125 protein-coding genes, 1 pseudogene and 1 riboswitch (1 of these 127 only partly in view) are annotated in these 113,031 nt (G+C 52.4%); of the genes and pseudogenes, 95 read left to right on the top strand and 31 right to left on the bottom strand.

Annotation, left to right across the window (positions count from 1 at the left end; all coding sequences use genetic code 11):
- The 39 genes from PCH05_RS14980 to PCH05_RS14800 all read left to right on the top strand — a co-directional run.
- Positions 1-926: the 3' portion of a PcfJ domain-containing protein gene (locus PCH05_RS14980; RefSeq protein WP_164766657.1), read on the top strand. 637 nt of this gene lie to the left of the window's left edge; only the last 926 of its 1,563 coding nucleotides appear in the window; the start codon falls outside the window, past its left edge; its stop codon occupies positions 924-926.
- A complete protein-coding gene (locus PCH05_RS14975) occupies positions 923-1,870 on the top strand; it encodes a DUF3102 domain-containing protein (RefSeq protein WP_127603226.1) in 948 nt (315 codons plus the stop codon). Before PCH05_RS14980 ends, PCH05_RS14975 begins: the two co-directional genes overlap by 4 nt.
- Positions 1,867-2,121 carry a hypothetical protein gene (locus tag PCH05_RS14970; protein WP_127603224.1) on the top strand — a complete coding sequence of 85 codons (255 nt, stop codon included), beginning with the start codon at positions 1,867-1,869 and terminating at the stop codon, positions 2,119-2,121. The genes PCH05_RS14975 and PCH05_RS14970 overlap by 4 nt, the downstream gene beginning before the upstream one ends.
- A gap of 33 nt (positions 2,122-2,154) precedes the next feature.
- Complete coding sequence (locus PCH05_RS14965) at positions 2,155-2,373, top strand: hypothetical protein (protein ID WP_127603222.1); 219 nt, start codon at positions 2,155-2,157, stop codon at positions 2,371-2,373.
- Positions 2,374-2,525: 152 nt separating this feature from the next.
- Positions 2,526-2,912, top strand: coding sequence for a hypothetical protein (locus PCH05_RS14960; protein WP_127603220.1), 387 nt, complete (start codon positions 2,526-2,528; stop codon positions 2,910-2,912).
- Between the two features lie 477 nt (positions 2,913-3,389).
- Positions 3,390-3,977: a tyrosine-type recombinase/integrase gene (locus tag PCH05_RS14955; protein WP_127603218.1), complete on the top strand. Its 588-nt coding sequence runs from the start codon at positions 3,390-3,392 to the stop codon at positions 3,975-3,977.
- Positions 3,978-4,212: 235 nt separating this feature from the next.
- Positions 4,213-4,950 (top strand): phage terminase small subunit, encoded by a 738-nt coding sequence (terS, locus tag PCH05_RS14950; RefSeq protein ID WP_127603216.1) that lies wholly within the window; start codon positions 4,213-4,215, stop codon positions 4,948-4,950.
- Between the two features lies 1 nt (position 4,951).
- A complete protein-coding gene (locus PCH05_RS14945) occupies positions 4,952-5,650 on the top strand; it encodes an HNH endonuclease (protein ID WP_127603214.1) in 699 nt (232 codons plus the stop codon).
- A gap of 13 nt (positions 5,651-5,663) precedes the next feature.
- Positions 5,664-5,828 carry a hypothetical protein gene (locus PCH05_RS27300; RefSeq protein WP_164766656.1) on the top strand — a complete coding sequence of 55 codons (165 nt, stop codon included), beginning with the start codon at positions 5,664-5,666 and terminating at the stop codon, positions 5,826-5,828.
- A complete protein-coding gene (locus PCH05_RS14940) occupies positions 5,791-6,087 on the top strand; it encodes a hypothetical protein (protein ID WP_164766655.1) in 297 nt (98 codons plus the stop codon). The genes PCH05_RS27300 and PCH05_RS14940 overlap by 38 nt, the downstream gene beginning before the upstream one ends.
- 2 nt (positions 6,088-6,089) lie before the next feature.
- Positions 6,090-6,509: a hypothetical protein gene (locus PCH05_RS14935; RefSeq protein ID WP_127603210.1), complete on the top strand. Its 420-nt coding sequence runs from the start codon at positions 6,090-6,092 to the stop codon at positions 6,507-6,509.
- Positions 6,510-6,521: 12 nt separating this feature from the next.
- Positions 6,522-6,911, top strand: coding sequence for a hypothetical protein (locus PCH05_RS14930; protein ID WP_218030529.1), 390 nt, complete (start codon positions 6,522-6,524; stop codon positions 6,909-6,911).
- Positions 6,892-8,589: a terminase large subunit gene (locus tag PCH05_RS14925; protein WP_218030528.1), complete on the top strand. Its 1,698-nt coding sequence runs from the start codon at positions 6,892-6,894 to the stop codon at positions 8,587-8,589. Before PCH05_RS14930 ends, PCH05_RS14925 begins: the two co-directional genes overlap by 20 nt.
- 28 nt (positions 8,590-8,617) lie before the next feature.
- Positions 8,618-9,865, top strand: coding sequence for a phage portal protein (locus PCH05_RS14920; protein ID WP_218030527.1), 1,248 nt, complete (start codon positions 8,618-8,620; stop codon positions 9,863-9,865).
- Positions 9,852-10,499 (top strand): HK97 family phage prohead protease, encoded by a 648-nt coding sequence (locus tag PCH05_RS14915; protein ID WP_218030526.1) that lies wholly within the window; start codon positions 9,852-9,854, stop codon positions 10,497-10,499. Before PCH05_RS14920 ends, PCH05_RS14915 begins: the two co-directional genes overlap by 14 nt.
- Before the next feature lie 9 nt (positions 10,500-10,508).
- The gene (locus PCH05_RS14910; protein ID WP_127603206.1) at positions 10,509-11,783 is read left to right on the top strand and encodes a phage major capsid protein; all 1,275 of its coding nucleotides are present in this window, start codon (positions 10,509-10,511) and stop codon (positions 11,781-11,783) included.
- Positions 11,784-11,830: 47 nt separating this feature from the next.
- A complete protein-coding gene (locus tag PCH05_RS27520) occupies positions 11,831-12,127 on the top strand; it encodes a hypothetical protein (protein WP_174806271.1) in 297 nt (98 codons plus the stop codon).
- Positions 12,128-12,163: 36 nt separating this feature from the next.
- On the top strand, positions 12,164-12,430 hold the full coding sequence (locus PCH05_RS14900) for a head-tail connector protein (RefSeq protein WP_127603204.1): 267 nt from the start codon (positions 12,164-12,166) through the stop codon (positions 12,428-12,430).
- The gene (locus PCH05_RS14895) at positions 12,427-12,756 is read left to right on the top strand and encodes a phage head closure protein (RefSeq protein ID WP_127603202.1); all 330 of its coding nucleotides are present in this window, start codon (positions 12,427-12,429) and stop codon (positions 12,754-12,756) included. The genes PCH05_RS14900 and PCH05_RS14895 overlap by 4 nt, the downstream gene beginning before the upstream one ends.
- Complete coding sequence (locus tag PCH05_RS14890) at positions 12,753-13,184, top strand: HK97 gp10 family phage protein (protein ID WP_127603200.1); 432 nt, start codon at positions 12,753-12,755, stop codon at positions 13,182-13,184. The genes PCH05_RS14895 and PCH05_RS14890 overlap by 4 nt, the downstream gene beginning before the upstream one ends.
- Positions 13,185-13,622, top strand: a complete 438-nt coding sequence (locus tag PCH05_RS14885; protein WP_127603198.1) for a phage tail terminator family protein — start codon at positions 13,185-13,187, stop codon at positions 13,620-13,622. It abuts the gene before it with no gap.
- Positions 13,623-13,625: 3 nt separating this feature from the next.
- On the top strand, positions 13,626-14,702 hold the full coding sequence (locus tag PCH05_RS14880; protein ID WP_127603196.1) for a phage tail sheath C-terminal domain-containing protein: 1,077 nt from the start codon (positions 13,626-13,628) through the stop codon (positions 14,700-14,702).
- 18 nt (positions 14,703-14,720) lie between these two features.
- Complete coding sequence (locus tag PCH05_RS14875) at positions 14,721-15,140, top strand: phage tail tube protein (RefSeq protein ID WP_127603194.1); 420 nt, start codon at positions 14,721-14,723, stop codon at positions 15,138-15,140.
- Positions 15,141-15,198: 58 nt separating this feature from the next.
- Positions 15,199-15,606, top strand: a complete 408-nt coding sequence (locus PCH05_RS14870) for a phage tail assembly chaperone (RefSeq protein WP_127603192.1) — start codon at positions 15,199-15,201, stop codon at positions 15,604-15,606.
- A gap of 202 nt (positions 15,607-15,808) precedes the next feature.
- Positions 15,809-17,965 (top strand): phage tail tape measure protein, encoded by a 2,157-nt coding sequence (locus PCH05_RS14865; protein WP_127603190.1) that lies wholly within the window; start codon positions 15,809-15,811, stop codon positions 17,963-17,965.
- A 13-nt stretch (positions 17,966-17,978) separates the two neighbouring features.
- On the top strand, positions 17,979-18,407 hold the full coding sequence (locus PCH05_RS14860; RefSeq protein WP_127603189.1) for a hypothetical protein: 429 nt from the start codon (positions 17,979-17,981) through the stop codon (positions 18,405-18,407).
- Between the two features lie 15 nt (positions 18,408-18,422).
- Positions 18,423-19,391, top strand: coding sequence for an XkdQ/YqbQ family protein (locus PCH05_RS14855; protein WP_127603187.1), 969 nt, complete (start codon positions 18,423-18,425; stop codon positions 19,389-19,391).
- Positions 19,392-19,655 carry a hypothetical protein gene (locus PCH05_RS14850; RefSeq protein ID WP_127603185.1) on the top strand — a complete coding sequence of 88 codons (264 nt, stop codon included), beginning with the start codon at positions 19,392-19,394 and terminating at the stop codon, positions 19,653-19,655.
- A 38-nt stretch (positions 19,656-19,693) separates the two neighbouring features.
- Complete coding sequence (locus PCH05_RS14845; RefSeq protein WP_164766654.1) at positions 19,694-20,107, top strand: DUF2634 domain-containing protein; 414 nt, start codon at positions 19,694-19,696, stop codon at positions 20,105-20,107.
- Positions 20,091-21,137 (top strand): baseplate J/gp47 family protein, encoded by a 1,047-nt coding sequence (locus PCH05_RS14840; RefSeq protein ID WP_127603181.1) that lies wholly within the window; start codon positions 20,091-20,093, stop codon positions 21,135-21,137. The genes PCH05_RS14845 and PCH05_RS14840 overlap by 17 nt, the downstream gene beginning before the upstream one ends.
- Positions 21,130-21,678 (top strand): putative phage tail protein, encoded by a 549-nt coding sequence (locus PCH05_RS14835; protein ID WP_218030525.1) that lies wholly within the window; start codon positions 21,130-21,132, stop codon positions 21,676-21,678. Before PCH05_RS14840 ends, PCH05_RS14835 begins: the two co-directional genes overlap by 8 nt.
- Position 21,679: 1 nt before the next feature.
- Positions 21,680-22,030, top strand: coding sequence for a tail fiber protein (locus PCH05_RS27705; RefSeq protein WP_246049593.1), 351 nt, complete (start codon positions 21,680-21,682; stop codon positions 22,028-22,030).
- Between the two features lies 1 nt (position 22,031).
- On the top strand, positions 22,032-22,355 hold the full coding sequence (locus PCH05_RS14825) for a hypothetical protein (RefSeq protein WP_127603177.1): 324 nt from the start codon (positions 22,032-22,034) through the stop codon (positions 22,353-22,355).
- Positions 22,355-22,798 carry a hypothetical protein gene (locus PCH05_RS14820; protein ID WP_127603175.1) on the top strand — a complete coding sequence of 148 codons (444 nt, stop codon included), beginning with the start codon at positions 22,355-22,357 and terminating at the stop codon, positions 22,796-22,798. The genes PCH05_RS14825 and PCH05_RS14820 overlap by 1 nt, the downstream gene beginning before the upstream one ends.
- Before the next feature lie 18 nt (positions 22,799-22,816).
- A complete protein-coding gene (locus PCH05_RS14815) occupies positions 22,817-23,239 on the top strand; it encodes a hypothetical protein (RefSeq protein WP_127603173.1) in 423 nt (140 codons plus the stop codon).
- Positions 23,240-23,289: 50 nt separating this feature from the next.
- Positions 23,290-23,418, top strand: a complete 129-nt coding sequence (locus PCH05_RS27915) for a CD1375 family protein (protein WP_281278768.1) — start codon at positions 23,290-23,292, stop codon at positions 23,416-23,418.
- Between the two features lie 140 nt (positions 23,419-23,558).
- On the top strand, positions 23,559-23,954 hold the full coding sequence (locus PCH05_RS14810; protein WP_127603172.1) for a hypothetical protein: 396 nt from the start codon (positions 23,559-23,561) through the stop codon (positions 23,952-23,954).
- Between the two features lie 36 nt (positions 23,955-23,990).
- Positions 23,991-24,272, top strand: a complete 282-nt coding sequence (locus tag PCH05_RS14805; RefSeq protein WP_127603171.1) for a phage holin family protein — start codon at positions 23,991-23,993, stop codon at positions 24,270-24,272.
- Positions 24,211-25,143: a glycoside hydrolase family 25 protein gene (locus PCH05_RS14800; protein ID WP_246049591.1), complete on the top strand. Its 933-nt coding sequence runs from the start codon at positions 24,211-24,213 to the stop codon at positions 25,141-25,143. Before PCH05_RS14805 ends, PCH05_RS14800 begins: the two co-directional genes overlap by 62 nt.
- Positions 25,144-25,317: 174 nt before the next feature.
- Here PCH05_RS14800 and PCH05_RS14795 read toward each other — a convergent pair whose 3' ends face one another.
- Together PCH05_RS14795 and PCH05_RS14790 are read right to left on the bottom strand one after the other, a co-directional pair.
- Entirely contained in the window at positions 25,318-26,040 is a 723-nt protein-coding gene (locus tag PCH05_RS14795) for an Ltp family lipoprotein (RefSeq protein ID WP_371860547.1), read from the bottom strand.
- A gap of 75 nt (positions 26,041-26,115) precedes the next feature.
- Positions 26,116-26,526 (bottom strand): YhjD family protein, encoded by a 411-nt coding sequence (locus PCH05_RS14790; protein ID WP_127603169.1) that lies wholly within the window; start codon positions 26,524-26,526, stop codon positions 26,116-26,118.
- 434 nt (positions 26,527-26,960) lie between these two features.
- On the opposite strand from PCH05_RS14790, the gene PCH05_RS14785 reads away from it, so the two are divergent.
- From PCH05_RS14785 to PCH05_RS14755, 7 genes and pseudogenes are all read left to right on the top strand, one after another.
- On the top strand, positions 26,961-27,326 hold the full coding sequence (locus PCH05_RS14785; RefSeq protein ID WP_127603168.1) for a hypothetical protein: 366 nt from the start codon (positions 26,961-26,963) through the stop codon (positions 27,324-27,326).
- 43 nt (positions 27,327-27,369) lie between these two features.
- Positions 27,370-28,587 (top strand): sialidase family protein, encoded by a 1,218-nt coding sequence (locus PCH05_RS14780; protein WP_127603167.1) that lies wholly within the window; start codon positions 27,370-27,372, stop codon positions 28,585-28,587.
- 275 nt (positions 28,588-28,862) lie between these two features.
- Entirely contained in the window at positions 28,863-29,303 is a 441-nt protein-coding gene (atpF, locus tag PCH05_RS14775; protein ID WP_164766653.1) for a F0F1 ATP synthase subunit B, read from the top strand.
- 212 nt (positions 29,304-29,515) lie between these two features.
- Positions 29,516-29,761, top strand: coding sequence for a hypothetical protein (locus tag PCH05_RS14770; RefSeq protein ID WP_127603165.1), 246 nt, complete (start codon positions 29,516-29,518; stop codon positions 29,759-29,761).
- Between the two features lie 170 nt (positions 29,762-29,931).
- Positions 29,932-30,409, top strand: a pseudogene (locus PCH05_RS14765) (2-thiouracil desulfurase family protein).
- A 101-nt stretch (positions 30,410-30,510) separates the two neighbouring features.
- Positions 30,511-30,804 (top strand): YolD-like family protein, encoded by a 294-nt coding sequence (locus tag PCH05_RS14760; RefSeq protein WP_164766652.1) that lies wholly within the window; start codon positions 30,511-30,513, stop codon positions 30,802-30,804.
- 129 nt (positions 30,805-30,933) lie between these two features.
- Positions 30,934-31,809, top strand: a complete 876-nt coding sequence (locus tag PCH05_RS14755) for a DUF4097 family beta strand repeat-containing protein (protein ID WP_127603163.1) — start codon at positions 30,934-30,936, stop codon at positions 31,807-31,809.
- Between the two features lie 167 nt (positions 31,810-31,976).
- On the opposite strand, the gene PCH05_RS14750 is transcribed toward PCH05_RS14755, so the two are convergent.
- The 3 genes from PCH05_RS14750 to PCH05_RS14740 form a co-directional block, all read right to left on the bottom strand.
- A complete protein-coding gene (locus PCH05_RS14750; RefSeq protein WP_246049589.1) occupies positions 31,977-33,116 on the bottom strand; it encodes a glycosyltransferase family 4 protein in 1,140 nt (379 codons plus the stop codon).
- Positions 33,103-34,371: a glycosyltransferase family 2 protein gene (locus tag PCH05_RS14745; protein WP_246049587.1), complete on the bottom strand. Its 1,269-nt coding sequence runs from the start codon at positions 34,369-34,371 to the stop codon at positions 33,103-33,105. The genes PCH05_RS14750 and PCH05_RS14745 overlap by 14 nt, the downstream gene beginning before the upstream one ends.
- Positions 34,372-34,578: 207 nt before the next feature.
- The gene (locus PCH05_RS14740) at positions 34,579-34,953 is read right to left on the bottom strand and encodes a hypothetical protein (protein ID WP_127603161.1); all 375 of its coding nucleotides are present in this window, start codon (positions 34,951-34,953) and stop codon (positions 34,579-34,581) included.
- Between the two features lie 716 nt (positions 34,954-35,669).
- Between PCH05_RS14740 and PCH05_RS14735 the strand changes: the two genes are divergently transcribed.
- Complete coding sequence (locus PCH05_RS14735; RefSeq protein WP_127603160.1) at positions 35,670-37,127, top strand: SulP family inorganic anion transporter; 1,458 nt, start codon at positions 35,670-35,672, stop codon at positions 37,125-37,127.
- Positions 37,128-37,248: 121 nt separating this feature from the next.
- Here the strand turns inward: PCH05_RS14735 and PCH05_RS14730 are convergent, their stop codons facing one another.
- Complete coding sequence (locus tag PCH05_RS14730) at positions 37,249-37,806, bottom strand: GNAT family N-acetyltransferase (protein ID WP_246049586.1); 558 nt, start codon at positions 37,804-37,806, stop codon at positions 37,249-37,251.
- Between the two features lie 170 nt (positions 37,807-37,976).
- Between PCH05_RS14730 and PCH05_RS14725 the strand changes: the two genes are divergently transcribed.
- Positions 37,977-38,699 carry a glycoside hydrolase family 73 protein gene (locus PCH05_RS14725; RefSeq protein WP_127603159.1) on the top strand — a complete coding sequence of 241 codons (723 nt, stop codon included), beginning with the start codon at positions 37,977-37,979 and terminating at the stop codon, positions 38,697-38,699.
- A gap of 73 nt (positions 38,700-38,772) precedes the next feature.
- Here PCH05_RS14725 and PCH05_RS14720 read toward each other — a convergent pair whose 3' ends face one another.
- Entirely contained in the window at positions 38,773-39,111 is a 339-nt protein-coding gene (locus tag PCH05_RS14720; protein WP_127603158.1) for a L,D-transpeptidase, read from the bottom strand.
- 197 nt (positions 39,112-39,308) lie between these two features.
- Between PCH05_RS14720 and PCH05_RS14715 the strand changes: the two genes are divergently transcribed.
- Positions 39,309-40,304 carry a polysaccharide deacetylase family protein gene (locus tag PCH05_RS14715; protein ID WP_127603157.1) on the top strand — a complete coding sequence of 332 codons (996 nt, stop codon included), beginning with the start codon at positions 39,309-39,311 and terminating at the stop codon, positions 40,302-40,304.
- Positions 40,305-40,837: 533 nt separating this feature from the next.
- Here PCH05_RS14715 and PCH05_RS14710 read toward each other — a convergent pair.
- Positions 40,838-41,752, bottom strand: a complete 915-nt coding sequence (locus tag PCH05_RS14710; RefSeq protein WP_127603156.1) for a DMT family transporter — start codon at positions 41,750-41,752, stop codon at positions 40,838-40,840.
- 141 nt (positions 41,753-41,893) lie between these two features.
- Between PCH05_RS14710 and PCH05_RS14705 the strand changes: the two genes are divergently transcribed.
- The 11 genes from PCH05_RS14705 to PCH05_RS14655 all read left to right on the top strand — a co-directional run bounded on the left by PCH05_RS14705 (position 41,894) and on the right by PCH05_RS14655 (position 52,835).
- Positions 41,894-42,583 (top strand): ArsR/SmtB family transcription factor, encoded by a 690-nt coding sequence (locus PCH05_RS14705; protein ID WP_127603155.1) that lies wholly within the window; start codon positions 41,894-41,896, stop codon positions 42,581-42,583.
- A gap of 237 nt (positions 42,584-42,820) precedes the next feature.
- A complete protein-coding gene (locus PCH05_RS14700; RefSeq protein ID WP_246049584.1) occupies positions 42,821-44,365 on the top strand; it encodes an HD-GYP domain-containing protein in 1,545 nt (514 codons plus the stop codon).
- Positions 44,366-44,650: 285 nt separating this feature from the next.
- On the top strand, positions 44,651-45,043 hold the full coding sequence (locus PCH05_RS14695) for a NusG domain II-containing protein (protein ID WP_127603154.1): 393 nt from the start codon (positions 44,651-44,653) through the stop codon (positions 45,041-45,043).
- Positions 45,030-45,578, top strand: coding sequence for a Gx transporter family protein (locus tag PCH05_RS14690; protein ID WP_127603153.1), 549 nt, complete (start codon positions 45,030-45,032; stop codon positions 45,576-45,578). The genes PCH05_RS14695 and PCH05_RS14690 overlap by 14 nt, the downstream gene beginning before the upstream one ends.
- Positions 45,579-45,607: 29 nt before the next feature.
- On the top strand, positions 45,608-46,561 hold the full coding sequence (locus PCH05_RS14685) for an ATP-binding cassette domain-containing protein (protein WP_246049582.1): 954 nt from the start codon (positions 45,608-45,610) through the stop codon (positions 46,559-46,561).
- Positions 46,537-47,421 (top strand): ATP-binding cassette domain-containing protein, encoded by an 885-nt coding sequence (locus PCH05_RS14680; RefSeq protein WP_127603152.1) that lies wholly within the window; start codon positions 46,537-46,539, stop codon positions 47,419-47,421. Before PCH05_RS14685 ends, PCH05_RS14680 begins: the two co-directional genes overlap by 25 nt.
- Positions 47,414-48,214 carry an energy-coupling factor transporter transmembrane component T family protein gene (locus PCH05_RS14675; RefSeq protein ID WP_127603151.1) on the top strand — a complete coding sequence of 267 codons (801 nt, stop codon included), beginning with the start codon at positions 47,414-47,416 and terminating at the stop codon, positions 48,212-48,214. Before PCH05_RS14680 ends, PCH05_RS14675 begins: the two co-directional genes overlap by 8 nt.
- Positions 48,205-50,205, top strand: coding sequence for a peptidase U32 family protein (locus PCH05_RS14670; protein ID WP_246049580.1), 2,001 nt, complete (start codon positions 48,205-48,207; stop codon positions 50,203-50,205). The genes PCH05_RS14675 and PCH05_RS14670 overlap by 10 nt, the downstream gene beginning before the upstream one ends.
- A 32-nt stretch (positions 50,206-50,237) precedes the next feature.
- Positions 50,238-51,572 (top strand): aspartate aminotransferase family protein, encoded by a 1,335-nt coding sequence (locus PCH05_RS14665; protein ID WP_127603149.1) that lies wholly within the window; start codon positions 50,238-50,240, stop codon positions 51,570-51,572.
- A gap of 6 nt (positions 51,573-51,578) precedes the next feature.
- Entirely contained in the window at positions 51,579-52,460 is an 882-nt protein-coding gene (locus tag PCH05_RS14660) for a UbiA-like polyprenyltransferase (RefSeq protein WP_127603148.1), read from the top strand.
- A gap of 72 nt (positions 52,461-52,532) precedes the next feature.
- On the top strand, positions 52,533-52,835 hold the full coding sequence (locus tag PCH05_RS14655; RefSeq protein ID WP_127603147.1) for a hypothetical protein: 303 nt from the start codon (positions 52,533-52,535) through the stop codon (positions 52,833-52,835).
- 109 nt (positions 52,836-52,944) lie between these two features.
- On the opposite strand, the gene PCH05_RS14650 is transcribed toward PCH05_RS14655, so the two are convergent.
- The 11 genes from PCH05_RS14650 to PCH05_RS14600 form a co-directional block, all read right to left on the bottom strand.
- Positions 52,945-53,931, bottom strand: coding sequence for a polyprenyl synthetase family protein (locus PCH05_RS14650; protein WP_127603146.1), 987 nt, complete (start codon positions 53,929-53,931; stop codon positions 52,945-52,947).
- A 63-nt stretch (positions 53,932-53,994) separates the two neighbouring features.
- Entirely contained in the window at positions 53,995-54,438 is a 444-nt protein-coding gene (locus tag PCH05_RS14645) for a hypothetical protein (RefSeq protein ID WP_127603145.1), read from the bottom strand.
- Between the two features lie 98 nt (positions 54,439-54,536).
- Positions 54,537-56,414, bottom strand: coding sequence for an FAD-dependent oxidoreductase (locus PCH05_RS14640; RefSeq protein ID WP_127603144.1), 1,878 nt, complete (start codon positions 56,412-56,414; stop codon positions 54,537-54,539).
- 70 nt (positions 56,415-56,484) lie between these two features.
- Positions 56,485-57,378, bottom strand: a complete 894-nt coding sequence (locus tag PCH05_RS14635; protein WP_127603143.1) for an FMN-binding protein — start codon at positions 57,376-57,378, stop codon at positions 56,485-56,487.
- A 388-nt stretch (positions 57,379-57,766) separates the two neighbouring features.
- Positions 57,767-58,906, bottom strand: coding sequence for an ABC transporter permease (locus PCH05_RS14630; RefSeq protein ID WP_127603142.1), 1,140 nt, complete (start codon positions 58,904-58,906; stop codon positions 57,767-57,769).
- Positions 58,907-58,946: 40 nt separating this feature from the next.
- Positions 58,947-59,921, bottom strand: coding sequence for an ABC transporter ATP-binding protein (locus tag PCH05_RS14625; protein WP_371860546.1), 975 nt, complete (start codon positions 59,919-59,921; stop codon positions 58,947-58,949).
- Positions 59,922-59,934: 13 nt separating this feature from the next.
- Entirely contained in the window at positions 59,935-60,711 is a 777-nt protein-coding gene (locus PCH05_RS14620; RefSeq protein WP_246049604.1) for an ABC transporter permease, read from the bottom strand.
- A complete protein-coding gene (locus PCH05_RS14615; RefSeq protein ID WP_127603140.1) occupies positions 60,711-61,424 on the bottom strand; it encodes an ABC transporter ATP-binding protein in 714 nt (237 codons plus the stop codon). Before PCH05_RS14615 ends, PCH05_RS14620 begins: the two co-directional genes overlap by 1 nt.
- The gene (locus PCH05_RS14610; protein WP_127603139.1) at positions 61,421-61,828 is read right to left on the bottom strand and encodes a GntR family transcriptional regulator; all 408 of its coding nucleotides are present in this window, start codon (positions 61,826-61,828) and stop codon (positions 61,421-61,423) included. Before PCH05_RS14610 ends, PCH05_RS14615 begins: the two co-directional genes overlap by 4 nt.
- Positions 61,829-62,029: 201 nt before the next feature.
- On the bottom strand, positions 62,030-63,379 hold the full coding sequence (locus PCH05_RS14605; RefSeq protein ID WP_127603138.1) for an MATE family efflux transporter: 1,350 nt from the start codon (positions 63,377-63,379) through the stop codon (positions 62,030-62,032).
- Between the two features lie 61 nt (positions 63,380-63,440).
- Entirely contained in the window at positions 63,441-64,034 is a 594-nt protein-coding gene (locus PCH05_RS14600) for a TetR/AcrR family transcriptional regulator (protein ID WP_127603137.1), read from the bottom strand.
- 225 nt (positions 64,035-64,259) lie between these two features.
- On the opposite strand from PCH05_RS14600, the gene PCH05_RS14595 reads away from it, so the two are divergent.
- From PCH05_RS14595 to PCH05_RS14580, 4 genes are all read left to right on the top strand, one after another.
- Positions 64,260-64,463 (top strand): CsbD family protein, encoded by a 204-nt coding sequence (locus PCH05_RS14595; protein WP_127603136.1) that lies wholly within the window; start codon positions 64,260-64,262, stop codon positions 64,461-64,463.
- Positions 64,464-64,603: 140 nt separating this feature from the next.
- Complete coding sequence (locus PCH05_RS14590; protein ID WP_127603135.1) at positions 64,604-66,013, top strand: ATP-binding protein; 1,410 nt, start codon at positions 64,604-64,606, stop codon at positions 66,011-66,013.
- Between the two features lie 85 nt (positions 66,014-66,098).
- The gene (locus PCH05_RS14585; RefSeq protein ID WP_307719542.1) at positions 66,099-66,779 is read left to right on the top strand and encodes an oxidoreductase; all 681 of its coding nucleotides are present in this window, start codon (positions 66,099-66,101) and stop codon (positions 66,777-66,779) included.
- Positions 66,780-66,820: 41 nt separating this feature from the next.
- Entirely contained in the window at positions 66,821-67,201 is a 381-nt protein-coding gene (locus tag PCH05_RS14580) for a RidA family protein (protein WP_127603134.1), read from the top strand.
- Positions 67,202-67,416: 215 nt separating this feature from the next.
- On the opposite strand, the gene PCH05_RS14575 is transcribed toward PCH05_RS14580, so the two are convergent.
- Positions 67,417-68,178 carry a TspO/MBR family protein gene (locus PCH05_RS14575; RefSeq protein WP_127603133.1) on the bottom strand — a complete coding sequence of 254 codons (762 nt, stop codon included), beginning with the start codon at positions 68,176-68,178 and terminating at the stop codon, positions 67,417-67,419.
- 158 nt (positions 68,179-68,336) lie between these two features.
- On the opposite strand from PCH05_RS14575, the gene PCH05_RS14570 reads away from it, so the two are divergent.
- From PCH05_RS14570 to PCH05_RS14560, 3 genes are all read left to right on the top strand, one after another.
- On the top strand, positions 68,337-69,218 hold the full coding sequence (locus tag PCH05_RS14570; RefSeq protein ID WP_127603132.1) for a carbohydrate ABC transporter permease: 882 nt from the start codon (positions 68,337-68,339) through the stop codon (positions 69,216-69,218).
- Positions 69,218-70,051: a carbohydrate ABC transporter permease gene (locus PCH05_RS14565; RefSeq protein ID WP_127603131.1), complete on the top strand. Its 834-nt coding sequence runs from the start codon at positions 69,218-69,220 to the stop codon at positions 70,049-70,051. The genes PCH05_RS14570 and PCH05_RS14565 overlap by 1 nt, the downstream gene beginning before the upstream one ends.
- Positions 70,052-70,132: 81 nt before the next feature.
- Entirely contained in the window at positions 70,133-71,410 is a 1,278-nt protein-coding gene (locus PCH05_RS14560) for an ABC transporter substrate-binding protein (RefSeq protein WP_127603130.1), read from the top strand.
- Between the two features lie 175 nt (positions 71,411-71,585).
- On the opposite strand, the gene PCH05_RS14555 is transcribed toward PCH05_RS14560, so the two are convergent.
- Positions 71,586-73,202, bottom strand: coding sequence for a response regulator (locus tag PCH05_RS14555; protein WP_127603129.1), 1,617 nt, complete (start codon positions 73,200-73,202; stop codon positions 71,586-71,588).
- On the bottom strand, positions 73,199-75,046 hold the full coding sequence (locus PCH05_RS14550) for a cache domain-containing sensor histidine kinase (RefSeq protein WP_127603128.1): 1,848 nt from the start codon (positions 75,044-75,046) through the stop codon (positions 73,199-73,201). Before PCH05_RS14550 ends, PCH05_RS14555 begins: the two co-directional genes overlap by 4 nt.
- Positions 75,047-75,155: 109 nt before the next feature.
- On the opposite strand from PCH05_RS14550, the gene PCH05_RS14545 reads away from it, so the two are divergent.
- From PCH05_RS14545 to PCH05_RS14510, 8 genes are all read left to right on the top strand, one after another.
- The gene (locus tag PCH05_RS14545) at positions 75,156-76,037 is read left to right on the top strand and encodes a carbohydrate ABC transporter permease (RefSeq protein WP_127603127.1); all 882 of its coding nucleotides are present in this window, start codon (positions 75,156-75,158) and stop codon (positions 76,035-76,037) included.
- On the top strand, positions 76,037-76,873 hold the full coding sequence (locus tag PCH05_RS14540) for a carbohydrate ABC transporter permease (RefSeq protein WP_127603126.1): 837 nt from the start codon (positions 76,037-76,039) through the stop codon (positions 76,871-76,873). The genes PCH05_RS14545 and PCH05_RS14540 overlap by 1 nt, the downstream gene beginning before the upstream one ends.
- A 186-nt stretch (positions 76,874-77,059) precedes the next feature.
- A complete protein-coding gene (locus tag PCH05_RS14535) occupies positions 77,060-78,352 on the top strand; it encodes an ABC transporter substrate-binding protein (RefSeq protein WP_127603125.1) in 1,293 nt (430 codons plus the stop codon).
- 92 nt (positions 78,353-78,444) lie between these two features.
- Complete coding sequence (locus tag PCH05_RS14530) at positions 78,445-80,898, top strand: glycoside hydrolase family 31 protein (protein ID WP_127603124.1); 2,454 nt, start codon at positions 78,445-78,447, stop codon at positions 80,896-80,898.
- Positions 80,899-81,076: 178 nt separating this feature from the next.
- A complete protein-coding gene (locus PCH05_RS14525) occupies positions 81,077-81,682 on the top strand; it encodes a flavin reductase family protein (protein WP_127603123.1) in 606 nt (201 codons plus the stop codon).
- 207 nt (positions 81,683-81,889) lie between these two features.
- Positions 81,890-84,973 carry a DEAD/DEAH box helicase gene (locus tag PCH05_RS14520; RefSeq protein WP_127603122.1) on the top strand — a complete coding sequence of 1,028 codons (3,084 nt, stop codon included), beginning with the start codon at positions 81,890-81,892 and terminating at the stop codon, positions 84,971-84,973.
- A gap of 42 nt (positions 84,974-85,015) precedes the next feature.
- Positions 85,016-85,768 (top strand): hypothetical protein, encoded by a 753-nt coding sequence (locus tag PCH05_RS14515; RefSeq protein WP_127603121.1) that lies wholly within the window; start codon positions 85,016-85,018, stop codon positions 85,766-85,768.
- 184 nt (positions 85,769-85,952) lie between these two features.
- Positions 85,953-86,783 carry a M15 family metallopeptidase gene (locus tag PCH05_RS14510; protein ID WP_127603120.1) on the top strand — a complete coding sequence of 277 codons (831 nt, stop codon included), beginning with the start codon at positions 85,953-85,955 and terminating at the stop codon, positions 86,781-86,783.
- Between the two features lie 71 nt (positions 86,784-86,854).
- Here PCH05_RS14510 and PCH05_RS14505 read toward each other — a convergent pair whose 3' ends face one another.
- The 3 genes from PCH05_RS14505 to PCH05_RS14495 all read right to left on the bottom strand — a co-directional run bounded on the left by PCH05_RS14505 (position 86,855) and on the right by PCH05_RS14495 (position 90,374).
- A complete protein-coding gene (locus tag PCH05_RS14505; protein WP_371860551.1) occupies positions 86,855-87,472 on the bottom strand; it encodes a GTP pyrophosphokinase in 618 nt (205 codons plus the stop codon).
- A gap of 320 nt (positions 87,473-87,792) precedes the next feature.
- A complete protein-coding gene (locus tag PCH05_RS14500) occupies positions 87,793-88,161 on the bottom strand; it encodes a hypothetical protein (protein ID WP_127603118.1) in 369 nt (122 codons plus the stop codon).
- Positions 88,162-88,250: 89 nt separating this feature from the next.
- Entirely contained in the window at positions 88,251-90,374 is a 2,124-nt protein-coding gene (locus PCH05_RS14495; RefSeq protein WP_127603117.1) for an ATP-dependent helicase, read from the bottom strand.
- Positions 90,375-90,788: 414 nt separating this feature from the next.
- Between PCH05_RS14495 and PCH05_RS14490 the strand changes: the two genes are divergently transcribed.
- Together PCH05_RS14490 and PCH05_RS14485 are read left to right on the top strand one after the other, a co-directional pair.
- The gene (locus PCH05_RS14490; RefSeq protein WP_127603116.1) at positions 90,789-91,613 is read left to right on the top strand and encodes a zinc ribbon domain-containing protein; all 825 of its coding nucleotides are present in this window, start codon (positions 90,789-90,791) and stop codon (positions 91,611-91,613) included.
- Between the two features lie 129 nt (positions 91,614-91,742).
- Positions 91,743-92,585: a TrmB family transcriptional regulator gene (locus tag PCH05_RS14485; RefSeq protein ID WP_127603115.1), complete on the top strand. Its 843-nt coding sequence runs from the start codon at positions 91,743-91,745 to the stop codon at positions 92,583-92,585.
- Between the two features lie 40 nt (positions 92,586-92,625).
- On the opposite strand, the gene PCH05_RS14480 is transcribed toward PCH05_RS14485, so the two are convergent.
- Positions 92,626-93,261, bottom strand: coding sequence for an NUDIX hydrolase (locus PCH05_RS14480; RefSeq protein WP_127603114.1), 636 nt, complete (start codon positions 93,259-93,261; stop codon positions 92,626-92,628).
- Positions 93,262-93,386: 125 nt separating this feature from the next.
- Here PCH05_RS14480 and PCH05_RS14475 point away from each other — a divergent pair, with 125 nt between their 5' ends.
- Positions 93,387-93,692, top strand: coding sequence for a hypothetical protein (locus PCH05_RS14475; protein ID WP_174806270.1), 306 nt, complete (start codon positions 93,387-93,389; stop codon positions 93,690-93,692).
- A 51-nt stretch (positions 93,693-93,743) separates the two neighbouring features.
- Here the strand turns inward: PCH05_RS14475 and mscL are convergent, their stop codons facing one another.
- Positions 93,744-94,232, bottom strand: a complete 489-nt coding sequence (mscL, locus tag PCH05_RS14470) for a large conductance mechanosensitive channel protein MscL (RefSeq protein WP_127603112.1) — start codon at positions 94,230-94,232, stop codon at positions 93,744-93,746.
- A 222-nt stretch (positions 94,233-94,454) separates the two neighbouring features.
- A riboswitch (purine riboswitch) is annotated at positions 94,455-94,554 on the top strand.
- Positions 94,555-94,697: 143 nt separating this feature from the next.
- Here mscL and PCH05_RS14465 point away from each other — a divergent pair.
- Together PCH05_RS14465 and PCH05_RS14460 are read left to right on the top strand one after the other, a co-directional pair.
- On the top strand, positions 94,698-95,270 hold the full coding sequence (locus tag PCH05_RS14465) for a xanthine phosphoribosyltransferase (RefSeq protein WP_127603111.1): 573 nt from the start codon (positions 94,698-94,700) through the stop codon (positions 95,268-95,270).
- A gap of 122 nt (positions 95,271-95,392) precedes the next feature.
- Entirely contained in the window at positions 95,393-96,727 is a 1,335-nt protein-coding gene (locus PCH05_RS14460; protein WP_127603415.1) for a nucleobase:cation symporter-2 family protein, read from the top strand.
- A gap of 85 nt (positions 96,728-96,812) precedes the next feature.
- Here PCH05_RS14460 and PCH05_RS14455 read toward each other — a convergent pair whose 3' ends face one another.
- The 4 genes from PCH05_RS14455 to PCH05_RS14440 all read right to left on the bottom strand — a co-directional run bounded on the left by PCH05_RS14455 (position 96,813) and on the right by PCH05_RS14440 (position 99,688).
- On the bottom strand, positions 96,813-97,709 hold the full coding sequence (locus PCH05_RS14455) for a diacylglycerol/lipid kinase family protein (RefSeq protein ID WP_127603110.1): 897 nt from the start codon (positions 97,707-97,709) through the stop codon (positions 96,813-96,815).
- Between the two features lie 96 nt (positions 97,710-97,805).
- Positions 97,806-98,147: a DUF4870 domain-containing protein gene (locus tag PCH05_RS14450; RefSeq protein ID WP_127603109.1), complete on the bottom strand. Its 342-nt coding sequence runs from the start codon at positions 98,145-98,147 to the stop codon at positions 97,806-97,808.
- Between the two features lie 138 nt (positions 98,148-98,285).
- Entirely contained in the window at positions 98,286-98,570 is a 285-nt protein-coding gene (locus tag PCH05_RS14445) for a transposase (RefSeq protein ID WP_127603108.1), read from the bottom strand.
- Positions 98,571-98,665: 95 nt separating this feature from the next.
- On the bottom strand, positions 98,666-99,688 hold the full coding sequence (locus PCH05_RS14440) for a serine hydrolase domain-containing protein (RefSeq protein WP_127603413.1): 1,023 nt from the start codon (positions 99,686-99,688) through the stop codon (positions 98,666-98,668).
- A gap of 357 nt (positions 99,689-100,045) precedes the next feature.
- Between PCH05_RS14440 and PCH05_RS14435 the strand changes: the two genes are divergently transcribed.
- The 15 genes from PCH05_RS14435 (at position 100,046) to PCH05_RS14365 (ending at position 112,902) form a co-directional block, all read left to right on the top strand.
- On the top strand, positions 100,046-100,234 hold the full coding sequence (locus tag PCH05_RS14435; RefSeq protein WP_036651115.1) for a hypothetical protein: 189 nt from the start codon (positions 100,046-100,048) through the stop codon (positions 100,232-100,234).
- 172 nt (positions 100,235-100,406) lie between these two features.
- Positions 100,407-101,168 (top strand): type I methionyl aminopeptidase, encoded by a 762-nt coding sequence (gene map, locus PCH05_RS14430; RefSeq protein WP_127603107.1) that lies wholly within the window; start codon positions 100,407-100,409, stop codon positions 101,166-101,168.
- Between the two features lie 369 nt (positions 101,169-101,537).
- On the top strand, positions 101,538-102,581 hold the full coding sequence (gene coxB / locus PCH05_RS14425; RefSeq protein ID WP_127603106.1) for a cytochrome c oxidase subunit II: 1,044 nt from the start codon (positions 101,538-101,540) through the stop codon (positions 102,579-102,581).
- Between the two features lie 77 nt (positions 102,582-102,658).
- Positions 102,659-104,509 carry a cytochrome c oxidase subunit I gene (ctaD, locus tag PCH05_RS14420; protein ID WP_127603411.1) on the top strand — a complete coding sequence of 617 codons (1,851 nt, stop codon included), beginning with the start codon at positions 102,659-102,661 and terminating at the stop codon, positions 104,507-104,509.
- The gene (locus PCH05_RS14415; protein ID WP_127603105.1) at positions 104,506-105,132 is read left to right on the top strand and encodes a cytochrome c oxidase subunit 3; all 627 of its coding nucleotides are present in this window, start codon (positions 104,506-104,508) and stop codon (positions 105,130-105,132) included. Before ctaD ends, PCH05_RS14415 begins: the two co-directional genes overlap by 4 nt.
- Positions 105,133-105,135: 3 nt before the next feature.
- Positions 105,136-105,459 (top strand): cytochrome C oxidase subunit IV family protein, encoded by a 324-nt coding sequence (locus tag PCH05_RS14410; protein ID WP_127603104.1) that lies wholly within the window; start codon positions 105,136-105,138, stop codon positions 105,457-105,459.
- 99 nt (positions 105,460-105,558) lie between these two features.
- Positions 105,559-106,470, top strand: a complete 912-nt coding sequence (gene ctaG / locus PCH05_RS14405) for a cytochrome c oxidase assembly factor CtaG (protein ID WP_127603103.1) — start codon at positions 105,559-105,561, stop codon at positions 106,468-106,470.
- Between the two features lie 30 nt (positions 106,471-106,500).
- Positions 106,501-106,965: a DUF420 domain-containing protein gene (locus PCH05_RS14400; RefSeq protein WP_127603102.1), complete on the top strand. Its 465-nt coding sequence runs from the start codon at positions 106,501-106,503 to the stop codon at positions 106,963-106,965.
- A gap of 383 nt (positions 106,966-107,348) precedes the next feature.
- Positions 107,349-108,173, top strand: coding sequence for a DUF4850 domain-containing protein (locus PCH05_RS14395; protein ID WP_164766651.1), 825 nt, complete (start codon positions 107,349-107,351; stop codon positions 108,171-108,173).
- Positions 108,174-108,389: 216 nt separating this feature from the next.
- Positions 108,390-109,109 carry a hypothetical protein gene (locus PCH05_RS14390; protein ID WP_127603100.1) on the top strand — a complete coding sequence of 240 codons (720 nt, stop codon included), beginning with the start codon at positions 108,390-108,392 and terminating at the stop codon, positions 109,107-109,109.
- Positions 109,110-109,162: 53 nt separating this feature from the next.
- Positions 109,163-109,573 (top strand): GntR family transcriptional regulator, encoded by a 411-nt coding sequence (locus PCH05_RS14385; protein ID WP_127603099.1) that lies wholly within the window; start codon positions 109,163-109,165, stop codon positions 109,571-109,573.
- On the top strand, positions 109,574-110,488 hold the full coding sequence (locus tag PCH05_RS14380) for an ATP-binding cassette domain-containing protein (RefSeq protein WP_127603098.1): 915 nt from the start codon (positions 109,574-109,576) through the stop codon (positions 110,486-110,488).
- Positions 110,489-110,490: 2 nt separating this feature from the next.
- Positions 110,491-111,393, top strand: coding sequence for an ABC transporter ATP-binding protein (locus tag PCH05_RS14375; RefSeq protein WP_127603097.1), 903 nt, complete (start codon positions 110,491-110,493; stop codon positions 111,391-111,393).
- Positions 111,386-112,681, top strand: a complete 1,296-nt coding sequence (locus tag PCH05_RS14370) for an ABC transporter permease (protein WP_127603096.1) — start codon at positions 111,386-111,388, stop codon at positions 112,679-112,681. The genes PCH05_RS14375 and PCH05_RS14370 overlap by 8 nt, the downstream gene beginning before the upstream one ends.
- Before the next feature lie 38 nt (positions 112,682-112,719).
- Positions 112,720-112,902 (top strand): hypothetical protein, encoded by a 183-nt coding sequence (locus PCH05_RS14365; RefSeq protein WP_127603095.1) that lies wholly within the window; start codon positions 112,720-112,722, stop codon positions 112,900-112,902.
- Positions 112,903-113,031 lie beyond the last annotated feature (129 nt).

Genomic DNA, 113,031 nt, shown 5'->3' with positions numbered 1-113,031 from the left:
ATAAATGTATGGAGTTTCTGACCAAGTTTGGTTTTTCCCATCTTGTGAGAGGGAAAATTGAGGGAGCGCCTACCTACGGGGCGATCAACTGGATAGGGACCACGCCTGAAAAAGTATTCCGGATGTCTAAACCTGAATTCAAGTCGATGTTTCAAGGCAAGAACTCAAATGAATGCAAATCAACCCCAATCGGTTTCCGTACGATCCGGAGTTACCAGGTCCATAGGCAAGAGGGAATCCCACTAAACTGGGATGAAGCGCAGCTAATGAGTAAGTTTATTGAAAAGTCTGAAGCATCATCTTTGAGTAGAATGCTGAACGATGCTCCCATGAATGGAAGGTACTCCACGAAGGAAATTAAAAAATATTTTCTGAAGCAAATTCGAAACAACAGCCATTACCGAAACGGGTGGAATTCGATAATGATTGAGTATGGAGATTATCTAAGGGAATGTATGGAACTTGGCTGGGATACAAGCAAAGCAAGCATTCTATTCCCGAATAATCTTGAGGCTGCCCATCAAAAAACCATGAATGAAATCAACATTATACGAGATGAAGAAAGAGAGAAACGAATCCGACAACGCGCCAAGGATCTTATAGAGTATTCCTTCGAATACAAGGAATTGATGCTAATACCGGCTGGGTCAATTGATGATTTGGTAAACGAGGGGAAAAAGCTTGGACATTGCGTAGGCAGGTACGCAGAAAAATATGCTTCGGGCGGTTGTGCTATATTCTTCGTTCGAAAGAAAGACAATCCACTGAAGCCATACTACACAATGGAAGTTGTCGAAGGAAGGATTATCCAATGCCAAGGGCGCAGAAATACAGCTATGAACAAGGAAGTATCTGAATTCGTGAATAGATTTGAAAAATTAGTGTTATCGAAATGGAATAGAAAAAAACAGGGGGTAGCCGTATGACGACTCAATTATCCACCCGGACAACTGATGTCATTGCGATAGAGATTAATGCAATCAAGGACCAGACGAAGACGCTGATCCTTAACAATAGTATCGAGATCGGCCGCCGCCTCGTCGAAGCGAAATCAATGCTTCCGCACGGCGAGTGGGGGAAATGGCTTCAAGAATCAGTAGATTATTCCCAAAGTACGGCTAACAACCTAATGAAGATATTCGATCAATACGGATCAAATCAAATTTCGCTGTTCGGGGCTGAAGCAGATTCCCAAGCGCTTGGAAGTTTGTCCTATACACAAGCCGTGGCGCTGCTAGGAGTGCCGGCGGAAGAACGGGAGAAATTTGTTGAGGAGAATAATGTTGAAGACCTGTCTACCCGTGAGCTTCAAAAGCTGATCAAGGAAAAGCAAAAACTCGAAAAAGAATTGAAGCAAGCGAACGAGAAGGTGGAACGAGAAAAATTAGAGAGAGAGAAAATTCAGTCCAGCCTGGTTGAGATGCAGGAACAGAATGCAATGAATTACGAACTGGCTGAACGTTACAAAGCAGAAATGGAGGCTGCAACCGAATCCGGAAACGATGAAAGGGCTGCGGAGCTCCAAGAAGAATTGAACAAGGCGCAAGCTGCTTTGGGTGATTCGGCGAAAATGGTGAAGGAATTAGAGAAGCAGCTGAAGGCCAAACCGATCGATATTCCGGTCAAGGAGATTATCGAGAAGGTACCGGAAGAGATCGAGAAAGAACTGGCCCAGCTGCGAGAGCAAGTAAAGCGAAGTGACAATAAATCCTTGGCAAAATTCGCGGTGTACTTCGAAGCTGTCACGAACAACTTCGGGAACCTCCTTTCCGTCCTGCATGAGATCAAAACCAATGTTCCGGAGGAGCATGAAAAGTATCGTAACGCTGCAGCTGGCTTGCTTGAACGAATGGGAGAAAAAATAAAATGAATCCCAAGGCGGTGCAAATGATCGAAAGTGCGCTCGGCCCGCTGATCCGATCCGGTTGCCGGATCGAGCGCATTCAACTTGTCGTTTGTCCAGGTGCAGAGATTGCAACGCATCAATCAGTAAGGACCAGGTTTGGAGATATCCGCATCAAACCAGATGGATATGTAAAGAAAGGGTTGTCTTACTTAATCGAGGATCCTGGACGTAAGGGAAGAGGATTTGCATGGGTGTCAGGGTATAAGGCGCAGTAGACACATACTGCGAATTTAGAGAGGAGATTGAAAATGGCTGAAAATCAATATGCTTCTTGGTTTCGGACGGAATTCAGAGAGTTGGAGGAACAAGGAAAATCAGGCGATGAATTGAGACTTGCTATGTTTCAAAAGGGGTTTTTCATCATGCAAGATGTGATGAACTCAGACTTCCCTTCGTGGACAGAAAAACGAAAATCGATTTACGATGTTATGAAAATGATCGAGTATTCGCAAGGTTGGGTTAGGTAGATAGTTATTACACATTCCGAAGACAATGAGTCGTAATTAGCAGCTGAACATAAAAGAATCCGCCGCAGTGATTTGGTCGTCGCGCGGCGGATTCAGGCAAGATATTCCTTTCATTATTATACCAAATAATGAGGGGAATGAGGGGAATGCTTTTGGCAGCAGAAAGAACGGGAGAGCAAGGGGAACTCTGGCCGTCGGTAACTGATACAGATAAATTAAAAACGCGTAGAATGCTCGAAGACTATATGAAGAACAAGCAGATGGTAATGGCATTTTCTCAGAAAAACACTTTGCCAGATCAGATGAAGAAGGTATACCAGGAGAAGAAAGATGAACTCGAAATCATTGAACTGGCTTTCAATTTGATCCAAGATCCAGCAGTTAAGAAGATCATTGAGAACCGATTCTTCAAACTCAGAAAATGGAAAGAAACAGTGAATTATCATAGTGGTGGATATAGTGAGAGGACAGTTGATCGCTATATTGATAAAGGAATCGAAGCCGTTGCAGATAGTTTGAAACTGTGGGGCTTTATATAAAAAAGTGACGGTTATTTGTCTGCAATGCGTCGGCGTTCTGACGGCGGTTGAGGGATACAGTGGAATCAGGAAGGAAAACTCTTCCTGGGAGATGTCTGCTGCCCCTTATCGCCGCAGGCGCTCGGCCGTGCTGTGGGTCATAATCATATGACCTTAGACGTAGATCGTCAAGGGTGCGGACTGTGGGGAAGCGGTTAAGAGCACCGCAATATTATCATGGCCTTCATGGAAATACAGGTTCGATTCCTGTAAAGGCCCTGCTGTAAATTTCCTTCATAACCTTTTGTATGCCATCCGGTTTCCGGGTGGCCTTTTTTATGGAACGAGGTGTGAGATGAAGCAGAATAAACCAATGGTGAGGCAACCTCTGCAATGTCGTGGATGTGTGTGGGGCAAGTGGGAGGCGCCTGCTCAGTTTTGCTTAAAGCCAGGCGATCTATGCGAGAAGGGCTCCATGCCTAAAGTCGGTGATAAGAAATGAATACGGTTCAGCCGATCAGAGACCCTGCATTAATCGAAGCAATGAAGAATTACCTTCGGTGTACGAGCGAGAGAAACTATATTTTCTTTTGCATGGGGATCTACAGTGGGCTTCGTGTATCTGACTTGCTCGAGTTACAAGTTAAATCTGTTCGTAATCAAACCCATATTAGCTTGGTTGAAAAGAAGACTGAGAATACCAAGAAACGAAACAAGAAAAAGAAATTCATAATTCATAGGGATCTTGTAGACGATCTAAATAGTTACATCAAAGGGATGGATGATAATGCTTATCTTTTCCCGAGTCGGCAGAAGAAAACAACTACAGGAGAACGCGGGAAGCCTATCGACCGTTCTACCGCCTATAAAATGTTAAACAATGTCGCGGATCGATTTGGGCTAGTAGAGATCGGCTGCCATACTCTGAGAAAGACTTGGGGCTATCATCTTTATTTAGAAAATCCACGTAACCTAGCGTTACTAATGGATATGTTCAATCATTCTGATCCAACGTATACACTAATGTATCTTGGACTCACGCAAGACGCTATGGATGCTGCAATCATGCGTTTGAGTTACACATAATTCTGTCAATGTCGCACTGAAAATGTGGAGCACTCAAAACCCTTGATTTTACTGAGTTTTGGTGTTTTTACGAGTGCAACAGAATATAGGTTATGTTTCACCCTGCTTACATTTATTAGTGAAAAACCAGACTACAACAACGAGAAATTTGGCTTCGATTTTAGCCTGTGGAATGTCTGGTTACGTCACTGAGAAAAAGTTAGTGTGAAAACCAACTCAATTATCAGGAGGTGGGGTGTTTGAGGTGTCGCGGCAGCCAAGTGAATTAAGAAAAAAAGCAAAAAAAATATGGCTCGCCAGTGGCCGGAAAAAGAAGCCGAAAGAGATTGCCGATCAGCTGGGTATCTCGGCCGCGCTCGTCCGTAAGTGGAAGTGCTTGGATGAGTGGGACAAGATCCCTTTGCTTCCGAGTCGAGTCGGCGCGCCGCTGGGGAATAAAAACGCTGTAGGGAATAAAGGTGGTCCGGGTGGGCCTCAGGGGAATGACCACGCAGTGAAGCATGGGCTTTTCCGTAAGTTCCTGCCGGACGATGAGGAAACACGCGAAATCTTCGATGGTGCCGGCGAAATGTCCACGCTGGACGTTATGGCGGGTATGATCCAAATAAAGCTGACGAACATTCTACGGGCTCAGAAGATCATGTTTGTCAAAGATCAGGCCGACGAGACCAAGGTCATCAAGAAACGAAAGCGGCAGATGGAAGTGGTCAAGGAAAAGGTCAATGGCGAGGAACGTGTCTACGACATCGTGCCGACATACATCGAAGAAGAATTTGATATCCAGCATGCTTGGGATAAACAGGCCAAGGCTCTCACGTCTCAGGCGAGGGCGTTCAGTGAGCTTCGATCTATGATTCGCCAGTACGAAGAGATGATTCGGCAGGCTGATCCGGATGAAGTGACCGAGAAGCGTCGGAATGAAATGGAGCTGCTAAAATCCCAAGTTAAAGCAATGGCAGCAAAGGAATGGTGATATGGCAAAGTATGCGATTCTGAAAAGCTTTTACGCTTCAGAAGCGTGGCAGAAGTTCCGCATCGTCGTGATTAATGAAAGAGCGATCAGGGACGGCGGCATGCGCTGCGAACATTGCGGCAAGTACGTGCTCAAATCAAGCGAGCTGACCTTGCATCATATCATTGAGCTCACGCCTGAGAATGTCCATGACGTGAACATTGCTCTTAATCCCGAGAATATCCTTGTGGTCCATCATGAATGCCACAACGAGATCCACGGGCGATTTGGTTACCAGACTGAGAAGGGCGTCTATATTGTCTACGGTCCGCCGCTTGCCTGTCATGAGGATTACGTCCAGCAGCACAGCGTCCGTGGTGATCTGATAGTCGATATGGATAGGCTGTATGCAGCAGTATCCATGCTGCCGTACTACGACAAGCCGGACGGCCTGCTGCCGAACGTTCGAGGCATCCATAATATGCTGATCGACAACATCAAGACGCGTTATGGGAAATGGCGCAGCGCTTGGGTCATCGGTGGTTATGCCGACAAGCGCAAGCGTGAACGATTGGCCGAGGACTTGGGGGCTGAGCTGATCTTCTGTGATGTGAGCCGGGATGAATGTCTGGCACGTCTGGAAGTGGATGAGGATCGGAAGTATCGCAGGGATGAGTGGCGCGGGTACATCGATAAATGGTTTGAACAATATCAACCGTGAGGAGCGAAGGAAGATGAATGGTACAGCGCAATGGGATCAAATGCTTGCGGCTATTCGCGATATGGCAGAAATACTAGCGAAGTACCGGGATGAATTGTTGAACCAAGGTTTTGAAAGAGAAGAAGTAATCAGGCTGGTTATTGAATATCAAAAACAAATTATGGGTTTCGATAAATGATACGCCTTGGGGTGAACTATCTTTGAATAATAATGGCTATCAGAAATATATCATTGCAGCTGGCAATATCGCTGCGGCGGAACAGATTGCTAAAGATAACGGTTTGCTCAGAAAAGAGTGGACCTATGCCTATTGCGGATACCCAACAAAACATTTAAAAGACGGCCTGCTGGCTGAAAGCGAGGACAGATTGCTTGGCAATTTCAAGCCAGAAGAAAGGTGGCTTCTTACTGCACACTTGGATAAAGGGAGGGATTGAACGTGTTTAAATGGAGATGGAAATGGAAGTTGGCCAACCCAGCATTATTCGATGAGAAGCACAAGGATAAGCGAGAGGCCGTTGTGCCGATATCTTCAGCTTTCTATAAACCGAGTGCGAACATCCGTGAAAAAATGGAATACCTTGACCGGCTGATCCGTCTGAAAGAATCCAAGCCATTTACTTTGGACATCAATGAACGATTAGATTGTGTATGTAACAGCATTGAAACGGATCTAGGTATTATCGAGGATTATCTTGCTGATAAACCTGACATGGGAAAGTTCACCATCAATACAAGAGTGGAAGTACAACCCGGAGTCAGCAATGAAGCGATTCAGAATATAACTGATCGAATTAAAAAAAGCAGTCGGTATCCCCCCCGGTCAGTAGATTTTACGAAATCGCCCCGGACCGTATAGGGGACCCTTTTTTTGCACAAGGTCAAAAATTTGAAAATCAGGGAGGTGGTTCGAATTTCTGCCAAGATGGAAATTTTCAACCGAGAGGAAGCGAAACTTCGAGAAATTTTCAAAAAAGTGGATCCTGAAAAGGCTGAACTGGTTGACGGACTTATTCAAGATGCGGCTTTCTTGAAAGCTGAAAACTGCGAGCTGCGTCGCCGGATGGCAGAAACCGGGATGGTGGAATTTCATCCGACGAATCCGAGGCTTCAGCGGACCGTGGAGGCGGCCAAGCAGTACCTAAAGAACGTGAATTCATATTCTGTCATTGTAAAAACGCTGAATGGGGTACTAATGAAGGACGTGATCGAAGACGATGACGAATTCGATAAGTTCCTGCGTGAACGTCAGGGCGACTAATTACCTTCTGCAATACAAAAGCGCCATTGATCGTGGCGAGATTATCGCGGGCCAGGAATTGCAGCAGCTGCTGAATAATCTGGTCGCTGATCTGGAAAACCCGGATTATATCTACGATACGTCGGATGCGCACTTCCGGATCGAGTTCATAGAGACGTTCTGCCGACATACGAAAAGCCCGTTCTATGGTAAACCGTTTTTGTTGGAGCTATGGGAGAAAGCTTTTATTGAAGTCTTTTACTCCTTCAAATGGTCCGACGAGGGATATTACCGATATTACGAAGAATACTCGCCAAAACCCAAGCTTCGCCGATTCAAAAAGGCCATTCTCCTGATCGCTCGGAAAAATGGTAAGTCCACGCTCTGCGCGGCGCTCTGTTTGACAGAGATGATGGTTGGCACGGGCGGTAATGATATCGTGTGTTCCTCCAATGATGACAGTCAGGCGGACCTCATTTTCGGTGAGATCAACAATATGCGGGAGCAATTCGATCCGAAAGGCAAGCGAACCCACAAGAACCTGAAGGGGATCTATAACCAGAAGAATCGCAGCCGCATTTTTAAGATTTCGGACAAGACCCGAAACAAGGAAGGCCGGAATATCGACGGGGCAATCCTGGACGAATCCCATGAGATGAAGACCAATGTCATTGCCAAATCCATTGACCAATCGCAGTCCACCAAAGACGAGCCGTGGTTCATCAACATCACGACCGAAGGATTCGTAAATGACGGGTATCTCGATCAAGAATTAAAGTATGCCCGAGAGGTCCTGGAGGGCGAAATGGAGGACGCCACGCTTTTACCCTGGCTTTACACGCAGGATAGTGAGCAAGAGGTATGGCAGAACCCGAAGTCCTGGCAGAAGTCCAATCCAAGCCTAGGGACCATTAAGAAGGTTAAATATATCAAGGATCAAATCCGCAAGGCGCAGAAGGACAAAGCTGAGCGGGTTTTTATGTTGTCTAAAGATTTCAATATCAAATCAAACAATGCGGCGGCATGGCTGCTCGCGGAAGAAATTCGGAATAGCAACGACATTCCCTTTGAGCTGGAAGAGATGCGAGGTCGTGTCGCAATCGGTGGCGTAGACTTATCTAAGTCCGGTGACTTGGCATGCGCAAGAGCAATGTTCATAAAGGGTGGAAGGAAGTACACGGTTTCTCAATACTTCATTCCGGAAACGAAGCTCCTTAACCTACCCAAAGAAGATGAGGACAAATACAAGGAATGGGTTCGCCAAGGCCGCATTACGATCAGCGACGGCAACGAAAATGATTTCCGTCATGTGACAGCTTGGTTCGCTAAGCTGGTGAAGGAATACGGTATTCGCTTCCTGAAGATCGGTTATGATAAATGGTCCGCTATCTATTGGGTGAAGGAAATGGAGGAAATGGGCTTTGATATGGTGCGCGTGGTGCAAGATTGGGGACCGCTGTCCGAACCGATGCGTCTGGTTGAGGCGGACCTTCGAAGTGATCTGATCTATTACAACGATGACAGCCTGGATCGATGGTGCTTGGAGAACACAGCCATTACGGTAAATTCGAAGATGGAGCAAATGCCAATCAAAATCCAAGGTAAAGAGGACAAGAAGATCGACGGTGCGGTAACGCTGATCATTTGCTATCGGGTGTACCTTGATAATCGGAGCGATTTCCTGAGGTTGTCAGCCTAAGTACATTCTAGAGAAGGGAGGTAAACCCATGTCATTGTTGGACGTGCTCCGTGGTTGGTCTGGTCAGCGTAAAGACGCTAAAATCATGCGAATGCTAAGCGGTGGGCTACCGGTATTCAGTCAATTTGGGACAGATATCTATGCTTCCGATATCGTTCAGAACTGCATCAATGTTATTGCGACGGAAATGAGCAAGCTTCAACCGCGGCATATCCGCAACACGGAGGAAGAGCAAAATATACCAAAGGGAAACATTAACCGGCTGCTGAAGTTCGGTCCGAATCCGTTAATGACAACGAGCGAGTTTATTGAAAAGACGATCTGGTTACTTTTCATGAACTACAATGCATTTATCATTCCAATATTCGATTCAGATTACAGCAGCGGGATCGAACGGCGAACATACCGTGCTATGTATCCGATTAATCCAAGTCGCGTTGATTTTCTTCAGGACCCGGAAGGGATGATGTTGATCCGATTCTATTTTCCGAATGGAACAGACTTCACTTTCCCATATGACGACGTGATCCACCTGCGAAAAAAATTCTCTGTGAACGAGATGATGGGAGGGGGGCTGAACGGGCAGCCGGATAATGCGGCTCTTCTAAAGGTTCTTGAAGTAAATAGCACGTTATCTCAAGGGCTTGCTCGGGCAGCCAAGATTAATGCATCCATTCAGGCAATTCTGAAGATAGCTACAATGATGGATGATGACGCCAGCCGCGCTGAACGGGCGAGGTTCGAGCGCTTAATAGCTTCAGGCGAAAGCGGTATTTTACCGATTGATTTGAAGGGTGAATATATTCCGGTTAAAGGCGACGTCAAATTTATTGACAAAGATACCCTGGCATTCCTACAGCAAAACGTACTGAATTGGTTTGGAGTATCCTTGCCGATCCTCACCGGAGAATTTAATGATGACCAGTACCAAGCCTTTTACGAAAAAGCGCTTGAGCCACTGGTCATTTATTTTGGGCAAAAGTTCTCCAAAAACATGTTTACGGAGCGGGAGCTGGACGTAGGAAATGAGATCATTTTCTATCATCGTGATATGAATTATCTCAGTACAGCAGCCAAGCTTAACCTGATCAAGACAACAGGGGAGCAAGGGCTGTTAAGCGATAACCAGAAGCTGAAGCTGCTGGGGTATCCGCCAGTCAAAGGCGGCGAGCGCCGGACGCAGTCTCTGAACTATATTGACGTGTCCTTGATCAACCAATATCAAATGACGAGCTTAAACAAGGGAAAGGCGGTGGAAGAACATGAGCCAAATTAAGCTTCCGGGCCTCATGCTAAGGGAAAAACGATCGTTTACTTTACCCGACATCAGGGCCGAGGGGGAAAGTGGGATTATTAGTGGGCATGCCGCAGTATTTGATCAAAAAACCCTGATTGGCGGGATGTTCGAAGAAATCATTGAACGCAGCGCCTTCGACCGCACGGATTTTCGGGATGTCGTGCTTACCATAAATCATAATTTACAGAGCATCCCTCTGGCCAGGAGTCGAAACAACAACGCTAATTCGACTTTGCAGCTGAATGTGGATGATAAAGGTTTATTTGTCCGAGGAAACGTGGACATCGAAAATAATTCCGAGGCAAGGGCATTGCATTCGTCGGTGGCTAGAGGCGACCTGAATGGAATGTCCTTTATTTTTATTATCCGTGACCACAAGTGGGAGGGTTTAGACACGGATATGCCTGTCCGTCGGATCTTAGACATAGCCCGAGTCATTGAAGTATCCGCAGTATCCTTTCCGGCTTATGCCGGGACTGATATAAATGCTCGCGACGAGCAGGCACTGGAGAGTGCCCGCACCGCACTGGAGAGTGCGCGGTCCGAACTGGTGAGTTCGAGAAACGAGCTTGAAATGTTACGCCTGAGAAGTCAAATACTCTTGAAAGGTTGATGATGAAACATGAGAAAATTTCTGGAGAAACTGCTTGGACAGAAAGAAGCACGCAAGGCTGAATTGGGTGGTCTGGCCGACAAAGCTACGACGCTCGAAGAGTTGCGAAGCATCAATAGTGAACTGGAAGGCATCAATGCAGAAATTACTGAGCTCCGGAGCGAGCTTGCGAAGACGCCGGAAGTTCCTGCAGGTGGGAACACACCGCCAACTGAAGGCAGAAGCCAAACTCCACTGACAACTGGGAATTTCGCACAAGGTCAGGTTATGAGTTCGTATGGAATGCAGCAGCCGCAGCAGCGCAGCGGGGAACAAACCGATCCATTCAGCACCATGGAATACCGAAACGCATTTATGGCATTCGCCAAGACCGGCGAAATCCGGCCGGAGCTGCGGGCTAACGCTACGACAACCACCGCAGACGTATCAGCGGTTATTCCGACAACGATCCTGGCTGAAGTTGTAAAGAAGCTGAAAGTATACGGCCAAATATTTAAGGGTGTCCGCCAATTGAATATTAAAGGTGGCGTGGAAGTGCCCATTCTCACCCTCAAACCTACGGCTACATGGATCGGGGAAGATAAATCTTCCGACAGGCAGAAAGTTCAAGCGAAAGAAAAAGTATCTTTCAGCTATTACGGTCTTGAATGCAAAGTGGCTATCTCCTTGCTGGCGGATACAACCACGCTGGACGGATTCGAAACGACAATTACGGATTTGATCGTCGAAGCAATGATCCAGGCTATCGATCTTGCAGTCGTGCGTGGAGACGGCGCAGGCAAACCGAAGGGAATTATCAAAGATACCCGTGTTCCGGAAAACCAGATCGTTACCTTGACCGACGTCGAATTTACGTCCTGGGTCGCTTGGAAGAAGAAAGTGTTGGCCAGATTGCCGCTTGCATATAAAGCTGGCGCAACGTTCTTGATGTCTTCAGGTACGTTTGAAGGCTACATTGACGGCATGACAGATGATAATGGGCAGCCGATTGGCCGAACAAATTACGGGATTACAGACGGCCCGCAGGGTCGGTTCAGCGGCAAAGAGGTCATCGAGGTGGAGGATGATGTACTTCCTTTTTACGACGACGCACAGGCGGGGGATGTTGTCGCGATTCTGTGTAACCTGAAAAACTACGGCTTCAACTCAAATCTTGAAATGACCATGTTCCGCTATTTTGATCATGACGCGAACGAGTGGGTCGATAAAGCGGTCTTGATTGCCGACGGCAAGCTCATCGATCCGAACGGCGTCGTAATCGTCAAGAAAGCAGCAACCACCTAATCTGAGGGCGAACAGCCCTCTTTATTATTTTGAATGGAGGAGATCCCATGGGAAGAACCAAGAAAGACGCAGTTGAAAAGGTGGACGAGGTGAAGACAGGCGACGGAATTGTAGTCCTCTGGAAAGCTAATCGCCCATTGAGCTCAACCGAACATGAACAACTATCCGAAAAGCTTCGTGCAGAGTCCTCGCTGAGCGGCTTGAGAATCGTTCTGGCGCCTTTTTCAGTGGATGCCAGCATAACAGGGCCGGAAGACCAGCAAACCGATCCTACAGCCTCAGAGAAGGTCGTTGAGCCGTCCGATCCTGAACCGGATACTCAGACGGTTCAAGGTGACCAATAAACTCCCAAGCGCTTGGGAAAATGAAGGAGGGCGCCTATGGACCTTCAATATGTGAAGGATTATCTCCGGGTGGATTATGAGGACGATGATCTGCTGATTAATGGCTTTATTTCCGCCGCTAAGCAATATCTGCGAAATGCTGGCGTCGCCGATCAAGAAGAAAGCGACCTGTACAATACCGTGATTCTGATGCTGGTATCCTTGTTCTATGAGAATCGCGAGGTAACAGACAATGATATCAAGATCCCAACCGTCATTAATACGCTTATTGTGCAGCTCAGTGTAAAGAGGACAAGTGCATGAACGCTGGACAACTCAAAGGAAAGATAACCGTCTGGAGGAAGGTTCCTGATAAGAACGAGATGAAGGAAACCACATTCGTTGATAAGGAATTTATGCAATTGTGGGCTGAAATCATTCCGCAGACGGCGACATTGCAGCGGGCGGCGGCAGATACCATGCTGAGCAGTACAACCCATAAAATCAAGGTGAGGTACGGAAGCGGGAAGCTGATCAAGCAGGATATGTGGATCACATTCAAGGGCCACCGATTCGATATCAAGTACATTTTGAATCCATATTTCCGAAAGGAATCCCTTGAAATTTTTGTGGAAGAAGTGATTACATGACGCGCCAAGATGATTTTGATTTGTCGGGTCTGAGCGACTTCACGGGTCGCTTGCTGGATCTGGCCGACGTGCAATTTCCAAAGGAGTCGCGCCGGTTTATGCAGCAAGAAGGGAATAAGCTGCGCCGAATCACGGCCGCTAAGGCGAGGCGGTTAGTGAAGCGCAGAAGTGGAAAGTACCTGAAGGGCATCAAGCGCGGGAAAGTATACAGGTACAAAGGTCAGGAGCTGGCTGTGAGGGTATATGACTCGTCGCCGCATGCTCATCTAATCGAGCACGGTCACCGTCATGTGACCAAAGACGGCCAGGAAGTTGGTTTTGTCCGGGGTAAGAAGGTTTTTGAAAAGTCGCGGGCCGAGTTCGCGGATACCTTCGCTCAGGATTGCGAGGATTTTGTGGACGAAATGCTGGCGAGGGGGCTGAGGTAATTGATTGATTTGAAGCATGTTCTCCTGGCCGTGAATACTCGGATTGAGGAAATATATCCGGAAATACCAATCCAAAGTTCAGACATCGAAGAAGGGTTTAGCCGCCCTTCTTTTTTTGTTGAATTCGGTGACGTTCGGACAGCGGCATATGGCCCGCGTGGAAAGGAGCGGAATATTCCGGTCACGGTCTACTATTTCCCGTCTGATCGATATAAGAACCGGATTGAGCTGCTGGAGGTACAGGAACGACTCGAACAAACATTCTCGGAAGCTTTTGCTGTTCAGACTGGATTCGTGGTCTACCCCGTAGAAGTGACGAGCACAATCGTTGATGGCGTAATGCAAACGAGCTTCGAAGTCTACTATATCGAAACGGACAACTCCGAAACCGGCGAAGAAATCAGCGAGCTTTACCTAAACATAGAAAAGAGGGATTAACCTATGGCGATTGGCCTGCCTACTATCGACATTATCTTTAAAAAGCTGGCCGCGACGCTTGTAACGCGTTCGGCCAGCGGCATTGTCGCCCTGATTGTTAAGGATGACACGGACAGCACCCACGCAGTGAAGGAATACACATCGGTTCTGCAAATTGATGCTACAAAATTCACGGTGAGCAATGTGCAGTATATCAAGGATGTATTTTTGGGAGGGGCTGCAAAAGTGATTGTGGCTCCGGTCGCGACCGATAGCATTGCAGTCATTGGCGACGCCATCAAGGCGATTGGAAGCCGCAAATATAACTGGATCGGACTCGCTGAAGGAAAGGACGACGAGCAGACGGATCTTGTGGCATATATCAAAGAACAGGAAACGGCTAAAAAGAGTGTGAAAGCCGTGGTATTCGACGCAACAGCCCCGGACTGCCAGCATATCGTGAACTTCACGAATCCCAGCGTCACTACGGCCAGCGGCAAGCTGACGGGAGAAAAATACGTATCCCGGCTGCTCGGTCTGCTTGCAGGCATGCCTCTCACACGTTCCAGCACCTATTATGGGCTTGCGGATCTGATTAGCGTCGAAGAACCGGCAGACGTAGAATCAGCGGTGAACGCAGGCGAGTTTGTTCTTTTTAATGATGATGACCTCGTCCGGGTGGCTCGCGGGGTTAACTCTTTGACCACACTTTCGCCTACCGTGTCGGAAGAGTTTAAGAAGATCGTCATCGTTGAGACGATGGATATGATCCGGGCGGATATTTCCGCGACGTTCAAAAACGATTACCTGGGCAAGTTCAAAAACAAATACGACTATCAGGTATTGCTCATTACGGCCATTAATAGTTATTTCGATGCCCTGGCGAACGAGGATATTTTGGACAATACGTTTGCCAATCGGGCATACATCGACATCGAGGCGCAGCGCGCCGCCTGGATTGCCACCGGGAAAGCCGAGGCCGAGGGCTGGGACGAGCAGACGGTGAAAAATAACACCTTCCGCAGCAATGTGTATCTTGGCGGAAACATCAAGATTACGGACGCTATGGAAGACTTTGAATTCGGAATTGATCTGCAATAAGAAAGGAGTTGAGGGGCTTTGGATAAGGCAAATGGCGTAGTAAGCGGCAATGATTGTATGGTATGGATCAACAACGAAATTTGGGATGAAATTAAATCCTTCGAATGGAAAGTCACAGGTAGTTTTGAAGAAGTGAACTTTCTCGGTGACCCGCGAACCTATAAGAAGTATATGGGGTATGACGGGGAAGGGACGATAACGCTTAACAAAACGAAGAGCCGCGGCGCGCAGCTTCTGGCTGAAGCCTACAAGACGGGGATTATGCCGGATGTGAAAATCGTAACCAAAACGACGAACAAGTCTACTGGTAAATCTGAGCGGGCAGTATTCACGGGAATTACCTTTAGCGAATTCGGCGGGAAGTCTGAAGCAAAGGGACTTTTGGAGGAAGAACTTCCGCTCAGCTTTGCGGAATATGAATTTTTGGAATTTATGTAAGTGCAGTTAAAGGGGCGGAATATCCGTCCCTATTTTTATTTACCAGGAGGAAATTAACATGTCCAATCATGATCGTAATGTAAAACTTACTCTAAAAGACCTGATCGCCAAGAAGGCCGCTAAACAAGCCGCCAGAAACTGGTCCGAAGAGGTCTACATTGATAGCCTGGAAGGTGAAATCACAGTTTCACATCCAGGCGAGAAAATCATGTTCAAGACCTTTGATATGGTTGACGGCTCTAGTTCGGCCGAGGATGCTGTATACGCAAATGCCTTTGTCATTTATCATGCCGTCAAGCTGTTCCAAAGTCAGGAACTGATGGATGAGTTCGACGTGAAGGACAATGTCGATATTGTCCGCCATTTGCTAACACCTGTTGAGATTAATGAACTGGCCCAACTGATCATGGAGCGCTCCGGATTTGCGAAGGGTGAGCAGGTGAAAGAAAAAGCAAAAAACTCCTAAAACATGATCCTGACCTGCAATTGATTGGTTTCTATGTCTTACGGGGTCACGATCATGATATGCTGATCAATCTTTCAACGACAGAAAAGCTAATGTATCAGCTATGGATGGAGGCAGCGCACGAAGAAAAAGCTCAGGAAATGAAGCAGCTATTTGGGGGCCGATAGGCCCCTTTTCCTTTGCTCTGAAAGGAGGGGGATAGATGGCAAATAGGACAATCAATACCATCCTTAACCTGCGGGATCGTTTCTCAGGAAGGATGCGGAATGTAGCCAACCAAACAAGACAGAGCTCCAGGCAGATGTCTTTACTGAGCAACAATGTCAGGCAATTCAGACAGCGGGCAGTATCTGGATTTACAGACGTAGCCAAAAAGGCCGCATTCGTTGGGGTTGCATTAACGGGGCTTTCGACCGCTGCGTTATCTATTGGCAACAGCGTAGAATTTGTGAATGAATATCGTTCCTCATTGATTAATATGCAGGCAGCGACCGGCGCAACCTCCGAGCAGATGGCGAGCATGAAGAAGGAGATCATGGATCTCTACAGGATGAACCTCGGAGAAAGCTGGTCCGACTTGGCCCAATCGATGACGATTGCGAAGCAGGTCACCGGACAGATGGGCGAGCAACTGAAGCAGACAACCAAGATGGCGGTTACTTACCGGGATACGTTTGGGGAAGAGATCCCCGAGACGATCAAAGCCTCGGATACGATGATGCGAAATTTTGGGATCACGAGCACGCAAGCATACAACCTGCTGGCTCAGGGCGCTCAGCAAGGGCTCAATAAATCCGGCGAGCTCCTGGATACGGCAAATGAATACAGCGTCTATTTTAAGTCGCTCGGATTCTCAGCTAGTGAAATGTTTGACGTATTCAAAGCGGGGCTAGAAGGTGGAGCCTTCAACTTGGACAAGGTTGGGGACAGCATCAAGGAACTGGGGATAAGGACGAAAGACGGCTCCCAGTCAACGGTGGAAGCTTACAAGATTATCGGTGTCAATGCGTCGAAAACGATGAAATCCTTCGCCAAAGGCGGGCCGAGCGCTCAAAAAGCATTCAGACAAGTCGTGAATGCCTTGGAAAAGGTAAAGGACCCGGTAGCCAGGAATACCGCATCCGTGAACCTTTTCGGCACTCAGTTCGAAGACCTGGAGAAGAACACAATTTCCGCCCTCACCCACGCTCGCAGCCAGTTCGATATGACGAAAAACACAATGGACCAGATTGGGAAAATTAAATACGGAAATATGAATCAGGCGGTGCAAGGGATTGGCCGCATGTTCGAAACCTCCGTATTGATTCCCATAGCGGATCGGGTGCTGCCAAAGCTGAACGAATTCGGCCAGTGGTTTCGCAGTAAGACTCCTGAAATCGAGTCTCTGATTGATAAGGCATTTACGAAAGGTGCCAAAGTCATCGAAGGGTTTAAGGATTCCATTCAGTGGGCGAGGGATAATGCTGAATGGCTGACACCTGTGGTCATCGGTCTTACGTCGGCAATCGCTGCGCAGAGGATCGTGGGAGTCGTCAGTAAAATGTACAGCACATGGACGAACGCCACCAGAGGGCTCACAGTCGCTCAGGTGGCATTAAACCTTGTTACCAAGGCAAGCCCGTTCGGGTGGATCGCTACGGTAATCGGCTTGGTCGTGGCTGCTGGAGTGTATCTCTATAAAAACTGGGATACGGTCAAGCTTAAAGCTCAGCAGCTATGGGTCACCTTGACGAGCGTCTGGACGAACATAAAAACAAGCATTACCAGCGCAGTCACTGGAGTTTCGACGTGGCTGAATTCTTTCCCACTTGGACAAACCTTTCTTGAGACGACTCGGGGCCTGATTGCAAGTGTAAAGCAGATTTTTAATGGATTTATCCAGTTCTTCAAATCGGTCTTTAAAGGAGACTGGGAAGGAGCTTGGCAGGGCATTGTCGAGGTCTTCCGAGGCCAGTTTTCGATGATTACGACATATGCGAAAGCGCCGATTAACGGCATTATCGATATGATCAATGGCGTCATTGAAAGGGTCAATAAGATCAGCGTCGATATTCCTTCTTTTATGGGCGGCGGACATTTTGGTGTAAGCATCCCTACTATTCCGAAATTCGCGCTTGGTACCAGCTATTTCCGGGGTGGCCTGGCACAGATCAACGAGCGCGGCGGCGAGCTAGTCAACCTGCCGAATGGCAGTCAAGTCATCCCGGCCGACAAGACGGATAGAATGCTGAACAAACAATTCGGTCCGATCGAAGTTACGGTTATCGTTCAAGGCAATGTCATCGGCAATGATGAGTTTCTGAATCATATGGGCAGTGCGCTCGTCAATAAGCTGAAGCTCGCATTATCCAATCAATAAAGGGGGAGAGTCCATGGATATCGTTCTGAGTTATAACAATATGGCTGAGGTGCTGACGCTGCCGTTTCTTCCGGCTGAAATGACTCTCCCCGGCGTTCAAATGGATAATGAAGAGATGGCGCTATCCAGTGGCTATAAGGGCGTAGGCAAGCTTAATCTGATCGGTTTGCGCGGGCTCCAGGAACTGACCATTGAATCTTTTTTTGCAACAAAATATTATCCGTTTGCGAAGAAGCAGAAAGACGGCTGGGAATGCGTCAATCTTATCAATAGGTGGTCAGGAACCCGTAGACCAATTCGGGTGATTATCACAACGAGCAAGCACTTGGAAGTATTGAATATGGCTTGTTTGATCGAATCTTTTGTTTACGGCGTGGATCGCGCCGGAGACATCCCTTATACGCTGCAGCTGAAAGAATTCCCGATGCCGGTGGTGAAGTAGATGGGCCATGAAATCATGCTAATTCAGAATGGCAAGAAAACCAATATTACTCCGCTGATTGGGAGCTTGGCTTGGTCCAGCAATATCGATGCGCTGGGCGACGACATCACATTTAACTACGCCTATAATGATTCGCCGTACTTCAAGCAATACGATGTGATCCGCGAGGGAGACATCGTGGCTCTACTGAATCAGGGAAAGGTCATCAAACATTATGTGGTCGTTCAGATATCGACGTCAGGCAGGTTCGGCAAGAGCATAACCGGATTTGATTTTGGATGGTACCTCAACAAAAACAAGGTGGTCATTCAGTTTAAAAAGGCCAGCGTTAGCGACGCGATCCGAAAGCTTTGCGACAAAGTGGGGATCAAGCATGAGATTGTGGCCATCCCCACTTTGGTTACGAAGATTTATAAGGATGAGGCTGTCAGTGACGTGATCAAGGAATTACTGGACCAGGCGAAGCAGGAGACAGGGGTTACTTATCGCATGGAAATGGTCGATCAAACGTTAACTATCAAGAAGCTGACGGATTTGGTCATTAACCCCAAAATCAAGCTGGCGGATAATACCGGATCGTTCCCGGCGGCACTATCGGCGTCCAATGCTACCCGGACTACTTCGATCGACGATTTACGAAATAGTGTTGTTGTGGTTACCAGCGAAGAATCCACGAAGGTATACGCTGAGGCCAGTGATTCGGCATCCATCAAAAAATATGGTCTGCTGTCGGAAAACGTGTCCGTGGATGCCAAGAATAAGGCCCAGGCTCGAAACATTGCAAAGAATACGCTGAAGGATCTGAACCGGATCAAAGAGGAACTGACGCTTGACCTGCTGGGCAGTGATGAGATCAAAGCGGGCAGATTGATTGATATGGATGTGGATACCATCGGCGCCAAGGGCAGGTACATTATCACAAGCGCGAACCATAGTGAAGCGAATGGCATTCATCGGGTTACCGTGCAATTGGGGGCGAGCTAATTGGAGTCATGGGAGGTACAGCTTGCAACGATCTTCAATCGGAAGGCCGGAGAAGATCCGGCTGCCGAAGCAGTGAGCGCCAAAGTCATATCTCCATTGCCGAATATCTCATTATCCTTGGGTGACGAGATCATTTTGGATGAGGAGAACCTGATTGTGGCGAACCGGATATATGAGATCCCTTTGCAGCCAGGCGACGAAGTGATTTTGCTGCCGACCGCAGGCGGTCAAATTTTTTATCTTATGGATAAGGTGGGGAGGTAATGTTTCCGGAAATCGACCCTATATCTGATTCTGACACTTTGCCGGTCCAAACGGACTTGGGCAAAGTGTTTTTGTTTGATTTTGAGGAAAAACGATATGTCCTCCGGGACGGTAAGCCGATAGAAGCCACTTACGACGAGGCAATCCGGCAATGGGTGACGATGCTGCTGATTACTGAAATCGATCAATACATTATCTATGCGGACACGGGGTTCGGCATCGGTATCAAGCAGTTCATCGGCAGGCGGGATATACCGCTTGGCGTCATTAACAGTGAGGTTAAACGTCAAATCACGGAGCAGGTGACGAAGCACAGCCAAATTACGGGTGTCGATAATTTCGAAATCGATCGGGAAGACGGGAAGGCGAAGCTGACCTTCAGCGTGGCCACTCTCCGGGGAGTCGTTGACGGGATTGAAAGCGAGGTGAGGATTGGTGGACGAGATTTTTAAGCAGCTCCTGGCCGACATCGGGGAACAGTACGACAAAACTGAGGGATACTTGGTCTACGATCTTCTGAAAAGCGTAGCCCTTGCGCTCAATACCAAGGCTGGCCGGTTGGATGAGATTGAATCGTTGCTGGATGTTGAGAATATGACCTATCCGCTGCTTGATATTTTTGTGAAGCAGCGTAAGGGGATCGAACGAAATCTGGCTACTTATTCCAAAGGCACGTTGCTGGTTACCGGAAATGGCACAATCAATACGGGGGATTTGTTCGAAACCCCGTCAGGCGTACAGTTTGAATCCAAGGAGAAGAAGTCCATCGTTGGAACCGGCCAAATAACCGTACAAGCGCGAATTGCGGGGCCGACAGGAAATGTCCCGGCTCAGATGATAACGCAAATGCCTGTAACCATTCCAGGGATTACGCAGGTCACCAATCCGGAGCCGACAAAGGACGGCTATGAGGAGGAATCGGACGACAGCCTGCGCGAGCGGTACTATATCGCCGTCCGCACGCCACCCACGAGCGCCAACACCTATCATTATCTCTCATGGGCAAAGGAAATTTCAGGCGTTGGGGCGGTGAAAGTCTTTCCGCTGGAGCGCGGGGAGAATACGGTCGAGGTTGTTATCATCGACCAGGAGAGGAAACCGGCATCGGCTTCCCTTGTGGCCAAGGTTCAAGAGCATATTGACCCCGGCAGCGAAGGGCTGGGAAATGGGGAGGCTCCGATTGGAGCGAAATGCTTCGTTATTTCGGCATCGGGCTTGGACATCAATGTCACGGCCAGCGTCACCAAATCAAGCGACCTCACGGATTTGGAAGTCTTAGCGAACATTCAACTTTCCATAGCCGAGTATCTGAAGGGTGTCGCCTTTATATCCGATTATGTTTCCTATGCGCGGATCGGGGAGGCCATTCTGAATAGTTCTGGCGTTGAAGATTACTCTGGCTTGCTCCTCAACGGGGCGGCGGATAACGTTGCTGTCGGAAGGAAAGAGGTCGCGGTATTGGGGGTGGTATCCATTGGATAACCAAAGTGAACTGGTCGGCAGCCTGCATAAAATCGTCCGGGAAGATCCATTCATCGGTGCCTTGACCGGCTCGATAGGTCTATCCCTGGATAACTTCGATGCCAAGATGGATGATTTACTCGCTCAGCTGAACATCGACACGGCCACCTGGGGGCTGAAGATTTACGAAAAGGAACTTGGTCTGAAGACGGACGTTTCGAAGCCGCTGGACGACCGCCGCAGCGTAATCAAGAGTAAGATCCGGGGAACCGGGAAGATTGGTGCGGTGCAGATCAAAATCGTCGCGGATGCATACAGCAATGGAAACGTGGAGGTTGCCTTCGATAAGGCGATCATCATTAAATTCAACGGTTTTTATGGAGTGCCAAAAAACTTGGACGATCTGAAAAACGCCGTTCGAGAGATTGCGCCTGCTCATTTGGTGATCCGCTATGATTTCAAGTATCTGCTCATCCGGGATATCAATAACGTGATGACGTTCGATCAGCTGAAGCAGGTTCCATTTTCGAAGTTGGCATTCAGAAGAACAGGAGGTGCATAGTTTGCCTACAAATACACCGAATTTGAAATTATACAAGGTTGATGGCGAAACGGACGGCAGCGACACGTTTAATGTGGACGTGGTGCTTAACGACAACTGGGACAAGATTGATGCTGCCATCAAGTCGGTTGAGGATGACCTGGACAATGTCAGTGTGCCGGACGCTTCCCTGGACCATAAGGGGATCGTTCAGCTGTCCAACGCAACGGATGGTACGAGAGAAAATGTAGCGGCGACGGAGAAGGCTGTAAAGCAGGCATACGATCGGGGTACCAAGGGCGTAGACGATGCAAAGGCCGTCTCAGACAGGCTGTCAAGCATTGAAGAATCAAGAAGATGGGGGGCGCTATAAGATGGCAGACGTGAGCAAAAGACTTTTAAAAGGTGTCCTGGATACTGCAACGACGAACAACTACACGGTTCCACAAAATAAATATACTATTTTCAAATCGATTACAGTAAGTAACACAAGCAGCTCAGTTGATTTGTTTTTAACTATAAGGCTAGCGGGCATTTCAATTATTTCCGGCCATAAGATCAAAGCAAATGATACTTTGCACATTCCCTATCTTGACCAAATTATGCACGCCGGTGATTCTCTGAATATATATGCGTCTGTGGTCTCTGGGACTCTAAGTGGATGTTACTACATCTCCGGCCGTGAGGTGGATGTCTAATGCCTTTAGTGGATATCTACAGATTGGATCAATTCCGTATTGACGGCGCTGGAGGAAGTGGGAATGCGCAGCCTGGAGACGTCTTGAAGGGCAAAACATTCACTAATGACGATGGCGAACAGTTGGGTACAAGAGATCCCGGCAGGAAAACAGCAGAAGGAATAGGGTATCCTACACTCTACAGTGGAAACACCTATAGATTTGAGGTGACGGGCTTAACATTTAGACCTGGATATATTGGTGTTTATCATAAAAGATATGATCAGGATTATGTCTATATTGATCGAAATAACATAACTGCAAATGTAGTTTTTTATCGATCGGATCAAAACTCTGTAACATTCTATAATAGGGTGGTTCTTACAGCTAGCGGTTTTTACATTTATTTCAATGACAATTACCCCGACCTTACAATACCAATATACTGGGTTGCGGATGAATGAGAGGAGGGTTGATCAACTATGTTCTTAAATAGGTTGTATTTCAAAAAGACAAACGGCTACCTCGTTGCTCAAAGTTACCGTAAAGGCGATGTTTTGGAGATCCCGACAGTTGAAGATGATTTCGCTCATCTCGCCCCTTTAATGGGATTGACATTAAATGACGTGTACATGATCAACTTGTCAGAAGGAGAGTATGAACAAGATCTGAGGGAAGCAGAGAGTATACGTCTAAATTTAGACACGATGAGCGTTGAGTTTTCCTACAAAGATCCGAATGCACCTGATCCCGAACATCCAGTATTCGAAAAATCTCTTTCCGAGAAGGTTAAAGAACTACAAGACGAAAACACCCTGCTTAAGGCCCAGAATGCGGCTCTATCCGACCGGGCAGATTTTATTGAGGACGTCATCGCAGAAATGGCTCAGCAGGTTTATCGGTGATATCCCTTTTATTTTATTGGTTCATGTCACACATGAAAGGGGGTGAGGACATGATGGCGATGTTTTTTTCACAGCGTGTAATCTTGGGTAAGACCAAGTACAACGAAGTACCAGCGACCCTGCAAGCGAGTGTTAAAGAAATCTTGGAAGATAGCGGTTTGGGATACCTAGCCGAATAAGACAGAACGCCAATAGGCGTTTTTATTTTGCGCATTTGGACAATAATACGCAGCATTACCGACGCCAATTGGCGTTTTTATTTTGCCCTCGGGACCCCGGGGGCTTCTTTTTATACAGAGAGACGAGGGGGAAGGCAGGTATGCCGGAAGGAGATGTGATTGGCATTGAGCAATTACGAGCGAAACAAGAGGAGTTAACGCAACAACTGCAAAACCTGAGTGGTGAGTTTACTAGGTTATCAGCTGCGGCGATTGCGGACGAGGCGCGGTTTAAATTGATCGAGCAGGCAACAACCCGGCACGATGAGGAGATCAGGCAGCTTAAGGACTCAACCAGGCTTATGCAAATCCAATTTGAACAGGTCATGGGCAAGATCGATAGTTTGGAGCTCAAACTATTTAATTGGCTCCAGCAGTCTCAGCAGGACAGCGCAAAAGAGCGCACAACCAGTCAAAAGCAATGGATGCAGTTTCTGCAATTTGTGCTTGGCGGGACGATCGTAGCCATTGTGACCTACATTTTTACAAAGGGGTAACCTGGCAGATTATAAATTGAGAAAGGTTGATGAAATATGGATTGGAACATGATATGGCAATTGATTGACCCGCGGCTTATGATCGTGGTGGCTGCATGCTGGATTATTGGTTATACTCTCAAAAAAACACCGCATGTGCCTGACTGGACCATTATCTATGTGGTCACCTTGATCGCTATTCTGCTCACAGTCTGGCTTTTGGGATTCAGTCCAGAATCGATTATCCAAGGCATTCTTGCCGGGGCTTTTGCTGTGTATGGGAATCAGTTTATTAAGCAAGCCAGGATCGGAGCTGACGACGATGCAAAATCGGAATAAGGGCAACGCCCAGGGGATCGACGTATCCCATCATCAAGGCGTAATCAATTGGGCGAAGGTTGCCGCGTCAGGTATCTCGTTTGCTTTCATCAAAGCAACCCAAAACAGCATGGATCCACAATTCCTGGCCAACGTCAAAGGCGCTAAGGCTGCGGGGCTTCTGATTGGTGCTTACCATTATCTTGACGATAAGGTGACGACGGTGGATATGGCTCGGGCTGCAGCTCAGACATTTTTCAAGGCAATCGTGGCCGCCGGTGGCGTGGATGTGTTTGATCTGCCTTTTGTGTTGGACTACGAGAGCAATGAAAATAAGCTGACAGCTCTGGCCATTACGGCAATTGCTAAAGCCTTTATGGAAGAGGTTCAGCGTTACACGGGACGAGTTCCCATGTTATATACCTATCCGGAGTTTATTAAAAACTTCTCCGGTTTGACTAAATATCCCCTTTGGATCGCTCGGTACAGTAACCAGGTCCCCGTGGATGCTTCAGGATGGAGACGGTGGGAATTCTGGCAGTACAGTGACGGCAGTGTAGGCGGCATGCTTCCTACTGGAGGTCGAAGCGTCCCAGGTATTGCCGGGCCGGTGGATCTCAATGAGTTTGACGGTACGGTTGAGCAAGTGTATGCGCGTTATGGAAAGAAGCAAACAGGAAAGGACAATGACGAAGTGACGAAACAGGATTATGAAGCGTTGGACAAACGTATTGCTAAGGTGGAAGAGGTCAATAAATTGGTTCCGGCCCCAAAATGGTTCGTCCTAGAGTTCGGATCGGCGGATCTTAATGGCCTGATTGCACAACCTGAATTTACAGCTGAAGGCTGGCGCACTTTGGCGGTGGGAATGCGTGCTTTGAACAAGAAATAAATTCCCAAGCGATTGAGAATATGAAGACCCTGCTGACATTTATTTTGTATTTACAGATGTAGTATAATTTTGTAAAATAAATTCAACATATACGGACGCGCCGTTGTGCAATCCTATAGCATTGGTAAAAATACCCCACTAACCATTATTGGTCGGTGGGGTATTTTTTATGTGTTATTTTAAATGATCTATCGCGTATTTCGCTTCTTCCTTAGTAAACTTTTCACCGTATTCCGAGATCAATTGCTCGTAAATGGCTGAATTTGACATATTCATAGTTTCGGCATATGATTCCGCCTTTTTCAATGCATTTTCTTTCCAATCGAATACAATATTATCGATAGCATATTTAGCGGCTTCTCGTGGGAAGTTCTCTCCATATTCAGAAGTCAATTGATCGTAAATGCCTGCCTTTGACATATTCATAGTTTCCGCATACGACTCTGCTTTTTTTAGTGCAGATTTATATTCCCTTGGGATTGCATCTTCTTTTTCCTTTTGTTTTGCCGCAGCCTCGGCCTTTGCTTTTGCCTCTGCATCAGCTTTGGCTTTCGCTTCAGCCTCTTCTTTAGCCTTCTGTTCTTCCTGTGCTTTCTTTTCTGCTGCTTCTTTTGCTTCTTGCTCTGCCTTTTCTTTATCGTCAACTTTATTGGATTCTTTGGTCTCCGTTTTCACTGCTACAGTTTCTGCCTTTGTACCAGAATCATTTTTATTGCTGGCCTGATCTGTTTGAGGTTTAGGATCAGCAATTACAGCAATGATCATTATAATGAAGCACGCCAGAGCTGGAAACAGCCATTTCTTTGCCTTACCATTTTTCTTAAACAAAGCAATAATCCCTAATATAAGTAATACAATCCAAGCCAATGTACTAATTAAACCAATAGCAGCCCACATTTTCGTTTTTCCCCCTAAGATTAATAAAAAAATCAATTATAGTCTATCAGAACTAGGAAAATATATCCATAATAATTAGTACTTATTACGGAACTGTTCCGGGGCTGTGACCTTTTCAAACCTCGATATATCCAACCCCAAATACTTACGCATCAGCACAGCTGCCTCAGCCGTGAGTGTAGACCAAGATAGAAACATCTTACCGTGATAACCTCGGCACAAAAACTCTGCTCGTATGCCGTCTTTAAAACGGTTTTCTTCATATACCTTGATGCCTCTTTTTGTAAACGCCAGTCGTACACTCGACAAATCCTCTGTAACAGCCTTCAGTCCGATCTCAAGCAGCTCGGCGTATATGTCTGGCGATTTAAATAAACCTGAATCCGTGATGATATGTAAGTCTCTTTCGTAGGCCGTTAAAATTAGTGGTAAGAGTATGTATCGCTTGACCAGTATTTCGTCCGCTGTTGTTATTGCTATCCGCATAGTGTCCACCCCAAAAATACGAACGTTTGTTTTTATTATACGCTCCTATAGTAAAATTATTCAATGGGTAAGGTTCATTATCTCCGATTAAGAAATAGCCCTGCCTTGTAATAACGGCAGAGCTACCTTCTAACAAATCTTCTAACGAAACTTCTAACGGTATGGAAATATCCTTAAGACCTTATAAGACCTTAATAAGCGAAGACGCCTTATCTAACAACCTTCTAAACCAGTATAAGACCTTGCGAGTCCGTATGGTTTCGCACTCGTAATGCGTAGGCCGGGGGTTCAATTCCCTTCACCAGCATCCTTATAAAAAGCGCGGTTCTCCGATTATCGGAGACCGCGCTTTTTTTTATTTTAACGCAACCGTCCACACCACATGCTGCCGCTGTTCATATCGTGATAGAAACGATTTGAGAGGTTGTGATTTCATGGCGGAAACGACGGGGATCATCACGAATACGGGAACGAATCCCGCGACAGTCCTAGTCATCAATATCAGCAATGATAATCTTAGTTTTTCTTCGAACGTTGTTTATCATATCTATGTGTGGAACAGCTTGGTGAGCAAGTCGCTGGTGTATTCCAGTTCCCTGACGATTAACGCAAACACAAGCCAAATTCTTGGTTTCAACATCGCTGGCAATACTTCGTACGAGGTTCAATTTCTTGTAACGGGCACCGTTCCAACCGATACGGTCATCAATGTATTCGGAACGGATTCGTCCGGTAACGTCATTCCTCATCAGAAAGTGCTGCAGGAAGATCTCACTCAAATTGCCCAGCTCAACCCTTAAGACATGGGGAACCGCGGGTTTCTGAATAACATAGGAGGTAACCATGGTCAATATACAGATCTCGCCCAGTTCCAGCTCGCAGTTTGAGCCGACCATCGCGGTAAATTGGCTCAACCCTTCGGTTATGGTGGCGGTTGCGGTAGATCTCAGCGCAGGACCGCCGAATATTGGTTTGTACAAGTCGATTGATGCAGGTGCAACCTGGAGTACGACACTGCTGCCGCTGCCTGCCGGGTTTGCCGGCATAGAGGCGCCCCATATCGATTACCTTTTTCCCAATTCGTTCGTCGTATTGGCCCACGCCTTTGATTCGGATGGCCTCAGCGGCTCGATCGTATCCTATATATCTAACGATAATGCATCTTCCTTCGGAAATCCGGTGATTGTGAACCAAGGCTACGGACAGTTCGTCAATGACGATCAGGTGGTGGTTGTTACCGATAAGGCCGGATCGAGTCCTAATTTCGGAAGTATCTATACAGGTTATACTCATGATTACAACACGCAGTTTATACCGGGGAATACGATATTTTTCAATCGCTCCATTGACGGGGGGAACACTTATATGAGTCCCAGTCTGCTGTCTTCCGTCACCGAACTTGAAGAGTTTCCGGGCATCGCCGTTACCTTGAACGGCATTCTAATCGTGGGCTGGATTACTCAACCTCCAGGCAACTCTGAATTCGACATTCGTACATCATTTGACGGCGGAGTTACATTCCAAAATGAAACCATGGTCTCTTCAGTGGTCGTTCCTCCTTCTCCGCTGCCGGGGTACCAATTCAGATGCCTGACGTATCCCTCCATGTCTGCGGACACTTCCAATGCACCCACATCCCGGGGAAATGTTTATGCGGTGTGGCAGGATTTCCGGCAAGGTTATTCGGATATTTACCTTGCTATTTCCACGAATTTTGGCGTGGATTGGGGAACTCCGATGCCCATTACGGGCAGTCCGGTGGGGTCCCAGAGCTTTTTCCCGACCATCACGGTTTCCCCAACAGATGGTGCGGTGTTCGTTTCTTACTATACCAACCGTCTCAATCCGCCCAATATCGATGTCTACCTTGCCACATCCAGGGATGGAGGTATGACGTTTGTGAACACGCGCATCACGACCACTTCGTTCAGCGTCACGGGCCTTCCTCTGATCGGCGACTATATTGGAAACGCGATTGTCCCTCAAACAGGCCGTCTTGTCACCGTCTGGACCGATACGCGGACGGGAACTGAAAATATCTGGTTTGGCGATAATCAATGATGAACATTTGCGGGGTTGGGAGCTCGCCGCCATGTTACATCCAACCCTGTATATGTACGTCACACCTCATCGTGCGAACGTAAATCATTTTATTTTTTGGGTGACCCTCTAGGACGCCAAGTATTTCACAAAAATTACAAATTTGAATTTAAATATCCGAATTTTGAAGTATTTATGGTACCGTAGAAGAGTCTCTAAACCATCGTCATCATATGGCCTGTCCAGCACCTCGGATGTGGATGAGATCCATCACAACTGTAAAAGGAGCGGAAAAGATGAATTTGTTCAGTGCGACAACCATTCCATCGGCGATTATTGCCGGCCTGGCATTTTTGATTCTTTACTTGGTTTTGAGCAAGTACGTATTCGGACCATTGTTTCTTGTCATGGAACAGAGGGAGTCGCGGAACCAATCCCGTCTGGAATCGGCGAATGAACTCAGGCAGGAAATGCAGCAATTGGAGGAGCAGCGCAATGCAGTTCTGAGATCAGCTGCTTTGGAGGCAAACGTGCTCATCCGGAATGCGCTCAAAGAAAGTGCCGCGGAGGCGGAGCAGGTAATCAAGGAAGCAAGAGAGGAATCAAATCAGTATATCGCCGAAGCCTCGGTGGAGATCGAAGCAGAGAAGGACAGAGCGATTGAGGCCATACAAGGCGAAACAGAGGAGCTATCCCATCAGATTGTGAAGAAGCTGATTCCCGGGCGTGTTCATTAAGAACCTTACATAACCGTTTTTCGATTGGATCGTCACAATGACAAAAAGCCGCAGGGAACGCGTTCCCCGCGGCTTTTTATACGATTCGCAGCAGCCGCAGATTGCCTTGCTTCCTATCCGTGTAAATAAGATATAGGGGAATAGGGAATACTTCCTTGATGTACATCAAAGGCACGATGGTTTGGCCGGCATCATGTTTTTGAGTGGAATGAATGCAGCAAGCCAATTTTCTGGAGGTGGAAGCGATGAGCGACAGCACCATTACGATTCATTTTGTGGGCGGAGAGTCCCTCAATATTATTTCGGACGACATTCCTGGTGTGATCTCGAGGCTGAAGAGCGAGGAATGGGTCGATCTCAACGCGCATCATGTAAAAACATCGAGCATTTCCTTTTTCAGCGTGTATGAGCCCGGCTTCGACAAGGATAGCGAGAAGCAGATCCCGGATCGCAGTTGAGTTAACAGATATGTGGATCCAATGCGGAATAGGTCATCCAACGTTCATAAAAGCGCCGTTCATCCTCGGATGGACCGTGCTTTTTTTTATGAATAAAATATCATATCTGGCGTCGTTCACGAGCTTACGAGGTCCAACATCCTGTATAATAGCTTCATGAGGTGATACATGTGATCGTTGTCAGTTCCTGCCTGGCAGGAATGAAAGTACGGTATAACGGGACGCATTCCTTGCAGGATGTGATCCAGCGGCTGGTGGAGGAAAAAAAAGGCGGTGGCGGTATGTCCGGAACTGATGGGAGGCTACGTGACTCCCAGAGAGCCGGCGGAAATTCAGGGCGGAACCGGAGCCGACGTGCTTGACGGACGGGCCCGGGTCGTCGAGAAATCCGGCAGAGATGTCAGCGCCATGTATATCGAAGGCGCGTACGCGGCTCTGAAGAAGATTCGCGAGCTTGGTGCGACGATGGTCGTATTGAAGGAATACAGCCCGTCCTGCGGCAGTGCCATGATCTACGACGGACGGTTCGCTAACCGGAAAATACCCGGAAGCGGCGTAACCGCGGCTTTGCTGGAGCGTGAGGGCATTCCGGTCGTCTCGGAAGAGCATTTTGCGGACAGGCTTCAGCAAGGCGGGGAATGGAAATGAGCCGGAGTGCTCATTCAGGGCTTTTTTCACATTGCCAACAGGGATGATTTAAGGGTATAATAGGAACACTTGTTCTTACAATGCATTGGGAGATGATTATATTGAACAAACCGCATCCATCCCCTTCGACGGCTTCAGAACCGGCATGGAATGCTTCGGGACCGGCAGCCGCCGTTCAGGATCAAGAGAACTGGCCGGCCCTGGAACGGAAGCTTTCCCGTTCGCTTGAGAAGCATGTGAAAATGACTCTGACGGTAGATACCCCGCAAGGCACAAGTCGCCTGAGAGGGTTCGTGACGGTAATTAATACATATCTGCAGGAAATCAAGCTCCGAGAGGAAGACGACTGGAAATGGATCCGGTTCGAGGATATCCGGTCGGTACAGGAAGCCTAGGGAGGCTAAGATCCCGTCTATCCCCGACTAAGGTCCAGGACCCCCCTGGTCTCAGGCTAGGTGTTCTCCAGGATGTGAACCCTTATAATGAATACCATATATAACCAGGGATAGATGGAGGGTTTATGAATGCATAATTTTTACATAAAGGCAGCGGCCGCGGCGATGCTTTCGGTCATGCTGCTTGCCGGCTGCGACACGGTGAACGATGCCGCACAGAAGGTCAGGCAGGACGCGCATGAAGTAGCGCAGGCCGCAGGCGATTCGGTGGCGGGAAAGGTGAACGGCATTACAGACCGCATCAAGAGCGGCGGCCAGCATATCGAATGGACCGCGGAGCGTGAAGTCGGCTCCGAATCCGCGCTTCGGATCGATCATAAAGTAGGGAGCATCAGCATAGTGCCGGGGGCAGGTCAGACCGCGTCCGTGAAGACGACGATCTGGTTTTTGAATGAAAAGTCGTACCGCAGCATCGTGGAGAATGCGGAGACGTCACTGGTCGCCAAGAACGGCAAGCTGGAGATCGTCACGAATCCGAAAGGGGATCCGGGACGCGATCTATGGGAATGGGCGGAATCCAAATACGGATATTCGGAATTCCTGATCGATTATGAGATCCAGATTCCGGCGGCGATCAAGAGCTTTGATATTGCCAACGATGTAGGCGGTATCACGATGAATCATCTGAACGGGACGTATCGGGTTAATAATAATGTAGGCACAATCGCGGTTGAAGACGCCCAATTGGCAGGCAAGTCCAGCATCAAATCGGAGGCGGGGAGCGTCCAGATCGGAATCAGCGCTATGGAAAAAGACAGCAGTTTAATTGCTAAAACCAATGTTGGCAGCATCCATGCGAAGCTTGCGGATACTCTGGCGTGCACGCTGAAGCTGGATAGTGACCTCGGCATCATTTCCGGCGGTTCCAGAGGCAAAACGGATATCAACGGAGGCGGACCGCAGATTACGCTGTCCTCGTCGGTCGGGGCGATTTCCGTCGAGTAACGAAACAGGGTTCAAGCAGAAATAACAACTGGCCAATCTGAACTCCTGAGAATGCTTGTCCACACCACAGCTTCGCTTCTCGCATAACCTTATAGCAAGCACCAAGCCCATCCATAAGCTGCTCCGGGATATCCTCCGGAGCAGCTTATTTGTTGTGCATGAATTTCTTATTCATTACCGTCAGCCGCTTCGGGTCCTGAGCCATAATCCGGTGCGAAGAAGGGAGAAGTTGCCTCAAGTCCACTCAGCATGGCGATGAAGCGTTCCGCATATAAATCCGCGGAAAAATGTTTACGGATATGCGCTTCGGCATTTTGGACCAGCTGTTTTCTTAACAGGGGATCTAACATCAACGAAACAGCCTCCGCAACCCCTTCTTCCAGATTGCCGCGCGTATAGAATTTACCGGTTGTATTATGAAAAATAAACCTTCTTACGCCGCCGGAGTCCGTAGAAAGCACCGGGCAGCGGCAAAGCATGGCTTCAGCGACCGCATATCCGAACCCCTCGCGGATGGAGGTGGAGATGAGCATCCCTCCGGAATCTCCGATGATGCTGAGATAATCGGCCATGAGCTCATGCGGGATATTGGAATAGCGGATGAGCCGTGAGGATAAAAGAGGATCTTCGGCAAGCATTTGGCGGTAGCCGGCCAGTTCGGCGCTGTCAGACAAGGTGTCGTCATCGAAGAGCCACAGGTACAGCCCGGGGTACAGCTTAAGGAGGCGCTGCCCCAGCAGCAGAAATTCCCGCCAGTTTTTGTTAACCTGAATCCGTCCGATCCAGCCGATAACGGGAAATGGCTTTCGCGGATAGGCGGTATATCCAAAATTCCGGGTGTCGAGCGGGTCGTCAAAGCAATATTGCGGAATATCGGGAAAGAAAGACCGTATAAGCTGGCGCAGATGCGCGGTCTGGGGATAGAGCAGCGCATCGGCATGCCGCTGGATGTGTTCTTTGAAATCCTGAAGAATAAGCAGGGCTTCCTCCGGTGTTCCCAGTCCTTGAAGTTCAAAGATGAGGCGTCCGTCGTAACCAAAGCTGCTGATTTGGATGAGCATGTGAATGTCCGAGCATATGATGATCGCATGGTATTTTTCCTTTTCTATGAGCTTGCGGATCGTATCCGGATCGCTGGTCACGAAGGTAGGGATATCCTTGATGTTCTGGCGTCCTTCTCCGTCCAAATTGTACAGCAGATGCGATTCGATTCCCCGTTCCATCAGCGCTTTGCTTCGAATCCGGTTCAAGGTCTCCATGCCGCCGCTCGGGTTAAAAAAGTAAACAGTATCTTCATGGCAGCTCACCCAAAGGCGCCGGATGCTGGGTAAGCAGGTCGGAAAGCGCCTGCGTATGGAATAGCTCATTACTTCGAACCGGGGCTGCCAGAAGCCCGGTACGAAATCCGATGTCCTTATAGTCAGGAGAATAACAGCTGGCCAATGCGTAGGACGGTGATTTTGCCAGCTGCTGATGCAGAATTTCCAGGTCCGTCACATAGACAAAAGGATTCAGGTCAAGCACGATGGCGTAAGGGGTCTGCCATTGAAATATGCGGGTTCTCAAGGCTTCGGCGGCCGTGAGGGAAGGATGCCATTCGAAAAGCGTCGTCGGATGAGCGATCTGGCCAAGCGAGGCGCTGACCTGCTGGTCCGGCGAAAGATCAAGCACGCAGCATATATAATTGCTGAAGGTTTGTTCATACAGATTTTCGATTCTTTCAATGGCAGCGGGGGTAGCTTCCCGGAGAGGGAACAGAACCGTAATCTCAGGCGGGATGCCCCTGCGGCTTCTGGCCATATGTCTGGACAGGTGATAGGTGTACCGCCAGTACCTGTGGGCATCGACGGATTTCAGCTGTGCCGAGACACTGAAGGTGGAATCCACCCGGTAATCCATCAGCTCGACCGGGATGTACCGGATGTCGCAGTGATCGGTCAGTTTTAGAAAATAATCGTAATCCTCCACAGGCGCGAGGCTGTAGCCGCCCTGTACCATTTTGGCATATACCGCTTTATACATAAAAGAAACTCCGATAATGGAGGAATCAAGCAGCTTCTCTTTCGGCCGCCCCTGGTATTGGCGCAGCGCCGCCAAGGATGCCTCATCATACAAAGGGGTATTCCGGTCGTCAATGTTTTGGAATGAACTGTAGGCAAGCCCCAGTTCGTCAGGGCCTTTAGCGAGAGCGGAACGGAGAACGGCCAAAAACTCGGGCCTGTATATGTTATCGCTGGATACCCAGGTGAGATACAGGATCGCAGGATCTTGATACAGCACCTCAAAGCCGGTATTCAGCGCATGAGGAACCCCCTGATTTTCCGGATAGGAAATGACTTCTGTACGAGGATCATCTTTCGTGAACAGTCGGACGAGAGGTTCCATTTCAGGAGCTCCGTCAATGACGATGATGAGACGGAACTGAGGCAGCGTCTGGCTCAACACAGATTCAAGCGCTGCTTTCAGAAACTCGGGCTTCTGTTTGTAGACTGGCATGACAATTCCCACATCCGTCAAGGCATTCACCACTTCCGTCAGATATACAGCTATTGTATCGTTCAAAATTAGGCTTTGACTGTGCGGTTAACCATGTCATGAAACAAAAATAATAAGAAAGCCTGCGGAGGAGCAGCGCAGGCTTTCTTATGGCGTTCAAGGAATCCTATGAGCCGCATGAGCGAAGCATCATACTGGTGGATCATGATGTTACAGGGGGTTGCCGGGGCTTCCTCCGATCTGGCTGCCTTCAATCCTCGGGGATGCCGCTACTTATGAAACGGGAGATAGGGCTGCTATAGGTGTCAATTCCGAGTTCAGTACTCTTTGCTCTTCTACAATGTTGCCGAATTCATCGATCCCGTACGTGGAGAAGGCAACTTCAACCGAAGGACTGAGGTTGTTGATTTGTACTTCATAAGCCACGTTGCCCGCAATATAGAATTCACGGATATCGGAGGAGTTGGCAGGGATAACATAGGATGTGACATAGTGCGGGGTCAAAACCAGATTAGACCAAGGGACACCAAAGATTTGCACGACGACGGTGGCATCGCTGGTATCCACGTTACGGACACTGACTACAACGTTGGTTGCGGCGGTTCCCTCTGCCCTTGTGCTGGTGATGATTCCAGTAGTAAAAGGCATGGCGATCACTCCCTTCGTATCTTTCTAATAAAATGAACGAAAGCTTCTGCTTCCCTCATGGTTATGCAGGAGAGATCGATACTCTCGCTTTAGTTCAATTTATCTAGCAATAGTATATTCAACGAAATCATAATGTTTCGAGACAAGAATAATAGATCATTTGCGTATTTACGAACGGAGGTTGCGAGGGCGAAGAGACAGATGAGGAGGATCCGACTAACGTTGTAGAGCCAGACGGATCAAAACGCAAAAAGCTTGCGTGAGCGGGCCGCAAGCTTTTTGCCAAGCAAGGAGGATGGGTAGAACTAGAGGATGGCGGTGTAAACGAAAATGCTAGAGATCACTTTCGTTTCTACTAATATATTCAAGAGGCGATAGAATTCTCATGATACGAGCAGCAGGAAGAACGCCTCATTTTCGAAAAAAGTGTGGATTGGCTTGTCAGAACCCTCCCCGTATGCCTGGATCATGGCGTGAAGTGACATCTCAGGCCGAAATGGCAATGAAGAAAGAGAATGTGCAAGGAAAGAGATGATAATGCCCTCTTTAATCGCCTACATGCTGTTTTGGAAATGGCTCTTTCCATGATTATAATGTAAAAAGTGAACATATCGGACCCGGCAAACCTGAGAGTGGGGCGCCAAAAGCATTATGGAAGCAGCGTAAGAAAGACGAGCGGACCTATCATACCAAACATCATAGAAGGAGTTGTTTCTTTGTTTTTAGATTGGATTAAACAAGGTTTCTTTAGCAATGTCAGAAGGGATTTATTATCCGGACTGACCGTTGCCTTCGCACTCATTCCCGAGGCGATCGCATTTTCACTGATGGCTGGGGTAGACCCGATGGTCGGACTCTATGCATCCTTTCTGATCGCTGTTTCGATTTCGTTCTTCGGGGGACGTCCCGGCATGATCTCTGCGGCGACCGGTGCCATGGCATCGTTGATGGGTCCGATTGTCGCGAAGTACGGAATTGAATATTTGTTTGCGACGACCGTGTTGACGGGGATTCTGCAATGGGTAATGGGGGCGCTGAAATTCGGAAGATTCATCAGCTTTGTGCCGCAGCCGGTGATCGTCGGCTTCGTCAACGCGCTCGCCATTGTTATTTTCATGGCGCAGCTTCCGAATTTCGTGGATGCGACCTGGGTGATGTACCTGATGGTTGCCGGAACGCTGTTGATTATCTATTTGTTTCCGCTGCTGACGAAGGCGGTGCCCTCAGCTTTGGTGGCGATTATCATCATGACGATCGTGTCGGTGCTGACGCATGCCGATGTCAAAACCGTAGGCGATATGGGAGCGATCACTCAGACCCTGCCTTCATTCCATATTCCTGACGTCTCTTTATCGTTTCACATGATCTTGACCGTGCTTCCGTATGCGCTGGCTCTGGCCGTAGTCGGGATGACGGAATCGCTGCTTACAGCCAATCTGGTGGATGAGCTGACGGACACAGGCAGCAACAAGAATCGCGAGATTAAAGGCCAAGGCATCGCCAATATCATCACCGGCTTCTTCGGCGGGATGGCCGGCTGCGCAATGATCGGACAGACCGTGATCAACGTGAAATCCGGCGGGCGCTCCCGGCTCTCCACGTTTGTGGCGGGCGTGTTCCTGCTGTTCCTGATCATCGTTCTGGGGAGTGTCGTGAAGGTCATCCCGATGGCTGCACTCGTCGGCGTCATGGTTATGGTGTCCGTAGGAACCTTTGACTGGCATTCTCTGCGGACACTGAAGAAGGTGCCGATCGGGGATACTGTCGTGATGATCGTTACGGTAGCGATTGTGGTCGCCACCTCGAATCTGGCGCTGGGCGTTATTGCCGGCGTCATTCTGAGCGCGCTCCGGTTTGGCTGGAAAATGGCTCGGATTCATGCTCATGCCGTCATCAACGACAAAGGGATGAAGGTATATACGATAGAGGGACAGCTGTTCTTCGGCACGATGTCGCATTTCATTCAGCTGTTTGATGCCCAGAACGACCCGGATGAAATCGTGATCGATTTCAGTCATTCTCATCTGTGGGACCAATCGGCAACGAATGCCCTTTCCAAAGTGGCCGGCAAATATGAAGCTTTGGGTAAACGGGTTGCCGTAAAGGGGATCAATCCGGAAAGCCGGCGTCTGATGGACCAAATCGGTCTTACATTGGATTCATCCCATTCATAGTTCCAACACTGCAGATGGAGCAGAGCTTCGCTGCGGCCGCATGTGTGAGGAGTGAAGTGAATAGAAAAGGCGGGCTCCGAGTGGATCGGAGCCCGCCTTTTTAAGGTATCTGAGTGACGGCTTATTGCATGGGAGGCTGCATCTTCTCATACAGGTTATAGCCGGTTTCCGTTTGCCCTATATAATCGAAGCCGGCGCCGCTGTACAGGCGGTTGAGGGCGGGGACGGATGCGATGCAGTCGAGACGGATGCGATCCTTGCCTGGAAAACGGATGCCATTCTCCGCCCAACGCAGGATCGCATTGCCAAGCTGTCTGCCGCCGAACTCGCGGTTGATGGCAAGCCGATGCAGATAAACGGCGGATTCATGCCCCTCTTCTCCCCATAGCGAGTAATCCCAAGCGCTCGCATGCTGCTGGAGAATGACCATTCCGGCAATAACCCCTTCCTGCTTGAAGATAAAGACGTCGCCGCGGTCTACAGCGGCCGATACGCCATGACGGTCTTCCCCGACCAGCAGCTCATGCCATTGCTTGGAGCCTTTGCCCTGCAGCCAGGCCGCGGCTTGGACCATCAGCGCGCTTACGGCTTCCTTATCGGCCGGCTCCGCTTGATATGCACGGATTCCCGGCTGGACCTCTTCCTTCGTAATGGTGCATTTCGTTATGTTCATATTCATGATTTCCCCCTCCGTCGCCATATGATCCTATTGTAAGAAGTCGCAGGGAAGGACGCAAATGCCAGAGGCGGAAGTCAAAATCAGGCTTGTTTGTCTGCTCCTCAAAGTACGCCCGTACAGGCCGTCCCGCGGCGACCGGCATTGTATAAGAAGGAAGGGGGTGAAGGAGCGTGAAGAAAACGGATTTTATTGCCCAATTAGCACCGCTTGCTGCTACAGACCAGCAAAACACGGGCGTCCCGGCTTCGCTGACGATCGCCCAAGCGGCGCTGGAATCCGCATGGGGAGCAAGCAGCCTGTCGGTCAAAGCGAACAATCTGTTCGGAATCAAAGGGGAGGGACCGGCCGGGAGCATCCGAATGCAGACCTCGGAGTATGTAAAGGGGGCACGGGTGCAGATTTACGCTTATTTCCGCATGTATCACAGCTGGGCGGAGTCGATTCAGGATCATTCCCGCCTGATCATGAACGGAGTAGCGGGGGACAGGCGGTATGCGGGAGCGCTAAATACGGACGGCAAGACGGCTGCCCGAATCGTGGCCAAAGCCGGCTATGCAACAGATCCCCAATATGCGGATAAGCTTATTCAAATCATGGACCAAAACGGACTTTATCAATATGACGCCAAGTCAGGGGAGGGAGAACCGATGACCAAGGAAGAAAAGGCGGCATTCGATGCTCTGCAGGCCCTGGTTACCAAGCAGGGCGAATGGATCCAGCAGCAGGAGAGCCTGCTGAGCATGCCCTGCCCGGCCTGGGCGAAGGACGCCTATGACTTTTACAAGCCGTTCATTTCCGATGATAAAGGAAGTTATGATTATTGGCGGCAGCTGGTGATTCAGTACCGGCACGAGAAGGGTATACGCGTGAACAATCCCGGCAGTTCCAAATGACGGGCCGTTCCCATGGAAAAATAGAAACATGCCGAATATCCCTGCGGGAAATGCCCTGGCAGGGATTCGCCTTTTATGACCGGATGGTGACCCGGGTTCCGACCGGTACATAGGAGGAAAGGTCGAGCACATCCTCGTTGTGCATCCGGATGCAGCCGTGCGATACCTCATGTCCGATCGAGTCGGGATCATTGGTACCGTGGATGCCGTAATGCGGCTTGGAAAGACCCATCCAGAGCACCCCGAAGGGGCCGCCGGGATTCATCTGTTTATTGATGATCCGGTATTCACCTGTCGGCGTGCTCGTGAGCATTTTGCCGATGCCGACAGGATAGGATTTGGTGACCTGATCCCCGTCCAGCAAATACAGCGTGCGGTCCGAGAGGTCAACGATGATTCGGTAGTTGGGCATTTGCATCACTCCTCATTTTCAGAGTATGTTAATAGGGTAGGGAATGTATCTCTATGATCCAATGAAATAATGAAAAACCTGATTTTTTTTTGGAAAACAGGGTCTATTCTGACGATGGCAGAATAAGCTTTATTTCAATGTATACAGCAAGCGCGACAAGCGCATCATTTTTTGGGATAAAGGAGCTTCTGAATGTCATGCGCCGAAAAAAGACACTCCAGTATAGTGCATTTGCCGTCATTCTTCTGATTTCTTCGTTGTTCCTCTGGAGGCAGGGGCCTTATGTTTATCATCCGGCCCGAACGGATGCAGGGGTTCATAAGGGAGGATCGAGTGCAGTCCGGGTTCACGGCTTCATCTCCACCAGACCGACGCCGGATGCCGTTTATTATAAAAATAAAGTGATCGTGCTGATGTACCATGACGTACGGCCGAATCCCACCAATATCAAAAGCTTGGACACCGGGGTGTTCAAACAGCAGCTGGATGCGATGAAAGCGAACGGGTTTCACTGGATCACGATGAGCCAGTACGCGGATTTCATTACGAAGCGGCGTCCGGTGCCCGATAATGCGGTGCTGATGACATTTGACGACGGATATGAGTCGTTTTACCAGCATGTTTATCCCATATTGAAGCAGTATCATGTGCCCGCGACCAGCTTCCTGATCGTCGGGACGGTTGGCAACAAGAAGCTGCCGGGCCTGCCCAAGCTCGATTGGCAGCAGGTGCTGGAGATGCACCGGGCGGGTATCGATTTCTACAGCCACACATACAATTCCCACGCTTACGGCTATATTCGGATTGCGGGCAAAAATAAGGACCGTTCCGAGCCGATGCTGATGGGACCGGAGGATAACAAGACGCTGCATCATGTCGAAACCGATGAAGAGTACACCCGGCGCGTGAGCGGCGATTTGGGGCTCTCCGATCAGATTCTGCGCGAGAAGCTCGGGAACACGCGGAATATATTGGCGTTTCCTTATGGCGGCTACTCCAAGTCGGTTATCGATATTTGTCATCAACTGGGTGTAGAGGTTACGTTCTCCGTTAAACAGGGGATTAACAGCCCGGGACAATACATTGGCTATCGTGTCAACGCCGGCGGCATGGATAACAACCCGGTGGCGCTGCTTGAATATATGAAGCGAGGCGCGCCGATCAAATCGCCGATAAATGGTTACAAGGTATAGAACAAATGGAAAACCCCCGGGAAGCTGCGATGGCAACGTCCCGGGGGTCTATTGTTTTGGTCTGGCGCAGCATGACGCCAACTATTTAACCCCTGACAGCCTGTAGTACGGCTGCAGCCGGTCCCTGGTGTTTTCTTGTTGTATAAAATGAACGAAAGTTAAAGGGAACTTCGGTTCATTCTATATCAGTGAACAGAATAATGACATTTCTAAAACAACAAAAGCCCTGCCTCTCTTTTGTCCTTGCGGCTCCGATGACCGCGCCAGTGTGAATCAGAATTTCGTCTTTACATAAACTCATACTTCGTTTGGGTTATTCAAAATAGGAATTTAAAACTTCGTGGTCACGAAGAGTTATTCTTCTTGCGAGGAACGTAAAGGGGTTAAATTGAACTTACAATATTAAATTATATCACAGATGTAACTATTTGGCAAGAGCACTCGTGAATGAAAGCCATTCACTCTGCGGGAAGCCGCCTGTGCGGTTGGGCAGACAAAGGAATGCGGCTCCCGAAATGTGAACACGTTCATGGTTATCCCTGCAGCTCGGAACCGGCTTTTACACGCCGGGATTTGCCCGGAGTCCGGCCCGTTAAAAACACGCCGCACAGAATGAGTGCCATCCCCGTGAGCAAGCTCGCATGTACGGGCTCATCCAGCAGCAGGGCACCCCACACAATCGCAGTGGCAGGAATCAGATAGGTCGACATCGTCGAAAATTCAGCACTCCCTTTTTGGACCAGATGGTAAAACAAAAAGTATGCCACCGCGGAACCCATGCAGCCGAGTCCGATCAAGGCGAAAATGACGCTGCGGTCCTGCAGTAGCGGCGCGAGCGAGAAGGGCTCGAAGCCGAACGCCAATATTCCGCTCCCAATGCAGCCGACCGCAAGCGTGCACAGGACGGTTTCCACCAAGGTCACCTGGTGCAGATATTTCTTCGACAACTGGGATGACACGCCATAAAAAAACGTAGCGAGCAGCATTGCGCCGAATCCGGTGAGATCGCTGTCCAGTATTTTGGAAGGACGGATATCAAGCAGGACGAGCAGACCAACAAAGCCGAGTCCGAGACCGATCCACTGGAACCGGTTGGATTTCCGCCCGAAAAAGGCAAGTCCCAGCATCAGCGTCCAAAGCGGCGTAGTCGCGTTTAGAACCGAAGCTGTGCTGCTGCTGAGCCGGGTTTCGCTGAAGCCGATGAGGCTCCAGGGTACGGCCGTTTGCATAAGGCCTACTGCGATCATGGGAATCCACGGGATGTGGCGGAACCGGATGGGTTGACGCCGGATAAGCATGTACGCCAGCACGGCGACAATGCCGAAGGCAGAGCGCAAAAAGGCGATGGAGCCCGGCCCGTAATACTGCAGCAAAATTTTAATGAAGAAAAACGATCCGCCCCAAATGAGGCTGAGCAAAATCAAATACCCGTAAAGCGAACGTTTCATCGGTTAACCCTCTTTCTTGGTCGTGATTCAGTTCTCTCGGCCGGAAAGGAATTCGCCTTAAGAGAATGTCCAATCCTATTGTAATGCATCAATATTTAAACTATCATCGAAGTATGGAATGCAATGAGGAGGCTGGAACGAATGAACGCAACTCCGAAAGTGGCTGAAATGGTCTCTCTTCTTGGAGAGCCTTCGCGGGCCGCCATTTTAACAAGCCTGCTGGACGGGCGGTTTCATACGGCCAGCGAGCTGGCGCTGGCGGCGGGAGTGACGCCGCAGACCGCGAGCTTTCATTTGGCGAAGCTGACCGACGGCATGCTGGTTGCGGCAGAGAAGCACGGCCGCTATCGCTATTATAAATTGGCGGGCGAGGAAATTGCGCAAATGCTTGAAATGTTGTTGACGGTCTCGAAGCCGGCGAAAGTGACGTCGCTGCGACAGTCGGTTCAGATGCAAGCGCTGCGCGAAGCGCGAACCTGTTATGACCATTTGGCCGGGAAGCTGGGCGTGCGCGTCACCCAGTCCATGATTGAGCGCGGATGGATCGCAGAAGGCAAGGAGGAGTATGCCGTCACGCCGGATGGCGAGCGCTTTTTCGCATCGCTGGGCCTGGATCTGCCGGCCTTGCGCAAACAGAGACGCTCGTTCAGCCGCATATGCCTGGACTGGAGCGAGCGGCAGCATCATTTGGCTGGAACGCTGGGGCATGCATTGGCGGAACGCTTTTTTGAGCTGAGCTGGATTCGGCGGGCGGATGGAAGCCGTGCGGTCATCGTGACGGAGCAGGGGAGCGACGGTTTGAAGCAAATGTTCGGAATCTCCGAGCTTTGAACGCAAGTTGAAAGGATAAGCGAGAGACGCAGGCTTCGGCCTGCGTCTTTCGTTATGGTTAGAGATGTCGAAAAAATGGAATTTACTGCAAATGTATCCCTGGAAACTGCTAGATTATCAAAAAAATTGTGAAAAATGAAACGTTTCGTGAGTTTATTGTCACAATTTTCCGTCTTTCAGCCGATATTTATAGTAATATAGGACCATATTGAAAGAAGATAAGGAAGGCTCTGTTGTATGAATAGCGAATCAGGCTCCACGGGGGCCATAAAGCTGTACCGGTCGTTTTTGAAAAAATTGGTGCTCAATTATTTGGTCGGCTCGCTGTTGGCCGTATTGGTCGTCGGCAGCACCATCGTCTTGACGACGTTGGACGTCCCTCCGGAGGAATATAAACGTCTTGTATTCATTCTGGTAACCTCGCTTGTCATCATGGCTGCAGCGGAGCTGATCGTATTCTCGCGGCATGTGCGCCCCTTGCAGCGGGCGCTGCTGCGTCCGGATGCCGATTTGGACATGCTGAGGACGGCATATGTGCAAATGCATCGTTTTCCTCAATTGTCCGTGTGGCGGATTCTCGTACCGCATTTGCTGGGCTTGTCCATTCCCGCAGTATGCATGACGGCTTGGATGCTGAGCGCAGGTTTGCTGACCTTTCCCGTTTTTTATCTGGTTCTTGCGGCCGCGGGCGCTTTTCTGGTGGCGTGTATGCATGCCATGTTCGACTTTTTCCTGACGGGAGCCGCCATTCGTCCGCTGCTCCTGGAGCTGAAGAAGCAGGCGAAGGAAAGATTCCGGGTAGAGCTCGATGCAGGCGGCCACGTCTTTTTGTCGATTCGGCCGAAATTTCTGATCAGCAGCATGCTGATCGGGATTTCCCCGCTGCTGCTGTTCAGCCTGGCGGCACAAATCCGCCTCCGAAGCCTGGATAGCGCCATTTTTCAAAATTATTGGGGCTGGGCGAGTCTGATCCTGATCATCGATATCGCTTTCGCTTATACCGGGGCACGCCTTATTACGGCAGATATCGAACGACCGATTTCTAAGCTGTACGACGCGATGAACGACGTCAAGGAAGGGCGCATGACCCAGGTTCAGAACATTTATTCGGACGAGTTCTCCAAGCTGGTCGCGGGCTTTAACATGATGGTCGACGCGTTGCAGGCACGGGAAGACGAGAGCCGGGCGATGCTCGACAGCTACTTCGTGACGCTTGCGGTAGCGCTGGACGCACGCGATCCATACACCGCCGGGCATTCGCTCCGCGTCGCCGAATATTCGGAGCTGATCGGCGGACTGTGCGGGATGCCACCCGAGGAGCTGGCGATCATCCGCAAGTCAGCGCTCCTGCATGACATCGGAAAAATAGGCGTTCGCGACACGGTGCTGCTGAAGGAAGGACGTCTGACGGAGGAGGAGTTCGACCAGATCAAGCTTCATCCGGCGTTGGGGGAGAACATCCTGCTCCAGATCGAGCCGAAGGATGCGATGGCGGCGCTCTTGCCCGGAGTCCGATCCCACCATGAACGGTACGACGGCAAAGGGTATCCGGACGGACTCGCCGGAGAAGAAATACCGGTGCTCGGCAGGATCATCGCGGTGGCTGATGCCTATGACGCGATGACGTCCGACCGGCCTTACCGCAAAGGCATGGCGTCCCAGGTCGCGCTCCTCATTCTGGATGAAGGACGGGGTACTCAATGGGACCCGGTATTCGCCAAGGTATTCGTGGAGTATATGCGCAAGCAGTTGACCTCGATACCGAAGCACGGGGCATCGTAACCGCAAAAAAGCGTTCGCTGGAAACGGCGGACGCTTTTTTGGATAGTGAAGGGCTGTCCACGAGAGGGAGCCGAGAATGGAGCATATGACCGGGGGCATTTCCTGAGAAGGAGGAGGTACGACGTTTTTGTTCCTTAAATAGGAAAGCAGGGAACGTGACCTTTTTGTGAAATTCGTAACAAATAATAATTTTCATCGACTTCGCTCATTGAAGCTTAGGGAGAACACGGCTATAATGGGGGCATCTAAGATTTGAAACTTTAAAAACTAAGGGAGTTTCGCACTATGAAACGTGGAGACCTGCTGCTCGTGTCGGGTATTTTGATCGTATCCCTGCTGTTCATGGTTCCTCGTTGGATTCAAAGCGGAGAATCAAGTGAAAAAAATCACAACTCTCAAAAAACGGCCGTAATCAAGATGGAGGGCAAGCTATATCGGACCGTGACATTGACCAAGGAGGAGCAGACGATCGAAATTCGCACCCAGCGCGGCTACAACCTGCTGAAAGTGCATGACTACGGCATTGAAATGGTGGATGCCGATTGTCCGGATGAGATTTGCCTGACCTTCGGTTTCAGAAGCAGGCAAGGAGACACCATCGTCTGCCTGCCGCACAGGGTCATTGTAGAAATCGGGGGACCAAGCGGTGAAGGAGGGGAAACGGATGCCGTTATCTGATGAACAGACCTCGCTTGTCCTAAAGAAGACGGTGATGATTGCGATTTTCGCCGCGGTGGCCGTGGTGCTCAGCATCGCCGAATCGATGATTCCGGTCAATATCCAGATTCCGGGCGCCAAGCTGGGCCTCGCCAATATTATGATTTTGACCTGCCTGTATTTTCTGCGGGCCAGGGATGCGCTCACGCTGGTGGTGCTGAAGACCATGCTGACCGCCTTTATTTTCGGGACGTTCTCCAGTCTATTGTTCAGCCTGTTCGGTTCACTGTTCAGCTTCTGTATCATGGCGCTGCTCATGAAGCTCGGCCGGCGCCAGCTGAGCCTGGTCGGCATCAGCATCGCGGGCGGGATCGCCCATAACATCGGCCAGCTGGCGGCAGCCTCGATTGTCTTTTCAACCTTGAATATTTTCTATTATTTGCCCGCGCTGCTGATCAGCGGCATTGCCACGGGCGTTCTGGTTGGTATCGCCGTCAGATATTTGGTACCGGCCTTATCACGTTTGTCGTTGTTCGATGCATTCCGGAAAGACTGAAATAGCGCTTGCTACAAGGGGGAGTTCGAATGAAGGCACGCAAGGCAGGGCGGCAGCAGGAAAGGGCGGCTCCGGAAGATCAGGGAGCGGCGCCCGTTCCCGCGGAGAAGGAGACTTGGGCACAGCATGCGGAAGAGGCAGCGGATATGGTGGCATGGGATAACGTATCCTTTGCCTACGATGGTCAGCATGCGGATATCGACGGTGTATCCCTTACGATCCGCAAAGGGGAGTGGGTGACGCTGGCGGGAGCCAACGGCTGCGGAAAATCAACGCTGTCCCGGCTGATGAACGGGCTGCTTCGCGCCAGCAGCGGATGCATTTCAATCGGGGGGATCCGGCTGGAGGCAGGGACACTGGGAGCCATCCGGCAAAAGATAGGCATGGTGTTCCAGAATCCGGACAATCAGTTCATCGGCGCGACGGTAGAGGAGGACATGGCGTTCGGGCTGGAGGGGCTGTGCCTGGATACGGAAGAGATCCGGGAGAGGATTACCCGGTACGCCGGACGTCTTGGAATCGGCCAGCTGCTGCGCCGCCATCCGCAGGAGCTGTCCGGCGGCCAGAAGCAGCGAGCGGCGCTGGCTGCGATTCTGGCGATGGAGCCCGAGCTCATCATCCTTGACGAGGCTTCCTCCATGCTCGATGAAAAGGCGCGCAGCGAAATGCTGGAGCTGCTGCGGGAGATGCACGGCGAGACGCGTTATACGCTGCTGTCCATCACGCATGATGCGGAGGAAATATTCGCTTCGCAGCGCGTGCTGGTCATGGACCGCGGGAGAGTGGTCGCGGACGTTGCGCCCGACATGCTTTTCCGAAACGGGGAACTGCTGCGGCTGTGCCGCATGGAGCCGCCTTTCCGGCTTCAGCTCGCGCGGGAGCTGGAGCAGCGGGGCGTGATGACGGCAGACGGAGTAACGGGGGCGATGTTGAATCCGGTAGTAGAGGAGATGCGGAAATGGGCATTCGGTTCGAGCATGTGAGCTATACGTACGATGCAAGGAGCCCTATGCGGCAGACGGCTCTTCAGGATGTGAATATCCGTCTGGCGGAAGGCGCTCTGACTGGCATTGCGGGATCATCCGGATCGGGAAAGTCCACGCTGCTCCAGCTGCTGAATGGCATCCTGCTTCCGACAGAGGGTACTGTGAAGGTGCTGGATTTGAGGCTGAGCGCCGGGGAAAAGCCGCCGAAGCTGGCGCCGCTGCGCAGAAGGGTGGGGCTCGTCTTTCAGTTCCCTGAGCAGCAGCTGTTTGCAAGAACGCTGGAAGAAGACCTCAGCTTCGGGCCGCTGAACTTCGGCGCGTCGCCTGAGGAAGCCGCTCATTCGGCGCGGAAGGCGCTCGCCGCGATGGGGCTCGGCGAATCGCTGCTCCGCCGCCACCCGCTGCAGCTGAGCGGAGGGCAGCGGCGCAAAGCCGCGATCGCCTCCGTACTGGCGATGGGCCCCGACATCCTGGTGCTGGATGAACCGGGCGCGACGCTGGATCAGGTCAGCCGGTCGGAGCTCATCCAGCTTCTGCACCGGCTGTGCAGGGAGGAGGGGAAAACCGTCATCATCGTCACGCACCGGATCGATGAGCTCCTGCCCTATGCCGACCGCTGGGTCATCATGCATGAAGGCCGCGCCGCCTTTCAAGGAACGGTGCGCGAGCTGGTGGATACGGCCGGGAAGCTTCCGGACTACGGGCTGGCGGTGCCGGAGCCGATCCGCTGGTGGCGTGAGCTGGAGGCGGCCTATGGGCTTCAAGCGGAGGAACCTTGCTTAAGCCCGGCCGCCCTGGCGGAGCGGATCGCGCAGCTCGTGCAAACGGATGCCCGAAAGGAGCAGGCCTATGCGTGAAAAGCTGCTGATCGGCAGGTTGATCGATACGGGCTCGCCGGTACACGCCCTCGATCCCCGCGCCAAACTTACGGCCATGCTGCTCTATGCGGCCATGGTTGTCGGTGCAAGGTCATGGCCTGCACTGGTCGTTTTGACGGCCTTTTCATTCATCGTTATGGCTTCGACCCGGATTCCGCTTCGAACATATCTCAAGGCGGCGAAGCCGCTCCGCGTGCTGATGCTGTTCATCCTGATCGTGCAGTGCCTGGCCGTCAAAGGCGGCCGCGTGCTTGTTGCCGCCGGTTCCTGGCACGTGGATTCTGCGGGGCTCGAAGCCGGCGCGTATGCGGTCGCCCGGATGGTACTGCTCGTGTCCTTTACGGCGCTGCTGACGTTTACAACATCGCCGGGGCAGCTGAATCAAGGGGTTGAAGGCATGCTCCGTCCGTTCACAAGGATCGGGATTTCGCCGGAACGTCTGGCCCTGATGACCGGCATAGCCCTGCGGTTCATCCCGGCCATTCTGGACGAGGCGCAGACGATCATGAAGGCGCAGGCCTCGCGTGGCGCGGATCTGAAAGAGCTGCCCTGGAAAGAAAAAGCGCGGATGCTCACGGCGCTGCTGGTGCCCGTGACCGTCGGCGCATTCCGGCGGGCGGAGGATTTGACGGCTTCCATGGAGTCGCGGGGATACCGGCTCGGGGCACCGCGAACGCAGTACCGCCCTTTGATCTGGAGCTATAGGGATACAGGATTCGTCGCGGTTTTCGTTCTGATATGCCTGATCGTTGTATGGATCGGATGGATTTAAAAATAGAGATGGTGGAGGGGATCGCTGTGTCACGCTGGTTTGGAAAAAAAGAGATTGAGCTGCTGGCGCCTGTAGGAACGTTCGAGATTTTCAAGGAAGTGATCGAGTCGCCGTGCGACGCTGTTTATTTGGGCGGCCCGGCCTTTAATATGCGCCTGATGCGCAAAGGCTACAATTTTACGCTGGAGGAAATCACGGAGGCCGTAAACATCGCCCATTCGCTTGGGAAAAAGGTATACGTAACGGTCAACAACCTGCTTAGCGAAGCGGAGATCGAGGATGCAAGGGAGTATCTGAGGTTTCTCGAAAAGGCCCGCGTGGATGCGCTGATCGTTCAGGATTTTGCGGTCCTGTCCCTCGTGAACGAAATGGGGCTTCAGCTGCCGCTGCATGCCTCGGTCATGATGAACGTGCACAATCTGGAAATGGTCAAGGCGCTGCAGGAGCTCGGCGTGACGCGCGTCGTCACCTCCAGGGAAATGGATCTGCAAACCGCACGCTATATTCGCGTATCGAGCGGCATGGAGCTGGAGTATTTCATCCATGGCGACATGTGCGTCGCTCACGGGGCGAACTGTCATTACAGCTCCTACGTGTTCGGCATGAGCAGCAGCCGAGGCAAGTGCATGAAGCCGTGCCGCTGGGATTACCGCGTAAAAAAAGACGGCAGCGTCTATCCTGCCGAGTATCCGCTGGCCGTCAAGGACATGTACATGTATGAGCATATTCCGGAGCTGATCGAAGCGGGAATTTGCTCCTTCAAAATCGAAGGGCGGATGCGGGATGCCTCCTTTGTCCTCATGCTCGTGAACAGCTATGCGGATGCCATTGACCGTTATATCGAAGATCCGGTCGGCTTCGACCGGATGCAGGACGCGCAGCATTTATATGAACATCGAAAACGGGATTTTTCCACCGCTTATGCCTTCGGCAATCCGGGGCTTGCAAACATTAACCGCCGCTACGAGGGTACGGGTAAGTTTTACAGCACCGGCCGCGTTTTCAGCACGCCGACGCCCGAGAAGGAAATGGGAGAACAGCGCATCACGGAAGTGCGGGGCTATTTATCCGGCAGCTTGGAGGAAGCTCATGGCTCACGGCAGGAGCAGCCGGCTGCAAGACTGTCCGTAAGGGTGAATAATATGGCTCAGGCACGGGCGGCGCTTGAGGAGGGAGCCGACGATGTATATCTCTCCGGAGATGTGTTCCTTCCCGATCTGCCGTTCACGAGACAGGATATCGAGTCGCTGTGCGCAGCCAAAGGCCCATCGCGCATCATACTCGGACTGCCGCGAATGATGACCGAGCTGCATTTCGAGCAATACCTGCAGCTGCTTGGGGGCGGCAAAAGGCTGGATCTGGACGGGCTGCTCGTAACCAACCTGGGGGCGGTTCGCGCCTTCCGGCAGCTGGGCTACCCGATGATCGGGGATGCGAGCCTGAATGTCTACAATCATATCGCGGCTGATTTTTACGGTGCGCAGGGACTGGAACGGGTGACCGCATCGCCGGAGATGACAGCCGGGCACCTCGGCGATCTGCTGGCGCATGCCCGCGTGCCGCTGGAGATGACCGTGCATGGCTCCCCGACCGTCATGTATATGGAACATGACCTCTACGAAAACACGGAGCTGCTGGAGCCGGTCGGCGAGGAAGACAACCGCTATGTCCCGAACGATGTCCTGGTGCTGATGACCGATAAAGGCGAGAATCCGGTGTACCGGGATCAGCATGGGCGCAACCACTTGCTGCTCAGTAAGGAGCTGTGCCTGCTGCCGCTGATGCCTGACTTGATCGGGGCCGGAGTAAGCTGCTTCCGGATAGAAGGGGCTCCTTATCCGGTGCATGCGCTGCGGACCGTGATTCAGGCTTACCGCAAGGCTCTTCGCCTGTACGCGAAGGCGGAAGCTGGAGCCGGTGCGGAGGCCGCGGCGGGCGACCTGCAGCCCGTATTTGCCGGCTATACGCTGGGATCGCTGCAGTTCAACTAATCGTTCCAGAATAGACCGGAGGGGGAGACAGCATGTCGGAAATCTTGAAAGCATTGGATGCGGAAACCGTGGCGGAGCTTCGTGAAAATTATTTTTATCCCTGCACGCAGCATTTTTACAGACAGCCGCCGCTGATCGTGCGCGGCGTGATGCAGTATCTGTTCGATGCCGGGGGCAAGCGGTATACTGATTTTTTCGCCGGCGTCTCGGTGGTGGCCTGCGGCCACTGCAATCCCGTCATCGCTGAGGCGGCCGCAGTGCAGCTGCAGCGGCTGCAGCATACGTCGACGATTTATTTGACGGAGCCGAATGCGCTGCTCGCGCAGCGCATGGCGGAAGTGCTGCCGGGTGAATTGCGGCGGACCTTCTTTGTGAACAGCGGCACGGAAGCCAATGAAGGGGCGCTGCTGCTGGCGCGGAGACATACCGGGCGCAAGCATTTTATCGCGCTGGAGCACGGCCTTCATGGGCGGAGCCATTTGACGATGGAAGTGACGGGGCTTACGATGTGGCGATCCGACCCGTTCCTCGCGGGAGACACGGCGTTTATTCCGCGGCCTTTCCAGCCGGGGGTTTCGCCCGAAGAGGCGGCGCAGCGCTCCCTGGAAGCGCTGGACCGGGTGCTTGCGTCGCGGGGGCAGGAGATCGCGGCGATGATCGTGGAGCCGATCCAGGGGAACGGCGGGATCATCATTCCCCCGGCAGGGTATTTCCGCGAGGTCCGGGAGCGTCTGGACCGCCACCACATCCTGCTCATCGCCGATGAGATCCAGACCGGCTTCGGGCGGACGGGAAGGATGTTCGCCATGGAGCATTTCGGCGTGGTGCCGGACATTATGACGATGGCCAAAGCGCTCGGCAACGGGGTTCCGGCCGCGGCATTTTCCACGACGGACGCCATCGCCGCTTCGATGAACCAGCCGTCGGCCTCCACCTTCGGCGGCAATCCGGTGGCGGCCGTGACGGCGCTGGCGGTGCTGGATTACATCCGCGACGCGGGTTTGGTCAGCCGCTCGCAGCTGCTGGGCGAGACGCTCCGCGAGGGCTTGATGCGCCTCAAGGAGCGCCATCGGCCGCTGATTGCCGATGTCCGCGGCCGTGGGCTGATGCTTGGGGTGGAGCTGGCCGGCAGTTCCCCGGAAGAAAGCGCGCAGCGGGCTGACCGGGTCCTTGAGGAGATGAAGGACCTCGGCTTCATCATCGGCAAAAACGGCATCCACCGCAATGTGCTTGCGTTCCAGCCGCCGCTGGTGGTGACCGGGGAGGATATTCGCCTGATGCTGGCTGCGCTCGACCAGGTGCTGACATCCATGCAAGCGGAGGCGGAGCTTCCTGAGCGGCATCCCGCCACCGCGGAAAGGAAGTGAGCAGACATGCAGACGGCAGGCGTTCAGAAAGTGCTGCATAAGACAAGGCAGTTCAGCGAGCTCGTCATGTTCTCTCATACGCTGTTTTCGCTGCCTTTTGCCGTAATTTCCATGGTGTGGGCGGCAGGCGGCTGGCCCTCCTGGCATGTCATGCTGTGGGGTCTGGTTGCCCTCGTAGGCGCCCGGAACGGAGCGAATGCCTTTAACCGGCTTGCCGACAGGCGCTTTGACGCTGCCAATCCCCGTACGGCGCACCGGCATTTGCCCCGGCATCTGCTCGGAACCCGGGAAGTAATCGTGTTCGTGGCGGTGAACTACGCGATATTCATGGCTGCGGCCGCGATGCTGAATCCGCTATGCATGGCGTTGTCGCCCGTAGCGATCGTACTCATTACGACCTATTCCTATACGAAGCGTTTTACCTGGCTGAGCCATCTGTACCTCGGCTTCGTAATCGCATCGGCACCGATCGGGGCATGGTTCGCCGTTACCGGCGCCTTTGCGTTCACGCCATTCGTGCTGGGCACGGTCGTGATGCTGTGGATCGCGGGCTTTGACGTCATCTACGGCACTCAGGATATCGAGTTTGACCGTTCCCACGGCCTGTGGTCCATGCCCAGCTTCTTCGGACTTAAAAATGCGCTGCGGATGTCCAAGGGCATGCATCTCATCATGATGCTGCTGCTGATCCTGCTGTACTTCACGCAGCAGCTGGGCTGGCTGTATTTGGTCGGCCTTGGCATTGCGATCGTCCTGCTCATGACCGAGCATGGGATCATCCGTCCCGGAAATGCGCGCATGATGAAATTGGCCTCCTATAACCTGAATCAGATCATCAGCATGGTTATTCTGTTCTTTACGCTCATGGACTTTTTTACCGGTAAATGATTTCACAAATGTGGAAGCATTTGTTAAACTATGGACAGGGTGAGGACGTTGAAATGAACGGGAGGTGGGAAAATGACCTTGGGAAAGGCTGCGGCTTGGCTGCTTGAGGCTGTGCGCAGCGTCGTCTTTCTAATGCTTGGCCTGCTGGCTCTCGGTGCTGCGGAGCGGCCCTTATTAAAAAAAGAGCCGCTGAACCTGATTGAAATGCTGCTGCTCCTTACTGCGGACCTCGCGATACTGTATGTATTGCACCGGAAGTTCCTGGCGCAGCGCAGATTTTACCGACCTTCGCAAAAGCCCGCGCTGTCCGGTGTAAAAACCTTGCTGGTGCTCGGGTATGCATGCTTGGCCTTGGTGATGATGGCTATTATATAAGGAAGTATAGAAAGGGCTGCTCCGGAGCGAATGCTTCCGGAGCAGCCCTTTCTTTGATGAAGCGAATCCTTGAAGAGGGGGCTTGAAGTGCGGAGAAGCTTAGGCTGCCTCAAGCCGTCTTTCCGCCAAAATAACGGTGCAGCACCTCCAGCTGCCCGTAAGCGGGATGGCTGCGCAGCGGCTCTACCGCGAGCAGGGCCTCCCGCAAATATTGCCTGCGCATGAGATCGGATCGCTCAAGCGCGTCTCCGCGGCGGATAGCCGCCAGCACCGCATCGATATCCGCTGCCGGAGAGCCCGGCTGGATGCTGCGGATGCAGGGCCCCAGGTCCGGATCTTCGAGCGCGTAGAGTACGGGGAGGGTGACCTGCCCCCGCGCGAGATCGCTGCCGGCCGGCTTGCCGAGCGCCTCCGCTGTCGCGGAGTAATCGAGAATGTCATCCTCGATTTGAAACGCCATGCCCAGAGCTTCACCGAAGCGGTAGAGCATGGCGGCCGTTTCGGGCTTTGCATCCGCGGACAATGCGCCGACCCGAAGGCAGGCGGCCATAAGCTGGGCGGTTTTGCGGCGCGTCTTTTCAAGATACTGCTCGAGGCTTAGATCGTAATCATACGCATGCTGCAGCTGTTCGTATTCGCCGAGGCACAGCTGGGCCGTCGCCAGGGCCGAAAGATCATGGACGAAACGTTCATGATTCGAAGTGTAGCCGGAGAGCAGCTCCACGACTCTGGCGGACATGTAATTTCCAATGTGGACCGCTGCGGTCACGCCGGTCTGCGTATGCAGGGAGGGGGCACCCCGCCGCAGCTCCGAGCGGTCGATGATATCGTCATGAATGAGCGAGGCGGCATGGATGAACTCTGCGGCGGCAGCCAGCTGATACGAGCGCCGGCCCGGCTCTGCGCTGCCGAAGCGGCTGCCGGCAATGACTAGCACGGGCCGCAGTCTTTTGCCTCCGGAGCGGATCAGCTGCAGCACGCTGCGGGCAAGCACCGAGGTGCGGGGGACATCCTTGTCATATCGGATGATATTCTCGATATCGCGGTTGATCCGCCGGAGATCGATCTGAAGGGCTTCAGGCAGGGACGGCTTCATCTCTCATTCCTCCAAGTCTTCGTATTTGTTTTTACCGATATTCACCCGGCAGATGGACCCATGCTACATGGCTCGCTCTTTCCGGGGCACCGCATGCTCCAGCAGCAAATAACCCTGCAGGTGCTGCGTCAGCGGCTCTGCGCAGGGTTCGCCCAAGGCACGGCGAACGTAATATTGTTTGAGGAGCGGCGCGAAATACCGCACGAGCTCCATCTCTTCATACTGAACGGCCAGCTGGACGTAGAGACTCTGAAAATAATCCCCGTCCAGGATGCTTCTCGTGAGCTGTTCACCCGTAAAGCTGACGCCGTCATGCCGCTTTCTGGCCAATGCCAGCAGGGCAACCAAGGCAAGGAGCCTGACGCTGCGGGAATGGGGAATCCCGTGACGCTCCAGCAAGGCAGCCGCCTCCTTCAGCTCGGAGGGGTCCGGGTCGATCACGGCCATCGCCTCCGGAGCGCAGGCGGCCGCAAGCAGCTGCAGGGCTTTTTCAATAAGTTCGGTCATATCAAGCACCCCCTGGATAAGATCGGTTTAAAACGAAGATGGAGCAACGTGCGCGCTGCTGCACATTACTCCATCCCTGGGCATATCCGTTCCTGGCGTCAATCGGTATAGAGATACCAGCGCCGTACCAACGGAATTCGTTTCCAATGTTTTTTCAACCAAGGAAGGACGTAATAGTCCAGTCCGAACACGCTGCCCGATCCGCCGATCAATGCGACCCCGGCTGTGAGATACCAGAGCATTTCGTACGGGGCCATGCCCGAACACCAGATCATGATGCCCATGGCGATGGTTGCGACCGAGGAGAGGGCGGTGAACAATCCGATGATCAGCAGAATGCCGAAGGTGATTTCGGCGAGGACCATGCCGGTCTGGAACACCTTGGCCAGCACGGTGTAATCCCCGTTCGATGTATAGAAGAAGATATCCATGAATCCGTTCATGATGCTGGTGACGAAATGCGGCACCGGCAGGGCAGCGACGGCATCCTTGGCGTTCGTAACGGCCGATGCGGCTGCCTGGGCATCCACCGTCTTGGCCACCGCGTCAACGGCCTGACTGGCTGCCGATGTGGCATCCGCGGCATGCGGGGAAGGCGGAATCAGGAAGATGCGCGACGGATTGTCGATGATCTTCCACAGCTTCTCCAGCCCTTCGGACAGCCACATATAACCCACATAAATCCGCAGCGGCAGCAGCCAGAAGTTCGGAGACCGCTTGGAGAAATGTCCTCCGACGAAGCTGCGCCGGTTGTGCACGTGGAAAAATTCATGCATCATGTACGACCATACTTTATTGAAGCCTGCGACCGTAAACAGATAGAACATATTGATGAAGTGCTTGGCGAAGAGCGCCATGAAGCCGCTCAGCATGAACATGCGGTTCGGCAGACCGACATTGGCTATGCCGTAATGGCTGCCGATGCAGACCATCGTGCCGTGGAAGCCCGGCTTATACGACTTTTTCGCTTGATTCGTGACGTCGGCATGGATGTTATGGGCAATGACCGGCGCCGCTTGCTCGGCGTTCTCCACCATTTGCGGCACCGGCCGTTCTTCGCCCTCCGGAATGTAAAAGATGTTATCGCCCACGACATACACATCGTCATGGTCTACGCTTTGCAGCTTGTCGTTCGTGACGATCCGTTTGCGGCCCTGCTGCTGCACGTCGAGCGAGCCTACCAGCTCGGAGCCCTCCACGCCGGCGGTCCAGACAATCGTGGCGGCCGGAACGCGCTCATCGCCCATAATGACGGCCTGGGAATCGACGCGGGTGATTTTGGCGCTCGTGATGACCTCCACGCCCATCCGTGCGAGGCGTTTTTCCGACTTGGCAATCAGCTTGTCGGGCAATATCGGCAGGATCTTCGGAGCCATGTCGGCCACGACCAGGCGGACCTCCTGCGGATCGATGAAAAATTCCTTGCACAGCTCATCGCGGAACTCCGCCATTTCGCCGACCAGCTCTACACCGGTAAATCCGGCGCCGACCACGACGAAGGACAGCTTGGTTCGGCGCACGGCCGGATCGGTTTCCTTGGCCGCTTCGCCGAACTTTTCGCGGATTTGTTCCTTCAGCCGTACCGCATCCTCATAAGACCAGAGCGTAAAGCTGTTCTCCTCGGCGCCGGGAATGCCGAAGAACGTAGGCTTGCAGCCCGTGCCGATGACGAGATAATCGTATTTGTATTTGGTTTTGCGGGATTCCAGCGTGCGGGAGTCGAAGTCGATATGGCGGATGTCATCCAGCACGACTTGAACCTTTTGCCCCTCGAATATTTTCTTCAGCTCGATTTTGACCGCATCCTCAGGCGTGCGGTTGGCCGCGACCTCGTGGAGCTCGGTCAACAGTGTATGATAGGGATTGCGGTCGATCAGCGTGATCTCGACGTCGCTGTTTTTCTTGAATTTCTTCGCCAGCTTCTTGGCCGTCAGGACGCCGCCGTAACCGCCGCCCAGCAGAACGATTCTTTTCATGGGACCTTCACCTCGTTTAACTCATTTCGTGACTTGGGGCCGAGCCGTGTCATCCGGACGCGTCCGCGGCTTACTTCGCTTGATCCAGCGCCTTTTGGGCCAGGGTGACGTAATCCTTGACGTGAATCGTGACGCCGGAGATGGCATCGGTCGTACCGTCGTCCTTGAGCGTAATGGCAGCAGGATCCTGCTTCTCGATCAGGTAATCCTGTGCTTTGATCGCTTCTTCATGCCATTCCGCCTGGGCTCCGCCGGCCTTCATGCCGTATTTTCCTTCCTTGGAAACGGTTTGCTTGTCTTCGCCTTTGGCGTTCACGCCGCTGAAGTAGGCATAGATGATTTTGCCGTTCGCTACCGTAATATCGACCGTGGATTTCCAGCCGCTTTCCTTGTCGAATGCATCGCCTTCGGCGTGATACGAGCCGTCCTTATAGGTTCCGGCAGCAGCAGGTCCGGCGGAGAGAGCTTCCTCCGATAGATTGGTGAAATCTTTCACATGAATGGACACACCTGAAATCGCATCGGTTTTACCGTCGTCCTTGACTGTGATCGCAGCGGGATCCTGCTTTTCGATGAGGTACTGTTCCGCTTTCTCGGCCTGTTCGTACCACTCCGTGGAGCCGCCGCCGGCTTTCATGCCGTATTTTCCGGCCTTATCGAGGGTCTTCTTGTCAGGACCGCCTTTGGCGCTGACATAGTTCCAGTCGGCCTTGGTGATTTTGCCGCCTTCAACGGAAAGGACGACGTAAGGCTGCCAGCCGCTTTTTTCATCCATCGTGCCTTCCGCAAAATAGGTGCCGTCCTTGTAGCTGCCGCTGTCGGCTGCCGTATTGTCCTTCGAGTCTGTGGTCGCCGGAGCCGGTTCCTTCGTATCCGTCGTTTGGGCTTCCTTGTCGCTGCCGCAGCCGGCGAGCAGGCCTGCCATCAGGGCACCGGATAATAAAATGGACCATCTTTTGTTCATGAATATGACCTCCAATATGGATTTGATAAGATCTATGGAAAAACGTTAAAACCGGGATCAATCCGCCCTTATGCGCATTTTGCAGGCGAAATTCATGGGCTGAAATCGGGGGATATAAAATGAACGAAGTGCCTTCGCCTTCTTCAGTTCAATTTATATAGTTAATCAGGTTGATATTCCAAATTCTCTTGTCGATCGCATTGTAGCATAGGAACATCACTCGTTTATGTGAAAGTAGTCACAAAGTTATAGGTGATCATTCTTTATCTCGAATCATTGTAAGGTATGACGGGGACGGTGATGATGTGCACAGAAAAAAAGCCTGACGCGGCTTCCATTCGGATGTCCGTTCAGGCTGTTCGTGTAAACGCGGGTATTCGCGGATTGTCTAATTCGCCGCCGAACGGAGAAATCCGGGAAGCCGGATCAGGGCAATCGCAAGCCCGGCGAGGCCGAAGGCCAGCAGGATGAGGGCTGCGCTCCAGATGTCGGCCAGATGCGCGCCATGGGCAATGATGTCGAGCAGGGAATGCTGGGCCCAGTACTGGGGCAGGAAATGTCCGATCGTCTGTACGGTTTGCGGCAGAAGGTAGGACGGCACCCACAATCCGCCGAGCATCGCTCCGCCCATGGAGATGATCTGCGTAATGACCATCGCGGCGCCTTCGCCCGGAACGAGGAAGGAAAGGCCGAGCCCGATGCCGGTACCGGCAATGCTGAGACTGAGCACGACGGCCGACAATGCGGCGATATCCCCCAGCTTCAGGTCGTAGACGAAGTGCCCGAAGGCAAACAAGATGATGCACTGGAAAATCACGGTCAGTACGAATGGAAACCACATGCCGATCAGATAGTGCAGCGGTTTGATGCGGGTGGTGCGGATACGCGACAGCAGGCCGGTTTTCTTTTCCTCGAAAAAGCGGCGGGCCATCGTGATCATGATGAAGAACACGAACATGACGGTCATGCCCGGCACGACCTGGTCAATCATATTCAAGTGGTCGGACGATGCCGACACGTTCTCAATATGGATCGGGGATGCGAGGGCCGCTGCGGCCTGTTCCTTGGTATCTCCGTTTGCCATGAGCATGCCGGTCAGCTTCTGTTCGCGGTACTGGGTGGAAATGCTGCCGAGAATCGCCTGGATCGGCGCGGTTTCCGTTTGGGCAGCCGGGTCTTGGTACAGCTTGATGTTCGCGGCCTTGCCGCTTTTCATGGACTGCTCAAAGCCGCTCGGAATGACCAGCATGGCGGAAAACTGCCCCTGCTTAATCTTATCAAGCTGATCGTCCACATGGTCGGCAGGGAGCTGCTTGACGTCCATAATTCCTTTCATCTGTGTAATGAGCGCCTGGGAAGCCGCAGACTGATCCTGGTCAATGGCCCGCAGCGTGATGGAGGAGCCGCTCTCCTGGTTGAAGATGGAGCCGAACATCACAATGAATATAATAGGCATGAGGAGCAGGAATATGAAGCTGCGCCGGTCCTTGCCGATGAGCCGCAGCTCTTTGATAATCATCGCTTTCATGATCTGAATCTCCTTTATAGATCGTATTTTCTCATTTTTATTAATCGCGAAGCGCCGTTCCCGTCACCTTCAAAAACACGCTTTCGAGGGAAGGACGGACGACCTCCAGCTGCTTCACGTCCCATTGATGCTGTGAGGCAAGGCGCAGCAGGCGCTGCATGACGGCCGCGGAATCTTCCGTTTCCAGCAGCCACCCCGAACCTTTCTTGTGAAAGGAAGTCACGTCCGGATCATGCGGCAGCTCGGTAAGCCCCGGTACCTCCAAATAAATCGAATTCCGGCCGTACTGCTCCAGCAGCTGTCCCAGCGGCCCCATGGCCTTGATCGATCCCTGGTCCATAATGGCGACTTCATCGCAAAGCGCTTCGACTTCCTCCATATAGTGGGTGGAGTAAATAATGGTTACGCCTTCGCGGTTCAGTTCCCGGATCATTTCGAAAATATGATTGCGGGACTGCGGATCAATGCCCACGGTCGGTTCGTCCAGAATCAGCAGCTTGGGCCGGTGGAGCAGGGCTGCAGCAATGTTGATTCTGCGTTTCATGCCGCCGGAGAAGGTGCTGACGATATCCTTGGAACGATCCAGCAGTCCGGTTCTTGCCAGGACGTCGTGAATCCGCTGCTTCAGCTCCTTGCCGCCGACGCCGTACGCTTCACCGAAAAACTGAAGGTTATCGTAAGCGCTAAGCTTATCGTACAGGGTGATTTCCTGCGGCACGTACCCGATGAACTTGGACACGGCGTCAGGCTCCCGGTTCAGATCTTTACCGAAAAGCTTGGCGGTGCCGCTGTCTGCCTTGACGATGCCCGTCAATATTTTCATGGTAGTGGATTTCCCCGCGCCGTTGGGGCCGAGAAAGCCGAACGAGGTGCCGGGCTTCAGCGAAAAGGTCACATGTTCAAGCGCCTGTTTTTTGGGATAGGCTTTTTTTAATCCGTTCACTTCGAGCATATATCCGTTGTTATCCGTAGTTGTTGCAGGGGACGCCATGGCCCCGGTCATGACTTGCACCATCTGTTTTTCCTCCCTATATTTCCAATTTCTTTTCAAGCAGATATCCTTGGAAGCGAAGCGCGGCATAGGTCAAAATCCAGCTGACTCCCATCACAATGGGCAGCTCCCACGAATAAGGGAACCATTCGGCTTGATATTCGCCCATTCCCTCCTGAAGCATGCTTTCCGAAATAACCGAGTCCGGCAGCTGGAAGAGCAAGCTTAATCCTGACATAAACACCACCCATAACACCGGTGAAATCGGGCGCAGTGAGGTGTTTTGGATGATTGACATCATCATGCCGAGCGAAATGATCAGCGGGCTGAATCCGGCGACAAGGGTCAGCCAGTCAATGCCGGCGATCATGAAGGAACCGACGTCAGTCAGCGAGTAGGCGGGAAGCGCCAAGGATAGAACGAAGACGTAGGCCGAGAGGAGGACGAAGGCGAAGACGATGCCGAGCAAAAGCTTCAGCCAGACGCCCAGCCATTTGGCCGTAATCAGTTCAGCCCGCGGAAAGGGCATGGTCAGCCACCAGCCGTAAGTGTCGTTTTCCCATTCCCGCTTGACGGTGCCGAAGCCCCAGAAGAAGACCATATAGGGAAATCCCATCGTGACGTACCAGATGGAATTGATCTGAAGTTCATTGTTGATGGCAAAATACGTCATCGTGCCGACAACGGCAGTCAGAATGATAAGAAAATAAGCGAGCCACCAGCCTCTGGAAACCCGAATGCGGCTTTGTTTCCGCCAGCTGCCCTTGTTCCTGAATTCATGCCGGACGAGATTCCGGAATACCGCCGAATCCATCACTTGTTCCACTCCTTCATGTACATTTTGCGGAATACGTCGCGCAGCGAGCCATACTCTGCTCTTAAATCCTCCGTGCTGCCGGACCAGATCGCGCGTCCTTCCTTCATCATCACGGTGTAGTCGAACAAGCCTTCAACCTCCTGGATATCATGGGTACTGATCAGAACCGACTGCTCGCTATCCTCCAAATAATCGATCAGGCTGGCCACGATGGCTTCCCTGGAAATGACGTCGATCCCGGTAAAAGGCTCATCCAGCACGATCAGCTGCACATCCCGCGCGAGGCAGAGGATCAGCATGATCCGGGCCTCTTGCCCGCGGCTCATGCCGCGAACTCTCATGTCAAGGTCGATGTCCATGTAATCGCACAGCTGAATGGCGCGCTCCATGGAAAAGCCCGGCAGGAAGGAGTTCCCCCACTCCAGTGCCATTCTGGCCGTATGGCTCGGGTACCATCGGGCCCGGTCCGGAAGGTAGGCGATGTCGCGATTGTTCTGCCAGCCCGGAGGTTTGCCAAGCACCTCAATACGTCCCGCGTCCGGTCTGACGAGTCCGGTCAGCGTGCGGAAGAACGTCGACTTTCCGCATCCGTTCGGGCCCAGAATCCCGGTGATCCGGCCGGCGGGAATGGCGACTTCAAGCTCGTTCAACGCTTTTTTCTTGCCGTAGTTTTTGGTGAGCTGATGGCATTCCACAATGGTTGATGTCATGAACCAAGTCCTCCTTGAGCCGCGTCTTGTTTCCGGCGAATATACTTTTCGATGTCTTCCCAGGAAAGCCCGAGGCTTTCCATTTGCTCCATGAAGCTGTCGATGTATCTGGCGGCCAGCTCCGTCCGGAAGGAAGCCACATGCTCGGGCGAGGAAGTGACATATGTTCCTTGTCCCCGGCGCTTTTCCGTTAAACCGTCCCGTTCGAGTTCCTGATAGGCGCGCATGACGGTGTTCGGGTTAATCCGCAGCTCCTGCGCAAGTTCTCTAACCGATGGCATTTTATCTCCCAAGGCGATCTCTCCTTTTGCAATGGCGCTTCTGGCTTGATCAAGTATCTGCTCATATAAAGGTTGACTGAAGTCAATGTGAAAATGCAGCGAGCCAACCTGCTGTTCTTCCATAGACGCTCCTCCTACCGTACCGAGAGTACGATTAGTGATTTAAGTGTATTATATCACTTAATACACTTAATACAATAGGCTTGCGAAAAAAGTTATAGTTCGGTTTTAAGACAAACAAAAAAGCCTGCCACACTCTGTTGAAGGAGTAAGGGCAGGCAAGCCAGGCAAGTCCTGGCTTGGATTCGACATACCGGCAAGGCTTTATTGAAGCGCAGGCAGGGAACGGTTTTTTCTTCTGACATATATAAAAATGCATACGGCAACGACGCATTCAGATAATGGAATCGAGAGCCAGACGCCGCTCGTGCCGAGTATGTGGGGGAGCGTCAGCAGGAACAGAACCATCAGAATGATTTCCCGCGATAGGGTAATCCAAACCGCGACTTTGACCTGCTCCGAGGCTTGGAAATACGTCATCATGACAAAATTGATGCCCATGAACATGTAGGCGGAGAAGAACAGCCGGATGCCGTTTACGGCAAGCGAGCGGACGTCCTCCGAGAAATTGCCGAACAGCGACACAATTCCATTAGCTGCAGCCAGCCCGAATGCAAAAACAACGATGCCGGACACGAAAGCCGTCATGACGGCGATGCGGATCGTTTGCACCTCGCGCAGCCGGAGCTTGGCGCCGCGGTAGTAGCTGATCAGCGGCTGAATGGCCGAGCCCATGCCAAGGAACAGCATCAGCATCATATTGTGGGCATAGTTGAGTACGGAAAAGGCAGCGACTCCGGCGGTTCCGGCCCATCGTACCATGGCGACATTGTACCCGATCGTAAAGACGGATAAGCCGACCTCGGATATAAAGCTTGGAAAGCCGATCGTCAGCGTGCGCAGAGCCAGCTTCCAGGAGAAATAAGGCTTGACGAACGAGAGGGAGCGGTCCTTGCGCAAAAAATGGGCGAACAGCACGATCGCGCCTGCAAGTGTGGCGGTAACGGTAGCCAGTGCCGATCCTTTAACGCTCATATCGAGTACGTATAAGAAAATGTAGTTCAGGATGATGTTCAGCACGGCGGACACGACCATGGAAATCATGGACAGGTTCGGATTGCCGTCATTGCGGACGAACAGGCTGAACGCATTTTGGATGGTGATGATGAAGCCGTACGTCAGCAGCACGGTCATGTATTCCAGGGCGTAGGGCAGTGTATCCTGATTGGCCCCGAGTGCATAGGCCAGCGGCTCACGCAGCAGGTAGGCAATCACCGCCACGATGAGGGTCAGCACGAAAATCAGGATCAGGGAATGGGTGAAAATTTGCCGGGCCTGCTTGATGTCCTTCGCACCTTTGGACTGCGAGAAGAGCGTGGCCCCGCCGATGCCCAGCCATAATGACATGGCGAAAAATACGGAAAATACAGGCGATGCGATGTTGATACCTGCAAGCGCCAGCGCGCCGAGGCGGTGACCGACGAAAATGCCGTCCGCGACCACGTTGATCGACATCATCAGCATCCCGACGAGCGACGGGATCAAATAGCGTACGAACACCTTCCCGACGGGATCGGTTTCCAACGATCGAATCATTTCTTTTTCTTGGCTCATGTTGTCCTCCATAGCCCTTACCACGGGCTTTAAGCATGTTAAATATGTATTAAATGAACATTTAATATACGGCGATCCCGTACAAAAACACATGGATCGCTTTCCGGTAGAGCCTCAGCGCCTCATCCAATTCGAGCTGGTTGGTGGAAAATTCAATGCCGGCCAGCATGCCCTCAAGGATAATACTTAAGAGATGGGCATCGTCCTGCTTGAACTCGCCGCTCTGCATACCCTCATCGAGCAGCTCCTCGTAATTGCGGAGATACAGCTGCATCATCTCTTCGATTTTGTCCTGATTCGGCGATGTAATGAGCTCGGTCGCGTAAAATTCATTGGTTGCCCGGGTCAGCGGGTGATGGAAGCCGTCCTCTACGAAGTGCTCCACCAGCGCAATCAATTTTTCCTTTACCGTGCGGTAGCGCTCCTTTTTCGACTGAAACTGCTCCGCCCATTCCCGCGTCCATTCCTCCAGAAGATAGAGAAACAGGCCTTCTTTGTTTTTGAAGTGGTAATAAATGTTCCCTTTGCTGATCTGCGTGGCCGATACGATATCCTCGATCGAGGTAGAGGCATAGCCCTTTTGTCCGAAAAGAGTGCGCGCCGCCTCGGCTATCTTTTGCTTCGTTTGTTGGCTGGAAAGCTGCTTTTTGTTCAAAACGACCACCTCGGTATTATATACTGAACGTTCATTCTAAAATAAACCCTCTTCATTATAATTCCTTTTTCGCATCCACACAATCCTATCGCGGCCTGCCGCCTTCTGGTAAGTTGTACCGCGAAACCAAGGATTCAGCCCGGCTGCCGGCGGGTAATAGAAGCATACAGAGGCAGCGCGCCAAGCGCTGTCCCAACAACCATCAAACGTAAGGAGCTGATCCTAATGGATAGCAACGTATTCAAAGGAAAATGGAACCAATTGAAGGGCGAAGCGAAAAAACAATGGGGCGAGCTTACGGATGATGACCTGGATAAGATCAATGGTGAAAAAGATAAGCTCGTAGGCAAGTTGCAGGAACGTTATGGACATACCAAGGATGCAGCCGAGAAGGAATATCATGATTGGTCCCGCTCCCACGTGGATTAATCCCGATCGCTTCGTATCGAAACCACCTGAAGATTCAGGTGGTTTTTTTACATTATTTTTGTATGGAAATCCTGTTTAACTGGCATCATCGTGATATGATAGGAAGTAATGGTTTGAAGCACCATATCAGGAGTGAGTCCATGGAGTTTTCCAAAATATTTCTGGGCAATACCGCTTTGCTCGTTACGGTCGCCTATTTGGCGAACCTGATATATAAATATGCGCTGAGCCGGGCTACTTCATCCGTTAAATACGCCAGCTCGGTCCTGCTCATGATTTTTTGCGGCTGGCTGAGCATGTTTTTCGGATATAATTTGAGCGAAAATGTGATTTTTGATCTCCGCATCATTCCCTTGATTATTGCGACCGTCGCCTATGCGGAACCACTCACGCTGGTCCTGATCGGGGTCAGCATCGGGCTGTCCAGGCTGCTCTTCGGCATTAATGAAGCCGCGATCGCAGGCTGCTTGAACCTGTGCATCCTGGGCGTGGCGGCCGCCCTGCTCCATGCCTGGATGAACCGCAGAAGCTTTGGCTTGATTACCCAGGGGCTGATGGCCATCGTGGTAATCAATGTGCTGAATTGCCTGGATATCGCATTTTTGGGGGTCATACCGGCCAAGCAATATTTTGCGGAAATCATGCCGGTTACGCTGCCGCTCAGCCTGATGCTCAGCCTTGTTTTTTCGCTGATTTTAAGGGATTTTCAGCTGGAACGAAACCGGATGGTACAGATCAAGCACAGCAACGTGCTGCTTTCCACGCAGGCCGAGGAGCTTCACAAGGCGAAAGCCAACCTCGAAGAACGCGCACAGGAGCTGGCACAGTCCTCGCAGTACAAGACGGAGTTTCTAGCGAATATGTCCCATGAGCTGCGGACGCCGCTGAACAGTATCATCAATTTCGCCCAGCTGATCAGCGAGGACGATGAAGATCGCTCGAGGGAAGAGATGGCCGAGTATGGAAGCATTATTTTTCAGTCAGGCCGCGAGCTGCTGACCATCATTAATGACATTCTGGATTTGACGAAGGTGGAAGCGGGCCAGCTTGAAATTTTCAAGGAGCATATGAACATCAGCGAAATTCCCCAGCTGCTCGCGATGCATTTCGAACATGAGGCCGAACGGGGGAACATCGCGTTTGACATGAGGGTCGACGAGCGGCTTCCGCTCACCCTCTATACCGATCCGAGCCGGGTGCAGCAGATTTTGCGGAATTTGCTTTCGAATGCTTTCAAATTCACCCATGAAGGAACGGTCAAGCTGGATATCCGCCTGGAGCTGCTCGGAAATGCGAACGCCAAAGAAGACTGGATCGTCTTTGATGTGATCGATTCAGGCATCGGGATCCCGAGGGAGAAGCAGGAGCATATTTTCGAGGCCTTTAAGCAGGCCGACGGATCCATCAACCGCAGATATGGGGGGACTGGCCTCGGGTTATCCATCAGCAGGGACTTATCGAGGCTGTTGGGAGGATACATCGAGTTAGAAAGCGAAGAAGGCAGGGGGAGCCGGTTCTCTCTTCATTTGCCGCTGCAGCAGGAAGCGTAAACGTACATACGGTTGAAAGAGCTGGGCTGCAGCAGGTAGAATGAGGACAAGCCGCAGTATGATAAGCGGGGGGAGGAAGATCGCATTGCAGGCATTAGTGCTTGGTGCCACGGGCCTTGTCGGCGGGGAAGTTGTGCGGGAGCTTCTGCGCAGCGATGCCTACGGGGAAATCAGAGTGCTGTCGAGACGTCCGATGGGGCTTCAGCATCCGAAGCTGACTGAAACCATCATCGACTTCGAAGAGCTGGAGGCAAGCGCGGAATTTTTCGGGGGTGTCCGGGATGTATTCTGCTGCCTGGGAACGACCATCCGCAAAGCCGGGTCTCAGGTAAAGTTCCGTAAAGTGGATTTGGAGTATCCTTTGCGCGCCGCCAAAATATCCAGGCAGAAAGGCGTGACGCAATTCCTTGCCGTTTCGGCGATGGGGGCGGACCCTGACTCACGCCTGTTCTACAATCGGGTCAAAGGAGAGGCGGAGCAGGTGCTTTCCGTATCAGGGCTAACCGGCGTGCATCTGTTCCGTCCTTCTCTGCTGCTGGGAAGCCGCAGCGATTTCCGTTTCGCAGAGGCGGCAGGCGCATGGGTCATGAGAGGTCTTGATCCGCTCATGCGCGGGCGCGCGGCCAAATACCGGGCAATGCCCGCTGCGACCCTCGCGCGCGCCATGGTGACCATTGCTCAAACGGGTACCGCGGGAACCCATGTGTACCCCAATGACGTCATCCATGTGCTCGGCCAGAGTCCCGCGGATTCCATACATATATGAAAACGGAATTCTTGAAGAATTCCTTGAAAGGGTGGACAAATATGAGTAAACAAGTTATTTCTACTACATCTGCACCGGGAGCCATCGGGCCTTACAGCCAAGCGGTTCAAATCGGAGACTTCGTCTTCACATCCGGACAGCTCGGCCTGAATCCGGAAACCGGAGAATTCGGCAGCGGCGTGCAGGAACAGGCGCGCCTTGCGCTCGGCAACGTGAAGGCCATTCTGGAAGCCGCAGGCAGCAGCCTCGACAAGGTCGTGAAGACGACGGTCTTCCTGAAGGACATGAACGATTTCGCCGCCGTGAACGAAATTTACGCTTCGTTCTTCTCCGAGCCGTACCCGGCGCGCAGCGCCGTCGAGGTCGCGCGTCTGCCGAAAGACGGACTCGTGGAGATCGAAACCATCGCGACGCTGAAATAAGCGGCTCGCGAGAACATGCAAACCGAAAACCGCCCCCGGATGGATAACCGGGGGCGGTTTTTTTGTCTCCAACAAAAAGTTTGAGGGGCGAAAAAGTTTCACCCAGCGCGTAGCAGCGGGGCGCCACCAAAGCGTCATAAGGAGCGCCTCCCAGAGCACCATATGAAACTCGTCCGTTGAGCCCCACCGGAGCACCCTCAGACCAGCGATCGACCTTAATCCCGATCCCGGTTCCTTGCAAAGAACAAATAAATCGCATAAATCAGCAAGATTGCCGCCAGAATAAACGCCGCCACGAACACATTCTCCGCCGTATCCCGCTGCTTGATGCCAATCGCGACATAAGCCCATACGAACACCAGCGGATAGATGCTGTCGCGGTGCGGAAAGCTGACCAGAATCGCCAGCAGCGCGCCGACCAGCAGCATGATGACGGCCCAGGTCGCGTCGCTCAGGCCGAAGCCGTTCCAATCATTCTTCTCCAGCGCAACGCTCACATTCACGATCGTGGCGACGCTGATCCAGCCGAGGTACAGGCTGAACGGCAGCTTCACGAACCACATTTCGCCCGCCGTCGGATAATGGATCCGGCGTGTCCGCACGTAGATCATAATCAACGACAGCAGAAGCAACACCATCGCCACCACCGACAGCTCAATATAGAGATACTGCCACAGCAGCAGCCAGACGATGTTAAACAGGCAGCTCAGCGCGAACCACGGGCCGATGCGCAGCACCGACTCCCGGGATTCCGTCGTTCTCCGGAATTGGTAAACGATGAAGCCAAGCAGCAGCAGATAGATGACGGACCAGATCATGAACGCATAGCCTGCGGGTGTGATCAGCGTAGGGTACTTGTCCGAAATGTCCCCGGTCCTCATACCGTTCAGAACGGTTGTATTCGCGAGCGCGTTAACGATGATGACGGCGACGAACCCAAGCAGATTCCACCATTTGTACGGATTGCTTCTCAGCAAAATCATCAGCCTCCAAACGAATCTTTTGAATCTTTCATGAACAGCTTTTCCTAAAAGATATACCCAAAAACCCGCGTGTAGAACAAAGACCCGTCCGATTCAATTATCCGCAATGCAGGTAATAAAAGGGAAAATTGAACTTTTGAGGAGTGAGCAGCTTGAAATCCCAAAAGACCTCTCGGCTGCTGCAGCAGCTGGTTTTCGTCGGGCCAACCGCCCTGTTTTTTCTCGTTATCGTTATATTGCCGTTTTTGCTGGGCGTCTATTATTCGTTTACGAATTGGAACGGCGTTTCCCGGCATGCGGGTTGGGTCGGACTGCGCAACTATATTCATATTTTCAGTGCAGATCCGGCATTTTTGCATTCCTTTTGGTTCACGGTGAAATTTACCGTGCTGGGCGTGGTGCTGACCAATGTTCTCGCCTTCGTGCTGGCCTATCTGCTGACACGGCCGCTGTTTACGCGCAATGCGCTGCGTACCGTATTTTTCGTGCCCCATGTCATCGGCGGGCTGCTGCTCGGCTTCATCTGGCAGTTCATTTTCGTGAAAGGGTTTGCTGCCGTCGGGCAGGCGACCGGCTTATCGTTCTTCGGACTGCCGTGGCTGGGGACGGAATCCACCGCATTTTGGGCTATTGTTATCGTCTTTGTGTGGCAGAATGCCGGGTACCTGATGGTGATTTACATTACCTCACTCAATAACGTACCGAAAAATCTGATCGAGGCGGCCCAGATAGATGGCGCTTCGAGAGGTCAGGTACTGCGCAAGGTGACGGTGCCGCTCGTCATGCCTGCGGTGACGGTCTGCCTGTTTCTCGCGATATCCTGGTCGTTCAAGCTGTTCGACCTCAATCTGTCGCTGACGAAAGGCGGCCCGTTCAAGGCGACGGAATCGGTGGCCCTGAACATTTACAATGAAGCCTTCAACATCAGCCGCTTCGGCATGGGCTCGGCCAAGGCGATTATCTTTTTCATCATCGTGGCCATCATCTCGATCATTCAGGTCCGGGTCACGAAGAGCAAGGAGGTGGAGATTTGATGGAGACGACACGCCGCCGCGGCAGATGGTTGGCCGCAGAGCTCGTCATGATCTTGTTTGCGCTGGTGTTTTTGGTGCCGTTTTATTTTCTGCTCGTCAATTCGGTGAAAGCCTTTGGCGATATATTGACGAACGCGGCCGGCTGGCCGCAAAGCTTCATGTGGGGGAACTATGCCGAGGCCTGGAGGCTGACGCAGTTTCCGAAAGTGTTCTGGAATTCGCTCGTGGTCGCGGTCGTCAGCAATGTGCTGCTGGCCTTGATCAGCTCCATGGCCGCGTACCGGATGGTACGCTCGAATACGCTTTTCAACCGCCTATTGTTCGGGGCATTCGTGGCCGCGATGGTCATTCCGTTCCAATCGATCATGATACCGCTCGTGAAGGTGGTCAGCACGCTCGGGCTGATGGATTCCCGGACGGGCCTCATCCTCTGTTATCTCGGGTTCGGGGCGCCGCTTTCGGTATTCCTCTTCCATGGCTTCGTGAAGACGGTTCCGAAAGAGATCGAGGAAGCAGGCAGAGTGGACGGCTGCTCGACCTACGGCATTTTCTTCAAAATCGTGCTGCCCCTCATGCAGCCGATGATCGTGACGGTGATCATTCTGAATGCGCTGTGGATCTGGAACGATTACCTGATGCCGTACCTGATTCTGCAAAATCCGGATCTGAAGACGATTCCGATCGCCACGTACGCCTTTTTCGGGCAGTTCACAAAGCAGTGGGATTTGGCGCTGCCGGCACTGGTGCTGGGCATTACGCCGATCGTCATCTTCTTTTTGGCGATGCAAAAGTACATTATCGAGGGCATCTCCCAAGGCTCGGTCAAAGGATAAAGCCGAAGCGGGGATGCACACGGTCGAACGATAGATGCCCCATATGGAAAGCGATGCAAAAAGCAAGGGAGGAAGCGCGGCATGGAAAAAGAAAAACGTCGTATAGGCTCCGCTTGGGTCCGCTTGACTGCCGTTGTGGCGCTGGTTGCCCTTTTGGCGGGCTGCGGCGGCGGAAACGGCAGCGGGACGAAAACCATTCATATTTTCCAGTTCAAGGTGGAGATTGCGGATGCGCTCAATGAACTGAAAACAGAATATGAAAAGACTCATCCGGGCGTGAAGCTCGATATCCAGACCGTCGGCGGAGGCAGTGACTACGGGGCTTCGCTCCGCGCGAAATTCGCGGCTTCCGAGGAGCCGGACATATTCAACATCGGCGGGTACAACGAGCTCGACATGTGGCTGGAATACCTGGAGGACCTCTCCGGAGAGCCTTGGGTGAAGGACGTGAAGGACATTGCCAAGGAGCCGATGCAAAGGGACGGCAAGCTGTATGGACAGCCGATGAACCTTGAGGGCTACGGCTTTATCTATAACAAGGATTTGTTCAAAAAGGCGGGAATCACGGAGCGCCCGGTCACGCTGAGCGCCCTAGCCGCAGCGGCGGACAAGCTTCAGGCTGCTGGCATTACGCCGTTTGCAAACGGTTATCAGGAGAATTTCGTGCTCGGCAACCATAACATCAATCTGGCATTCGCGGATCAGCAGGACCCTGGAGCGTTCATTCAGGGGCTGAATGAGCATACAGAGACGTTTGCGGATAACAAGATTGTCTCCGATTGGTCGAACCTGCTCGACCTGACGCTGAAATACGGCAATCCGAACCCGCTGACGACTGATTACAACACACAGGTAACCTTGTTTGCGAGCGGCAAAGCCGCCATGATGCAGCAGGGGAATTGGACGCAGGTGCAGATCGACGGCATCAATCCGAAGCTGAACCTTGGCATCCTACCGATGCCGATCAATGACGATCCTGCCCTGGGGGACAAGCTGTATGTCGGGGTGCCGAACAATTGGGTGGTCAACAAGAACTCGAAGGTGAAAAAAGAGGCCAAGGAGTTTTTGAACTGGCTGGTGACCTCGGATACGGGGAAAGCCTATATCACCGGAAAATTTAAGTTCATTCCTGCTTTTAAAAGCATCAAAGGAACTGACAAGGAACTCGGGCAGCTCGGCATGGAGGTACAGAAGTACACGGATGCCGGCAAAACGCTGACTTGGAACTGGTTCCGCTTCCCGAATGGCATGTCGCCCGAATTCGCCGCGGCGATCCAGGCTTATATCGGCGGCAAGGTCGACAAAGCGGGCATGTACGAACAGTTCCAGCAGAACTGGGATAACTTAAGCGTCCGGTAGAAATAAAAAGTTAGAGGCCCGAAGGCCTCTAACTTTTTTAAGAGATCAGAAAGTATAAGTTTCGGAGCCTCCGCTTCCTGATCTCGCAAGAAAAACTATAGCTAAACGCGGTCTGTCTTCTTTGAATGTACGTCGATAGACGTTTTTCTTATGCTATCTCACTTTCCTCAAGGGCCTAGCGGGAAGACTGCTCCTTCCGGTATTCGTTCGGGGTGCGGCCTTCCTGCTTTTTGAATACCTTGCTGAAATATTTCTCGTCCTGGTAGCCGACCATCTCCGCCACCTGGGAAATGCGAAGCTGCGGATTGAGCAGCAGCAGCTTGGCTTTCTCGATTCGCACGCTGGCGAGGAAATCGGAGATGTTCACGCCGAATTCCTGCTTGAAGCGGCGGGATATGTACTCGCGGCTCAGAAAGAAGCGCGCGGCCATATCCTGGAGCGAAATATCCTCGGCGTAATGGTTCTCCAGATAACGTGCGATATCGTGAATGATATGGTTCTCTCGGGAGTGCTGCTGCGTCAAAATGCGGCTTGCCGCCGTCAATCTGCCCTCATACTGGGCCTTCCACAGCGGATAGGAGAGCCGCCCCTGCGCATCCATCGGCAGCGACCGCGGGAGTTCGAGCAGCGCATCCTTGTCCGGTCCCGGGCTTGCAGGATCGGCCTTCCTGTCCATCCACTGCTTCAGCATCCAGTCCCATTCAGCGTTCCACTGTGTAAGCTCCGCCGGCGTCACCCGGCCCAGCATGCGGACCTGATCCATCCAGCCATCAACCGCCGAGCTGATTTGATCCATGCTTCCGCTGAGCGCAGCCATACGGAAGCTTTCCTCATGCGAGTCGAGACGAAGCGGCTTTTGCGGCTGGGGGGTGCCGGTATGAAGCCAGCCCGAAGGCTCGCCCGCATTCCGCTGCCATAGGGCTTGATGCGCTTCCTGATATGTTGCGGCGGCACCCGCCGGGAAAGGCTGGCGTGTCCCGGCGCCAATATGAATCTGGCGGTGAAGCGTCAAATCGATGCCGTTTCGGATCTCTTCCAGCGTAGCCTGCAGCGGCATCGTCTCATCCCAGATCAGCAGCACGATTTCTTCGATGTTGCGGAGGTTGTGGAAGGCGATGCCCTTTTGCCCGGACAGCAGCACTTCGTTGCAGATGTTGGTGAGCGTGAAGTACAGCAGTTGTTGTAAGGACTGGAATTTATCCAGCAGCTCCTGATCCAGCTGGGCGGTGCTGATGACGGCGGCGCTGCAGCCCGTGATGGATTCCGGCAGACCGAACTCTTCGCGCAGCTGGCGCGCGAGTTCCTCCTTGCTGCCATGGCCGCTGATCAGATCGGTCAGCAGCTTGTCGGCATAATGCGGCTTCATCCGGTTCAGCTCCATGTTTTTCCGCGTGCTGAGCGAGTTCTGGAGCTCCTCCAGGCGAATGGCCTCCACGGCTTTGGCCAGCGCCTCGTTCAGCGCATCGGGATCGACGGGCTTCAGGATGTAGTCCAGTCCGCCGTTGCGGATGGCATGCCGCACGAGCTCGAAATCGTCGTATCCGCTGATCACGATCGTTTTCATCTCGGGGCGGTTGGCTTTGATCCACTCCAGCAGCTTGGTCCCGTCCATGCGCGGCATGCGCATATCCGTCATGACGATTAGAGGAGACTCCTCTGTGATTATCTCCACGGCGGCTTGTCCGTCACCGGCCTCCAAGATTTCGTTGATACCGTGCCCTTCCCAATCCGCCAGCAATTTGATGGCTTCTCTGACATGCTTTTCGTCGTCCGCAATAAGTACCTTTGTCATTCGTTATTCTCCTCTGTTTGCTTCGCTTCGGTGTGAATTTCCACGGTAATTCGAACGCCTTGCGGTTTTATGTTATCGACATGGAGCGCGGATTCATGCTCCGTGTACAGCTGGAGGCGCATGAGCACGTTATGCAGTCCGATGCCGTCCTCATCCGTCCATTCGGCCTGGGCACCGCGGTTTTGCTGGCGTTCCAGCTGCCGCTGCAGCGCCTTCAGCGCCTCCGGCGAAATGGATTCCCCGTTATTTTCAATGATAATTTCCAGAATGCCCTGCGGCTTCATCCGGCTTGTAATATCCAGTCTGCCTTGCTGTCCCTGCGTGTCCAGGCCGTGCTTGAAATAGTTTTCCACGAGCGGCTGCAGGATCATTTTCGGCATCGGCACGCGCAGCGTCTCCGGCGCAAGCCGGATTGAGAATTCCAGCTGCTCGCCGAACCGCTCCTTTTGAAGGTCAAGATAAAGCCTTACATGCTCGGCCTCTTCCCTGAGCGTCACCAGCGCGTCGTTATTGTTCATGCTGTAGCGCATGATTTTGGCGAGCGAGGAGAGCAGGGCGTAAATGCGCGGAACGTTGTTTTGCAGCGCCAGTGTCCCGATCGACTGCAGCGTATTGTACAGAAAATGCGGGTTGATCTGGGCCTGCAGCGCCTTCAGCTGATTGGTCTTGTTGGCCAGCTCCAGGCGGTATTCCCGCAAAATCAGATTGTTGATCGTATCCATCATCTGCCGGAAGCGCGCGAACATAATGCCGGTTTCATCGCGGCTGTTCCAGTCGATGTCGACGTTGAGCTGACCGGACTGAATCCGGTTCATATAGCTGGTCAAACGCTTGATCGGCTCGGTAATGCGCACGGAGATGAACAGCGTGCCGAACACGATCACGAGCAGGGCGATCACGGCGATGGCCGTATTGATCTGGGTCAGCTGCGTTGCGCGCTCATACAGGGTAGCGTTCGGAATCCGCTTGATGATCGTCCATTCCGCATACGGCGTTTGCATTTTCTCGAATACATGCATGGCTCCGCCGTTTTCAAACGAACCGCTGCTCTGGTTTTGACGAATATGCTGAAGAACGACCTTGTCCTGGAGCTGCTGTCCAATTTGGCCTTCCCTGCCGGAATAGATAATATTCCCGTTCTGGTCGACCACGAGCAGCTGCTCCGTATTCTTATTAAACAACTGCTCGCATATGGCGGCAACCGCGTCCAGCCTGACGTCGATGGCGAGTACGCCGAGCACCTTCTCCGACGGGATGTTGGTGATCGTCCGGTGGAACGTGAACACTTCCCGCTTGGTATAAGAGGTTGGCGACGGGGGGAAACCATAATCATGGCTTTTATGCGACGGCTCTACAGATGTTGTGTATTTCTCGTAAGGCCGGGTGCTCACATAAGGCTCGGCCCGGAACTCTCTTTTCGGAAAAGTAGCCGGCGTGACCAGCGTGGATTGATTGGACTGGCTCCCATGCAGGTAGATGCGCTCAATCCCGTTGATCGTGTTCTGAATATTTTGCAGCAGGGTATACACTTCGGCGACGGCCCGGTAATCATCGGGAATCTTGCGCAGATTCCGCAGAAAATTGGTGTCGGTGTACACCACAAGCGAAGCTTTATTAATGTTATCCAGATAGTTGTTTAAGTTCGTCTTGCCTTGAAAGATCAGATGCTGGTTTTCTTCCAAGGCCTGCTCCTTGATCGTCTCCTTGGTATGGATATACGTAATGCTGATCGAGAGCAGGAGCGGAATGGTCGTGGCCAGCAGCATGAACTGGATCATCCGCGAGCGAATGCTTTGGAATTTGAGCGGCTTATCGCCTTCTTTTATGTAATTGCCCTTTTTCATATCAATATTTTCCCCCTAACGGTTCACGATCCTCCGTGTTTTTCGACTTGCGTTTCCCGCATACTGAAGCTACAAACAGTATCGAACACTTCGAAAAGGGGAGATCGGGATGAAAAGCAAAAAGTCGTCCGGGCTGCTCCAGCAGCTGGTATTCGTGGGTCCGTCCACCATCTTTTTTGCCGTCATCATTGTGATTCCGTTCCTGATGGGCCTGTACTATTCCTTCACAAACTGGAATGGGGTATCCGGTCAAGTAACCTGGGTCGGCATCGACAATTTCAAACAAATATTAACCAAAGATCCCGATTTTGGGAAGGCTTTCTGGTTTACGGTCAGATTTACGGTCGTTGGCATTATTGTAACCAATCTGCTTGGATTCTTCCTTGCGTATTTCCTGACCAAGCCGCTCAAAACGCGGAATGTGCTGCGCACCATCTTTTTCATGCCGAACGTCATCGGCGGCCTGCTGCTCGGCTTTATCTGGCAGTTCATTTTCATCAAAGGATTCTCGGCGCTGGGCGACGCAACCGGCTGGCATTTCTTCAATCTGCCGTGGCTGGGTGATGCGACCACCGGATTCTGGGGCATCATCATCGTCTTCGTCTGGCAGACTGCCGGCTATCTGATGGTCATCTATATTTCTTCGATCAACAATATTCCGAAGGATATTATCGAGGCTGCCGAAATCGACGGCGCAAGCAAAATGCAAATTCTGAAATCGGTTATCGTACCGCTCGTTATGCCGGCCGTAACGGTCTGCCTGTTCCTGGCCATTTCCTGGTCCTTCAAAATGTTCGACCTGAACCTGTCCCTCACCAAGGGCGGACCGTTCCGTTCGACGGAATCGGTGGCGCTGAACATCTACAACGAAGCGTTCCAGAACAACCGGTACGGGCTGGGCACCGCCAAAGCGATCGTCTTCTTCGTGGTCGTTGCGGTTATTACCAGTCTGCAAGTTAAATTAACGAAAAGCAAGGAGGTTGAATCCTGATGGAAGTTTCGAAAAAGTACCGTCTCGGCACGCTGGCCACCGAAATCATCATGGTGCTGCTGGCGCTCGTCTTCCTGATTCCGTTCTACTTCCTGTTCGTGAACTCGGTCAAAACCTTCGCTGATCTGCTGACCAATTCCGCCAGCTGGCCGAAGAGCTTTGAATGGCATAACTACGCCAAAGCCTGGGATATCACGAACTTTCCGAAAGCTTTTGGTAACTCGCTGATCGTCACGGTGGTTTCGAACCTGCTGCTGGCCTTGTTCAGCGCGATGGCGGCGTACCGCATGGTCCGCCACAACAGCCGCTTTAACAATTTCCTGTTTGCGATTTTCGTGGCTGCGATGGTCATTCCGTTCCAGTCGATCATGATTCCGCTCGTGAAAGTCATGAGCACGCTGAATCTCATGAACAGCATTCCGGGTCTCATCGTCGCTTACCTGGGCTTCGGCGTTCCGCTCAGCGTCTTCTTGTTCCATGGCTTCGTGAAAAGCATCCCGCTTGAGATCGAAGAAGCGGCGCGCGTAGACGGGACAAGCACCTACGCTACGTTTTTCCGGATCGTGCTGCCGCTGATGAAGCCGATGTTTGTCACCGTCATTATTCTGAACACGCTGTGGATCTGGAACGACTACCTGCTTCCGTCCCTGGTGCTGCAGAGCGCCGACCTGCGGACGATTCCGATCGCGACCTTCGCGTTCTTCGGACAGTTTACGAAGCAGTGGGATCTGGCGCTGCCGGCTCTGGTGCTGGGCATTCTGCCGGTCATCGTCTTTTTCCTGGCCATGCAGAAATACATCGTGGAAGGCATTACGCAGGGCGCTGTAAAAGGCTGATTTTGGCGGAAGCAGGGGAGGCGAAAGACAGGTCAATCCCGTCCCCCTGTTTCGTCAATATCGTAAGTGCTCACCGCACGGGCCCGTCCCTATAATAAAAGAGTAAGCGATTACAGGCTTGGTTTTCCAAATTGAATGACATTAATATGTAATGATGTGAAGGACAAGAAAAGGGAGGATTCATTCATGAAAAAACGTTCGAAAATCACGCTGGCTTCTATGCTCGCACTTTCCGTCGTCCTTGCAGGCTGCGGCTCCAAAACAGATAAAAGCACCGATAGCGCAAGCGGCGACAGCGGCAAAGGCGGCACCAAAACGATTCATATTTTCCAGTTCAAAGTGGAAATCGCGGAAGCTCTTAATAAACTGAAAGCCGATTACGAAGCAAGCCATCCCGGCGTCAAGCTTGACATTCAAACCGTTGGCGGCGGCTCCGACTACGGCGCGGCTTTGAAGGCGAAATTCGCTTCGGGCGAAGAGCCGGACATTTTCAATGTCGGCGGATACACGGACCTGAACACCTGGGCGGACAAGCTCGAAGACCTTTCCAATGAAAAATGGGTCAGCGATATGGTGGACGTATCCAAGGATCAAATTACGAAGGACGGCAAAATCTATGGTATGCCGATGAACCTGGAAGGCTACGGCTTCGTCTATAATAAGGACCTGTTCAAAAAGGCCGGTATCACGGAAACTCCTAAAACGCTGACCGAGCTTGACGCGGCTGCCAAAAAGCTGCAGGATGCAGGCATTACGCCATTCGTCAACGGATATCAGGAAGGATGGATTCTGGGACAGCACACGCTGAACGTCGCGTTCGCCCATCAGAAGGATCCAGGAGCCTATATCGACGGTTTGAACAAAGGAACCGCTAAATTTGCCGGAACTCCGGAAATGGACGGCCTCATGAAGCTGTTTGACCTGACGCTGAAATACGGCCAGAAAAATCCGCTGACGACCGATTACAACACCGAAATGACGATGTTCGCGAACGGTCAGGCAGCGATGACGCAGCAGGGCAACTGGACTCAAGTACAAATCGACGGCATTACGCCGAACATGAACATTGGTATCCTGCCAATGCCGATCAGCGACAATGCTGAAGAAAACGACAAGCTGCTCGTTGGTGTGCCGAACAACTGGGTCGTGAACAAGAACTCCAAAGTGAAGGATGACGCGAAGGAATTCCTGAACTGGCTCGTCACTTCCGACCAAGGCAAAAACTACATCACCAAAGAATTCAAGTTCATCCCTGCCTTCAAGAGCATCAATGCTACAGAAGAGGATCTGGGTGCGCTCGGCGCCGAAGTGCTGAAATACAGCAAAGAGAACAAGCTTCTGAGCTGGCAGTTCGCCAGATTCCCTGAAGGCGCTTGGAATGAATTCGGCTCCAGCATGCAAAGCTACATTGCAGGCAAATCCGATAAAGACCAGCTCCTTGCAGATTTCCAAAAAACATGGGATAACCTGAAGAAATAATTGATAAATTGTGAAGCCATAGCTTAAAAAAGAGGCTCCCTTTGGATATACCCAAAGGAGCCTCTTTCCATCATGAAGGGGGATCAGACAATATGGAAGGAAGCGAAGCCATCCGTCCCGATAAGCTCGGAGCGGCAGCGGCGCCGGAGGCCTGGAAAGGAATCGGCGCAATGACCGGAGTCGAGCGGCAGGGGGATGTTGTAATATGTAAGGCGGAGCGGGGAGGGGCAGCCGTCCTGTTCCCGGCTCCGGGTATTTTCCGGATCAAATTCTTTTTTGGAGGCGAAGCGGATTTGTCTTCGACCATCGCCATCGATCCAGCGTACCGGCAAAAGACGGAGAGTGAAATCCAGGTCGAAGAAACCGAAAGGAGCCTCACGCTGCGCACCTCCGTCATGGAGGTGGAGCTGGAGAAGGGCAGCTTCATGCTGACGGCGCGCGATCTTGAAGGCCGCGTTATTACGAGGCAAACGAGCATTGCCTTTGATCCTCGCGGCGGTGCCCGCGCGGTTTACGATATGTCGCCGGAATCCCATTTCTACGGGCTTGGGGAAAAATCCAGCTTCCTCGATAAGCGCGGCGAGCGTTATACGAACTGGAACACGGACGTGTACGCGCCGCATATGCCGGAAATCGAAGCGCTGTATCAATCCATTCCGTTCCTGATTCATATGAACGGCGGAGAGAGCTGCGGATTATTTCTGGATAATCCCGGGCTTACCGAGGTCGATATGCGGTCGCATGGCGTGGCCTATACGATGAGCTGCGCCACGGGAGCGTATGATCTGTACGTCATCGCCGGTCCCAAGCTGAAGGATGTGGTCATGCGATATACGGCGCTGACCGGCCGTATTCAGCTCCCGCCAAGATGGGCGCTTGGATATCATCAATCCCGTTACAGCTATATGGACCAGCGGGAGGTGCTGGAGCTTGCCCGCACCTTCCGCGAGAAGCAAATTCCGTGCGACGTCATCTATCTGGACATTCACTATATGGATGAATACCGGGTGTTCACGTTTGACCCGGTGCGTTTTCCCGATCCGGAAGGGATGATGAAGGAGCTTAGGAAGCTCGGGATCCGCATCGTGCCGATCGTCGATCCCGGCGTCAAGAAGGATCCGAAATACCGTATTTATAGAGAAGGCGTACAGCAGAAGCATTTCTGCACGAAGCTTGAAGGTGAAATATACTTGGGTGAGGTGTGGCCGGGAACAAGCGCATTTCCGGACTTCACGGATGATCGGACCGCCGCATGGTGGGGAGACCAGCATGATTTTTATACAAGCTATGGCATCGAAGGCATCTGGAATGACATGAATGAGCCGGCCATATTTAATGAAAGCAAAACGATGGACCTGGACGTCATTCACCGCAACAACGGCGATATGAAAACGCACGAGGAGCTTCACAATCTGTATGGCATGCTGATGTCCAAGGCAACGGCGGAGGGACTGGAGCGACATATGGACAATCGCCGCCCGTTCGTGCTGACGCGCGCCGGGTACGCGGGAATCCAGCGTTATGCCGCTGTCTGGACGGGAGACAACCGCAGCTTCTGGGAGCATATGGCGCTGGCCATGCCGATGGTGCTGAACATGGGCCTCTCGGGCCTTCCGTTCTCCGGACCGGATATCGGCGGCTTTGCCCACCATACCTCCGGCGAGCTGTTGGTGCGCTGGACGCAGATGGGCGTCTTCTTTCCTTACTGCCGCAACCACTCCTCCATCGATACGATCCGCCAGGAGCCATGGTCGTTCGGCCCGGCGACGGAAAGGATTATACGGGATTACATCGGCCTGCGTTACCGCTGGATGCCGCATTTGTACAATCTGTTCCAGGAGGCGTCCGCCACGGGACTGCCGGTCATCCGTCCGCTCGTGCTCGAGTATCCGGACGATCCGAAGGTGACGAACCTGTGCGATCAGTTCATGCTGGGCGATTCGGTGCTCGTAGCTCCGGTGTACCGCCCCGACACGGATCATCGTGCCGTCTATTTGCCGGAAGGCAAGTGGATCGATTATTGGACGGGCGAAGAGCTTGAAGGAGGTCGTCATATTTTGGCGGAAAGTCCGCTTGAAATTATGCCGATGTATATGAAAGCCGGAGCCATTTTGCCGGAAGGACCGCTAAAGCAGCATGCGGACGATCAGGCGGATGATGCGCTAACCTTCCATGTATACGGTGCCGAGGCTCGGGAAGGGTTTGCGGCCAGCTACAGTCTGTACGAGGACGATGGCGTCAGCTTCGATTATCGGCGGCAGCAGTTTTCACGCATGAATGTCAGCCTGACAGGCAAAGAGGGAGTGCTGGAGTTGTCCTATGCCTATGCGCATCGGACGTATCAGGCCGATCGGAACAGGCTTGTGTTCAAGCTTCACCGTCCGGGCTTTGCCGCCTGCTCGGTGGAAGGGCTGGCATCCGTCACGGAAGAACAGCTGCGGCAGGGAGCGGAGGGCTGGCTGCTGGATGAGGCAAGCGGAGAGCTGACCATTCAAGCAGAAGGCGCTTCGCCAAGCGGAACCTGGATCATTTCCGCCGTAAACTGACCGGTTTGCCATAGATACAAATCATAAGCACCTTCGAGACGGGAATCGCGGGCATTGGCTCGCGGCCGTTTTCGAGGGTGTTTTTTATAGTGCTTCATTTGTCATCCACACTTCGATGAGGATCGAATGAATTCCGCCGTACAATGGAAGGAGAAAGTACTGTGGAGGAGAGATAAGCATGAACAAATCCATGTTCGAGACCAAACAGATTCAGCCCCGAATTTTGTATTACGGCACGCCTGTCGTGCTGCTTAACACGCTGAACGAGGATGAGAGCGTAAATATCAGTCCGATTTCGTCGTCATGGGCGCTGGGAGACCATATCATACTCGGACTCGGGCTGGGCGGGAAGGCCATCGAGAATTTGAGGCGTCATCCGGAGTGCGTGATCAACCTGCCAAGCCCTGCATTGTGGGCGAATGTGGAGCGTCTGGCCCCGTATACGGGCAAAGATCCCGTCCCCGAGTACAAGCGGGCTACCGGTTTTTCCTATGAAAAGGAAAAATTCAAAGCAGGCGGCTTCACGCCCGTTGAGTCGCTGTCGGTCAAGCCTTCCCGGATTGGGGAGTGTCCGATCCAGATCGAGGCCAAGGTGAATCATATCCGCGTTACAGACGCATTTGCCATCGTCGAGACGCAGGCGCTCCAAGTGCATGCGCATCCGGATATCGTGATGGGGGAGAACCATATTGATCCGGGGAAGTGGAGTCCCTTGATCTATAACTTCCGCCATTATTTCGGCCTCGGAGCGGAGCTGGGCAAAAGCTTCCGGTCGGAAACGTGAGTACGGAAACGGCTGCGGGTGTCAGGAAGGAACCCAATGAACTTGGCCGTTTGCGGCCCCGTGACGGGCGGGGAAACTTTTATCGGCTCGAAGCCGCCGTCTTTTTCGTTTATTTTAGATAAAAAAGTCGATTGCGGTTTTTAAATTGCGTCGTTTTCGTATAAGATGGAACTATATGTGCAATTACGGAAACGACAGGAGACAACCATGAATCAACCGCTTTATGGCGTATGGCTAGGTGACGTGTTTTTTTGTTTTTCGGGAGAGATGTCCGAACCGCGCGTGGATGCTTGGAGCAAGGTCGTCAGATCGCTGGTCATGACGGACGGCTCGAAGCCCTTTGCCCAGGCGGCGCTGCGGCTGGCGGAGCTGCGCTACCCGTCGCCTTCGGCCGGCGTGCGCACGGCGCGGCGCGGGGAGCGCCGGCAGCTGATGGGCCGCACCCTGGAGGGGCTGGCTTTAACGCCCGCTGACGCCTTTGCCATGCTGCTCGCTTGCGATGAAGAAGCATGCTCCCGGCTGGGCATTACGCCTGGCGCGGAGATGGGATATTGGTCCAAGGCGGCCAAGTTCGCGCTTGAGCTGCTGCTGCGCGGCCAGATAGCGCCCGGAACCTCTGCCGTATCAGCGGGAGGCACCAGGCGGCGTGCCGGCGTGCTTGCGGTGACGGGCAGCTGGAAGCCGAAGCTGAGAGAACCGCAGGATATCGAGCGTTTCCTGCAGCTGGCGGCGAGCATGCCACCGGTTGCGCTTGGCGTCCCTGCCCTGCTTCCCGGCGAGCCGCTCACGAAGCAGGCCGCAGCGGCAGCCGTGCTCCATTCCTTCCTGAGCGCGATGATCCACTCACGCGTCCAGGAGGTGGTGCGTGGCCAAGAGAGCAGGCTGTCGCGCTATCAAGCCGACTATCGCAGAGGCGCTTCGCCGTTGACGGAACTGTGGTGGAACAGCCTGCTGACTGTGAGCCGGACGATCGCCGTCCAGGGAAGCGTCGAGGAAATCGTCGCGCTCTCCGATGATGTGGCTTCGGTTGGCGCGACGGCTATTCCCGCGAGTCCGGAAGAAGAAGGTTCGCGGGAAGGGCTGCTGAAGCTGGGGCTTCGGCTTGCCCCGAGCCATTCGGAGGAGCAGGAGCGCTGGAACGTTTCGTTTTGGGCGGAGTTTCAGGATGAATTCGGCGCATGGCTGCCGATTGCCGCGATCTGGGGATACCATGAACGCGATATTCACCGCCGGGGAAAAGTATATGAAAACGTGCAGGAACAGATGCTGGGCCTGCTCGGGGAAGCAGCTGCGATTTCCCCCGAGATTGCGGGGGCGCTGCGCGTACCCGCGCCCCAAGGACTGGAGCTGACCTCTGAAGAGATGGTGGCTTTCGTCCGCAGCTCGGTTCCGCATCTGAATAAAGCCGGCATGACCGTGCAGATGCCGTCCAAATGGAGCCGGAAGGGACGCCGCAAGGTCGGCCTGTCGCTCAAAATGCAAACCGACGACAGTAAACCGGGGCTGCCGGTCATTGGCATGGAGCAGCTCGTATCGTTTCATGTCGAGGCTGCGCTCGAGGGGATGACGCTCACGCGCGAGGAGCTGGCTGAGCTGGCGGAATCCGCGCTGCCTTACGTGCAGTTTCGCGGGGAGTGGATCGAGCTGGATTTGAAGGAAATCCGGCAGGTGCTCCGCTATTTGAAGCGGCATGAGGAAGGCGAGATGGATCTGTCGGAATGGCTGCACCTGTCCGCCGAAGAAGGCGAAGAGCGGCTCTGGAAGGGTATTCCGGTGCTCGGGATCGAAACCGCGGGCTACCTACAGTCACTATTGGGAGAAGAGGGACCGCGCAAGGTGCCGGTCCGGCAGGTGCCCGCATCGCTTCACGGCGTGCTTCGCCCCTATCAGGAGCGCGGCTACCAGTGGTTATCGGCCATGAGGGATATGGGCTTCGGCGTTTGTTTGGCGGATGATATGGGTCTCGGGAAGACCATTCAGGTCATCACCTGCCTGCTGGAGCAGCATCGGAGCGATCTCAGCCCCGTGCTGATCGTATGCCCGACCTCGCTTCTGGGGAACTGGCAACGCGAGCTGCAGCGGTTTGCGCCGGACCTGAATCTCTATATTCATCACGGGAACCGCCGCCGGCACGGGACGGATTTTCTGCAGGAAGCGGCGAAGCATGATGTGGTCTTGACGACCTATCATCTGGCGGGACGCGATGGTCCGGATCTGGCTGCGATGACTTGGAGCTCCGTGGTTCTGGATGAAGCGCAGTACATCAAGAATCACCGCACAAAGCAGGCTCAGAGCGTGATGAAGCTTTCGGCTCCCCACCGCATCGCGATGACGGGAACGCCGGTGGAGAACCGCCTTGGCGAGCTGTGGTCGATCTTTCATTTCCTGAATCCGGGGTACCTCGGCTCGGCAACTTCGTTCCGGCAGCGTTATACGGCTGGGGACGTCGGCAGCGGGAAGCTGCAGGAGCTGCACAAGCTGGTCGCCCCGTTTATGCTGCGGCGGCTGAAGAGCGATCCGGATATCCGCAAGGATCTGCCGGAGAAGCTGGAGATCAAGTCCTACTGCACGCTTACGCCGGTGCAGGGAGCGATGTATCAGTCTGTGGTCGAGCAGGTTATGCAGCAGATCGGAAAAGAGACCGGTATTGCCCGCAAAGGCTTGGTGCTGTCCTCCTTGACCAAGCTGAAGCAGATCTGCGATTCGCCGCAGCTGCTCGGCAGGGAAGAAGCCAAAGGCACGAGGACGGAATCCTCCGGCAAAATGGAGCGTCTTTATGATTTGCTGGACAATATAGATGAAGCCGGGGAATCGGCACTGATTTTCACCCAGTACGTGGCGATGGGACATCTTATCGTCTCCAGGCTGGAGCAGCGGTATGGCGTGAAGCCGTTCTTTTTGCACGGGGGCGTCTCGAAAGCGGAACGGGATCAGATGGTGAACGCGTTTCAAAAGGGAGAGGGGGCGCGGTTTTTCGTGCTCTCCCTCAAAGCCGGCGGCGTTGGTCTGAACCTCACCCGCGCAAACCATGTGCTGCATTATGACCGGTGGTGGAATCCGGCGGTGGAGAATCAAGCCACGGACCGCGTATTCCGCATCGGCCAGAGCAAAAACGTACAGGTGCATAAGCTGATATGCCAAGGCACGCTCGAAGAGAGAATCGACGAGCTGATTGAACACAAAAAGGCGCTGTCCGAACAGGTCGTCGGCTCGGGTGAAACCTGGCTTACCGAAATGTCCGACCATGAGCTCCGGGAGCTGATTACGCTTCAGGGAGAGGACTGGATGTAAAGGACAGGGCAATCGATGACAGCAGACCGGGAGGGGTACTTGGTGACTAAGAAAAAAGAAGCATTCGAGCTGAGCATTGTACCCGGCTGGATTCATGCGGAAGAAGCCCGAGACCATACAAGCAGCGGGACGGAGGCGGGCTGGCGGGTAGATCTGCCTTGTCCGCAGCTTGCTCCCGAGGAGCGGGCGGAGATCATCGAGCATTTTACGGACGATCCTCTTGAGCTGAATGCTCTTCTGAAAAATCATCTGCCGGCATGGCTGGATGAAAGGATATCTCCGAAGCATTCCCCGGAAGCGGCGAAGGCGGAATGCCGCTGCGGGGAAACCGGATGCAAGCATGTTCCGGCCGTGATCCAGGCTGCGGAGCAGAAGCTTCAGGAAGAGCCGCTGCTCTGGCTTACCCTGATCGGACTTTCCCGCGAGGAGCTGCTGGACGCCGTTTTCCGGGGCTGGGCGGAAACGATGCCGGAGGCTGCTGAATCGTCGGATGACGAAGCGCTGGGCAGGCTGGAAGAGAAGGGGAAAACCGGACCCTCGGCAGGAGAATGGCTTGCGGAAGCGGCGGAGCAGGGGAAGCTGCACGAGCCGGGAGCAGGTTACCGGGATATAGCGTTTCATTTGAACGCCAAGCCGGAGGGGGAGCCGCGTATCGACAACTGGACGCCGCTTCTGCCGAATATCAAAGCGGTGCAGCAGGTGGTCGCGCAGCTGACTTCGGAGACGGCCGCCAAAGCATGGGAAGACTTAAGCGGCAAGCAGGATCCACAATCACGCCGTAAGGAACGCCGATAATCCACAGCGGATTATCGGCGTTTTTGGCATATTCGGATTCAACCCTTTCCGGGTTCCCGCAAAGAACCTGTAAGGACTTCGGAGCGAGACCTCACTTTATAGGTTATTTTGCTGCTTTTCCTCGAATCAAGTACAATGGACATATGACATGTATGACAGGAAAAGCAGAGTAAGGAGAATGATGATGAGCAAGCAAGCTTGGAAAAGGGGATTGTTTACATGCCTGCTGATAACCGCATTGGTCCTGCCGACTGCGGTCTTGAGCGGCTGTGACAAAACCGGCGGTTCCGACAAGGAGCAGGGACAAGCCCTGAAGGGCGCAGGTCAAGGCGGACAGGAAGGGCAGGTTCCTGCCGATCCGGTCATGGCCAAACGCAGCGAAAGCGCGCTTCAGGCTACGATCAAGGAAGTGGACGGGAAGGAAGTCGTGACGAATCCGGAAGCGATGACCGTTATTGTGAACAAGCAGCGCAGTCTGCCGGACGGATATGAACCGACGGACCTTGTGGAGCCGAACGTTCCGTTCTCATTCGACGGCCCGCACGAGAAACGCCATTTGCGGAAGGAAGCGGCCGATGCGCTCGAGAAGCTGTTTGCCGGGGCCAAGGAGGACGGCATCGAGCTTCGCGCGGTGTCCGGTTACCGTTCCTACAGCCGGCAAAAATCCATTTTCCAGAACAATGTGCGGACGAAGGGCGAAGAGTATGCTTCCCGCGTGAGCGCCATACCGGGAATGAGCGAGCATCAGACGGGTCTCGCCATCGACGTCTCTAGCCCAAGCGCGAAGAATGAGCTGGAGGAGAGCTTCGGTGACACCACGGAAGGGAAATGGCTTGCAGAGCATGCGGCGGATTACGGCTTCGTGATCCGGTATCTGAAGGACCGGGAGGATGTTACAGGCTACGTGTACGAGCCGTGGCACATCCGCTACATCGGTACGGATTTGGCGCAGGACGTGTATAAGAGCGGCATGACGCTGGAAGAGTATTTTGACGAGGCGAATATTAAACTGTAGGCTAAACGAAGAAAAGGACGGACAGGCAGGGTGCCTGTTCCGTCCTTTTTGGCTTGCAAATGAATGAAGGGTCAATCCTCATGGATGGGCTGGAGCTCCTCCGCGACATACTCTCCGGCCTGAGCCAGAATCTCCTCGCGCAGGCGCAGCATCTGGTGGTCCAGCTTGTCGGCAGCTTCCGCGGCTTCCTTAAGCTCGCCGACGACATGGTTTGGAACACGCTTATCGTATTTATAATAGATGATATGCTCCATGCTGGCCCAGAAGTCCATGGCGAGCGTCCGCATCTGGATTTCAACCTTCATCCAGCGCGTGCCCTCAAACAGGATCAGGGGCACCGCCACGATGACATGCAGGCTTTGGTAGCCGTTTGGCTTGGGCTTGGCGATATAGTCCTTGATTTCGATAATGCGGATGTCATCCCGGTGCGCAAAATGATCGAGCAGGCGGTAAATATCCTGTACAAAAGCGCAAACGATCCGCATCCCGGCAATATCGTGAATATGGGTCAAAACATTGTCGAGTGTAAAATCAAAGCCCTTGCGCTCGAGCTTATTAATGATGCTTTTCGGTTCCTTGATCCGGACTTTAATATGTTCAATCGGACTGTAACCATCCTGAAGTTTCAGCTCCTTCTTGATGAGTTTAATCTTATTTTGGAGCTCTTCCAGGGCGAGCTGATAAAGCATCGGAAGCTTTTTCCATTCATTGAACTGATTCAGCAAATTGTTCTCGATATCGAGCTTCTGCAAATCCTTTAACGAGACAGAACCTGTGACAAGCTGATGATTCGATTCTTCTTTCAATGGACGTTCTCCTATATCTGCTTTTATTTTGAAAATCATGGCGGGCCGGTTCCGTGTTCCGGCTCTCTTTTCATTTTACCTGAAAGAAAGGAGCTTAGGCAAAACCTTACATAAAGAAATTTCGAAAAACATGAAAAGCCCCTGCGGAGCAAGGGGCTCGAATAGGAGCCTTTTACTGGGCAGGGGCTTCGGCTTGTTCTAGGCTACTTGTTCAGAGGAGAACCGTCATAGCCGTCATCGTGATAGTCGGTCTGATGAAGCTTGGGAAGAATGTTCATCTCGTCGATTAGCCGTTTGGTATCCTCGTCGCCGATTTGATGCAGATAGGCATATAATCCGATCAGCTTCTCATCGAATTCTTCCATGGCGTCATCGTGGTCGGCGGACTTGTACGGAACAAACGCTCTACGGAAGGTATATTCATCATCTTTGATCAGCTCGTTCATTCGATCCCGCAGATCGGTGACTTGGTCATCCGTCAGCATCATCTCGAATTCGGTGGAATCACCCGGTACGTCCTGGATCAGGTTATGCGTCACAGAAATATAATAGCGTTTCTTACCTTGTTCCATAAGAAAAGATCCCTCCCTCACCTATGCCTTTTTTGCTCCTGACGGATGCCCTGCATACGAAAGGAGGAATGTTCATGGCATAAATGGCTTTACTTTTTCTTACACGAAGCCGTCTTCTTTGAATCATTCTCGTGAGAGGCTTTGACGCCAAAAGCTTCCAGCAGAAAACGCGAGGGAGGTGCCGGCTTGCCGTGGTAATAGGCGGGCGAGCTTATGTAGAGCCTCTCTTTAGCCCGGGTGACCGCAACGTAAGCTAAACGGCGTTCCTCTTCGAGTGCCGCCTCGCGGATCTGCTGTTCGGAGGCGGCAGGGACGGTGGCTTTCATCTCTTCCGGTGGCTTCTCTTTCAAGGCTGTCCGGTGCGGGAGTATTCCTTCGCTTGCTCCGATCCAGTATACATACGGAAATTCAAGCCCTTTGGCCCGGTGGATCGTCATCAGTTGTACGGCGTCCCCGTCATGACGGTCCTTGAGGAGCTCCATCTGCGCATGGCGCCGCGACAGCTCGTCCGCATAGGTGACAAACTGTTCCACCGTATCAAAGCGCGCCGCGGCGCTTTCCAGCTCCTCCAGCGAGTCCAGGACCATCTCCTTGTATTGGGTATACACCAGAGGATCGCCCGCCTGAATGTACTTGTCATAGAAAAGGCGGCGCATTTCCTGCAGGGCATAGGCCGGCTTCATCGTTTGCAGCGATTTGATCAGCTTGATCCGCTCCTTCACGGCCGCCTGCTGAAAAGGCTGCAGCCGTTCCCAGCGCGTCAGGTGAATCAGCGGGTATTTCTTTCGCACCTGCTTTTCCTGCGCGGCAATGTAGGCGAGGCTTTCTTCTCTCGGAACGTACAGCGGACCGAGCGCGCCGGGCAGAGACTCCATCCGGCGTGGATTCAGGCTGAGCCGGAGATGATCCATCAGCGGCTTGATCAAGGTTTGATCATAAAACACGGAGGAGCCGCCATGCTGAACGAACGGGATCCCTCGCAGCAGCAGCTGTTCCAGCACGGAGCGGCTGCTGCCCGCGGTGCGGTGCAGAATCGCGATGTCTTTGTAAGAGGCATGCCGCAGTTTGACCTGCTCGGTAATGTGAGCGACCACCCAGGCCGCCTCTTCCTCGGGATGCGCAGGGAGCGCGTAATGCGGCATGTAGCCCTTCGGTCCGGCCGCCTTCAGCACCTTGTCGCGCCGGAAGCGGTTGTGGCGGACGATGGCACTGCCCAGCCCGAGAATCCGGCTGTCGCTGCGGTAATTGATGTCGAGTATCACAATTTTGCTTTCCGGATAGATCTGATCAAATTCCAGGATGGATTCCTGCCGGGCTCCGTTGAACGTATATATGGTCTGGTCATCGTCGCCGACAACCGCAAGATTCCGGTGTGCCGCCGCGAGATACTGCACGAGCTCGTACTGGACGGTATTGGTGTCCTGAAATTCGTCCACCATCAGCCAGGTATAACGGCTCTGCAGCCGCTTGAGGAACATCCGGTCCTCCATGCGCCGCCGCAGCTGCAGCAGGATATCGTCGAAGTCCCACAAATGCCTTTCCTGCTTCCAAGCCTCATAGGCTTCCAGTATCCGTTTAATGGAGGCTTCCTCGGCGGATTGGTCAGGCAGCTCTTCGACGCCCCGGCCCTGCATTTTCCATGCCGACAATGCGGCCAGCAGCGTTTCCGGCTGATAAGTCTGGGAAGGATCATGCCGGCGCAGAATCATTTTCATGATGGTTTGCTGGGCGTGGGACTCTCCCATAATTTGCTCCTTGCAGCCGTCCCTTCGCAGCAGCAGGAGCGCAAAAGAGTGAAAGGTCCGCGCTTCCACGGACTGGGCTGCCGCGGGACTGACGCCGGGCATCCGGCCGATCCGTTCCTTGATTTCCTTGGCTGCCTTACTCGTAAATGTAACCAGCAGAATGCTGGAAGGCGCAATGCGGCGCACGGCTATCAGATAAGCGGTCCGCGCCGCCAGCACGGTCGTTTTTCCGCAGCCGGCGCCGGCAAGAATGAGCATCGGGCCTTCCCCGTGGCGTACCGCTTTAATTTGTGGAGCGTTCAGCAGGATGTCGTGGCGCTCCAAATCCCTGAAGAAGAAGGCGTCGGCCGCCTGCTCTTTCACCAGCTCGCGGCTGGTGAGGGCGGGAGCTGACTTGGCCTCCGGAGCCTTAGAGGAAGACGGCACCAGTGCCGGAACGCTGGTGAGGGTCAGCGGGTTGTTTTCCATGGCTGCATCCTCCTTTGATGTCTGTTCATAATTATGAGGGGATTGCTTTTTTCACAAGCGCCCCTTAAATTTGGTATGATATAACCACCTCAAAATGCATGCAGTCCATTATACCCCGAGAAGACGGCGGACGAGAAGGCTGAAGCGAAAGGTTGAGGAGATTTCACAGCAGGGCCCGGGCATGGTATCTTTGTAACAAGAGGATTTCAATCATCCCCTTGAAATGTTCATCATGCAAATAAATAATGAAAAAAAACAATATGAATGAATTCGGGTATATATATTGAACGCAAAATGGCATTTGCCTTCATTCCCCTGGATGGATTGGGACAAGAGGATCCGTTTTCGTTCGATATGTAGAGAAAATGACATGTTTCATGGGATGAGTTTTTTGAAAAATGGAGGAGAAAACCGATGAATATCTTGCAACGTATCAAGGATGGAGCGAACCGCGCAACCGAAAAGGCGCAGGGAGCCGTTGAAGTCGGCAAGCTGAACGGGCAAATCGCCGAGATAGAGAAGGAAATGGAGCTTCATTTCATGGAAATGGGCCGGGCTTTTTATGAGGGGTACCAGATCGAGGACCTGACTTCGGCCGAACGCGAAATGATGAAGCACTCCAAAGCATGTGACAGCCTGCAAACGGAAATCGACGAGATTCGCCAGCGTATCGCTGAGCTGAAGAACGAAAAGCTGTGCCAATGCGGACGTACGGTGGAGCTTGACGCCAATTTCTGCCCGGCCTGCGGGCGGAATTTGCGCGGAGAGACGCATACGGAGAAACGGCCCGAGTCCCGGGCAGCCTCTTCGGCCGCCGTATTCGAGAGCGAAGATTTCGGGGAAACCAAAATTTACCGGGAGCCCGTGGTCAGAAATGATGAAGTTGAAGATGAAGACTCCGATGAGGTCCGCCTCTTTCACCGGGAAGAAACCGGGGCTTCCGCTGAACGTGCCTATGATTTCGATGATTATGATCCCAAGTCGAGCTGGGATGAGCCGGATGAAGAGGAGCTGTACCCGGACGAACGGGAACGCCGGCAGTCGGAAGAGCTGGAGCGCGAGCGTGAACGCCAGCTGGAGCTGGATCGCCGCATCCGTTACTGGAAGGACAATAATGACGGACCGGTTGAAAAGCCCATCGCCGACTCAACGCGCGATACGGTCAAATGCCAGATCTGCCGGGCCGATCTCCCCAAAGGCTCCAAATGGTGCCCGCGATGCGGAGCGGAACAAATATAATTTCATGCCTTGAATCATATATCTTATGGAGTAACCATGGTTTTCTGCACTTATGCATACGGGAATGACCGCATTCGGATAGCGCAATAGGAAACACAAGGGTTTTTCGCAGCTTGGGAGGACAAGATGATGGAACAATTGCTACAGCATCTGCGGAATTTGGGTTTTACGGAGATGGAAGCAAAAATTATGGTGGAGCTGGCCGGCAGGGGGCCATCTTCGGGCTATGAAGTGGCGAAAGGGCTTGGCGTGTCGCGCTCAAACGTGTACGCCGCCCTGCAGCGCCTGTCACAGCACGGATTTTTGCGGCGCAGCGCAGGGGAACCCGTCCGATACAGCATGCTGAAGCCTGAAGAATTAACGCAGATGATTTCCGGACAGGTCAAGGAATCGTTGTCCTTTATTGAAACGAGAATGCCGCGCGTGGAAACGGAACAGCAGCCCTTTTACAGCGTGGAGGGAGACCGCAATGTCATGGAGACGCTAACCCGCGAGCTCGAACGGGCCGAGCATGAAATCGTCGTGGACGTTTGGCGCGAGGAAGCATCGCTGGTCAGACAGGGACTGGAGGATGCCGAACGGCGCGGGGTCAAGTTGCTCTGGTCCTGCCTCGGCACGGATGCTGCCGTCAGCCGCCTGCTCCCTTGGCCGTCGCTCGGACAGGAACCGGCCGGGATCGACATGGGCCGGCGATTCTCATTCGTGATTGACCGCCGCTGGTGCATGCTCGGCATGCGCGGGGAGGACTGCGCGACGCAGGGGCTCGTGACCGAGCATCCGGTGATGGTGGAGCTTTTGCTTCATCATTTTACACAGGAAATGGTGCTGTTCGAACTGGAACAGGACATCGGGGAAGAACTCGCAGAACGTTACGGGCCCAGGTATGAACGGATTTACCGCAAATACGTCGGACCCGATCCGGCGCAAGCACCGGAAGATGAGCATATGTCTGTACAGGAAAAGGACGCCTAAGGCGCCCTTTTAACTTTACCTTTAAAAACGGAAGTATTCGCTAGAGCTTCTTCAGTTCTTTGAATACATGGAGATAATCATCACTTTTATGAGGCACGAATTGTTGTAATATTAAAGTGGTATCAAAAATTTGGGCGCTGTCCCTTTCATCCTGCGCGGAAAGGATGCCCGAAGCCTTAATGGCGGAAACGCGTCTTTCAAAAAGCGCGATGGCGTCATCCAGATCCGTTTCATACAGTCCGGCGACTTCTTCCTTTTGGAGGCGGAAAGCGGTAAGCGGGAGGTTCAGCAGGTAGCCGAAGACGAAGCATTTCTCCCGGTCGATGAAGGCTTGGCCGCCGGCGGTGCCGGTTGCGTAATAATCAATGGTGCCAAGGGAGGTCAGCTGATCCATCCGGACGGGGATACCGAGTTCCTCTTCCACCTCGCGGACGGCGTCCTCGACGGTTTCGCCTGCGGACAGATGGCCGGCTGCCGTAATGTCGAAGAGACCCGGGAAGGTATCTTTGGTGTCCTGGCGCTTTTGAAACAGGATCTTGCGTCCTTCCGGCGTATCCCTTGCGATCCAGCAGTGGAAGGAATGGTGGAGATAGCCTTTGGCATGAACCTCATTCCGAGGTGCGGTACCGATTTTCTGGTCGTGCTCATCATAAATATCGAATAATTCCTGGCTCATGGCTGCAACAACTCCTCCGGGCAAATTCAAATCATGAATATTATCCCGCAGGTTCGATTGCATGGCAAGCTGGGGCCCGGTTGAAGGATAGGGTTCATAAAATCATGGGAAAGTGAGAGATGGTCATGGAATGCATCGTTCGTTTCGAAGTGAAGTACAGGCAGGAGTTGAAGCGTCTAAGGGGATTGCTTTTTATCGAGAAGGGGAAGAAGCCCGAAACCCGGCAGCTGCTGGAGATGTTTAAGGATATGAAATACGAGGTGGCTTTAACCGATCCGGACCGGCTGCTGTTCACTCCGGTAGCGGCAGGAGCGGACTACGAGTACATTCGCATCACGGAGCTGGATACCGGCGAGGAGAAATACACGGAGGATCGGGATTTGAAGAACCTGATCGGCAGCCTTCTGCCCCAGCGCCCGCCGGGATTGTAGCCGCGGGCTGTCCCGCGGCCTTCATCCGGCTGATTGCCGGTTCGATTAGACTCAGCCATGCTCCGGAGCTGCGTCAAGCACGGAAGTGCAGTGAGCGCAGCGGCTGGCAGCGGCAGGGATCTCGGATAAGCAGTAGGGGCATTCCTTGGTCGTTTTCTCAGGCTCCGGCTTATCATGTTCCCTGTTTTTGATCCAGTTAATGCCCTTCACCAGCATGAAAATGCAAAACGCCACAATCAGAAAATCGAGAACAACGTTGATGAATTGGCCGATGGCGATGACGGGCGCTCCGACCTTCTGAGCATCCGCCAGCGTATGGATCGGAGTTCCGTCAGACAGTTTCAGATCAGGCTTAAGCGGAATGATCAGATCCTTAAAGTTGACGCCCCCCAGCAGGAGCCCGATCGGCGGCATAATAATGTCGTTGACGATGGACGTGACGATTTTGCCGAACGCACCGCCGATAATGACGCCGACGGCCAGATCGACGACGTTGCCGCGAACGGCAAACTCCTTGAATTCATTAATAAAACCCTTCATTATGGTTACCTCCAGACTCTTTCTATGATTCTATGAATCGTATGTGACAATCTCATTATCACATCAGAATCTATTATCAAATTGATTCAAGTATAAACGAGATTGGGGTCAAAATCAGCAATTTCGATGAATTTCCGGGCTGTATCGCCACCCTCCATCAAATACCTCTTTCTTTTTATGCCGGTTATGCGGTATACTTCATGCATTGTCTATACGTTTACTGAAAACTTTCATAAGGCTTCTCGTATATGTGCAGGAATGGGCCTGCATGTCTCTACCCGATCACCGGAATGGTCGGACTACGGGAATGACGAATGGTCGGGCGCTTGTCCCGACGTCTTTGAGTTGTTTCCGTGAGTCCGTCCTGAAACCGAGCGCTGCCTGCAAGGCTGCGCCTGGAAGAGGCGGGCTTTTTTGTTGTTTTTCGGAGAATGCGAACCATGGAGATTTGAAGGGGGAAAAGTAATGCAATTGTTAAAGCAAAAAGTGATGAACGAAGGTATTGTGCTCAGCAACCAGGTACTGAAGGTCGATTCGTTTCTGAACCACCAGATGGATCCTGTTCTCATGAAGGAAGTGGGAAAGGAATTCAAGCGTCTGTTCTCAGACCAAAAGATTGACCGTGTGCTTACGATAGAATCCTCCGGGATCGCGCCGGGCATCATGACCGCCTTGGAGCTAGAAGTGCCTCTGATTTTTGCGCGCAAGCAGAAATCGCTCACGCTGCGGGAGGATATTTATGTGGAAAAGGTCTTCTCCTTTACGAAACAGGAAACGAACGAAATTACGGTTTCCCGCAAGTTCATCCAGCCGGGCGAACGGGTGCTGATCGTGGATGATTTCCTGGCGAACGGCGAAGCGGCCTTCGGGCTCGCGCGGATCGTGGAGCAGGCCGGAGCGGAGGTCGCCGGCATCGGCATCGTGATCGAAAAGGCTTTCCAGCCGGGCGGCCGTCTGCTGCAGGAAGCAGGCTACCGCGTAGAGTCGCTGGTCCGGATCGCGGCTCTCGACAACGGCACCGTCACGTTTGCGGAGTAGCACTCCTTATCGACCGTGATCGGCAGCTTACATGCATTTACTTGCAGGCGTAAAATGAAAAACCACTTTCTGGGAGGAATCTTTCCGTGGAACGGAACCAACAAGGGCAGCACCAAGCTTCTATGATGAAAAACAGGAATCCTTTCAAGACTTTCTCGCTCGGCATTCAGCACGTGCTGGCCATGTATGCCGGCGCCGTCATCGTGCCGCTGATCGTAGGTAATGCACTCCATTTCACGACCGAGCAGCTCACATACCTCATTGCGATTGACTTAATGGCTTGCGGTCTGGCTACACTGCTTCAGGCATGGGGCAACCGTTTCTTCGGCATCGGACTGCCCGTGATGCTCGGATGCGCTTTTCAGGCGGTATCGCCGATGATTGCTATCGGTCTGAAAGACGGCGTATCTGCAATATACGGTGCGATCATCGCTTCGGGCCTCTTCGTTGTTTTATTCTCGGGGCTATTCGGCAAGCTGATTGCTTTATTTCCGCCAGTCGTTACCGGTTCCGTCGTGACGGTGATCGGGGTGACGCTGGTTCCGGTCGCGCTGAACGATCTTGGCGGTGGCGACGGAGCCAAGGCGGTCGGAGAATTCGGAAGCTTGCTGAATCTCGGACTCGGCTTCGGAGTATTGATATTCATCATTTTGATGAACCGTTTCGCAAAAGGCTTTATCCGCTCGATATCGGTTCTGATCGGGCTGATTATCGGCACGCTGGTCGCGGCGGCAACCGGGCATGTGGACTTGACGCCTCTGAAGGAAGCTGGCTGGTTCCATGCGGTCAGACCGTTCTATTTTGGAGCTCCGACCTTCCATGTCTCCTCGATTCTGACTATGATTCTCGTGGCGATCGTCAGTATCGCGGAATCGACAGGCGTGTTCATGGCGCTCGGAAAGATCGTCGACAAGGACATTTCCTCCAAGGATCTCGCCAAGGGATACCGGGCTGAGGGTCTGGCGATCGTGCTGGGCGGCTTGTTTAACTCGTTTCCTTACACCACTTATTCGCAAAACGTCGGTCTGGTGCAAATGAGCCGCGTGAAGACACGGGACGTTATTTTCGTGGCGGGGGGCATCCTGATCGTGATCGGCTTCGTGCCGAAAATCGCCGCACTCACCCAGCTCGTTCCGACTTCGGTGCTCGGCGGCGCGATGGTGGCCCTGTTCGGAATGGTCGTCTCGTCCGGTATCCGGATGCTTGGAGGCCAAGTGGACCTGAATAAATTCGAGAATCTGTTTATTATCGCCTGCTCAGTAGGCATGGGGCTTGGCGTCAGCGTAAGCCCGGACCTGTTCAAGGTGCTTCCGGATTGGGCCCGCATTCTCGTCGACAACGGCATTGTGGCCGGAAGTGTGACGGCGATCGTGCTCAACCTGCTGTTCAATGGACTTAAGGGAGGAAGGCTTCCGAATACGGAAGATGCAGGAATGAAAGAAGGACAAGCCGCCTAAGCGGGCTTGTCCTTCTTTTTTTGGATTTCAGAACGTTCTGCGGGTCATTCGGTATCTAGTATTCTATGATTTCATTTTCAACGGATTATACAGCATACACCTGCAGCGCGCTTGGCTCCACGAATATATCGAACGGCCCGGTGGACATGTTCTCCCCATCGCCCAGGGCAAGCCGCTGCTGTTCGAAATGAACGGACATCTCCTTGCCCCGCATGAAAGTCACGAAAGGCAGATGCACATGCTTTCCGCTAAGCACGGTCGGAAACAGGCGGAGGAGCTGCAGGCGAGAGCAGCCATGCACGATGCAAATATCCAGCTGCCCGTCACCGGGATGGGCCTCGGGACAAATATGCAGTCCGCCGCCGTAGCTTTTGACGTTGGAGATGGCGGTAAGCCAGGCGCCGGAATAGGTCGACGTCACGCCATCGCAGGTCACAGTGACGCTGCACGGCTTGAAGGTCATGAGCGTATGCAGGATGCCGACAATGTAGGCCGCTCTGCCGACGCGGAAAAAGTTGCAGACCTTTTTATACAGGCTGGTGTTGACGTTCTCGGCGACCTGCGCGTCGAAGCCGATCGCGAGTGCCGTCAGCGTCAAGCCGCCGGAGGTGACGATCAGGTCGGCCGCCGTGGTTTGTCCGGAGAGCATGACCTCAAGCGCCGACAGCGGATCATGCGGGATGCCGAAGCCGCGCGCGGTGTCATTGCCTGAACCTGCAGGAATAACGGCGAGCGGAATGCTGAAGTCTTTCAGTACGGGCAGCACGCTGTGAATCGTGCCATCGCCACCAATGACGGCCACACCCTGCCAATGCTCCGTCTCGGAGAGGGTGTCTGCGATGAGGCTGGCCGCCTGTTCGGCGCTTTCGGTAAACAGATAGCGGTACTGGATCGCCTTGGAATCAAGCGCGTCCTTGATTTTAAGCCAGGTACGGTACCCGTGGCCATTGCCCGACTTTTTGTTGACTACAAACAGATACATTCGATTTCCCCCATGTCATTCAATGAACCCTTTATCTTTATTGTAAGAAGTTCAAGGTGAAAAGGGAACCCTGAAATAATGGACATATGGAAGGTTTCACAGATGACGGAGCTGTTTCTCGGCAAAATCACCGATCCAGGGAAGCTTCAGCCATTTTCCCTGCAGCGAGCTGAAGAGCAGCACGATCCACATGACCACCGTCACAATGGAGAGGAGTCCGGCGACCAGCGGGCCGATCAGGGGAATAAAGCCGCAGAGGACATGGGCGATCATGACGGCCCCAAAAGCGAAAACCGACTGCAGGGCATGAAACAGGACGAAGCGGCTGCGCTTCTCCAGCGCAAGAAATACGATGCCGCCGATGAAGGCGAATAAGTAACAGAGCGTTGCGGCGATATTTTCGGGCAGGCCGGTGGAGGATTTGAAAAAAGGGGACATAAAGTGACCACTCCTTGTCTGACTTCGGATTGTTGTATACATATGTCCGGCACAGACAAGTTATGTGAAGCAAAAAAAGCATCCGGCTTCTTCGGATGCTTTTTTGCATAGCTTATTCAAATGTGACACTGCCGAAGGCTAGGAAGCGTCGCCGCCCTGGTGCTGCTTGCGCGGATGCGTGATTTTGCCGATCTTGTCGGTATCGTTCTCTTTCGGTACCAAGCGGGGGTCCGTCCGGCCATCGTGATGGTTATCGTAAATGAATTCGCTCAGCTGCCATTCGGTCGTGCCAAGCATCGGATCGGAGGGGAAGTCTTGTCCCCGGTGCAGCACTTCTTCGCGGCCCCACTCATTGGTGTACACCCCATCGACTTCGACTTCTTCACGGGAAACGGGCAGCATCGCTTTGTCTTTATTGTTCATTCCTTAAGTCCTCCTTCATGGCGCTGTCGGAAACAATGATGCAGAAGACGTAAAACTGCCTTCTTAACGTTCCCTGCGCGATCTTGGTTTATCCGTCAGCGCATCGCTTCCAGAATGAACCGCTGCAGCAGCGGCCTTGGATTTTTCCAGCGGCTGACCTTGCTGTCTGCGGTGAACACAACAACTGCATCGGCCTCGGGGAAAAGGTAGAGCTGCTGTCCGCCGTGCCCGTGGGCGCAGCTGAAGCTTTGGCCGTTCATTTTGCCTGTCCACCAGCCGAAGCCGTAATCTCCGAAAGCCGGATAGCCGTCCACCTGCGGCTGAAGCGCCTGAGAAAGCCATTCCGGCGGAATGACCTGAGCACCGTTCCATTTACCGCCATTCAGGCAGCAGACGCCGAGCTTGGCCATGTCCCTTGAGGTGAGATACAGGCCGACATGTCCCATGCTGTGCCCTTCGGGACTGGAGGACCAGGCGGCATGCTCGATTCCAAGCGGTCCGAATACATGATCCCTGGCATAAGCAAACGCATCCTGGTCGGTACACTCTGACAAAAGGACCGACAGGAGATGTGTATCGACGCTCCGGTACTGAAATCGTCCGACCATTTCCGGAAGCACGGGCAGGGAAAGAGCGAAGGATGTCCAATGTCTGCTGCGATGAAAACGGTGAATGAGGGGCTCTCCGAGCTTCTTGCCCGTCTGCCACGCGAGCCCGGTGGTCATGGTCAGCAGTCGCCGCAGGGTCAGCGTGTCCTTCAGCTCGGGATGGGTCTGTTTACGGACATACCGCTCCAGCACAGGCAGCAGCGGCTGATCCAGCTCAGGAAGCAGGCCTTGGCCAGCGGCGATGCCCGTTAGAATGGACGTCACGCTTTTGGTGGCCGATCTCAGATCATTCAGCGATCCGCTTTCATGGCCGTTATAGTATTGTTCGTAAATCAGGCTTCCTCCGCGTGCCACAAGAAAACTGCGCATTTTCGGGAAGGAATCCCGAATCTCGGCGTCAGCCTGATCCAGCAGATGCAAGTCGCAGTCCGCTTTTTCAGGCCGCCGATAAGGAATAGACGGGGTCCGGTATAAGGGCGATTTCATCAGCAGCATGCTGCCTTGATCCATGCATTGCACTCCTTTCATGACCGGCCAATGAAGCCCGATCATCCATCATTATTTATTAACTTAACCCAATCCGCCGATGACTAAGATAAGAAGCTTTAAATTCAATGTAAAAAAACTTAATCTATTCATTTTTTTGGAAAGCTGTTTTGTTCAGCAGAATATGATACAATGAAGGGAGTGATTCAGTCTTACCGTCTTGGGGTATGTTATTCATCAGTACCTTAGACGGCAGCCGGGAGCGTTCAGCCCAAACCTAAATAACTAACTGCAAACGACTACTTCTTCATGTCAGGTAAGGTCTTTTCGGCATTCTCTTAATTGGAGCAATCCATTCAAGTGTTTTGGGAGGGAACTATCATGGCAACTAAAGGTCATAACGAAGTTAAAGAAAGTCTGCGGGAAATGACACGGATATTCCGGCCAAAAGATCCGAAGAAATTCGTGAAGGAATACGTCCGGAAATATCATATTATGGGAGGGTACGAAGAAGAGTTAACCTCGGTTGTGGAGCATGAATTGGGAAGAATGAATTCTTCCGTTTCATAATCACTACGTCAAACAATGACATGAAACACATATGATCAACCGCATTCTCGCGAGCCGCTTCGCGAGCTGCGGTTTTTTTGTTTTTGCGTGCGGCTGTACAAGCGCCCTTTCGCATATAGTGTATCATTCCCCGTTTGATGGGCAATACGCGTGAAGCGAGAGGAGCAGCAGCATGGAGATCAGCTTGAAAAGCAGGGAAGAGATCGGATATATGCGGGAGGCGGGCCGCATACTGTCCGCATGCCACCGGGAAATTGCCGCCATGATCGCTCCGGGAGTCATTCCCCTTGCCATTGATGCCTTCGTGGAAGCGTATCTGGCACGGCAGGGCGCCACTCCGGAGCAAAAGGGCTACAGAGGCTTTCCTTTTGCCACCTGTGCCTCGGTCAACGACACCATCTGTCACGGATTTCCGAACGACGTGCCGCTGGCCGAAGGCGATGTGGTAACCATCGATATTGTCGTCAACAAGGACGGTTGGCTTGCCGACTCCGGCTGGAGCTATGGCGTAGGGCGTCTCAGCAGGCCGCTGCAAAAGCTGATGATGAAAACGGAGCAGGCGCTGTATGCAGGGATCGACCAGGCCAGGGTGGGAGCCACGACCGGAGATATCGGACACGCGATCGAAAGGGCAGCACGCAAAGGACGCTACGGCATCGTAAGGCCGCTGGTGGGCCACGGCATCGGCCGGGTCATCCATGAATCGCCGGACGTGCCGAATTACGGCAGGCCGGGAGAAGGCGTGAGACTGGTGGAAGGCATGGTCATTACCGTGGAGCCGATATTCACGCTGGGGCCGACGGGCGCCGTGCTGTGGAACGATGACGGCTGGAGCATTCAGACGGCCGATGGCACGAGCGGCGTGCAGTTTGAGCATACGATCGCCGTGACGGAAGAAGGACCGTTGATTCTGACCCGGCAGGAGCCCTTTTAAGGGCTCTTTTTTTGTGGGAATTTGACGGATTGGTGACGATTCAAAGCTTGGAAAAAGGGGAAATATGAATGAAAGGGAAGAAATGTGGGTATACGAAAAGGGATTACCAAGGTTCCAAACCGAGGGGTGCAAGAGGGGGGAGCAGAGGCGGTGGAAACGATTGCAAACGCTTGTGTGGCGCGACTTTCAGCACTTTTCGAACAATTTGTGAACTAGGTCAGAAACATTGACAAAATAGTACCTTAAACTTATATTAAATAGGTGATTGTTTTAATTGACAGTAGCAATTCATCCGTTATAGCGCAGGTGAATGACCGCCGAATGTGTCTTTGGCGGCGCCTGTGAAAATGTAAAAAGTGGGGTAGATCAATGATGAAACGGTGGCAGGCTGTAAAGCGACTCCTTCCCTTGCTCGCAGTATTTTCTCTGCTTTTAGCCGGGTGCGGCCGCGAGGACTTGTCGGCATTACGACCACAGGGGCCTGTGGCGGAAGGACAATACGATTTGATGAAGCTATCAATCACGATCATGATCGTGGTCCTAATCATCGTATTTGCAATTGCGGTTTACGTTTTGATTAAGTTCCGCAGAAAAAAAGGACAAACAGATGTGCCTGAACAAGTGGAAGGAAACTTCAAGCTGGAGATTATCTGGACTGTAATTCCGCTGATTCTGGTGTTCATTCTCGCCGTTCCTACGGTTCAAAAGATTTTTGCTTTTGGTGATGATCATTATAATGAAAAGGGTTCCGTACAGGTGAAGGTGACTTCGCACCAATACTGGTGGGAGTTCGAATATCCGCAGTACGGCGTGAAAACGGCTCAGGAACTGATGATTCCGACCGGCAAAAACATTGCGTTCGAGCTGAAAACCGCCGACGTGCTTCACTCCTTCTGGGTACCATCCCTGTCCGGTAAAATGGACACGAACCCGGACGGAACGATTAACCGTTTCAGCTTCAGCACGGATAAAGAAGGGGTATACCGCGGTAAGTGCGCCGAGCTTTGCGGTCCTTCGCACGGTCTGATGGAGTTCAAGGTCAAGGCTGTCAGCCCGGATTCGTTTGACAAATGGGTAACGGCCATGAAAGCTCCGGCTGTCTTGCCTAAAGATCAAGCACTGGCTGAAACGTTCAAGAAATCTTGCCTGTCTTGCCACGCTGTAGGTGATCAAGGTGGTCCAGTAGCTCCGAATCTTACAGGCATCGGTTCCCGCGAATCGGTTGCCGGTATCTTGCTGAACGAAGGTCAAGACGGAGGCAAACCGGTGAAGGAAAACCTGAAAACATGGCTTGAAGATCCACAAGCTGTGAAACCGGGCAACAAAATGCCAGCTCCAAAAGATTTGGGTCTGACAGATGAACAAATCGATGGCATTGCCGATTACTTGGCTAACTATAAGTTGAACTATTAATCAGCAACAGCAAGATTTTATAAGAGGGGGTACCAACCTTGGCTCATGCTCATAGTGTCAAGCGCCATAAGGGCTTAATGGATTGGCTTACAACAGTCGACCATAAGAAAATAGCCATACTTTACTTACTGGCTGGCGGTCTGTTCTTCGGAATCGGCGGTATTGAAGCGGTGTTGATCCGCTTGCAGCTGATCAAGCCGATGAACGATTTCGTCTCAGCCCAAACCTTTAACGAACTGATTACGATGCACGGTACGACGATGATCTTCCTGGGCGTTATGCCCGTAATCTTCGCACTGATGAACGCGGTTATTCCGCTGCAGATCGGTGCACGCGACGTCGCGTTTCCGTTTCTGAACTCGCTTGGCTTCTGGACGTTCCTGTTCGGCGGCCTGCTGCTCAACCTGAGCTGGATTATGGGCGGTGCACCGGATGCCGGCTGGACGTCTTATACTCCGCTTTCAACAACGACATACAGCACGACCCACGGTGTCGATTTTTACACCGTCGGCCTGCAGATTGCCGGTCTCGGTACGCTGATCGGGGGCATTAACTTCCTGGCAACGATCATTACGATGCGTGCACCGGGGATGTCCTTTATGAGAATGCCGATGTTTACATGGACTTCCTTCATTACATCCGCGATGATCCTGTTCGCGTTTCCAGCCATTACGGTTGGTCTGGTATTGCTTTCGTTCGACCGGATTTTGGGAGCCAACTTCTTCGAAGTATCCAACGGTGGTAACCCCATCCTTTGGCAGCATATCTTCTGGATATTTGGTCACCCTGAAGTGTATATCCTCATCCTGCCGGCTTTCGGCGTGATTTCTGAGGTTATTCCTACATTTGCACGCAAGCGTCTGTTCGGATACAGTTCCATGGTGTTCGCGACCATCCTGATCGCCTTCCTGGGCTTCATGGTATGGGCTCACCACATGTTCACAACAGGCCTCGGTCCGGTTGCGAATGCGCTGTTCTCCATTGCAACGATGCTGATTGCGGTACCTACCGGTATCAAAATCTTTAACTGGCTGTTCACCATGTGGGGCGGACAGATTCGCTTTACAAGCCCGAACCTGTTTGCGATCGGATTTATCCCTACATTCGTTATGGGTGGCGTTACAGGGGTTATGCTGGCTTCGGCTCCTGCCGACTTCCAGTTCCATGATACCTATTTCGTCGTAGCCCACTTCCACTACGTTATCGTAGGTGGCCTGGTATCCGGCTTGCTCGCAGGCCTGCACTACTGGTGGCCTAAAATGTTCGGCCGCATGCTGAACGAAACGCTGGGCAAACTGTCCTTCTGGTTCTTTATCATCGGTTTCCATCTGACCTTCTTCGTACAGCATTTCTTGGGTCTGATGGGTATGCAGCGCCGCGTATTTACGTATCTGCCTAACCAGGGCTTCGATACGCTTAACATGGTAAGTACCATCGGTGCAATCCTGATGGGTATCGGTATTCTCTTCTTCCTGATCAATGCCATCGCGACGGCATTCAAGCCTAAAGGCGTTGCAGCGGATCCTTGGGAAGACGGACGTACGCTGGAATGGGCGATTCCATCCCCTCCGCCAGAGTACAACTTCAAGCAGACTCCGCTCGTTCGCGGCATCGATGCTTTGTGGAAAGAGAAAATGGCTGGCAACAAAGGCATGACTCCGGCAGAACCGCTTGGACCGATTCATATGCCTTCGCCAACGATCCTTCCTTTCGTGATGTCTGTAGGTATTTTCATCGCCGGTCTTGGATTCATGTTCAGTAAAGAGGATTTCTCGAATTCCTTTATGAGCCTGATTTTCAACAACTGGATTGTCGTGATTATCGGCTTGCTGATCACTTTCGGTTCCATGCTGCTGCGTTCCCTGTATGACGACCACGGCTGGCATATCGAAGTGGAAGAGCTGGAAGAAGAGGGGGTAAAAGCATGAGTGCAACGCACGCAGAAACGGTAGACGGCAAACTGCCTCACGAACCCGAAAAAGCGACGTTGGAAGGCCGCAATAAAGTGCTCAGCTTCTGGCTCTTCCTTGGTGGAGAGGCCGTGCTGTTCGGTACCCTGTTCGCGACATTTCTGGCGCTTCGCAATCAAACCAATGAGGGGCCTACTGCAAATGAGCTCTTTCATTTTTCTACAACAGCCTATGCGACCTTGATCCTGCTCGTCAGCAGCTTGACCAGTGTGTTCGCCGTTCAGGCGATGCACCGTCATAAAGTCACTGCGCTTCGCGTATGGTTGATGATTACCGTTCTTTTGGGCCTTGGCTTCCTTGGCCTCGAGATTTACGAGTTCACTGATTATGTGACTGCCGAGAAATTCGGAATGACAACGAGTGCGTTCTCCTCGGCGTTCTATACGCTGGTCGGCTTCCACGGAGCGCACGTTGCTTTCGGTGTGCTATGGATTTCGATCCTGATCGGACAGCTGTTCAAAAAAGGATTGACGGTCGTAACGGCGCCTAAGGTTTATGTGTCGGCAATGTATTGGCACTTTATCGACGTCGTGTGGGTATTCATCTTTACGGTTGTTTACCTGCTCGGAAAGGTGGGCTAAAACATGACTTCTGCAGATCATCAGGCGACTCATGACGTGGTGAAACATAGCGAACGTCATGAGGGACCCCAAAAGCATATTATCGTTTTCGTTCTATCTATTGTTCTGACAGCCATCGCGTTTGCAGCCGTCGCTGCAGGCGGTGTGAACGCCGCGTTTACAGTGCTGCTGCTGCTCGTTATGGCGGTGATCCAGGTTCTGGTGCAGATGGGTTACTGGATGCACTTGAAGGACCGGGGGCATATGATGCCGATCATCTTCATGCTTGGCGGGTTCTTCGTAGCCGGTACAGCGATTGTCACAGCATTGTATTGGGTTTGGTGGTAAAATAGAGAAAGAGGCGGGCTGTAGCCCCCTCTTTTTTTCAATGAAACAGGGATGTCACAAATTCGACAGATATGCGTCTGCCTGAGAGGAGGTTTTAACATGCTGGGGTTAGAATATTTTAGCTTTAGCGCTTTGTTCAGTCCGTTATTTCTGGCTTTTATGCTGATCGTGACGGCTGCTTATTTTCTTGTTATCGGACCCCTAAGTGAGAGGTTCGAAGGCGCTGAACCTGTGTCCATAAGCAAAAAGATCAGCTTCGTCTGCGGTATGTTGATCTTGTACCTTGCTCAAGGCGGACCGATCAGTCTGCTGGGGCATTTGATGTTTACGTTTCATATGACAACGATGGCACTGTCCTATCTGGTAGCGCCGCCGCTGCTCATGATGGGGATACCGGCATGGCTCTGGAGAGCGTTCCTCAAGGTGAATCCGTTTAAAAAGCTCGGGTTCTTTTCCCGGCCTGTGGTAGCGGCAGTCTTATTTAACGGATTATTCTCCTTCTATCACTTTCCTGCGGTGCATGACTATGTGATGCTGCATTTTGCGGTTCACCGGATTTATTATCTGGTCTTGTTCATTGCAGCGATCCTGATGTGGTGGACCTTGATCAATCCGCTCCCGGAAAAGGACAAAATATCGGGGCTTGCGAAGATCGGCTTCATTTTCCTGAACATGGTGCTGCTGACACCGGCCTGCGGTCTGATTATTTTCTCCACCAAACCGATGTACGCAACATACAGCGATCCGAATACCTGGGCCCAGGCTATGGGATACTGTGTATCCGGAGATCCGTCGAAGCTGCTTCAATCGTTTGGCGGTCCAACGTTTTTCAACATCATGAGCACAAAGGTAGATCAGCAGGTTGGCGGAATCGTCATGAAATTCATTCAGGAGTTTATCTTCGCATCCATGCTCGGAAAAGTATTTTTCCAATGGTATAAATCGGAGAATAAAGAAGACGATGATATCACGCCGGCTGAATTCAGCGAAGGATCACTGAACAGGGCGTAAGCTGATGTATCCGAAGTAAGGAGGATTTCCATGGATTTATACATGCTGATGCCGACCATCAGCACATCGTTTATTGTCATCAGTGCGATTCTGGTGGCAATTGGCTGGGTGCTCATTATTCAAGGCAAACGAGATGCCCACAAAAAGGTGATGATCTGCGGCGCGATTGCCGCGCTGCTCTTTTTCATCATCTACGTGTCCAGAACGGCCTTTGTAGGAAACACTTCCTGGGGCGGCTCGGACGAGCTTAAGGTGTATTATCAGATATTTCTGATTTTCCACATCACGCTGGCAACCGTGGCTGCCGTATTCGGCATTACCACTCTGGTTCTGGCCTTCAAGGAGAAATTCTCGAAGCACCGGAAATGGGGAAGAGTGACGGCGACGATCTGGTTTGTAACGGCGATTACCGGCGTAGCGGTTTATGTCTTGCTCTACGTGCTGTATCCGGGTGGACATACGAAGCCGGTATGGGATGTTATACTCGGGGCGTAGACCCGAACAGCAGCATGATCCCGCGAATAGGCGGTTCACAAAAGACCTTTTCAGATGTCTGCATGCAGGCATAGGGAAAAGGTCTTTTTGTGTTTGCCGTTACATAATAGTATCTGGGCGGATGTTCATGGGTCCGCCGCATCATTTTTTGAAGGAGTGGATGGGATACCTAACTTTTTCTCGCTATTTGTATGTTCTTGGACCTGGAATGTGGGTATTAAATAAGGAACGCCAAAAAATAAACGGTAACTTTTTGTGTACCAATCACGTTTAAAGTTTATAAGGGTGAACCTCAAAATCACTGAAAAGGTCCGGGAATCCACATGAAACGTATCGGCTTTATGAAACAGGGGAGTTGGAGGGGCAGACGCATTGCAATCGCGGTGGCTGCAGTATTGACACTGCTGTTCACGACCTCGCTTTCCCATCCCAAGGAGATGTCGGCAGATGAGCAGCATGAAGCAGGGCACAATCAGACTTCGGCAGATCTTAAGCCCGGAAATGATTCAGCGCCCGGTTCTGCCGGGAATGAGCCCGAAAGTGAAAGCAAACAGCCTGCGGTGCAATGCGGCGTGCTGAAGCTGGAGCAATCTTCAGAAAAAGGCATCAGGCAGATTCCGCTCTACTGCATAACAGGCAAGTTCTTCGGTGAAGACGTACCTAACAATATTCCCCACAGGGAATTTCCGGTGATGAAGGATATCTCGCTGCCGGCTGAGGAGCTTACGCGGTGGGGAGCCTTTTTCCTGAATGAGGGCAGCAGCCACGGCTATCTACTGCTTGCTCCGCGGAACTGGGAAGTCGCCACGGCCGAAACCGGGATGGACGGTTCGGTCAAAATTGAAATGAGGGATCCTGCCAATCCCCGAATGCACCTGACCTATCTGGATGTCGGAGCTTGCCAGGGATGCGCGATCGGGAAGATCGGCAGCTATTTTCCGAATATGCAGAAGTGGGCGGATGAAAAGGGATTTATGCCAGAGCCGCTGGCGTTTGAGAGCAGAACGGAGCTGAACGGTCACTTGGTCCGGTACACGCTGAACAAGGAAAATGAGCCTTACCGAACCACAGGTATGGCATACCGGCAGGTCGAGCAGAACAACACGCAGTTTACGATGCTGGAGCTTGAGGCACCTGAGGATAAGGCGGAAATGACCCAGGCCATGCTCGATTTTTTCGCCAAGCATCCTTCGATGTTCGTTTATTGATGAATAGGAGATGAGATAAGACCCGAAGTCTAAAGGACTTTGGGTCTTTTTGGGTTGTGTGCAGGCAAAACATAAAATTTTCCATAAAAAATAGGTGCTGCCTATTGCATGATGGATCATCACACTATATACTGTGTATAAAGATATACACAGTAAGCACACCGAACGGGTGCATATACACACCTTCAAGTACTTAGTTGAGCGGGGGAGAATCGTTTGGAAAACACGAAGAAGGCATGGTCCATGATCGTTAAGGATTTAAGGGGCGAGAAGAAATATTTTGTATGGACGATCATCTATGCCGCTTACATGGCTTTTACGTTCGGTATGGGAGTCCGCGCACAGATGGAATCTCCCCAAGTCGCAAGCCCGGTGTTCGACGGTTTGTTCCTGCTGCTGATTCCGATGCTGGGATTCTACTTCTCCCGAAGATCCTTCAAATACTTAAGCGAGGATTCATATACGCAGATGCTGGCTTATTTCCGGGCGCTGCCGATCCCCGACCACGTCGTGATCGCATACCGGCTGATGCAGATTTTCCTGGCCTTCCTTTTTAATGGCATCATTTTTTTCGGCCTGATGTACTGGATTGCTACACCGGTTCGAAGCGAAATGTCGGTCGCAGGTTACCTGGCGCTAGCCCTCACCTGGATTGGATACGGCATAATGATGTCCGGAGCGTATATGTACTTTGAATTTTCGAAACACGGCAAAGCCTATTTTAGATCAACCCTGATTTTGTTAGCCGAGGCGGTCATCGGGGCGTTGCTGGTTAAAATATGCGGCGGTAACCTGCTGCTCTACTCGTTTGAGGAGTCGGCGCGCTGGCGACTGTTGTCGCCCTTGATGTGGATCACGCTGGCTGCGGCGGCGGCAAGCCTCATAATCTTCTCGAGAATAACACTTCGTAAGCTCAGAAGCAGAGATCTGGTGTAAGAGTTATGAATATATGAACGCTTTAATAAGAAGCAAGAGGTGAGGTGCGAAAGGTGTGGATTCCTATACAGCTGAATGAAAATAGCGCTGAACCGCTCTACCATCAGATCGAATCCCAGTTAAGATCGCTGATCATCAGCGGACAAATCAAGGAGGGAACCCTTTTGCCATCGATCAGGGAATTCGCCGGAGGATTAAACTGCAGTGTTATTACGGTTCGCCGGGTGTATCAGGACCTGGAGAGCGAAGGGCTGCTGCGGACGAAGCAGGGAACCGGGACATTTGTCGCTAAGGTCGGAGATTCACAGCGTGAAGTATTCAGACGGGAAGCGGTTGAAGAGGCGCTGAGTTCCGCAGTCGATGTCGGCCTATCCATTAAAGTGGAGGAGGAAGAGCTGAAGCAGCTTTTTTTACGAATATTGCACAGCAAGTACCATCCGGAAAAGGGAGAGGGGCCGGCATAGATGGAACGTATCGCCATAGAAATGAAAGGTATCGAGAAAAAAATGCGGCGGAAGCTCATTGGACCCATCGATCTCAAGCTGCCTCAAGGTTATGTGATCGGGCTGATCGGAGAGAACGGCTCGGGCAAAAGCACGCTCATGCATATGATGCTGAAAATCATCTATCCCGACCGGGGCGGCATTTCCTGGTTCGGCGAGAGCTACCCGCAGGAAATTCCATGGCAGGTGCGGTGCCAGATCGGTTTTGTCTCGGAGAAATCCAGCAGCGAAGAAGACAATCTGACCGCCGAGGAAGCGGCGGAATTCCGCGCACAGTGGTATCCCGCTTGGGACCAGACGTATTTTGAAGAGCTGCTGGGGAAATTCAAGGTGCCCCGGAACATTAAGCTGAAGAAAATGTCCAAGGGAGAGCGGCGCAAATATGAAATTTCGGCCGCCCTCGCCCCGAAACCCAAACTGCTGCTGCTGGATGAGCCGTCGTCGGGCCTGGACCCTTTCGCCTGGAAGCTGATGATCGACGAGCTGCGCAGCTACATGGAATCGGGCGAAGCGACGATCCTGCTGTCCACCCATATCGTGGATGAAGTGAAAAGATTGGCGGACTATGTCATGCTTCTGCATCACGGGAAGCTGCATGGCATGGCGGAGAAAGACAGCCTGATGGACAACTGGAAAGAGGTGTGGGTCAATGGAAGCCCGGATCTCGCCGAGGATTTGCCGGGAATTATCCAGCTTCAGCAGGATATACAAGGCGTATTGCGGATGATAACAACGGAGTGCCAAGCGACAGAACGGATTTTACAGGACTCGGGCATAGCCGTCTTGAAGACAAGGACGCTCGAGCTTGATGAAATATTAAGCCTATGGCTAAAAGGCCATCTGCCTGCGGGAACGCAGTCGGGGAAAGGGGAGTAAACATGGTAGCGTTGCAACTGGATCATGTATTCAAGCAGTACGGTGAGAAGACGGCGGTCAACAATATTTCACTGCAGGTGGAGCAGGGGGAGATCTACGGGCTGCTCGGAGCCAACGGAGCGGGCAAGACGACGACAATGCGGATGGTGCTCGGGCTCATCTACCCGGATGGAGGCGATATCCGTTATCACGGCAAGCCTTACAGCGTTGAACTGACGCGGGTCATGGGATATTTGCCGGAAGAACGGGGTTTGTATCCGAAGGTTAAGATAAGCGATCAAATCATCTATCTGGCCCGCCTGCGCGGCATGTCCAAGCTGGATGCGGACAAGAGCCTGCGTTATTGGCTCGACCGCTTCGAAGTACCGGAATATTACGATAAACGGATTGAAGAGCTATCCAAGGGCAATCAGCAAAAGATGGGCTTTATCGCCGCGATCGTTCACAAACCGCAAATTTTGATTCTGGACGAAGCGTTCAGCGGTCTGGATCCGGTCAATGTGGAGCTGCTGAAGGTCACGGTAAAAGAGCTCCGGGATAGCGGAACGAGCATTTTGTTCTCGACCCACCGCATGGAGCATGTCGAGGAGCTGTGCCGCCGCATTACGATCCTTCATCGGTCGAATACGGTCGTGCAGGGTGATATCAGGGAAATCAAGAGCCGTTATCCGCGCGAGGAAGTGATCCTGTATACACAAGGACAAGTGAACCGTCTGGATTCCATTCCGGGGGTAAAATCAGTGGAGTCAGTAGAACGAGGCTATCATATTCACATCAGTACACCGGATACGGCCCAGTTGATCCTGCAGCACGCGATGGCGGAAACGACAGTCGAACGCTTCGAGATCAAGGAGCCGACGCTGAACCAAATCTTTATTCAAGAGGTGGGGGAGTCCAATGAATAGCAATTTGGGAACCATTATCGGGTTTACGTTTAAAAATAAAGTCAAAACAAAATCCTTTCTCATTACGACGCTGGTGCTGGCGATATTGATTACGATCGGGATGAACCTTCCGTACCTGATCAAGCAATTCAGCGGAGGGGATGACGGTAAGGCGAAGCAGATCGGCCTGTTGGTCGGCAGTCAGCAGGAAACGGCGGCGGAGCTTCAGAAATACGCGGAAGCGGCCGGCAGCAAGGATTATGCATTCGTTCCCTATGCGGGAAGCAGCGAGGACGCGCTGAAACAGGACGTCAAGGACGGGAAACTGGAAGGCTACGTCACATTTGAGGAAGACCCTGCGAACAAGTCCTTTCCCAAGGTGGTCTATGCAGGGGAAGGGGATATGAGTCAAAGCCTGGGCACCTATCTGCAGGGAGCGCTGCAGAACGTCAAGACGACGATGATCACGAAGGATTCCTTGACGGCCGAGCAAATCTCCGCACTAAATCAACCGGTATCCTTCAGCTCGCTGGATATATCCGATAACGCCAAAGCAAGCTCAGGCAAAGACGCGGAAAAGGACCGGAATCAGAAAATCATGAATTACGTAACCGTGTACTTCCTGATGATCTTGTTCTTCAGCTCCAACATGATGACAGGCAATATGATCGCAGCGGAAATTACCGCCGAGAAAAGCTCGCGCATTATGGAAATTCTCATCACGAGCGTGAAGCCGTTGCATCAGATGTTCGGCAAAATCATCGGCATTTTCCTGGTGGGAATCGTTCAGATTGCAGCCTTTGGCGTCGTGATCGGAGCCAACCTGATGCTGCCGAATAACGTCGGCATGCTGGATGAATTCCACCTGAGCCTGGCAGATATCAATATGGAGGTACTGCTGTACGGCTTGGCCTTCTACATCTTTGGATACTTCCTGTTCGCGGTGCTGTATGCAGCCATCGGTTCCATGGTCAGCCGTACCGAGGAGCTGGGGCAAGCGGTTATGCCGATTACAATGCTTGGCCTGGCTGCGTTCTACATCGGTATTTTCAGCATCAATACCCCGGGCAGCATGCTGATCAAAGTGACGAGCTTCATCCCATTCACAGCGCCGACCGCCATGCTGGTTCGCATTGGCATGGGTGAGGTACCGGTATGGCAGATTTTGATCTCGCTTGCGCTGTTGATCGTGTCGATACTCGTGTTCGGCTGGCTGTCCGCTAAAATTTATCGCACGGGCGTTCTGATGTATGGCAAACGTCCATCGTTCAAAGAGCTCCGCAAGGCGATGAAAGCATATAAGATCTAAGCGTGAGTTCCCACACTTTGAAGTCGGAGGGTATTCCAATGAGTAAAAAAGTATTTCAATACGTCATGGCCGCAGGCATGCTGATGATCGTCGGGCCGCTGGTGCTGAAGCATACCGGCGTGGTTATGAATGATTTTACGGATGGACTGCTGACCGGAGCGGGCATGGGCTGCGTGCTGCTGGGGCTGATCAAGATGCCGCGTAAGGCTGCAGAGAAGTAATGCAGCGGATGGAATCACCGAATATTGGCTCGATGCACACATAAGACGGCAACAACCCGACGTGCAATGACAGATGCGCACTCTGGTTGTCCCGCAGCTGTTATTAATAAAAGAGAACCTATCCGATTC

This window comes from Paenibacillus chibensis, from assembly GCF_004001045.1.
Lineage (GTDB): Bacteria > Bacillota > Bacilli > Paenibacillales > Paenibacillaceae > Paenibacillus_AQ > Paenibacillus_AQ chibensis.
Note: the sequence above shows the minus strand (reverse complement) of the source record. Positions and strands in the feature narration are given on the sequence as shown.

Bases quoted from the DNA above. Each gene is read 5' to 3' on its own strand.
- PCH05_RS14975 (WP_127603226.1), top strand. From the start codon at position 923: ATGACGACTCAATTATCCACCCGGACAACTGATGTCATTGCGATAGAG.
- PCH05_RS14970 (WP_127603224.1), top strand. From the start codon at position 1,867: ATGAATCCCAAGGCGGTGCAAATGATCGAAAGTGCGCTCGGCCCGCTG.
- PCH05_RS14965 (WP_127603222.1), top strand. From the start codon at position 2,155: ATGGCTGAAAATCAATATGCTTCTTGGTTTCGGACGGAATTCAGAGAG.
- PCH05_RS14955 (WP_127603218.1), top strand. From the start codon at position 3,390: ATGAATACGGTTCAGCCGATCAGAGACCCTGCATTAATCGAAGCAATG.
- PCH05_RS14945 (WP_127603214.1), top strand. From the start codon at position 4,952: ATGGCAAAGTATGCGATTCTGAAAAGCTTTTACGCTTCAGAAGCGTGG.
- PCH05_RS27300 (WP_164766656.1), top strand. From the start codon at position 5,664: ATGAATGGTACAGCGCAATGGGATCAAATGCTTGCGGCTATTCGCGAT.
- PCH05_RS14920 (WP_218030527.1), top strand. From the start codon at position 8,618: ATGTCATTGTTGGACGTGCTCCGTGGTTGGTCTGGTCAGCGTAAAGAC.
- PCH05_RS14915 (WP_218030526.1), top strand. From the start codon at position 9,852: ATGAGCCAAATTAAGCTTCCGGGCCTCATGCTAAGGGAAAAACGATCG.
- PCH05_RS14910 (WP_127603206.1), top strand. From the start codon at position 10,509: ATGAGAAAATTTCTGGAGAAACTGCTTGGACAGAAAGAAGCACGCAAG.
- PCH05_RS27520 (WP_174806271.1), top strand. From the start codon at position 11,831: ATGGGAAGAACCAAGAAAGACGCAGTTGAAAAGGTGGACGAGGTGAAG.
- PCH05_RS14900 (WP_127603204.1), top strand. From the start codon at position 12,164: ATGGACCTTCAATATGTGAAGGATTATCTCCGGGTGGATTATGAGGAC.
- PCH05_RS14895 (WP_127603202.1), top strand. From the start codon at position 12,427: ATGAACGCTGGACAACTCAAAGGAAAGATAACCGTCTGGAGGAAGGTT.
- PCH05_RS14890 (WP_127603200.1), top strand. From the start codon at position 12,753: ATGACGCGCCAAGATGATTTTGATTTGTCGGGTCTGAGCGACTTCACG.
- PCH05_RS14880 (WP_127603196.1), top strand. From the start codon at position 13,626: ATGGCGATTGGCCTGCCTACTATCGACATTATCTTTAAAAAGCTGGCC.
- PCH05_RS14870 (WP_127603192.1), top strand. From the start codon at position 15,199: ATGTCCAATCATGATCGTAATGTAAAACTTACTCTAAAAGACCTGATC.
- PCH05_RS14865 (WP_127603190.1), top strand. From the start codon at position 15,809: ATGGCAAATAGGACAATCAATACCATCCTTAACCTGCGGGATCGTTTC.
- PCH05_RS14860 (WP_127603189.1), top strand. From the start codon at position 17,979: ATGGATATCGTTCTGAGTTATAACAATATGGCTGAGGTGCTGACGCTG.
- PCH05_RS14855 (WP_127603187.1), top strand. From the start codon at position 18,423: ATGCTAATTCAGAATGGCAAGAAAACCAATATTACTCCGCTGATTGGG.
- PCH05_RS14825 (WP_127603177.1), top strand. From the start codon at position 22,032: ATGGCAGACGTGAGCAAAAGACTTTTAAAAGGTGTCCTGGATACTGCA.
- PCH05_RS14820 (WP_127603175.1), top strand. From the start codon at position 22,355: ATGCCTTTAGTGGATATCTACAGATTGGATCAATTCCGTATTGACGGC.
- PCH05_RS14815 (WP_127603173.1), top strand. From the start codon at position 22,817: ATGTTCTTAAATAGGTTGTATTTCAAAAAGACAAACGGCTACCTCGTT.
- PCH05_RS27915 (WP_281278768.1), top strand. From the start codon at position 23,290: ATGATGGCGATGTTTTTTTCACAGCGTGTAATCTTGGGTAAGACCAAG.
- PCH05_RS14810 (WP_127603172.1), top strand. From the start codon at position 23,559: ATGCCGGAAGGAGATGTGATTGGCATTGAGCAATTACGAGCGAAACAA.
- PCH05_RS14805 (WP_127603171.1), top strand. From the start codon at position 23,991: ATGGATTGGAACATGATATGGCAATTGATTGACCCGCGGCTTATGATC.
- PCH05_RS14800 (WP_246049591.1), top strand. From the start codon at position 24,211: ATGGGAATCAGTTTATTAAGCAAGCCAGGATCGGAGCTGACGACGATG.
- PCH05_RS14795 (WP_371860547.1), bottom strand. From the start codon at position 26,040: ATGTGGGCTGCTATTGGTTTAATTAGTACATTGGCTTGGATTGTATTA.
- PCH05_RS14790 (WP_127603169.1), bottom strand. From the start codon at position 26,526: ATGCGGATAGCAATAACAACAGCGGACGAAATACTGGTCAAGCGATAC.
- PCH05_RS14785 (WP_127603168.1), top strand. From the start codon at position 26,961: ATGGCGGAAACGACGGGGATCATCACGAATACGGGAACGAATCCCGCG.
- PCH05_RS14780 (WP_127603167.1), top strand. From the start codon at position 27,370: ATGGTCAATATACAGATCTCGCCCAGTTCCAGCTCGCAGTTTGAGCCG.
- atpF (WP_164766653.1), top strand. From the start codon at position 28,863: ATGAATTTGTTCAGTGCGACAACCATTCCATCGGCGATTATTGCCGGC.
- PCH05_RS14770 (WP_127603165.1), top strand. From the start codon at position 29,516: ATGCAGCAAGCCAATTTTCTGGAGGTGGAAGCGATGAGCGACAGCACC.
- PCH05_RS14755 (WP_127603163.1), top strand. From the start codon at position 30,934: ATGCATAATTTTTACATAAAGGCAGCGGCCGCGGCGATGCTTTCGGTC.
- PCH05_RS14740 (WP_127603161.1), bottom strand. From the start codon at position 34,953: ATGCCTTTTACTACTGGAATCATCACCAGCACAAGGGCAGAGGGAACC.
- PCH05_RS14730 (WP_246049586.1), bottom strand. From the start codon at position 37,806: ATGAATATGAACATAACGAAATGCACCATTACGAAGGAAGAGGTCCAG.
- PCH05_RS14720 (WP_127603158.1), bottom strand. From the start codon at position 39,111: ATGCCCAACTACCGAATCATCGTTGACCTCTCGGACCGCACGCTGTAT.
- PCH05_RS14715 (WP_127603157.1), top strand. From the start codon at position 39,309: ATGCGCCGAAAAAAGACACTCCAGTATAGTGCATTTGCCGTCATTCTT.
- PCH05_RS14710 (WP_127603156.1), bottom strand. From the start codon at position 41,752: ATGAAACGTTCGCTTTACGGGTATTTGATTTTGCTCAGCCTCATTTGG.
- PCH05_RS14705 (WP_127603155.1), top strand. From the start codon at position 41,894: ATGAACGCAACTCCGAAAGTGGCTGAAATGGTCTCTCTTCTTGGAGAG.
- PCH05_RS14700 (WP_246049584.1), top strand. From the start codon at position 42,821: ATGAATAGCGAATCAGGCTCCACGGGGGCCATAAAGCTGTACCGGTCG.
- PCH05_RS14695 (WP_127603154.1), top strand. From the start codon at position 44,651: ATGAAACGTGGAGACCTGCTGCTCGTGTCGGGTATTTTGATCGTATCC.
- PCH05_RS14690 (WP_127603153.1), top strand. From the start codon at position 45,030: ATGCCGTTATCTGATGAACAGACCTCGCTTGTCCTAAAGAAGACGGTG.
- PCH05_RS14685 (WP_246049582.1), top strand. From the start codon at position 45,608: ATGAAGGCACGCAAGGCAGGGCGGCAGCAGGAAAGGGCGGCTCCGGAA.
- PCH05_RS14680 (WP_127603152.1), top strand. From the start codon at position 46,537: ATGGGCATTCGGTTCGAGCATGTGAGCTATACGTACGATGCAAGGAGC.
- PCH05_RS14675 (WP_127603151.1), top strand. From the start codon at position 47,414: ATGCGTGAAAAGCTGCTGATCGGCAGGTTGATCGATACGGGCTCGCCG.
- PCH05_RS14670 (WP_246049580.1), top strand. From the start codon at position 48,205: ATGGATTTAAAAATAGAGATGGTGGAGGGGATCGCTGTGTCACGCTGG.
- PCH05_RS14665 (WP_127603149.1), top strand. From the start codon at position 50,238: ATGTCGGAAATCTTGAAAGCATTGGATGCGGAAACCGTGGCGGAGCTT.
- PCH05_RS14660 (WP_127603148.1), top strand. From the start codon at position 51,579: ATGCAGACGGCAGGCGTTCAGAAAGTGCTGCATAAGACAAGGCAGTTC.
- PCH05_RS14655 (WP_127603147.1), top strand. From the start codon at position 52,533: ATGACCTTGGGAAAGGCTGCGGCTTGGCTGCTTGAGGCTGTGCGCAGC.
- PCH05_RS14650 (WP_127603146.1), bottom strand. From the start codon at position 53,931: ATGAAGCCGTCCCTGCCTGAAGCCCTTCAGATCGATCTCCGGCGGATC.
- PCH05_RS14645 (WP_127603145.1), bottom strand. From the start codon at position 54,438: ATGACCGAACTTATTGAAAAAGCCCTGCAGCTGCTTGCGGCCGCCTGC.
- PCH05_RS14640 (WP_127603144.1), bottom strand. From the start codon at position 56,414: ATGAAAAGAATCGTTCTGCTGGGCGGCGGTTACGGCGGCGTCCTGACG.
- PCH05_RS14635 (WP_127603143.1), bottom strand. From the start codon at position 57,378: ATGAACAAAAGATGGTCCATTTTATTATCCGGTGCCCTGATGGCAGGC.
- PCH05_RS14630 (WP_127603142.1), bottom strand. From the start codon at position 58,906: ATGAAAGCGATGATTATCAAAGAGCTGCGGCTCATCGGCAAGGACCGG.
- PCH05_RS14625 (WP_371860546.1), bottom strand. From the start codon at position 59,921: ATGGTGCAAGTCATGACCGGGGCCATGGCGTCCCCTGCAACAACTACG.
- PCH05_RS14620 (WP_246049604.1), bottom strand. From the start codon at position 60,711: ATGGATTCGGCGGTATTCCGGAATCTCGTCCGGCATGAATTCAGGAAC.
- PCH05_RS14615 (WP_127603140.1), bottom strand. From the start codon at position 61,424: ATGACATCAACCATTGTGGAATGCCATCAGCTCACCAAAAACTACGGC.
- PCH05_RS14610 (WP_127603139.1), bottom strand. From the start codon at position 61,828: ATGGAAGAACAGCAGGTTGGCTCGCTGCATTTTCACATTGACTTCAGT.
- PCH05_RS14605 (WP_127603138.1), bottom strand. From the start codon at position 63,379: ATGAGCCAAGAAAAAGAAATGATTCGATCGTTGGAAACCGATCCCGTC.
- PCH05_RS14595 (WP_127603136.1), top strand. From the start codon at position 64,260: ATGGATAGCAACGTATTCAAAGGAAAATGGAACCAATTGAAGGGCGAA.
- PCH05_RS14590 (WP_127603135.1), top strand. From the start codon at position 64,604: ATGGAGTTTTCCAAAATATTTCTGGGCAATACCGCTTTGCTCGTTACG.
- PCH05_RS14580 (WP_127603134.1), top strand. From the start codon at position 66,821: ATGAGTAAACAAGTTATTTCTACTACATCTGCACCGGGAGCCATCGGG.
- PCH05_RS14565 (WP_127603131.1), top strand. From the start codon at position 69,218: ATGGAGACGACACGCCGCCGCGGCAGATGGTTGGCCGCAGAGCTCGTC.
- PCH05_RS14560 (WP_127603130.1), top strand. From the start codon at position 70,133: ATGGAAAAAGAAAAACGTCGTATAGGCTCCGCTTGGGTCCGCTTGACT.
- PCH05_RS14555 (WP_127603129.1), bottom strand. From the start codon at position 73,202: ATGACAAAGGTACTTATTGCGGACGACGAAAAGCATGTCAGAGAAGCC.
- PCH05_RS14550 (WP_127603128.1), bottom strand. From the start codon at position 75,046: ATGAAAAAGGGCAATTACATAAAAGAAGGCGATAAGCCGCTCAAATTC.
- PCH05_RS14545 (WP_127603127.1), top strand. From the start codon at position 75,156: ATGAAAAGCAAAAAGTCGTCCGGGCTGCTCCAGCAGCTGGTATTCGTG.
- PCH05_RS14540 (WP_127603126.1), top strand. From the start codon at position 76,037: ATGGAAGTTTCGAAAAAGTACCGTCTCGGCACGCTGGCCACCGAAATC.
- PCH05_RS14535 (WP_127603125.1), top strand. From the start codon at position 77,060: ATGAAAAAACGTTCGAAAATCACGCTGGCTTCTATGCTCGCACTTTCC.
- PCH05_RS14530 (WP_127603124.1), top strand. From the start codon at position 78,445: ATGGAAGGAAGCGAAGCCATCCGTCCCGATAAGCTCGGAGCGGCAGCG.
- PCH05_RS14525 (WP_127603123.1), top strand. From the start codon at position 81,077: ATGAACAAATCCATGTTCGAGACCAAACAGATTCAGCCCCGAATTTTG.
- PCH05_RS14520 (WP_127603122.1), top strand. From the start codon at position 81,890: ATGAATCAACCGCTTTATGGCGTATGGCTAGGTGACGTGTTTTTTTGT.
- PCH05_RS14510 (WP_127603120.1), top strand. From the start codon at position 85,953: ATGAGCAAGCAAGCTTGGAAAAGGGGATTGTTTACATGCCTGCTGATA.
- PCH05_RS14505 (WP_371860551.1), bottom strand. From the start codon at position 87,472: ATGCTTTATCAGCTCGCCCTGGAAGAGCTCCAAAATAAGATTAAACTC.
- PCH05_RS14500 (WP_127603118.1), bottom strand. From the start codon at position 88,161: ATGGAACAAGGTAAGAAACGCTATTATATTTCTGTGACGCATAACCTG.
- PCH05_RS14495 (WP_127603117.1), bottom strand. From the start codon at position 90,374: ATGGAAAACAACCCGCTGACCCTCACCAGCGTTCCGGCACTGGTGCCG.
- PCH05_RS14490 (WP_127603116.1), top strand. From the start codon at position 90,789: ATGAATATCTTGCAACGTATCAAGGATGGAGCGAACCGCGCAACCGAA.
- PCH05_RS14485 (WP_127603115.1), top strand. From the start codon at position 91,743: ATGGAACAATTGCTACAGCATCTGCGGAATTTGGGTTTTACGGAGATG.
- PCH05_RS14480 (WP_127603114.1), bottom strand. From the start codon at position 93,261: ATGAGCCAGGAATTATTCGATATTTATGATGAGCACGACCAGAAAATC.
- PCH05_RS14475 (WP_174806270.1), top strand. From the start codon at position 93,387: ATGGAATGCATCGTTCGTTTCGAAGTGAAGTACAGGCAGGAGTTGAAG.
- mscL (WP_127603112.1), bottom strand. From the start codon at position 94,232: ATGAAGGGTTTTATTAATGAATTCAAGGAGTTTGCCGTTCGCGGCAAC.
- PCH05_RS14465 (WP_127603111.1), top strand. From the start codon at position 94,698: ATGCAATTGTTAAAGCAAAAAGTGATGAACGAAGGTATTGTGCTCAGC.
- PCH05_RS14460 (WP_127603415.1), top strand. From the start codon at position 95,393: ATGATGAAAAACAGGAATCCTTTCAAGACTTTCTCGCTCGGCATTCAG.
- PCH05_RS14455 (WP_127603110.1), bottom strand. From the start codon at position 97,709: ATGTATCTGTTTGTAGTCAACAAAAAGTCGGGCAATGGCCACGGGTAC.
- PCH05_RS14450 (WP_127603109.1), bottom strand. From the start codon at position 98,147: ATGTCCCCTTTTTTCAAATCCTCCACCGGCCTGCCCGAAAATATCGCC.
- PCH05_RS14445 (WP_127603108.1), bottom strand. From the start codon at position 98,570: ATGAACAATAAAGACAAAGCGATGCTGCCCGTTTCCCGTGAAGAAGTC.
- PCH05_RS14440 (WP_127603413.1), bottom strand. From the start codon at position 99,688: ATGGATCAAGGCAGCATGCTGCTGATGAAATCGCCCTTATACCGGACC.
- PCH05_RS14435 (WP_036651115.1), top strand. From the start codon at position 100,046: ATGGCAACTAAAGGTCATAACGAAGTTAAAGAAAGTCTGCGGGAAATG.
- map (WP_127603107.1), top strand. From the start codon at position 100,407: ATGGAGATCAGCTTGAAAAGCAGGGAAGAGATCGGATATATGCGGGAG.
- coxB (WP_127603106.1), top strand. From the start codon at position 101,538: ATGATGAAACGGTGGCAGGCTGTAAAGCGACTCCTTCCCTTGCTCGCA.
- ctaD (WP_127603411.1), top strand. From the start codon at position 102,659: ATGGATTGGCTTACAACAGTCGACCATAAGAAAATAGCCATACTTTAC.
- PCH05_RS14415 (WP_127603105.1), top strand. From the start codon at position 104,506: ATGAGTGCAACGCACGCAGAAACGGTAGACGGCAAACTGCCTCACGAA.
- PCH05_RS14410 (WP_127603104.1), top strand. From the start codon at position 105,136: ATGACTTCTGCAGATCATCAGGCGACTCATGACGTGGTGAAACATAGC.
- ctaG (WP_127603103.1), top strand. From the start codon at position 105,559: ATGCTGGGGTTAGAATATTTTAGCTTTAGCGCTTTGTTCAGTCCGTTA.
- PCH05_RS14400 (WP_127603102.1), top strand. From the start codon at position 106,501: ATGGATTTATACATGCTGATGCCGACCATCAGCACATCGTTTATTGTC.
- PCH05_RS14380 (WP_127603098.1), top strand. From the start codon at position 109,574: ATGGAACGTATCGCCATAGAAATGAAAGGTATCGAGAAAAAAATGCGG.
- PCH05_RS14375 (WP_127603097.1), top strand. From the start codon at position 110,491: ATGGTAGCGTTGCAACTGGATCATGTATTCAAGCAGTACGGTGAGAAG.
- PCH05_RS14370 (WP_127603096.1), top strand. From the start codon at position 111,386: ATGAATAGCAATTTGGGAACCATTATCGGGTTTACGTTTAAAAATAAA.
- PCH05_RS14365 (WP_127603095.1), top strand. From the start codon at position 112,720: ATGAGTAAAAAAGTATTTCAATACGTCATGGCCGCAGGCATGCTGATG.